The 110,966-nt window shown below is 64.8% G+C and carries 110 protein-coding genes, 2 tRNA genes, 3 rRNA genes, 1 other RNA gene and 2 pseudogenes (2 of these 118 running past the window's edge); 65 read left to right on the forward strand and 53 right to left on the reverse strand.

What is annotated here, in order from left to right:
- From CIHUM_RS03085 to CIHUM_RS03100, 4 genes are all read right to left on the reverse strand, one after another.
- Positions 1–182: the 5' portion of a thiamine phosphate synthase gene (locus CIHUM_RS03085; protein WP_034997956.1), read on the reverse strand. 511 nt of this gene lie to the left of the window's left edge; the window shows 182 of its 693 coding nt (coding positions 1–182); it begins with the start codon at positions 180–182; the stop codon falls past the left edge of the window.
- A 1-nt stretch (position 183) separates the two neighbouring features.
- Positions 184–435, reverse strand: coding sequence for a DUF7218 family protein (locus CIHUM_RS03090; RefSeq protein WP_034997609.1), 252 nt, complete (start codon positions 433–435; stop codon positions 184–186).
- Between the two features lie 200 nt (positions 436–635).
- Positions 636–1,112 (reverse strand): hypothetical protein, encoded by a 477-nt coding sequence (locus CIHUM_RS03095; RefSeq protein ID WP_034997612.1) that lies wholly within the window; start codon positions 1,110–1,112, stop codon positions 636–638.
- A 24-nt stretch (positions 1,113–1,136) separates the two neighbouring features.
- On the reverse strand, positions 1,137–2,006 hold the full coding sequence (locus tag CIHUM_RS03100) for a cation diffusion facilitator family transporter (RefSeq protein WP_051106307.1): 870 nt from the start codon (positions 2,004–2,006) through the stop codon (positions 1,137–1,139).
- 146 nt (positions 2,007–2,152) lie between these two features.
- Between CIHUM_RS03100 and CIHUM_RS03105 the strand changes: the two genes are divergently transcribed.
- Entirely contained in the window at positions 2,153–2,320 is a 168-nt protein-coding gene (locus CIHUM_RS03105) for a hypothetical protein (protein WP_034997626.1), read from the forward strand.
- Between the two features lie 29 nt (positions 2,321–2,349).
- On the forward strand, positions 2,350–4,092 hold the full coding sequence (locus tag CIHUM_RS03110; RefSeq protein ID WP_081634369.1) for a BCCT family transporter: 1,743 nt from the start codon (positions 2,350–2,352) through the stop codon (positions 4,090–4,092).
- A gap of 35 nt (positions 4,093–4,127) precedes the next feature.
- Here CIHUM_RS03110 and CIHUM_RS03115 read toward each other — a convergent pair whose 3' ends face one another.
- Entirely contained in the window at positions 4,128–4,532 is a 405-nt protein-coding gene (locus tag CIHUM_RS03115; RefSeq protein WP_243427121.1) for a GNAT family N-acetyltransferase, read from the reverse strand.
- A gap of 1 nt (position 4,533) precedes the next feature.
- Positions 4,534–5,787 (reverse strand): DUF418 domain-containing protein, encoded by a 1,254-nt coding sequence (locus CIHUM_RS03120; protein WP_051106280.1) that lies wholly within the window; start codon positions 5,785–5,787, stop codon positions 4,534–4,536.
- A 121-nt stretch (positions 5,788–5,908) separates the two neighbouring features.
- On the opposite strand from CIHUM_RS03120, the gene CIHUM_RS03125 reads away from it, so the two are divergent.
- Positions 5,909–6,766, forward strand: coding sequence for a chymotrypsin family serine protease (locus CIHUM_RS03125; protein ID WP_034997629.1), 858 nt, complete (start codon positions 5,909–5,911; stop codon positions 6,764–6,766).
- A 9-nt stretch (positions 6,767–6,775) separates the two neighbouring features.
- Here CIHUM_RS03125 and CIHUM_RS03130 read toward each other — a convergent pair whose 3' ends face one another.
- Both CIHUM_RS03130 and thiC read right to left on the reverse strand, forming a co-directional pair.
- Positions 6,776–7,576 carry an inositol monophosphatase family protein gene (locus CIHUM_RS03130; protein ID WP_243427122.1) on the reverse strand — a complete coding sequence of 267 codons (801 nt, stop codon included), beginning with the start codon at positions 7,574–7,576 and terminating at the stop codon, positions 6,776–6,778.
- Positions 7,577–7,583: 7 nt separating this feature from the next.
- On the reverse strand, positions 7,584–9,383 hold the full coding sequence (gene thiC, locus CIHUM_RS03135; protein WP_034997631.1) for a phosphomethylpyrimidine synthase ThiC: 1,800 nt from the start codon (positions 9,381–9,383) through the stop codon (positions 7,584–7,586).
- Between the two features lie 163 nt (positions 9,384–9,546).
- Between thiC and prfB the strand changes: the two genes are divergently transcribed.
- From prfB to ssrA, 6 genes are all read left to right on the forward strand, one after another.
- Complete coding sequence (prfB, locus tag CIHUM_RS03140; RefSeq protein ID WP_034997634.1) at positions 9,547–10,647, forward strand: peptide chain release factor 2; 1,101 nt, start codon at positions 9,547–9,549, stop codon at positions 10,645–10,647.
- A gap of 185 nt (positions 10,648–10,832) precedes the next feature.
- The gene (ftsE, locus tag CIHUM_RS03145; protein ID WP_034997637.1) at positions 10,833–11,525 is read left to right on the forward strand and encodes a cell division ATP-binding protein FtsE; all 693 of its coding nucleotides are present in this window, start codon (positions 10,833–10,835) and stop codon (positions 11,523–11,525) included.
- Between the two features lie 2 nt (positions 11,526–11,527).
- Positions 11,528–12,430: a permease-like cell division protein FtsX gene (gene ftsX / locus CIHUM_RS03150; protein WP_034997639.1), complete on the forward strand. Its 903-nt coding sequence runs from the start codon at positions 11,528–11,530 to the stop codon at positions 12,428–12,430.
- Positions 12,431–12,446: 16 nt separating this feature from the next.
- On the forward strand, positions 12,447–12,944 hold the full coding sequence (gene smpB / locus CIHUM_RS03155) for an SsrA-binding protein SmpB (protein WP_034997641.1): 498 nt from the start codon (positions 12,447–12,449) through the stop codon (positions 12,942–12,944).
- Between the two features lie 27 nt (positions 12,945–12,971).
- Positions 12,972–13,622, forward strand: a complete 651-nt coding sequence (locus tag CIHUM_RS03160) for an SDR family oxidoreductase (protein WP_034997644.1) — start codon at positions 12,972–12,974, stop codon at positions 13,620–13,622.
- Between the two features lie 64 nt (positions 13,623–13,686).
- Positions 13,687–14,077, forward strand: a transfer-messenger RNA (tmRNA) gene (gene ssrA / locus CIHUM_RS03165).
- A gap of 45 nt (positions 14,078–14,122) precedes the next feature.
- On the opposite strand, the gene CIHUM_RS03170 is transcribed toward ssrA, so the two are convergent.
- Positions 14,123–15,478 carry an MMPL family transporter gene (locus CIHUM_RS03170; protein WP_081634370.1) on the reverse strand — a complete coding sequence of 452 codons (1,356 nt, stop codon included), beginning with the start codon at positions 15,476–15,478 and terminating at the stop codon, positions 14,123–14,125.
- A gap of 31 nt (positions 15,479–15,509) precedes the next feature.
- A pseudogene (locus tag CIHUM_RS03175) lies at positions 15,510–15,659 on the reverse strand (LLM class flavin-dependent oxidoreductase); the annotation flags it as partial.
- Between the two features lie 232 nt (positions 15,660–15,891).
- Here CIHUM_RS03175 and CIHUM_RS03180 point away from each other — a divergent pair.
- The 10 genes from CIHUM_RS03180 (at position 15,892) to rrf (ending at position 27,782) form a co-directional block, all read left to right on the forward strand.
- Positions 15,892–16,557: a hypothetical protein gene (locus CIHUM_RS03180; protein WP_034997646.1), complete on the forward strand. Its 666-nt coding sequence runs from the start codon at positions 15,892–15,894 to the stop codon at positions 16,555–16,557.
- A gap of 105 nt (positions 16,558–16,662) precedes the next feature.
- Positions 16,663–17,220 (forward strand): META domain-containing protein, encoded by a 558-nt coding sequence (locus CIHUM_RS03185; protein WP_034997649.1) that lies wholly within the window; start codon positions 16,663–16,665, stop codon positions 17,218–17,220.
- Positions 17,221–17,391: 171 nt separating this feature from the next.
- Positions 17,392–17,979: an META domain-containing protein gene (locus CIHUM_RS03190; RefSeq protein WP_158293363.1), complete on the forward strand. Its 588-nt coding sequence runs from the start codon at positions 17,392–17,394 to the stop codon at positions 17,977–17,979.
- Positions 17,980–18,132: 153 nt separating this feature from the next.
- Positions 18,133–19,182: a siderophore ABC transporter substrate-binding protein gene (locus CIHUM_RS03200; RefSeq protein WP_051106281.1), complete on the forward strand. Its 1,050-nt coding sequence runs from the start codon at positions 18,133–18,135 to the stop codon at positions 19,180–19,182.
- A 10-nt stretch (positions 19,183–19,192) separates the two neighbouring features.
- Positions 19,193–20,167, forward strand: a complete 975-nt coding sequence (locus CIHUM_RS03205) for an ABC transporter permease (protein ID WP_034997658.1) — start codon at positions 19,193–19,195, stop codon at positions 20,165–20,167.
- Positions 20,160–21,161, forward strand: a complete 1,002-nt coding sequence (locus CIHUM_RS03210) for an iron chelate uptake ABC transporter family permease subunit (protein WP_034997661.1) — start codon at positions 20,160–20,162, stop codon at positions 21,159–21,161. Before CIHUM_RS03205 ends, CIHUM_RS03210 begins: the two co-directional genes overlap by 8 nt.
- Positions 21,158–21,913 (forward strand): iron ABC transporter ATP-binding protein, encoded by a 756-nt coding sequence (locus CIHUM_RS03215; RefSeq protein ID WP_034997662.1) that lies wholly within the window; start codon positions 21,158–21,160, stop codon positions 21,911–21,913. The genes CIHUM_RS03210 and CIHUM_RS03215 overlap by 4 nt, the downstream gene beginning before the upstream one ends.
- 591 nt (positions 21,914–22,504) lie before the next feature.
- A 16S ribosomal RNA gene (locus CIHUM_RS03220) occupies positions 22,505–24,021 on the forward strand.
- Between the two features lie 391 nt (positions 24,022–24,412).
- Positions 24,413–27,497 (forward strand): 23S ribosomal RNA (locus CIHUM_RS03225).
- 167 nt (positions 27,498–27,664) lie between these two features.
- Positions 27,665–27,782: ribosomal RNA gene (rrf, locus tag CIHUM_RS03230) — 5S ribosomal RNA — on the forward strand.
- Together the 16S, 23S and 5S rRNA genes form the textbook arrangement of a ribosomal RNA operon.
- Positions 27,783–28,799: 1,017 nt before the next feature.
- Here the strand turns inward: rrf and CIHUM_RS03235 are convergent.
- Together CIHUM_RS03235 and CIHUM_RS03240 are read right to left on the reverse strand one after the other, a co-directional pair.
- Complete coding sequence (locus tag CIHUM_RS03235; RefSeq protein WP_316244765.1) at positions 28,800–29,453, reverse strand: DUF3239 domain-containing protein; 654 nt, start codon at positions 29,451–29,453, stop codon at positions 28,800–28,802.
- Between the two features lie 11 nt (positions 29,454–29,464).
- The gene (locus CIHUM_RS03240; RefSeq protein ID WP_034999411.1) at positions 29,465–31,105 is read right to left on the reverse strand and encodes a DNA repair helicase XPB; all 1,641 of its coding nucleotides are present in this window, start codon (positions 31,103–31,105) and stop codon (positions 29,465–29,467) included.
- A gap of 35 nt (positions 31,106–31,140) precedes the next feature.
- Between CIHUM_RS03240 and CIHUM_RS03245 the strand changes: the two genes are divergently transcribed.
- Complete coding sequence (locus tag CIHUM_RS03245; protein ID WP_034999413.1) at positions 31,141–31,368, forward strand: type II toxin-antitoxin system ParD family antitoxin; 228 nt, start codon at positions 31,141–31,143, stop codon at positions 31,366–31,368.
- A gap of 242 nt (positions 31,369–31,610) precedes the next feature.
- Here CIHUM_RS03245 and CIHUM_RS03250 read toward each other — a convergent pair whose 3' ends face one another.
- The 4 genes from CIHUM_RS03250 to CIHUM_RS03265 are packed head-to-tail and all read right to left on the reverse strand — an operon-like array spanning position 31,611 to position 34,418.
- Entirely contained in the window at positions 31,611–32,792 is a 1,182-nt protein-coding gene (locus CIHUM_RS03250) for an ABC transporter permease (RefSeq protein ID WP_034999414.1), read from the reverse strand.
- Complete coding sequence (locus CIHUM_RS03255) at positions 32,792–33,670, reverse strand: ABC transporter ATP-binding protein (protein ID WP_034999415.1); 879 nt, start codon at positions 33,668–33,670, stop codon at positions 32,792–32,794. The genes CIHUM_RS03250 and CIHUM_RS03255 overlap by 1 nt, the downstream gene beginning before the upstream one ends.
- Positions 33,667–34,164, reverse strand: coding sequence for a hypothetical protein (locus CIHUM_RS03260; protein ID WP_034999416.1), 498 nt, complete (start codon positions 34,162–34,164; stop codon positions 33,667–33,669). The genes CIHUM_RS03255 and CIHUM_RS03260 overlap by 4 nt, the downstream gene beginning before the upstream one ends.
- Complete coding sequence (locus CIHUM_RS03265; protein ID WP_034999418.1) at positions 34,161–34,418, reverse strand: helix-turn-helix transcriptional regulator; 258 nt, start codon at positions 34,416–34,418, stop codon at positions 34,161–34,163. Before CIHUM_RS03265 ends, CIHUM_RS03260 begins: the two co-directional genes overlap by 4 nt.
- Positions 34,419–34,503: 85 nt before the next feature.
- Here CIHUM_RS03265 and CIHUM_RS03270 point away from each other — a divergent pair, with 85 nt between their 5' ends.
- Positions 34,504–37,320 carry an FAD-binding and (Fe-S)-binding domain-containing protein gene (locus CIHUM_RS03270; RefSeq protein ID WP_034999419.1) on the forward strand — a complete coding sequence of 939 codons (2,817 nt, stop codon included), beginning with the start codon at positions 34,504–34,506 and terminating at the stop codon, positions 37,318–37,320.
- Here the strand turns inward: CIHUM_RS03270 and CIHUM_RS03275 are convergent.
- Complete coding sequence (locus CIHUM_RS03275) at positions 37,317–39,374, reverse strand: helicase-associated domain-containing protein (protein WP_034999420.1); 2,058 nt, start codon at positions 39,372–39,374, stop codon at positions 37,317–37,319. The two genes, CIHUM_RS03270 and CIHUM_RS03275, sit on opposite strands and share 4 nt — an antisense overlap.
- A gap of 53 nt (positions 39,375–39,427) precedes the next feature.
- On the opposite strand from CIHUM_RS03275, the gene CIHUM_RS03280 reads away from it, so the two are divergent.
- Positions 39,428–39,622 carry a hypothetical protein gene (locus tag CIHUM_RS03280; protein WP_034999421.1) on the forward strand — a complete coding sequence of 65 codons (195 nt, stop codon included), beginning with the start codon at positions 39,428–39,430 and terminating at the stop codon, positions 39,620–39,622.
- Positions 39,623–39,868: 246 nt separating this feature from the next.
- Here CIHUM_RS03280 and CIHUM_RS03285 read toward each other — a convergent pair whose 3' ends face one another.
- Positions 39,869–40,591, reverse strand: coding sequence for a resuscitation-promoting factor Rpf1 domain-containing protein (locus CIHUM_RS03285; protein WP_074432027.1), 723 nt, complete (start codon positions 40,589–40,591; stop codon positions 39,869–39,871).
- A 253-nt stretch (positions 40,592–40,844) separates the two neighbouring features.
- Between CIHUM_RS03285 and CIHUM_RS03290 the strand changes: the two genes are divergently transcribed.
- On the forward strand, positions 40,845–41,228 hold the full coding sequence (locus CIHUM_RS03290) for a cold-shock protein (protein ID WP_034999423.1): 384 nt from the start codon (positions 40,845–40,847) through the stop codon (positions 41,226–41,228).
- Between the two features lie 15 nt (positions 41,229–41,243).
- On the opposite strand, the gene CIHUM_RS03295 is transcribed toward CIHUM_RS03290, so the two are convergent.
- The gene (locus tag CIHUM_RS03295) at positions 41,244–41,747 is read right to left on the reverse strand and encodes a DUF2771 family protein (RefSeq protein ID WP_034999424.1); all 504 of its coding nucleotides are present in this window, start codon (positions 41,745–41,747) and stop codon (positions 41,244–41,246) included.
- A gap of 11 nt (positions 41,748–41,758) precedes the next feature.
- Positions 41,759–42,553: a glutaminyl-peptide cyclotransferase gene (locus CIHUM_RS03300; protein WP_034999425.1), complete on the reverse strand. Its 795-nt coding sequence runs from the start codon at positions 42,551–42,553 to the stop codon at positions 41,759–41,761.
- A gap of 39 nt (positions 42,554–42,592) precedes the next feature.
- On the opposite strand from CIHUM_RS03300, the gene CIHUM_RS03305 reads away from it, so the two are divergent.
- The 3 genes from CIHUM_RS03305 to CIHUM_RS03315 are packed head-to-tail and all read left to right on the forward strand — an operon-like array spanning position 42,593 to position 45,602.
- On the forward strand, positions 42,593–43,273 hold the full coding sequence (locus CIHUM_RS03305; protein ID WP_051106428.1) for a DUF3027 domain-containing protein: 681 nt from the start codon (positions 42,593–42,595) through the stop codon (positions 43,271–43,273).
- 58 nt (positions 43,274–43,331) lie between these two features.
- Entirely contained in the window at positions 43,332–44,801 is a 1,470-nt protein-coding gene (locus CIHUM_RS03310; protein ID WP_051106429.1) for an NCS2 family permease, read from the forward strand.
- A complete protein-coding gene (locus tag CIHUM_RS03315; RefSeq protein WP_034999426.1) occupies positions 44,802–45,602 on the forward strand; it encodes a TrmH family RNA methyltransferase in 801 nt (266 codons plus the stop codon).
- Here the strand turns inward: CIHUM_RS03315 and CIHUM_RS03320 are convergent.
- Both CIHUM_RS03320 and sepH read right to left on the reverse strand, forming a co-directional pair.
- A complete protein-coding gene (locus CIHUM_RS03320; protein WP_034999428.1) occupies positions 45,599–46,444 on the reverse strand; it encodes a DUF6928 family protein in 846 nt (281 codons plus the stop codon). The two genes, CIHUM_RS03315 and CIHUM_RS03320, sit on opposite strands and share 4 nt — an antisense overlap.
- A gap of 18 nt (positions 46,445–46,462) precedes the next feature.
- Complete coding sequence (sepH, locus tag CIHUM_RS03325; protein ID WP_034999429.1) at positions 46,463–47,512, reverse strand: septation protein SepH; 1,050 nt, start codon at positions 47,510–47,512, stop codon at positions 46,463–46,465.
- A gap of 209 nt (positions 47,513–47,721) precedes the next feature.
- On the opposite strand from sepH, the gene CIHUM_RS03330 reads away from it, so the two are divergent.
- The 5 genes from CIHUM_RS03330 to CIHUM_RS03350 all read left to right on the forward strand — a co-directional run bounded on the left by CIHUM_RS03330 (position 47,722) and on the right by CIHUM_RS03350 (position 52,547).
- Positions 47,722–49,017: a citrate synthase gene (locus CIHUM_RS03330; RefSeq protein ID WP_034999430.1), complete on the forward strand. Its 1,296-nt coding sequence runs from the start codon at positions 47,722–47,724 to the stop codon at positions 49,015–49,017.
- Positions 49,018–49,165: 148 nt separating this feature from the next.
- Positions 49,166–49,525, forward strand: a complete 360-nt coding sequence (gene fkpA, locus CIHUM_RS03335; RefSeq protein WP_034999432.1) for an FKBP-type peptidyl-prolyl cis-trans isomerase FkpA — start codon at positions 49,166–49,168, stop codon at positions 49,523–49,525.
- Positions 49,526–49,534: 9 nt separating this feature from the next.
- Positions 49,535–50,362 (forward strand): aldo/keto reductase, encoded by an 828-nt coding sequence (locus CIHUM_RS03340; RefSeq protein WP_034999434.1) that lies wholly within the window; start codon positions 49,535–49,537, stop codon positions 50,360–50,362.
- 193 nt (positions 50,363–50,555) lie between these two features.
- Positions 50,556–50,894 carry a DUF485 domain-containing protein gene (locus CIHUM_RS03345; protein ID WP_034999435.1) on the forward strand — a complete coding sequence of 113 codons (339 nt, stop codon included), beginning with the start codon at positions 50,556–50,558 and terminating at the stop codon, positions 50,892–50,894.
- Positions 50,895–50,897: 3 nt separating this feature from the next.
- Positions 50,898–52,547 carry a solute symporter family protein gene (locus CIHUM_RS03350; RefSeq protein ID WP_034999436.1) on the forward strand — a complete coding sequence of 550 codons (1,650 nt, stop codon included), beginning with the start codon at positions 50,898–50,900 and terminating at the stop codon, positions 52,545–52,547.
- Between the two features lie 58 nt (positions 52,548–52,605).
- Here the strand turns inward: CIHUM_RS03350 and CIHUM_RS03355 are convergent, their stop codons facing one another.
- Entirely contained in the window at positions 52,606–53,436 is an 831-nt protein-coding gene (locus CIHUM_RS03355; RefSeq protein WP_392389864.1) for a DUF1906 domain-containing protein, read from the reverse strand.
- A 16-nt stretch (positions 53,437–53,452) separates the two neighbouring features.
- Positions 53,453–54,151, reverse strand: a complete 699-nt coding sequence (gene trhA, locus CIHUM_RS03360) for a PAQR family membrane homeostasis protein TrhA (protein ID WP_034999438.1) — start codon at positions 54,149–54,151, stop codon at positions 53,453–53,455.
- Between the two features lie 119 nt (positions 54,152–54,270).
- Here trhA and CIHUM_RS03365 point away from each other — a divergent pair.
- A tRNA-Arg gene (locus CIHUM_RS03365) sits at positions 54,271–54,343 on the forward strand.
- Positions 54,344–54,469: 126 nt separating this feature from the next.
- Here CIHUM_RS03365 and CIHUM_RS03370 read toward each other — a convergent pair.
- Both CIHUM_RS03370 and CIHUM_RS03375 read right to left on the reverse strand, forming a co-directional pair.
- Positions 54,470–54,697 (reverse strand): annotated as a pseudogene (locus CIHUM_RS03370) (helix-turn-helix domain-containing protein); the annotation flags it as partial.
- A gap of 185 nt (positions 54,698–54,882) precedes the next feature.
- Positions 54,883–55,914 carry a hypothetical protein gene (locus CIHUM_RS03375; protein ID WP_051106431.1) on the reverse strand — a complete coding sequence of 344 codons (1,032 nt, stop codon included), beginning with the start codon at positions 55,912–55,914 and terminating at the stop codon, positions 54,883–54,885.
- On the opposite strand from CIHUM_RS03375, the gene CIHUM_RS03380 reads away from it, so the two are divergent.
- Positions 55,913–57,343: a phytoene desaturase family protein gene (locus CIHUM_RS03380; RefSeq protein ID WP_273680252.1), complete on the forward strand. Its 1,431-nt coding sequence runs from the start codon at positions 55,913–55,915 to the stop codon at positions 57,341–57,343. The genes CIHUM_RS03375 and CIHUM_RS03380 overlap by 2 nt on opposite strands.
- Here the strand turns inward: CIHUM_RS03380 and CIHUM_RS03385 are convergent.
- Genes CIHUM_RS03385 through CIHUM_RS03400 form a run of 4 tightly spaced genes read right to left on the reverse strand, consistent with a single transcriptional unit; the run spans position 57,327 to position 59,656 of the window.
- On the reverse strand, positions 57,327–57,611 hold the full coding sequence (locus CIHUM_RS03385) for a mycoredoxin (RefSeq protein ID WP_034999444.1): 285 nt from the start codon (positions 57,609–57,611) through the stop codon (positions 57,327–57,329). The genes CIHUM_RS03380 and CIHUM_RS03385 overlap by 17 nt on opposite strands.
- Position 57,612: 1 nt before the next feature.
- On the reverse strand, positions 57,613–58,092 hold the full coding sequence (locus tag CIHUM_RS03390) for a dihydrofolate reductase (protein WP_034999447.1): 480 nt from the start codon (positions 58,090–58,092) through the stop codon (positions 57,613–57,615).
- Positions 58,089–58,886 carry a thymidylate synthase gene (locus tag CIHUM_RS03395; RefSeq protein WP_034999448.1) on the reverse strand — a complete coding sequence of 266 codons (798 nt, stop codon included), beginning with the start codon at positions 58,884–58,886 and terminating at the stop codon, positions 58,089–58,091. Before CIHUM_RS03395 ends, CIHUM_RS03390 begins: the two co-directional genes overlap by 4 nt.
- The gene (locus tag CIHUM_RS03400; protein ID WP_034999449.1) at positions 58,883–59,656 is read right to left on the reverse strand and encodes a 3'(2'),5'-bisphosphate nucleotidase CysQ; all 774 of its coding nucleotides are present in this window, start codon (positions 59,654–59,656) and stop codon (positions 58,883–58,885) included. The genes CIHUM_RS03395 and CIHUM_RS03400 overlap by 4 nt, the downstream gene beginning before the upstream one ends.
- A 30-nt stretch (positions 59,657–59,686) precedes the next feature.
- On the opposite strand from CIHUM_RS03400, the gene CIHUM_RS03405 reads away from it, so the two are divergent.
- Entirely contained in the window at positions 59,687–64,318 is a 4,632-nt protein-coding gene (locus CIHUM_RS03405) for an ATP-dependent helicase (protein ID WP_034999451.1), read from the forward strand.
- A 23-nt stretch (positions 64,319–64,341) separates the two neighbouring features.
- On the opposite strand, the gene CIHUM_RS03410 is transcribed toward CIHUM_RS03405, so the two are convergent.
- Positions 64,342–65,889: an HNH endonuclease signature motif containing protein gene (locus tag CIHUM_RS03410; RefSeq protein WP_051106432.1), complete on the reverse strand. Its 1,548-nt coding sequence runs from the start codon at positions 65,887–65,889 to the stop codon at positions 64,342–64,344.
- A gap of 91 nt (positions 65,890–65,980) precedes the next feature.
- Positions 65,981–66,217, reverse strand: coding sequence for a YciI family protein (locus tag CIHUM_RS03415; protein WP_034999453.1), 237 nt, complete (start codon positions 66,215–66,217; stop codon positions 65,981–65,983).
- A gap of 10 nt (positions 66,218–66,227) precedes the next feature.
- Here CIHUM_RS03415 and CIHUM_RS03420 point away from each other — a divergent pair, with 10 nt between their 5' ends.
- Entirely contained in the window at positions 66,228–67,070 is an 843-nt protein-coding gene (locus CIHUM_RS03420) for a DNA-formamidopyrimidine glycosylase family protein (protein WP_034999454.1), read from the forward strand.
- On the opposite strand, the gene CIHUM_RS03425 is transcribed toward CIHUM_RS03420, so the two are convergent.
- Complete coding sequence (locus CIHUM_RS03425) at positions 67,000–67,653, reverse strand: DedA family protein (protein WP_034999455.1); 654 nt, start codon at positions 67,651–67,653, stop codon at positions 67,000–67,002. The two genes, CIHUM_RS03420 and CIHUM_RS03425, sit on opposite strands and share 71 nt — an antisense overlap.
- Before the next feature lie 114 nt (positions 67,654–67,767).
- Positions 67,768–69,405: a glucose-6-phosphate isomerase gene (pgi, locus tag CIHUM_RS03430; RefSeq protein ID WP_034999933.1), complete on the reverse strand. Its 1,638-nt coding sequence runs from the start codon at positions 69,403–69,405 to the stop codon at positions 67,768–67,770.
- Between the two features lie 110 nt (positions 69,406–69,515).
- On the opposite strand from pgi, the gene CIHUM_RS03435 reads away from it, so the two are divergent.
- On the forward strand, positions 69,516–69,854 hold the full coding sequence (locus CIHUM_RS03435) for an antibiotic biosynthesis monooxygenase family protein (RefSeq protein ID WP_034999934.1): 339 nt from the start codon (positions 69,516–69,518) through the stop codon (positions 69,852–69,854).
- Positions 69,855–69,861: 7 nt separating this feature from the next.
- Here the strand turns inward: CIHUM_RS03435 and CIHUM_RS03440 are convergent, their stop codons facing one another.
- Positions 69,862–70,155 (reverse strand): chorismate mutase, encoded by a 294-nt coding sequence (locus tag CIHUM_RS03440; protein ID WP_034999457.1) that lies wholly within the window; start codon positions 70,153–70,155, stop codon positions 69,862–69,864.
- On the opposite strand from CIHUM_RS03440, the gene pcrA reads away from it, so the two are divergent.
- The gene (gene pcrA, locus CIHUM_RS03445) at positions 70,094–72,535 is read left to right on the forward strand and encodes a DNA helicase PcrA (protein ID WP_081634451.1); all 2,442 of its coding nucleotides are present in this window, start codon (positions 70,094–70,096) and stop codon (positions 72,533–72,535) included. The genes CIHUM_RS03440 and pcrA overlap by 62 nt on opposite strands.
- A gap of 4 nt (positions 72,536–72,539) precedes the next feature.
- On the opposite strand, the gene CIHUM_RS03450 is transcribed toward pcrA, so the two are convergent.
- The gene (locus tag CIHUM_RS03450) at positions 72,540–73,238 is read right to left on the reverse strand and encodes a M23 family metallopeptidase (protein ID WP_034999460.1); all 699 of its coding nucleotides are present in this window, start codon (positions 73,236–73,238) and stop codon (positions 72,540–72,542) included.
- Positions 73,239–73,555: 317 nt separating this feature from the next.
- Complete coding sequence (locus CIHUM_RS03455) at positions 73,556–74,296, reverse strand: M23 family metallopeptidase (RefSeq protein WP_034999462.1); 741 nt, start codon at positions 74,294–74,296, stop codon at positions 73,556–73,558.
- 306 nt (positions 74,297–74,602) lie between these two features.
- On the opposite strand from CIHUM_RS03455, the gene CIHUM_RS03460 reads away from it, so the two are divergent.
- The 6 genes from CIHUM_RS03460 to CIHUM_RS03490 are packed head-to-tail and all read left to right on the forward strand — an operon-like array spanning position 74,603 to position 80,242.
- Complete coding sequence (locus tag CIHUM_RS03460; protein WP_126858366.1) at positions 74,603–75,838, forward strand: cell division protein PerM; 1,236 nt, start codon at positions 74,603–74,605, stop codon at positions 75,836–75,838.
- Between the two features lie 10 nt (positions 75,839–75,848).
- Complete coding sequence (gene purN / locus CIHUM_RS03465; protein WP_074432028.1) at positions 75,849–76,433, forward strand: phosphoribosylglycinamide formyltransferase; 585 nt, start codon at positions 75,849–75,851, stop codon at positions 76,431–76,433.
- Positions 76,426–77,964, forward strand: coding sequence for a bifunctional phosphoribosylaminoimidazolecarboxamide formyltransferase/IMP cyclohydrolase (purH, locus tag CIHUM_RS03470; RefSeq protein ID WP_034999463.1), 1,539 nt, complete (start codon positions 76,426–76,428; stop codon positions 77,962–77,964). Before purN ends, purH begins: the two co-directional genes overlap by 8 nt.
- Positions 77,965–77,978: 14 nt before the next feature.
- Entirely contained in the window at positions 77,979–78,848 is an 870-nt protein-coding gene (locus CIHUM_RS03475; protein WP_051106434.1) for a serine hydrolase, read from the forward strand.
- Between the two features lie 9 nt (positions 78,849–78,857).
- A complete protein-coding gene (locus CIHUM_RS03480; RefSeq protein ID WP_148363848.1) occupies positions 78,858–79,430 on the forward strand; it encodes a hypothetical protein in 573 nt (190 codons plus the stop codon).
- Positions 79,424–80,242 (forward strand): serine hydrolase, encoded by an 819-nt coding sequence (locus CIHUM_RS03490; RefSeq protein WP_074432030.1) that lies wholly within the window; start codon positions 79,424–79,426, stop codon positions 80,240–80,242. The genes CIHUM_RS03480 and CIHUM_RS03490 overlap by 7 nt, the downstream gene beginning before the upstream one ends.
- Here CIHUM_RS03490 and CIHUM_RS03495 read toward each other — a convergent pair.
- The 7 genes from CIHUM_RS03495 to CIHUM_RS03525 all read right to left on the reverse strand — a co-directional run bounded on the left by CIHUM_RS03495 (position 80,239) and on the right by CIHUM_RS03525 (position 84,009).
- On the reverse strand, positions 80,239–80,922 hold the full coding sequence (locus tag CIHUM_RS03495; protein ID WP_034999468.1) for a TetR/AcrR family transcriptional regulator: 684 nt from the start codon (positions 80,920–80,922) through the stop codon (positions 80,239–80,241). The two genes, CIHUM_RS03490 and CIHUM_RS03495, sit on opposite strands and share 4 nt — an antisense overlap.
- 148 nt (positions 80,923–81,070) lie before the next feature.
- Positions 81,071–81,322 (reverse strand): 30S ribosomal protein S18, encoded by a 252-nt coding sequence (gene rpsR, locus CIHUM_RS03500; RefSeq protein ID WP_172796731.1) that lies wholly within the window; start codon positions 81,320–81,322, stop codon positions 81,071–81,073.
- An 11-nt stretch (positions 81,323–81,333) separates the two neighbouring features.
- Entirely contained in the window at positions 81,334–81,639 is a 306-nt protein-coding gene (rpsN, locus tag CIHUM_RS03505; RefSeq protein ID WP_034999472.1) for a 30S ribosomal protein S14, read from the reverse strand.
- Positions 81,640–81,642: 3 nt separating this feature from the next.
- A complete protein-coding gene (gene rpmG, locus CIHUM_RS03510; RefSeq protein ID WP_006841072.1) occupies positions 81,643–81,807 on the reverse strand; it encodes a 50S ribosomal protein L33 in 165 nt (54 codons plus the stop codon).
- On the reverse strand, positions 81,807–82,043 hold the full coding sequence (rpmB, locus tag CIHUM_RS03515; protein ID WP_034999474.1) for a 50S ribosomal protein L28: 237 nt from the start codon (positions 82,041–82,043) through the stop codon (positions 81,807–81,809). Before rpmB ends, rpmG begins: the two co-directional genes overlap by 1 nt.
- Positions 82,044–82,363: 320 nt before the next feature.
- Positions 82,364–82,966 (reverse strand): response regulator transcription factor, encoded by a 603-nt coding sequence (locus CIHUM_RS03520; RefSeq protein WP_034999476.1) that lies wholly within the window; start codon positions 82,964–82,966, stop codon positions 82,364–82,366.
- A complete protein-coding gene (locus CIHUM_RS03525; RefSeq protein WP_034999477.1) occupies positions 82,963–84,009 on the reverse strand; it encodes a sensor histidine kinase in 1,047 nt (348 codons plus the stop codon). The genes CIHUM_RS03520 and CIHUM_RS03525 overlap by 4 nt, the downstream gene beginning before the upstream one ends.
- A gap of 99 nt (positions 84,010–84,108) precedes the next feature.
- Between CIHUM_RS03525 and CIHUM_RS03530 the strand changes: the two genes are divergently transcribed.
- From CIHUM_RS03530 to CIHUM_RS03565, 8 genes are all read left to right on the forward strand, one after another.
- On the forward strand, positions 84,109–84,888 hold the full coding sequence (locus CIHUM_RS03530; RefSeq protein WP_034999479.1) for a CPBP family intramembrane glutamic endopeptidase: 780 nt from the start codon (positions 84,109–84,111) through the stop codon (positions 84,886–84,888).
- 146 nt (positions 84,889–85,034) lie between these two features.
- Positions 85,035–85,304: a type B 50S ribosomal protein L31 gene (locus tag CIHUM_RS03535; protein ID WP_034999480.1), complete on the forward strand. Its 270-nt coding sequence runs from the start codon at positions 85,035–85,037 to the stop codon at positions 85,302–85,304.
- Positions 85,305–85,325: 21 nt separating this feature from the next.
- Complete coding sequence (gene rpmF, locus CIHUM_RS03540; protein WP_034999483.1) at positions 85,326–85,499, forward strand: 50S ribosomal protein L32; 174 nt, start codon at positions 85,326–85,328, stop codon at positions 85,497–85,499.
- A 108-nt stretch (positions 85,500–85,607) separates the two neighbouring features.
- The gene (locus tag CIHUM_RS03545; RefSeq protein WP_034999485.1) at positions 85,608–86,306 is read left to right on the forward strand and encodes a response regulator transcription factor; all 699 of its coding nucleotides are present in this window, start codon (positions 85,608–85,610) and stop codon (positions 86,304–86,306) included.
- Positions 86,303–87,784: a HAMP domain-containing sensor histidine kinase gene (locus CIHUM_RS03550; protein WP_074432031.1), complete on the forward strand. Its 1,482-nt coding sequence runs from the start codon at positions 86,303–86,305 to the stop codon at positions 87,782–87,784. The genes CIHUM_RS03545 and CIHUM_RS03550 overlap by 4 nt, the downstream gene beginning before the upstream one ends.
- Before the next feature lie 101 nt (positions 87,785–87,885).
- Entirely contained in the window at positions 87,886–89,151 is a 1,266-nt protein-coding gene (locus tag CIHUM_RS03555) for a S1C family serine protease (protein ID WP_034999487.1), read from the forward strand.
- 51 nt (positions 89,152–89,202) lie between these two features.
- Positions 89,203–89,763, forward strand: coding sequence for a MogA/MoaB family molybdenum cofactor biosynthesis protein (locus tag CIHUM_RS03560; RefSeq protein ID WP_051106437.1), 561 nt, complete (start codon positions 89,203–89,205; stop codon positions 89,761–89,763).
- A gap of 23 nt (positions 89,764–89,786) precedes the next feature.
- Positions 89,787–89,984: a hypothetical protein gene (locus tag CIHUM_RS03565; protein ID WP_126858374.1), complete on the forward strand. Its 198-nt coding sequence runs from the start codon at positions 89,787–89,789 to the stop codon at positions 89,982–89,984.
- 28 nt (positions 89,985–90,012) lie between these two features.
- On the opposite strand, the gene mscL is transcribed toward CIHUM_RS03565, so the two are convergent.
- Genes mscL through CIHUM_RS03580 form a run of 3 tightly spaced genes read right to left on the reverse strand, consistent with a single transcriptional unit; the run spans position 90,013 to position 91,676 of the window.
- The gene (mscL, locus tag CIHUM_RS03570; protein WP_034999490.1) at positions 90,013–90,435 is read right to left on the reverse strand and encodes a large conductance mechanosensitive channel protein MscL; all 423 of its coding nucleotides are present in this window, start codon (positions 90,433–90,435) and stop codon (positions 90,013–90,015) included.
- Positions 90,419–91,063 (reverse strand): SAF domain-containing protein, encoded by a 645-nt coding sequence (locus CIHUM_RS03575; RefSeq protein ID WP_034999491.1) that lies wholly within the window; start codon positions 91,061–91,063, stop codon positions 90,419–90,421. Before CIHUM_RS03575 ends, mscL begins: the two co-directional genes overlap by 17 nt.
- 34 nt (positions 91,064–91,097) lie before the next feature.
- Positions 91,098–91,676 (reverse strand): 5-formyltetrahydrofolate cyclo-ligase, encoded by a 579-nt coding sequence (locus CIHUM_RS03580; RefSeq protein ID WP_051106438.1) that lies wholly within the window; start codon positions 91,674–91,676, stop codon positions 91,098–91,100.
- Between the two features lie 75 nt (positions 91,677–91,751).
- Here CIHUM_RS03580 and CIHUM_RS03585 point away from each other — a divergent pair, with 75 nt between their 5' ends.
- From CIHUM_RS03585 to CIHUM_RS03605, 5 genes are all read left to right on the forward strand, one after another.
- Positions 91,752–92,726 (forward strand): UTP--glucose-1-phosphate uridylyltransferase, encoded by a 975-nt coding sequence (locus tag CIHUM_RS03585; protein ID WP_051106439.1) that lies wholly within the window; start codon positions 91,752–91,754, stop codon positions 92,724–92,726.
- An 18-nt stretch (positions 92,727–92,744) separates the two neighbouring features.
- Positions 92,745–94,091 carry a molybdotransferase-like divisome protein Glp gene (gene glp, locus CIHUM_RS03590; protein WP_034999493.1) on the forward strand — a complete coding sequence of 449 codons (1,347 nt, stop codon included), beginning with the start codon at positions 92,745–92,747 and terminating at the stop codon, positions 94,089–94,091.
- 10 nt (positions 94,092–94,101) lie between these two features.
- Positions 94,102–94,749, forward strand: a complete 648-nt coding sequence (locus CIHUM_RS03595; RefSeq protein ID WP_392389865.1) for a GNAT family N-acetyltransferase — start codon at positions 94,102–94,104, stop codon at positions 94,747–94,749.
- Positions 94,750–94,864: 115 nt separating this feature from the next.
- On the forward strand, positions 94,865–96,073 hold the full coding sequence (sepX, locus tag CIHUM_RS03600) for a divisome protein SepX/GlpR (RefSeq protein WP_148363849.1): 1,209 nt from the start codon (positions 94,865–94,867) through the stop codon (positions 96,071–96,073).
- Positions 96,074–96,148: 75 nt separating this feature from the next.
- Positions 96,149–96,221 (forward strand) — tRNA-Ala (locus CIHUM_RS03605).
- 265 nt (positions 96,222–96,486) lie between these two features.
- On the opposite strand, the gene CIHUM_RS03610 is transcribed toward CIHUM_RS03605, so the two are convergent.
- From CIHUM_RS03610 to CIHUM_RS03615, 3 genes are all read right to left on the reverse strand, one after another.
- Positions 96,487–97,197 carry an IS6 family transposase gene (locus tag CIHUM_RS03610; RefSeq protein WP_148363867.1) on the reverse strand — a complete coding sequence of 237 codons (711 nt, stop codon included), beginning with the start codon at positions 97,195–97,197 and terminating at the stop codon, positions 96,487–96,489.
- Positions 97,198–97,415: 218 nt separating this feature from the next.
- A complete protein-coding gene (locus CIHUM_RS11035; RefSeq protein ID WP_049358518.1) occupies positions 97,416–97,760 on the reverse strand; it encodes a pentapeptide repeat-containing protein in 345 nt (114 codons plus the stop codon).
- A gap of 156 nt (positions 97,761–97,916) precedes the next feature.
- Positions 97,917–98,627 (reverse strand): IS6 family transposase, encoded by a 711-nt coding sequence (locus tag CIHUM_RS03615; RefSeq protein ID WP_273680236.1) that lies wholly within the window; start codon positions 98,625–98,627, stop codon positions 97,917–97,919.
- Positions 98,628–98,668: 41 nt separating this feature from the next.
- Here CIHUM_RS03615 and CIHUM_RS03620 point away from each other — a divergent pair, with 41 nt between their 5' ends.
- The gene (locus tag CIHUM_RS03620; protein ID WP_273680237.1) at positions 98,669–99,250 is read left to right on the forward strand and encodes a cation efflux transmembrane domain-containing protein; all 582 of its coding nucleotides are present in this window, start codon (positions 98,669–98,671) and stop codon (positions 99,248–99,250) included.
- A 7-nt stretch (positions 99,251–99,257) separates the two neighbouring features.
- Here the strand turns inward: CIHUM_RS03620 and CIHUM_RS03625 are convergent, their stop codons facing one another.
- Positions 99,258–99,881, reverse strand: coding sequence for a DNA-3-methyladenine glycosylase I (locus CIHUM_RS03625; protein WP_051106440.1), 624 nt, complete (start codon positions 99,879–99,881; stop codon positions 99,258–99,260).
- Positions 99,882–99,933: 52 nt separating this feature from the next.
- Between CIHUM_RS03625 and CIHUM_RS03630 the strand changes: the two genes are divergently transcribed.
- Together CIHUM_RS03630 and CIHUM_RS03635 are read left to right on the forward strand one after the other, a co-directional pair.
- A complete protein-coding gene (locus tag CIHUM_RS03630) occupies positions 99,934–100,341 on the forward strand; it encodes a DoxX family protein (RefSeq protein WP_034999498.1) in 408 nt (135 codons plus the stop codon).
- On the forward strand, positions 100,334–100,963 hold the full coding sequence (locus CIHUM_RS03635) for a zf-HC2 domain-containing protein (RefSeq protein ID WP_034999500.1): 630 nt from the start codon (positions 100,334–100,336) through the stop codon (positions 100,961–100,963). The genes CIHUM_RS03630 and CIHUM_RS03635 overlap by 8 nt, the downstream gene beginning before the upstream one ends.
- Here the strand turns inward: CIHUM_RS03635 and CIHUM_RS03640 are convergent, their stop codons facing one another.
- Positions 100,964–102,610, reverse strand: a complete 1,647-nt coding sequence (locus CIHUM_RS03640; RefSeq protein ID WP_051106441.1) for a dolichyl-phosphate-mannose--protein mannosyltransferase — start codon at positions 102,608–102,610, stop codon at positions 100,964–100,966.
- 40 nt (positions 102,611–102,650) lie between these two features.
- Between CIHUM_RS03640 and rsmI the strand changes: the two genes are divergently transcribed.
- The 4 genes from rsmI (at position 102,651) to CIHUM_RS03660 (ending at position 109,174) form a co-directional block, all read left to right on the forward strand.
- Positions 102,651–103,508: a 16S rRNA (cytidine(1402)-2'-O)-methyltransferase gene (gene rsmI / locus CIHUM_RS03645; RefSeq protein WP_034999503.1), complete on the forward strand. Its 858-nt coding sequence runs from the start codon at positions 102,651–102,653 to the stop codon at positions 103,506–103,508.
- A gap of 105 nt (positions 103,509–103,613) precedes the next feature.
- A complete protein-coding gene (locus CIHUM_RS03650) occupies positions 103,614–105,419 on the forward strand; it encodes a BCCT family transporter (RefSeq protein WP_034999505.1) in 1,806 nt (601 codons plus the stop codon).
- 84 nt (positions 105,420–105,503) lie between these two features.
- Positions 105,504–107,348 (forward strand): methionine--tRNA ligase, encoded by a 1,845-nt coding sequence (gene metG / locus CIHUM_RS03655; protein WP_034999507.1) that lies wholly within the window; start codon positions 105,504–105,506, stop codon positions 107,346–107,348.
- 107 nt (positions 107,349–107,455) lie between these two features.
- A complete protein-coding gene (locus CIHUM_RS03660; RefSeq protein WP_148363864.1) occupies positions 107,456–109,174 on the forward strand; it encodes an IS3 family transposase in 1,719 nt (572 codons plus the stop codon).
- A 129-nt stretch (positions 109,175–109,303) separates the two neighbouring features.
- Here CIHUM_RS03660 and CIHUM_RS03665 read toward each other — a convergent pair whose 3' ends face one another.
- A complete protein-coding gene (locus CIHUM_RS03665) occupies positions 109,304–109,696 on the reverse strand; it encodes a DUF3806 domain-containing protein (RefSeq protein ID WP_034999508.1) in 393 nt (130 codons plus the stop codon).
- A 12-nt stretch (positions 109,697–109,708) separates the two neighbouring features.
- Between CIHUM_RS03665 and CIHUM_RS03670 the strand changes: the two genes are divergently transcribed.
- A complete protein-coding gene (locus CIHUM_RS03670; protein WP_034999510.1) occupies positions 109,709–110,545 on the forward strand; it encodes a TatD family hydrolase in 837 nt (278 codons plus the stop codon).
- A 99-nt stretch (positions 110,546–110,644) separates the two neighbouring features.
- Positions 110,645–110,966, forward strand: partial view of a resuscitation-promoting factor gene (locus tag CIHUM_RS03675; protein ID WP_034999512.1) — the beginning only. It continues 818 nt past the right edge of the window; the window shows 322 of its 1,140 coding nt (coding positions 1–322); it begins with the start codon at positions 110,645–110,647; its stop codon lies beyond the right edge, outside the window.

Raw genomic sequence — 110,966 nt, forward strand, 5'->3', positions numbered from 1 at the left:
CGCGGGTTGACGGAGTGGACCGCTTCTGCGACGGCGCGGGAGAGTGCGTAGAGCTCGCGGGCGGTGATCGGCTTCGAGCGGACTTGGATCACGCCCGCGCCGCCGGCGGCGGCCTGGCGGGCGCGCTCCACGACGTCTGGGCCCTGGCCGGTGACGAAGTAACAGCGCAGGTCGAGGGGCAGCTTAGTCACGCAGAGCCTCGATCAACTCGTCTTTGGTCATCTCGGAGCGGCCCTCGATGTCGAGCTCCTGGGCGCGGGCGTACAGCTCGTCCTTGGTCCAGTCCTCGTAGGAGCCGGACTCGCCGCCGCGCTCGCCGACTGCGGAGCGGCCGTCGCGCGCTGCTGCATTGGCGATCGCGGCGGCCTTGGACTTGGAGTTGCCCTCGCGTAGCAGGGCCTCGTAGAGCTCGGGATCCTTGATCGAATCAGCCATGGAAGCAAGCCTATGCGTTTTCGAGGTCCCGGTGGGGCTGTTGCGGGCGGTGATTTGCGGATCTGCTAGTTGCTCGAAAACGGAACTAGCAGATGGCGCTGTTGCTGGGGTTCAGTTCCAATAACACCTGGGGAAACACAAAGTCGGACACTTGATCTGCTAGTTGGCCAAAAAGGGAACTAGCAGATCCGCGCGGGTTACTACTTCGATCCGCGACGCGCTTTCCAGAGGTCGATGCCCCACCACATCAACGGCGTGAACACGACGGCGATCAGCCAGTACAGCAGCCAAAAACTTCCTGCTTTTCCAGTGATCGCGATCAGCCCGGCCAGGACAAGGGCAGTGATGGCGCTGGCGAGCACGCACATGCCCAAGCCGCCGGTCTGCTCCGACTTGTCCTCGGCACCGGAGAACTTACGGTCCATCATGGCGATGAGATCCCGCCCGAACACGACAGAAAACACCACGTAAAACGCCGAGAAGCCGTGGAAAAAGTCAGCCTGACCTGATTTATGCAAATCGTAGGCTGCGTAGATAAGCAGCAGAAAGTCGATTGCCGGTGTCATCGCGAGTAGCCACAAGCCGAGCTGTGGCTTTTTGAAGGTGTAGCGCACGAGCAAGCCAAGGAAGAGGCAGCCCCAAAATGCAACCTCGGCGATGAGTAGTGCAGCGAACATGCCTGCGAGACTAACAGCGCGGTCCTAGACCGTCAGCGGGCCGGTGCGGGTGGGATGCCCCAGCGGCTCCACGTGGACGATCGTCTCCGCGCCGCCGAGTGATTCGGCCACGCCGATCTCCACCTCGTCGGCGTGGTCGTGGGCGCGGTCGACCGTCCAGCCGCCGGGGACCTGCATGACCAGGTTGACCATGCGCTCGCGGCCGGCGGCGGTGGTGCGCACTGAGGTGAACTTCACGCCGTTGGCGGCGGCGTACTCATCCAGGTAGGCGTGGACGATCTGGTTTTCTTCCTTCGGCAGCGACTCTGCCAGCAGGCCCAGGATTGCGCCCTTGAGCAGCTTGTAGCCGGTGAACATGATGTTCGCGCCCACGACCAGCGCCACGATCGGGTCCAGAGGCTGCCAGCCGGTCAGCCACACCAGCGCCATGCCGACGATGACGCCGACGGTGGTCCAGACGTCGGTGAGCAAATGGTGCCCGTCGGCATCCAGGGTGGTGGAGCGGTAGTTCTTGCCCGCACGGATGAGCGCCACTCCGACGACGCCGTTGAGAATGGTGACCACGACGGAAAATGCCAGGCCGATGCCGAGCTGCTCCACCGGCACCGGGTGTATCAACCGGTCCACGGCGGTGTAGATGATCGCTACAGACGCCAGCAGGATCAGCGAGCCCTCCACCTGGGCGGAGAAATATTCGGCGCGGGCGTGGCCGAAGTGGTGGTTCGCGTCCGCGGGCTTCGCCGACAGCTTCAGCGCCCACAGGCCCACCGCGGCAGCAATGAGGTTGATGCCGGATTCGATGGCGTCTGAAAGGAAGCCCACAGAGCCCGTCACCCAGGCGGCAGTGGCCTTCAACACAATGGTCAGCACCGATGCGGCGATGGAAAGCCACATGAATCGCTCAAGGAGTTTTTGCTCGTTGTTTTCCACGGTTTTTCATCCCTCTCACACCCGCGTTGCAGAGGCTGAGCCTAGCAAATCGGTACCGTGGTGCGAACAGACCGTAGATCTCTCGATAAAGCTTGAGGAAGGTTTTCACTATGGGACGCTGGGTCGTCGCAATCGCCGGCGCCGTCGTTGGCGCGCTGTTTTTCGGATGGCTGCTGCAGATGCTGGGGGTGACCGGGATCCTCTACACCATCGGAGTGCTGGTGGGTTCCGCGGTCACGTCCTCGCTCGCCGGCACGCTGATCAAGCCCGGCCGTTAACTCGGCCAAAAATCTAGTTAGGACCAAACATGGCGCGCACACGCCGTTTGCAATCTGATCCCCTTATTTTCTTCTCCGCGCTGGGTTTCATCCTGGTGTTCGTCGTAGCCACCCTGGCGTTCGGCGACCGGGCCCGCCAAACCTACGCGGACATCTCCGGCTGGCTGATGGACCACTTCACGTGGCTCTACGTCGGCGGCGTTTCGGCCACGCTGATCTTCCTCATCGTGGTGTTCGTCTCCCGCTACGGCAACCTTCGCCTGGGCGATGACGACGACGAGCCGGAGTATTCCTACCCCGTCTGGTTTGCCATGCTGTTCGCCGCCGGCATGGGTGCAACGCTGTTGTTCTGGGGCGCGGCCGAGCCGCTGAACCACGCCTACAACCCGCCGCGCGGGGGCTACGACTCTATGAGCCGCGAGGCGATTATCCAGGCGTTCCAGTTCACCTACTACCACTTCGGCATCCACATGTGGGTCATCTTCACGCTGCCGGGTCTGGCCGTGGGGTACTTCGTATATAAGCGGAAAATGCCCGCGCGTATGTCGTCGATGTTCTCGCCGCTGCTCGGTGGCAAGGTGTACGACACCCCGGGCAAGCTGCTCGATGCCCTAGGCATCATCGGCACCGTTTTTGGCCTCGCCGTGTCCGTGGGCCTGGGCGTGCTGCAGATTTCTGCGGGCATGAACATTCTTTGGGACGTCCCACTGGTCACCCCCGTACAAATCGGCATCATCTGCGCGATCACCCTCGCCGCCTCGATTTCGGTGGCCACCGGCCTGGACAAAGGCGTGAAGATCCTGTCCAACCTGAACATCGCCGGCACGATCCTGCTGATGATCTTCGTGCTGCTCACCGGCCCCACGCTGAAGCTGCTCGGCCAGATCACCGAGTCCTTCGGCATCTATGCGCAGTCGCTGCCGGAGCTGATGTTCTGGGTGGACTCCTACAACGACAACCCGGGCTGGCACGCCACCTGGACGGCCTTCTACTGGGCGTGGACGATCTGCTGGTCGCCGTTTGTGGGCATGTTCTTCGCCCGCATCTCCCGCGGCCGCACCGTGCGCGAGTTCATCGGCGGCACCTTGCTTCTGCCCACCACCTTCGACCTGATCTGGTTTTCCATCTTCGGCCGCGCGGCCATTGACATGGAGGAAAAGGACCCCGGCGTGCTTACTACTCCGGTGGTGGAGGAAGGGGACACCCCACAGGCGCTATTTACCCTGCTTGCGGAGTACCCGCTGTACGCCGTCACCGGCACCGTGGCACTTGTGGTGATCGTGTTCTACTTTGTCACCTCCATGGACTCCGCCGCCCTAGTGGTGGACATGTTCGCCTCCGGCGAGGAGAACAAGTCGCCCACCTTCTACCGTGTGGGCTGGGTCGTGGCCGTGGGCCTGGTCACCTGCGCGCTGCTGTTTATCAACGACTCCGGCATTGAGGCCCTGCAGCAAGTGGTGATCATCATCGCGCTGCCGTTCTTCTTCATGTACTTCGTCATGATGTACTCGCTAATAAAGGCGATGAACGACGACTCCGCCGCCGCGCGCAAGACCCGCTCCCGCACCTGGGAGAAGACCGACACCGCAGAAAAGCTCGAGGAGGGCGAAAACAAGCCGGCCCCGGGCTACGACTCGGAAGGCAACGAGGTCGAGCGCCCCGAGCTCGAGTACGACGCGGAGGACGATTCCTGGAAGTTCCCGGAGGGCTTCAGGTTGGATCGCAGCGGCGAGAACGACACGCTTGTCGACGACCGCAGGTCCGACCAGTAGCAGGTTAACCTGCAACGGCGATGCGGCTTGAGCCCCTAGCGGGCCAGCCGCATTGTTCTGTGCGGGACGCCGGTGTCGAGGAACTCGTCGCCCTCGGCAACAAGCCCGAACTGCTCGTAGTAGCCCACCAGGCCGGACTGGGCCTCCACGATGAGGTCGCCGTCGAAGCGCTCGGTGTATTCGATGCCGGTGCGCACGATCTCCGGTCCAAGGCCGGACCCGCGGAAATCAGGGTGAACCACAAACCGGCCGAAGCGCGAGCCGTTCTCGGTGGGGAAGACGCGGGCGCAGCCGGCCAACGTCTCGCCGTCGAAGGCGAGGATGTGACGAGTCTCAGGGGCGGCGTCTTGGTCGTCGATCTCGTTGAAGGGGCAGTTCTGCTCGGCCACGAAGACGTCCACGCGCAGCTTGTACAGCTGGTGGACCTGCATGGGAGTCATCTCATGCAGTGATTTGAGGCTGATCATATTTCGGCTCAATCCTTCCCGTCTTGCCGTAGGAGAGGTGGCGGTGTGCCCACTCGAACGGGCCTTGCTTGCCCGCCTGGTCCAGCACCACCGCCAGCAGCAGGGAAATCAACCACACCACAAAACCGATGATGAGCTTGCCGGTTACCGAGGCGTCCAGGCCGATGCCCAAAAACGCCGGGGTGCAAATCGCGATGAAGAAGAACGACTGCGCGAGATACCCCGACATGGATCGCTTGCCCAGCGCCACGAACGCACGCGCCCAACCCGGGACCTGGTTGTTCAGCTCGTCTGTGGCCAGCGCGAGCAGCGCCAGGATGCCCGGGCCGGTGAGGTAACCGAGCGCCTGGTTGAGCACGAACAGCGGCAGCTCCCACTCGTCCGGTAGCACGCCCGCGGCCGCCAAGCCCCAGGGCAGACCGACGCACAGCACGATCAGCCCGGTGATGATGCTCCAGGTGATGAGGGTGCGGCGGTGCGCGTGGACGTCGGTAAGCACCTGCTCCCGCGCCCACACGTAGCCGATGATGGCAAGCGATAACAGCTGCGCCGCAGCGAACGGCTGCACGGCCAGCAGCCCAAGCGCCATGTCCAGGTTGGACGAGAAATACTCCCCGAAGGTGTCGAAGGTGACGGTGGATTCGGTCTGGTTGAAGCCGCCGGAGGCGTCGAAGTAGAACGAGGCGATGCCGCCAGCGACGCCGAAGGCCGTGAACAGGCCGAGGATGGTGTAGGCGATGATGCGCAGCGTTTTCGAACTGAGCGTGAGCATCGCGGCGAGCAGTATGCCCACCAGCCCGTAGTTGAACATGATGTCGCCGTAGAACAGCAAGAACATGTGGGCCGCGCCGAACAGCGCCAGCGCGCCGTAGCGGCGGTACAGCACGCGGCGGGCCTGCTTGGCGGGGTAGTGCTTGCGGTACAAGCTGGCCGCCACCAGGCCGAAGCCGAAGCCCAGCAGCGTGGAGAACATCGGCAGGCCGCGCACGTGGATGAACATGGCGGCGAAGACGGCGCTTACCTGGTCGATCACGCTGTCCGGGCGCACACCGCCCACGGACCAGCCCACCCGGGACTGGTCCTCAGACCAATCGTTGATCACCCACGCCTGGGCGGCGTTGGCCATCGCGATGCCCAACAGGGCGGTGCCGCGCGCGAGATCCGGGACGATCAGGCGGGGGCGCTGCTGCTGGGGCTGGTGCTGTTCGGCGTTGACGGCTTCGTGCATGGGCTCAAGGTACCGCCTCAGCCCCGCATCAGCCACGTTTGCGGTTACTGGCCCGCGAAGGAAAGGGATGTGGTTGAATGTCTCTGTTGATACTCATGTTGCCAATGTGATTGGGGTTGCTATGCGTCGCTCGTCCGCCGCCCGCCTGCTTACCGCCGCGTTTCTGATTGCCACCTCGGCGGCTATCGGCAGCCCTGCGGCGCACGCCCAGCAGGCGGAGGCGCCGGTGGGCGACCTGCTCAACTACGTGTGGCGCACCGACCCGGTGTCCAAAGCCCTGGCCGGAAAGCCCATGGCGGACAAGGTCCTGCACCGCGTTCCCGGCTCCTTCTTTGACGCCCCGCGCACCCCGGCCGAGTCCGATGAGGCGATGCGACGCGGCCGCGCCCTCTACGGCCCGAGCACCCCGCTCTACGTCGGCTCCGAACCCGGCAAGGAAGTCATGTGCACCACCACGGCTGCCGGCTACAACGACCGCGGCGAGAAAATCGCCGTCACCGCCGGCCACTGCGGCAACGTCGGCGACGCCGTGCGCTCCGCGGACTCCTGGCAGCTCGGCCGCACCGGCACAATCAAACATGTCAACCGCGAGCTGGACTACGCCGTGATCACGCTCGCCGACAACACCGAGGTCACCCGCTCCTACAACGGTGTCACCGTCAACCACCTGGGCGGCGCACCGGTGAAGCCGGGCGGCGTGGTGTGCAAGACCGGCGTGGCCTCCGGCACCACCTGCGGCCACACCTACACCGATTGGGAACAGCGCAACACCAACCAGGTCTGCGCCATGCAGGGCGACTCGGGCGCGCCGCTGATGGTGGGCGACCGCGTGATCGGCATGATCAACGGCGGCATCTGGGGCCCGCCGTTCAACGTGGCTTGCCGCACCCCGCTGCAGGGCCCGCTGCACGCGCCGACGGGTGCGCTGCGCATGGACGCCGTGCTCGGCGACATCCCCGGCGGGTTCCGCTTGCCGTAGCCCGGGCAGCTAGCCGCGCAGGCGCTCGGCAATCTCGTCCACGATCCGCGGGTTGCCGGCAACGCACCAGGTCACGCCACCGGCATCGACCTTCGTGCACCGGCCGCCGACGGCCTCGACCAGTGCCTTGCCCGGCAACCAATCCCAGTCCGGCACGGTGTGCTGCAGCCATGCGCCCATCTGCCCAGACGCGAGATTCGACAGGTCAACAGAACCGGCACCCATCATGCGCATCGTCGCCGCGCCGGAGACCACGCGCAGCCACGCCTCGCGCACACCGTCGTTGGCCATGAAGGTGGGGTGCAGGTAGGTCACCACCGCGCTTTCGCTTAACGACGACTCCGCCAGCCCCCGAAGCTCCACCCCGTCGCGCGTGGCCGTGCCGTCCGCCGCGATCCACGTGGTGGCCGTGGCGGGCCGGTGTACGGCGCCGATGGCGGGGGTGTGGGCGGAGTTGTCGTCTACAAGCGCGAGCGCCGAGCAGAAGTAATCCGAGCCCTGCGAGAAGTTGTAAGTGCCGTCCACCGGGTCGATCACCCACGTGCGGCCGGTGGCGGACGGGCGGGAAGCGCCCTCCTCGCCGATCACGCCGTCGTCGCCACGCAGCGCCTGAAGCGCCTCGGCCACGAAGCGCTCCGCGGTGCGGTCGGCTTCCGTGACCACGTCGGAGACGGAGGTTTTCACCTCCGCGTCCAGGCCCTGGCCGCGCATGCGCAGCGCGAGCTGGCCGGCGTGGCGCACGAGCGCGGCTGCGAGCTCGGCGTCGGAATCGTTGCGGTGGTCGGAAATAAACTGCTGCGTATCGGTCACGCGGCCATTATGGCGCAGTCGGGGACTCCTCGCCCTCCTTGAGGTACACGTTCGAGCCCAAGTCGCGGAATTCGCGCGCCATCTCCTGCTCGCCCTCACGCGCGTCGGAGGATGCGGCCGGGGAGTCGGCGTCGAAGTCGAACGACGGCATGCCAAGGTCCGCGATCTGGTCGCCGAACTCGTCGCGGATGTCCTGCGAGATGCGCATGGAGCAGAACTTCGGGCCGCACATCGAGCAGAAGTGCGCCGTCTTCGCGGGCTCGGCCGGCAGTGTCTCGTCGTGGTAGGACTGCGCCGTCTCCGGGTCCAGGGACAGGGCGAACTGGTCGTGCCAGCGGAACTCGAAGCGGGCCTTGCTCATCGCGTCGTCCCAGTCGCGCGCGCCCGGGTGGCCCTTGGCCACATCGGCTGCGTGGGCGGCGACCTTGTAGGTGATCACGCCGGTTTTCACGTCGTCGCGGTTGGGCAGGCCCAGGTGCTCCTTCGGGGTGACGTAGCACAGCATCGCCGTGCCGCCGGCCGCGATGTTGGCCGCACCGATGGCGGAGGTGATGTGGTCGTAGCCCGGCGCGATGTCGGTGACCAGGGGGCCGAGTGTGTAAAACGGCGCGCCGCCGCACCACTGCTCTTCCTTTTCGTTGTTGACCTGGATCATGTTCAGCGGCACGTGGCCGGGGCCTTCGATCATCACCTGCACGTCGTAGTCCCAGGCGCGCTTGCACAGCTCGCCGATGGTTTTCAGTTCCGCGAACTGGGCGGCGTCGTTGGCGTCGGCCACGGAGCCGGGGCGGAGGCCGTCGCCAAGCGAGAATGCGACGTCGTACCGAGAGAAGATCTCGCACAGCTCGTCGAAGTTTTCGTACAGGAAGGACTCCTTGTGGTGCGCCAGGCACCACCCGGCCATGATCGAGCCGCCGCGGGAGACGATGCCGGTGACGCGCTTGGAGGTCAGCGGCACGTACGGCAGGCGCACGCCGGCGTGCACGGTCATGTAGTCCACGCCCTGCTCGCACTGCTCAATCACGGTGTCGCGGAAGATCTCCCAAGTCAGGTCCTCTGCGACGCCGCCCACCTTCTCCAGCGCCTGGTAGATCGGCACGGTGCCGATCGGCACGGGGGAGTTGCGCAGGATCCACTCGCGGGTGGCGTGGATGTCATCTCCGGTAGACAGGTCCATCACGGTGTCCGCGCCCCAGCGGGTGGCCCAACGCAGCTTGTCCACCTCTTCGCGGATGGAGGAAGTCACCGCGGAGTTGCCGATGTTGGCGTTGATCTTGGTCAAAAACGCGTTGCCGATGATCATCGGCTCGCTTTCCGGGTGGTTGACGTTGTTCGGGATGATCGCACGCCCCGCGGCGACTTCTTCGCGCACCTTCTCCACGTCGCAGTGCTCGCGCAGCGCCACGAACTCCATCTCGCGGGTGATTTCCCCGCGGCGCGCGTACGCCATCTGGGTCACGCGCTGGCCGTCCTTGGCCCGCAGTGGCGTGCGGGATTCGCCGCGCCATTCCTCGCTGGCGGCGCCGCGTTTGACGGCCGCGCGGCCGTCGTCAAGCAAATTGCGCTCGCGGCCCGCGTATTCCTCCACATCGCCGCGGGCGGTGATCCACTCGCCGCGCAGGCTGGGCAGGCCCACCTCCGGCTCCGCGTGCGGGCCGCGGGTGCGGTAGATCTTGAACGGCTCGTTTGGCCCTGTGGGGGAATCATCCAGCTGGATCGCAGTCTCCGGAACCTCCAGCCCGTCTTTCACAATCGGGGCGTAGGAGTGCTTCGGGTGGATTTCATGGGCATAGATGTCGTGAGCCACGACCTTCTCCTTCCTTCGCTGGCGCTAACCAGACAGGTTCGAACGGTGCTCGCGCGGGCATAAGCGCGATCTCAGCCCGGTGCCCCGGGCGCCCGTGTTGGGTCGCAGGCCACTGTATCCCGTTTTGGTGGCCGCGTCAGGCGGTTCGCTAGACTTTGCCCCTATGCAGCCGGAAACTCAGACGCGGATCAGGGACTTAAGCTCCACACTTTCCACCATTGAGAAGGTGATGGACCTGGACGTCCTGCGCGAGCGCGCCCGCGAGCTGGAGGCGCAAGCCGGGGATCCGTCGCTGTGGGACGATCCAGCGCACGCGCAAAAGGTCACCACCGAGCTGTCGAATGTGCAGGCGCGCTTAAAGAAGGTCGCCTCGCTTCGCTCGCGTATCGACGACCTGCCGGTGATGTACGAACTCGCCGAAGAAGAAGGCGATACATCCATGGCCGACGAGGAGCTGGAAGACGTCGCCGCGCAGATCGATTCGCTGGAGGTGCAGACCATGCTCTCCGGCGAGTACGACGCCCGCGAAGCCGTGGTGCACATCCGCTCCGGCGCCGGCGGCGTGGACGCGGCCGACTGGGCGGAAATGCTCATGCGCATGTATGTGCGATGGGCGGAAAAGGCAGGCCACAAGGTGGACATCTACGACATCTCGTATGCGGAGGAGGCCGGCATCAAGTCCGCCACGTTCGTGGTGCACGGCGAGTACCTCTACGGCCAACTGTCGGTGGAGCAGGGCGCGCACCGGCTCGTGCGCATCTCGCCGTTTGATAACCAGGCGCGCCGCCAGACCTCGTTCGCCGAGGTGGAGGTGCTGCCGGTGGTGGAGCAGACCGACCACATCGACATCCCCGACTCCGACATCCGCGTCGATGTCTACCGCTCCTCCGGCCCCGGCGGGCAGAGCGTGAACACCACCGACTCCGCAGTGCGCATCACCCACATCCCCACCGGCATTGTGGTGACCTGCCAGAACGAGAAGTCCCAGATCCAGAACAAAGCCTCAGCGCTCAACGTCTTGCAGTCCAAGCTATTGGAGAAGAAGCGCCAGGAGGAGAAGGCCGAGATGGATGCGCTCGGCGCCGGCGGCAACGCCAGCTGGGGCAACCAGATGCGCTCCTATGTCCTGCACCCGTACCAGATGGTCAAGGACCTGCGCACCGACTTTGAGGTCGGCGACCCGCAGAAGGTCCTCGACGGCGACATCGACGGGTTCCTGGAGGCCGGCATCCGCTGGCGCATGGCGCAGCAGCAGGAGGCGTAAGGGGAGGGGGCGCCCCGGCGGTGACGGATATGACATCGCCTTTTCGCGCGACCTGGGGAGAGTGACAAATACGACAAGCCGAATGTCGCATCCGGCACCGGCGAGCGCGGCCAGGTCCGCAGACCAACCCCACCCCGCCGCCGACAACCACTACAGTCACATCGGTAACAGGTAAGGTGTGTCGCGTGATCCGATTCGACCATGTGACCAAGGCGTACCCGACGTCCACGCGCCCCGCGCTCGACAACGTCACGCTCGACATCCCCGACGGCGAGTTCGTGTTCCTCATTGGCGCGTCCGGCTCCGGCAAGTCCACATTCCTGCAGCTTTTGATCCGGGAGGAAAACGTCTCTTCAGGCGACATCTTCTTCAACGACTTCCACGTCAACGCCCTTTCCGGCAAGCAGGTAAATAAGCTGCGCCAATCCATCGGCTACGTGTTCCAGGACTTCCGCCTGCTGCCGAACCTGAGCGTCTACGACAACGTCGCGTTCGCGCTCGAGGTCATCGGCAAACCGAAAAACCGCATCGCCAAACTCGTCCCCGACGCGCTCGAGCTCGTCGGCCTCGGCGCCAAGGCCAACCGCATGCCGCGGGAGCTGTCCGGTGGTGAGCAGCAGCGCGTGGCTATTGCGAGAGCTTTCGTGGATAAGCCCAAGCTCATGCTTTGCGACGAACCAACGGGCAACCTCGACCCCGGCACCGCCGACGAAATCATGGCACTGCTCGCCCGCATCAACCGCATGGGCACCACAGTGATCATGTCCACGCACAACGCCCGAGCGGTGGACGAGATGCGCAAGCGTGTAGTTGAACTGCAGCTGGGCAAGATCGTGCGCGACGAGGAAAACGGCGTGTACGGGAACGTGAGGAGGTAGCCGTGAACTGGGAGTTTGTTTTCCGTGAGGGTGTCAAAGGCCTCGGCCGCAACCTCACCATGACTATCGCGCTGATCATCACCACCGCGCTGTCGCTGGTGCTGGTGGGCACCGGAGTGCTGATTTCCAAGGCCACCACGCAGACCAAGGACCTGTACCTGGACCGCGTCGAGGTGATGGTGGAGCTGGACGAGGACATCTCCGCCAGCGACCAGGACTGCTCCACGGACCGCTGCAAGCAGGTTCGCGACACCCTGCAGGCGGACGACCACGTCGAGCAGGTGACTTTCCGCTCCCGCGAGCAGTCCTACGAGCGCTTCAAGGAACTGTTCCAGGAATCCGAGCCGGAGCTGGTGCGCGAAACCGCCCCGGACGCCCTGCCGGCGGCGCTGCACGTGCGCCTGGCGGACCCGACGGATACCTCGCCGCTGGACAAGATCCGCGACATGGAGCAAGTGGAGGTCATCTCCGACCAGGCGGACACGGTGCGCTCCGCCGCCGGGACGCTGAACACGTTCCGCAACGTGGCCTTCGCCGTCGCCGCAGCGCAAGCGTTGGCCGCGGTGTTTTTGATCTCCAACATGGTGCAGCTGGCCGCCTTCAACCGCCGCGAGCAGATCGGCATCATGCGCATGGTGGGTGCCTCGCGCTGGTTCACCCAGGCGCCGTTCGTGCTGGAGGCGGTGCTGTCCGTGCTCATCGGCGCGGTGCTGGCCACCATCGGCGTGTGGGCTGGTAAGCAGCTCATCGTGGATCCGCTGCTGGGGGACCTGTACGCCAACCAGCTCATCGCGCGCGTGCCGGACAGCACTGTGTGGGCGGTAATGCCGCTTGTCGGCTTGGTCGCCATGGTGCTGGGCGGGCTGGCTGCGCAGGTGGCGCTTCGCTCTTACGTGCGCAAGTAGTAGACTCGTCTGCCTTATGTCCAAGAAGAAAAAGAAGCAGAAGCTTTCCAACACCGGTGTGCTTGCCACCAACCGGAAAGCTCGCCATGACTACCGCATCTTGGACACCTGGGAGTGCGGGCTGGTGCTGCAGGGCACCGAGATCAAGGCGCTGCGCGAGGGCAAGGTCTCGCTGGTGGAGGCGTTTGCCACCATCGACAACGGCGAGGTCTGGCTGCGTAACATGCACATCCCGGAGTACTCCCGCGGCCACTGGACCAACCACCCGCCCCGCCGCACCCGCAAGCTGCTTTTGCACCGCCGGGAGATCGACTCGCTGGAGGGCAAGGTCCGCGACGGCAACCGCACCCTGATCCCGCTGTCGCTCTACCTCAAGGACGGCCGAGCGAAGGTCGAGCTGGGCCTTGCGCAGGGCAAGCAGGACTACGACAAACGCCGCGACATCAAGCGCCGCACCGAGGACCGCGAGATCACCCGCGACCTGGGCCGCAAGCTCAAGGGCATCAAAGCTTAAACTTCGCATTCGCTACGGTGGGTGCCTATGAAGAAGGCGCTGATTACTGGAGCATCCCGCGGCATCGGCCGCGCCATCGCCGAGGACCTGGGCAAGGACCACCACATTTACGCCGGCGCGTCGAAGGACGCCTCCGACATCGTTTCCTCCCTGCCCAGCGCAGAGCCCTTCGAGGCGGACCTCACCGACACCGACGCCGTCCTGGAAGCGGCCTCCAACATCGAGGAGCTGGACGTCCTCGTCCTTGCTGCCGGTGTGATGGACGGTGGCCCTCTGGAAGAGCTCACCGACGACACGTGGCGCGAAATGATGGAGGTCAACCTCTTCGCCCCCGTCACGCTCACCCGTGCGTTGCTTCCTGCCTTGCGACGTTCCTCCGGCCTCATCATCACCATCAACTCCGGCGCCGGATTCCACGGCATGGCTGAAAACTCCGCCTACTGCGCGTCCAAGTTCGCCCTGCGCGGCTTCACCGAGTCCCTGGCGCAGGAGGAAGCAGGCAAGGTGCGCGTGACCTCCCTGCACCCGGGCCGCACCGACACCGACATGCTCGCTGGCGACAACGGCAGGCCGAAGATGGCGGCCGACGAGGTTGCCAAGGCGGCCCGCCTCGCCGTGGATGCCGGCGCGGACGCAGTGGTGGAGTTCCTCCGGGTGCGTCCGGCGTTGACGTCGTAAAGCCTCTTGTGCTTCTGGGACGCGTGCGGTAAAGTTCCACCTCCTACGTTTCTTCGTAGTTGAAGGGGTCGATTCTGGTTTCGACTTCATCTACTTAGCCAGGGGAAGCGTGCCGGTGCAGGCAGGAGACCACCGTAAGCGTCGCTGTAACTAATAAACGCAGAGAAGAACTCTCAGCGTGACTACGCCCTCGCTGCCTAAATAGAAGGTTCAGCGACCTGCGTGTCCGTCAGGCCGGGGATGTCCCCGACCCGGTACCTGGCGTCGACTTAGGGGACTTGCCTTCCGGCTCTGTCAGTGGGGCCTTGGAAGGGACACCTTTCACTGACTGGGCCCGTCATCCGGACATGTTCGCCTGATCCGGAGGGTCGATGAGAGGCACTGCGCGAACTGCGCACGGAGAAGCCCTGGCGCGGTGATGAAGGACCCGGGTTCAATTCCCGGCGGCTCCACCGAGTGCGAAACCCCCGGTCGTTGCGACCGGGGGTTGTCTGTGTGGCCTATGCCTGCTCGTTGCTGGTCTCGGCGTGCGCGCCGAGCGACGCGGGGCGCGCTGGCCACCAGAACTTTTCTCCGAAAAGCAGCACGATGGCGGGAACTACCAAGCTGCGTACGATCAGCGTGTCTAGAAGTACGCCGATGCAGATCACGATGCCTATCTGGGCCAACACCACGAGCGGAAGCACACCGAGCGCCGCGAACACCGCAGCCAGGAGGATGCCGGCAGAGGTGATGACCGCACCGGTCGATCCGAGCGCGGAGAGAATGCCCGCACGAGTGCCAGTGGCCCGCGAGTCTTCACGTGCACGTGTGACCAGGAAGATCGAGTAATCGATGCCGAGGGCGACGAGGAAGACAAACGCATAGAGCGGCGTCGTGGAGTCGAAACGTTCAAACCCAAGCAGGTGGTGCGACAACCACCAGCCCAGTCCTAGTGCTGCCACATTGGTAAGGAGGACCGACCCGGTCATCACCAGAGGTGCCACAACCGAGCGCAACAGGATGAGCAACGCCCCGAAGATCAAGCTGAGCACAAGGGGGAAGATGAGACGACGGTCTTCCGCCGCGGCGGTCTCGGTGTCGTAGAGCTCGGCATCCCCGCCGCCGACAAGCGCGCCGGAGCCTCCCAAGAGTGAGCGCAGCTCTTCAGTCGTGGCACCTGAGACTTCGAGGAATCCATCCTCGGCCGGGCGGGGAGACAGCCCGGCGTCCTCCAGCCGCCGCGTGGTCCCCTCGATGTCGTCGGTCGCAATAACAGCTGGAGTAGCCGAGATGTCCGGGTAAGCGTCAGAGAGCTGCTGGGCCGCCGAGATGGACTCTGGCGTATCGATGAACTGGTCGGATTGGGTAAGACCGGTGACGATATTTGTCGCGCCCAGGGACATCACCCCCAGGGCGAGAAGCGAAGCGGCCAGGATCGCGGCGGGCCGGTGTTGGACCGTACGCCCGACCGCGTTGAAGACCGTGTGGTTCGTCTCGTCGCCCACCTCTGGACGCCGCGGCCAGAAGATCCAGTTGCCGAAGAGGAGAAGGACCCCGGGCAGCACAAACATGCCGAAAAGAAAAGCGACCGCCACACCGAACGCTGCCGCAGCCCCGAGTGATCTGGTCGTCGGAGTGTGCGACGCGAGCAAGCACAAGACACCCAATATCACCGTCGACGCGGACGCTGCAGTGGTCCGCAGCGTTGGGATCCAGGCCCGGGCCATGGCTTCGAAACGGTCGTGGAACTGGGTGAGCTCGTCCCGGTAGCGCGAAATCAGCAACAATGCGTAGTTTGTCCCCGCGCCGAAGACGAGGACGGAGAGAATACCGCCCGTCGATTCGTCCCATTGGATGCCGAGGGCATCGAGCACTCGTGGGTAGAGGAGAGCAACGAGGCGGTCAGTGGTGGACGCGGAAGGAGGCGTTGTTCACGCCAATCTCGTCGGCGGCCTGGGCGATCTCCAGGTGGATCTTTGCGATCTTCTCCGCGGACGGGCCGCGCTGGCCGCCGAAGGCGTAGTGCCCGAAGCTTAGGAAACCGAATGCCTTCATTGCGCAACACTCCTTTTTGGTGACGTATCAACAAGTGGGGTAGTGCCTCCTCCGCAGATTGTCACGGCCCCAGACAGGCCGCACCACAAACCCAGAGCGAAGGACCCCTATTACGGCCCAAAATGGCGCTTGCTCGGGAGGGCTTACTCGGGGTTTGCGGGCTGGAGGCCGACAGGAACTTTTACGCCTGTGCAAATCAGCACCGAATAATCGGGCTTTAATCTCCGGTGGCATGAATCGCAACGCCATCGCAGCACTCGCCGCTACGACTTTCTTGGTCGTCGGCTGCAGTGGCGCGCCCGAGGCGCAGCACGTGACGGTGACCGAAACCGTGGAGGCACCGGAAGCGAAAGCGCCGGAGCCTGAGGAGTCAGCGCAACAGGCTGATGCTGCTGAGGCGGGGGAGGCGGAGCACGTCGAGAAGCAGGGCGAAATCCCCGGCACCCCGCTGGCGTACCCGGGTGCCGGCGGCCCCGTCCCGGACAACGCGCGGCCGATCAGAACGCTCAAGAGCATCGGCGATAGTCCCGTGCAGAACGCGCTGTTTGTCACCCCGTCCGGCAACATCGGTTGCATGATGAACCTGGCGGACAAGCCGATGTTCGACTGCGGCGTGAAGTCCTTTATGGAAAGCGAGCAGTTTGGCATCGGTGAGCTGGGGACGCCGAGGTGGATGATGGAAATTCTCAGTGGCTACCCGCGCGAGCAAACTGAGCCGCCGCTTTACGACGACTCCGTGTGGCCCCCGGGCAGCGAATCCGCCGAGGTTGTGCAGTACGGCGAAGTGGTCAACCACGGTCCCTTCGTGTGCGCGGTGGAAGAAACTGGCGTGACCTGTTGGGACTCTGAAAGCGGCAAGGGGGCGTGGCTGGAGCGCGACGAGGTGGTGTTCTTCTAGGCCGCCCTAGCGCTCGCTGGCCGTTGGGTTAAAGGAGTGTCCAGGTTGCTTAAAAGCTTCGTAGGGGCCCTTTTGTGCTGCTAAAAGCCAGGTAGGTTGGCGCTCATGACCTCAAAGACTGTAAAGACGTTGTCCGCAGCAACCGCTCTCGCCGCCCTCGCCGGCGGCTTTATTGGCGCAGGCACCGCCAACGCGCAGATGTCGTCCAACGGTCCCGCCGACATTGAGGGCTGGACGCAGATGGGGTGGTCTGCGTTTAGCGGCTCCGTGATCAACAAGGGTGGGTCCCACATGCTGCTGAAGAATCTGCCGGAAGGCGCGAAGCCGCTGTCCGCGGAGAAGGCGAAGGCTGCCCTGGAGGGGCCACTGCCAGTCAAGGGTGACGCGTCCATGACGGTCACCTTCGGCCCGGACGGCAAGCTGTCCTTCTTCGACGGCTGCAACGCCGGTAGCGCCGGGTACTCCATTGACAGCGCCGGTGCCGTGAAGGTCGGGGCCATCGCCCAGACGCAGCGCCTGTGCGACCCGACCAAGATGAACAAGGCGGACGAGCTGACGTCCATCCTGCGTTCGAACCCGTCGGTGTACCGCCTCGACAACGAGACGATTGCCCTGGCAGCCCAGGGTAAGGCCATCGAATTCTCAAAGGCGGCTGCGAACTAATCCACGCCGCTTACACCTCCCGCTGCCCACCTCTGGGCAGCGGGTTTTTGGCTTTTACAGAGCGCTAGTGCGTACGGCGAAGCTATGAACCGCGTCAACGCAAATGTGGAGTTACGTTGAAGTTCCCTTGAGCCCCTTGTTCGCCTGAAATCGCTCGGTAGCGTGATGGCCATGGTTACTTCGACCAAGACCCTAAGGAAGTTGTCCACAACGACCGCAGTCGTCGCCCTCACGGGTGGCCTGCTCGGCGTCGAAACTGCCGACGCCCAGGAGCGCCCCGAAGCCTCCAGCATCGACCAATTCGTACAGATGAGCTCGAACCTGTTCGGTGACCTCGGCGGCACACCCGCACCGGCACCGGAAAACTCGGTCGGCTCCGAAGTGATCCAGCAGCTCCCAGAAAGTGCAGATCAGCTCAAGGATGAACGCCTCACCGCTGCGCTGGACACCACGCTGCAGGCAAAGAAGAACACCAACATCACCCTGGACTTCCGGGAAAATGGTGTGCTCCACTTGAACGACGGTTGCAACTCCGGCACCGCCAAGTACCAGATCGACAACACAGGCGCGCTGCATCTCAGCGACTTCACTGAGACCAAGATGGCGTGCGAGCCGGGCGCACAGAAAGACGCCGACGACCTGAAGATGGTGCTCCAGTCCAACCCGCAGCTGTTCCAGCTCGACGCGTCAACCCTGTTCCTCGCGGGCCAGGGCCACGGCATTGAGCTGCAGAAGATGCACGGCCGCGACTACCAGTAATTGTCCGACCGACGCCCAGCGTGCGCTCGTGACCATGTGCATCGGCGGTGGTCAGGGGCTTGCTGCGGTGATCGAGAAGGCTTAGAGTGGGGGCGGGTTTGGCCCCGAAGTTTGGTTAGCCTAAGGTGGGTCAGGTAACCCTTACCTAATGGAATGGAAGGAAGGACGACCGTGACCCGTTTCGCCCGTACCCCTCTCATCGCTCTCGTCGCGGCCGGCGCCCTCGCGCTGGGTGCATGCTCCACCAGCGAGTCTGGCACGGATGCCGCCGCTGGTTCGGAATCGGTGGCGACCGAAGGGGCGTCGGCAAGCAATGATGCTTCCGAAGGCACAGTGACAATTACCGACAACTACGGCGAGAAGACCGTGCCCACCCCGCCGAAGCGGGTGGTCGCTCTGGATAACCGCTCCTTCGAGCTTCTGGATTCCTGGGGCATCAAGCCTGTCGCCGCGCCGCGCGACATCGTGCCGAATTCCATCCCGGGTATCGCGGACGACGAGGACATCGTGAACATTGGCAACCACCGCGAGCCGAACCTGGAGGCCATCGTCGCCGCCGACCCGGACGTGATCATCTCCGGCCAGCGGTTTGAAACGTTCGACGAAGAACTGCAGAAGCTGGTCCCGGACGCCACGTTGCTGGACTTCGAGCCGCGTGACGGGGAGCCGATTGACCGCGAGATCATCCGCCAGACCCTGGAGCTGGGCGACGTCTTTGGTAAGCAAGCCGAGGCTGAGCAGGCAGTTCAGGAATTCACCGAGGCTGTCCAGCGCGCCCGTAACGCCTACGACCCGGAGCAGAAGGTCATGGCCCTGAACGTCTCCGGCGGCGAGATCGGCTACGTCGCCCCGGGGGTGGGCCGCGTGTGGGGCCCGCTGTTCGACCTGATTGGTTTCACCCCGGCGCTCGAGGTGGAGAACGCCTCCGACGACCACCAGGGCGACGACATCTCCGTCGAAGCCATCGCCAGCGCCAACCCGGACTGGCTGCTCGTGCTTGACCGCGACGCGGGCGTGAAGTCCATCACCGAATCCCCGGAGGCGCTGTCCGTGATCAATGACTCCGCGCCGCTGAAGAACGTCACCGCAGTCAAGGACGGCCACGTCTACGTCGCCCCGGCGGACACCTACACCAACGAGTCCATCTACACCTACACCGAGATTCTCAACCAGATCTCCGAGCAGCTCGAGGCCGCCAAGTAGTCTGTCTTCGATGACTGATGCAACGACCACCACCCGCCCCAAGCTTCTGGACTGGAAGCTCGGGGCGGGTGTCGTCCTTGTTTTAGCCCTCCTTGCCGCGTCGCTGATGGTGGGGCAGTACGACATCCTGGGCACCGAGGACGGCTGGGAAATGTTCCGCGCCACCCGCGTGCCGCGCACGATCGCGCTGGTGCTCGCCGGTGCGGCGATGGCGATGAGCGGGCTGATCATGCAGATGCTCACCCAGAACCGCTTCGTCGAACCCACCACCACTGGCACCACCGAGTGGGCCGGGCTGGGTCTGCTCGCGTCGTTTCTGCTGTTCCCGGACGGCTCCGTGATGACGCGCATGCTGCTCGCCGTCGGCGCCGCCTTCGTCGGCACCATGGTGTTCTTCGCGTTCCTGCGGCGCGTGACGTTGCGCTCCAGCCTGGTGGTGCCCATCGTGGGCATCATGCTCGGCGCGGTGGTCAGTGCGGTGTCCACCTTTATCGCGCTGCAGACTGACCTGTTGCAGTCACTCGGGGTCTGGTTCGCCGGCTCGTTCACCAGCGTGATCGCCGGCCAGTACGAGATCCTCTGGGTCGTGCTGCTCGTGGTCATCGCCGTGTTCTTCTACGCCGACCGCCTCACCGCCGCTGGTTTGGGTGAGGACATCGCCACCAACATCGGCCTGAACTACAACCGCATCGTGCTCGTGGGCACCAGCCTCGTCGCGGTGGCCACCGGTGTGGTCACGGTTGTCGTGGGCAACCTCCCATTCCTTGGGCTCATCGTCCCCAACATCGTGAGCATGCTGCGTGGCGACGACCTCCGGTCCAACCTGCCCTGGGTCTGCCTCACCGGCATCGGGGTGGTGACGCTGTGCGACCTGCTCGGACGCATCGTCATCGCGCCGTTCGAGATGCCGGTGTCCGTGATCCTCGGCGTGGTTGGCGCCGCCGTGTTCATCGCGTTGATTGTGAGGCGGGGTAAGAATGCGTGAGGTCGGGGCGTTCCAGACGTCGCAAAGCAAGAGGCGCTACTGGCTAGTCGTAGGCGCGCTGGTGGTGGCCGCGCTACTGTTCACCGCGGGCCTTTTGTCCTGGGGAAACCCCATGGAGTTTGGCACCCGCGGCTACTGGCTGATCGCGCAGCGCCGCCTGAACTCCGTCATTGCCATGGCGGTGGTGGCGCTCTGCCAGGCCGTGGCCACAGTGGCGTTCCAAACGGTGACGAACAACCGCATCATCACCCCGTCCATTATGGGGTTCGAGTCGCTGTACGTGGCCATTCACACCTCAACCGTGTACTTCCTCGGCGCAGCCGGGCTGAATAACGCCCGCACGCTGGAGATGTTTGTCGTGCAGCTGGTCTTGATGGTGGGGCTGAGCCTGATCCTCTACACGTGGCTGCTCGCCGGCGATAACCCGAACATGCACGCCATGCTGCTCGTCGGCATCGTGCTCGGAGGGGGACTGGGCAGCGTATCGACGTTCATGCAGCGCCTGCTCACACCCAGCGAGTTCGACGTGCTCACCGCCCGGCTATTCGGCTCGGTGAACAACGCGGACCCGGCTTACTACCCGCTGGCCGTGCCGCTAGTGCTGGTGGCGGCCGGGTTGATGGTGTTGAACTCGCGCCGCCTCAACGTGCTCGGCCTCGGCCGCGACGTGGCGGTGAACTTGGGCGTGAACCACAAAAAGCACGCGGTGTTCACACTGGTCCTGGTCTCGGTGCTGATGGCGGTCTCTACCGCGCTGGTCGGGCCGATGACTTTCCTCGGGTTCCTGGTGGCCACGCTTGCGTACCAGTTCGCGGACACCTACGACCACCGATACGTGTTCCCCATGGCGGCGCTGCTCGGCTACTGCATTCTGGCGGGCGCGTACTTCGTCATGAACCACATCTTCTACGCCCAGGGCGTCGTCTCCATCATCATCGAGCTGGTCGGCGGCCTGACGTTCCTCATCGTTGTCCTACGGAAGGGGAGACTGTGATCGAGCTCAACGAGGTGAGCAAGGCCTACGGCGACGACACCGCCATCGGGCCGGTCTCACTGCAAATCCCGGCAGGCGGCATCACCGCGTTGGTGGGGCCGAACGGCGCCGGCAAGTCGACGCTTCTGACCATGATCGGCCGACTTTTGGCGCTGGATTCCGGCTCCGTGCACATCGGACAGATGGACGTGTCCTCTTCGAACCCGAAGGACCTGGCCAAAGTGGTCTCGATCCTGCGGCAGGAGAACCACTTTGTCACCCGCCTGACAGTGCGGCAGCTCGTCGGCTTCGGCCGCTTCCCATACTCGGGCGGGCGCCTGACCGAGGCGGATGAGGAGATCATCTCCCGCTACATCGACTTCTTCGGGCTGCGCGAACTCGAGCACCGCTACCTGGACCAGCTTTCCGGTGGTCAGCGTCAGCGCGCATACGTCGCCATGGTGCTTTGCCAGGAGACGGACTACGTGCTTCTCGACGAGCCCCTGAACAACCTGGACATCTCCCACTCCGTGGAAATGATGCAGCACCTGCACTCCGCCGCCCGCGAGTTCGGCCGCACCATCGTGATCGTGCTGCACGACATCAACTTCGCGGCCCGCTACGCGGATTACATCTGCGCAGCGAAAGACGGGCAGGTCTTCGCCTTCGGCACAGTGGAGGAAATCATGCGCGACGATTTGCTCACCGAAATTTTCAATACCCCGGTGCAAGTGATCGATGGTCCGCATGGGCCAATCGCCGCGTACCACTAAAACACCGGTTGCGCTGCTGATTTGTGTGCTTTTTAGCTTCGTGGTTATATATCCATCCGTTGCTTCCGAGCGGTTCGGCCGGTTGGGAGGGACGAGTTAATTTGAATAGGGGTTACGTTCTGGTTAACCGGGGTTTAACGTGAGTTTGACTTTTGGTTGGTTGGTTGTGTAGCTTCTGACGAAGCCGCTTTTCCGGCTGGGGCCGTGTTTGGTTCTGGTTGGTGGGTGTGCTGGTGTTGTTTGAGAACTCGATAGTGTGCCAATGTACTTTTGTTGCGTGGGTGTGTTTGCCTGCTCTTTTTGTGCACTGTGTGGTGTGCGCCCTTGTTTTTGGGTGTGTGCCGGTGGTGGCGTGGTTGAATTCCAATGATGGATCGCGTCATCTTTTGGTTCATAGTGTGCGTGGGGTGTGGTTGAACATGTTTCACGTATGTTTTTTGATCGGCCCTGTTTTGCCCCGTCGGGTTGGGGTCGGTTGTTGAACCTTGTAATTTTTGGATTTTTGCCAGTCCGGCGCCTGTTTGGGTGTTGGTTGGTTTGTTTTTGGTTGGGTATTGGGCTTTTCACGGCCTGTTTCTTTCTGAAACGTTTTTTGTGGAGAGTTTGATCCTGGCTCAGGATGAACGCTGGCGGCGTGCTTAACACATGCAAGTCGAACGGAAAGGCCAGTGCTTGCACTGGTACTCGAGTGGCGAACGGGTGAGTAACACGTGGGTGATCTGCCCTGCACTTCGGGATAAGCCTGGGAAACTGGGTCTAATACCGGATAGGACCACATTTTGGATGGTGTGGTGGAAAGTTTTTCGGTGTGGGATGAGCTCGCGGCCTATCAGCTTGTTGGTGGGGTAATGGCCTACCAAGGCGTCGACGGGTAGCCGGCCTGAGAGGGTGTACGGCCACATTGGGACTGAGATACGGCCCAGACTCCTACGGGAGGCAGCAGTGGGGAATATTGCACAATGGGCGCAAGCCTGATGCAGCGACGCCGCGTGGGGGATGACGGCCTTCGGGTTGTAAACTCCTTTCGCTAGGGACGAAGCGTATTTGTGACGGTACCTGGAGAAGAAGCACCGGCTAACTACGTGCCAGCAGCCGCGGTAATACGTAGGGTGCGAGCGTTGTCCGGAATTACTGGGCGTAAAGAGCTCGTAGGTGGTTTGTCGCGTCGTTTGTGTAAGCCCGCAGCTTAACTGCGGGACTGCAGGCGATACGGGCATAACTTGAGTGCTGTAGGGGAGACTGGAATTCCTGGTGTAGCGGTGGAATGCGCAGATATCAGGAGGAACACCGATGGCGAAGGCAGGTCTCTGGGCAGTAACTGACGCTGAGGAGCGAAAGCATGGGTAGCGAACAGGATTAGATACCCTGGTAGTCCATGCCGTAAACGGTGGGCGCTAGGTGTGAGTCCCTTCCACGGGGTTCGTGCCGTAGCTAACGCATTAAGCGCCCCGCCTGGGGAGTACGGCCGCAAGGCTAAAACTCAAAGGAATTGACGGGGGCCCGCACAAGCGGCGGAGCATGTGGATTAATTCGATGCAACGCGAAGAACCTTACCTGGGCTTGACATACACCAGATCGCCGTAGAGATACGGTTTCCCTTTGTGGTTGGTGTACAGGTGGTGCATGGTTGTCGTCAGCTCGTGTCGTGAGATGTTGGGTTAAGTCCCGCAACGAGCGCAACCCTTGTCTTATGTTGCCAGCAATTCGGTTGGGGACTCGTGAGAGACTGCCGGGGTTAACTCGGAGGAAGGTGGGGATGACGTCAAATCATCATGCCCCTTATGTCCAGGGCTTCACACATGCTACAATGGTCGGTACAACGCGTTTGCGAGCCTGTGAGGGTGTGCTAATCGCTGAAAGCCGGTCGTAGTTCGGATTGGGGTCTGCAACTCGACCCCATGAAGTCGGAGTCGCTAGTAATCGCAGATCAGCAACGCTGCGGTGAATACGTTCCCGGGCCTTGTACACACCGCCCGTCACGTCATGAAAGTTGGTAACACCCGAAGCCAGTGGCCTGTTAAAGGGAGCTGTCGAAGGTGGGATCGGCGATTGGGACGAAGTCGTAACAAGGTAGCCGTACCGGAAGGTGCGGCTGGATCACCTCCTTTCTAAGGAGCTTTTATTTTGTGTGCCCACAGTTGTGGGTGTGTGTGGTTGAGTCGCCGAGTGTGTGACTGCCGCATTGTTTTTGTTTTGCCGGGTGGAGGCATACCCGCTGGTCGCCGTGTCATCGAAGGTGGTGATGGTGGTGCCTGGTTGGGGTGTGTGCTGCGTGGTGTTGGGTTGGTGGATTCACCATATCGCGTGACAAAAGGGTTTTTCGTTGGTGCACTGTTGGGTGTCTGGGGCAGCATTGGTTGTTCCTGTTGGGCCCTGCGTACACGGCTGCAGTGTTGTGGTTGTTTGTGTGTGGGGTTGTGTTGTGTGAGAACTGTATAGTGGACGCGAGTATCTTTCTTTTTTGTGTTTTGGTGTTTATACCTGTTTGTTTGTGTGTCCGTGTGTTTTGTTACGGGCGTATGGTGGATGCCTTGGCATGCTGAGCCGATGAAGGACGTGTGAGGCTGCGTTATGCCTCGGGGAGTTGCCAACAAAGCGTTGATCCGAGGATGTCCGAATGGGGAAACCCAGCACCGGTTGTGTGGTGTTACCCGCAGGTGAATTCATAGTCTGTGTGGGGGTTGACGCGGGGAAGTGAAACATCTCAGTACCCGTAGGAGAAGAAAACAATTGTGATTCCGTGTGTAGTGGCGAGCGATAGCGGATGAGGCTAAACCGTGTGCGTGTGATACCTGGCAGGGGTTGCGTGTGCGGTGTTGTGGGGCGCAAGTGTTGCAGGCTGCCGACTGCAAGCGCAATTTGCATGCATCAGCGGAAGCATCTGGGATGGTGCACCGGAGTAGGTGATGAGTCCTGTACGTGAAGGTGTGTGTGGTTGTGTTGTTTGTGTTCCCGAGTAGCAGCGGGCTCGTGGAATCTGCTGTGAATCTGCCGGGACCACCCGGTAAGCCTAAATACTCAGTGTGACCGATAGTGAATGAAGTACCGTGAGGGAATGGTGAAAAGTACCCCGGGAGGGGAGTGAAAGAGTTCCTGAAACCATGCGCTTACAATCCGTCAGAGCACCTTGTGTGTGATGGCGTGCCTTTTGAAGAATGAGCCTGCGAGTCAGCGGCATGTCGCGAGGTTAACCCGTGTGTGTGGGGTAGTCGTAGCGAAAGCGAATCCGAATAGGGTGGCAAGTGGCATGTCCTGGACCCGAAGCGGGGTGATCTACCCATGGCCAGTGTGAAGCAGCTGTAAGAGGTTGTGGAGGCGCGAACCCACTTAGGTTGAAAACTGAGGGGATGAGCTGTGGGTAGGGGTGAAAGGCCAATCAAACTCCGTGATAGCTGGTTCTCCCCGAAATGCATTTAGGTGCAGCGTGATGTGAGCTTGCCGGAGGTAGAGCTACTGGTTGGTTGAGCGGGACTATCATCTTAGCGACGTCAGCCAAACTCCGAATACCGGTTATAGTGGTGCATTGCAGTGAGACTGTGGGGGATAAGCTTCATAGTCGAGAGGGAAACAGCCCAGATCGCCGGTTAAGGCCCCTAAGGGTGTGCTAAGTGGAAAAGGATGTGGGATCGCGAAGACAGCCAGGAGGTTGGCTTAGAAGCAGCCATCCTTGAAAGAGTGCGTAATAGCTCACTGGTCGAGTGGTTCCGCGCCGACAATTCAGTGGGGCTCAAGTACACCGCCGAAGCCGCGGCAAACAATTTTGTTGTTTGGGTAGGGGAGCGTCGTGTGTGGGGTGAAGCCGTATCGGAAGGAGCGGTGGACTGCATGCGAGTGAGAATGCAGGCATGAGTAACGAATGGCAAGTGAGAATCTTGCCCGCCGGATGACTAAGGGTTCCTGGGTCAAGTTCGTCTTCCCAGGGTGAGTCGGGTCCTAAGGCGAGGCCGACAGGCGTAGTCGATGGTCAACGGGTTGATATTCCCGTACCCGTATGTGCGCGCCCAGTATCGAAGCGGTGAGACTAACCACCCTGATCTGCCGATCGTTGCCATCCCTTCGGGGATGGTTGGTTGGTGGTGATGCGTGGGGCCTGATCCGTGGTAGGTCAGTGATGGGGTGACGCAGTGAGGTAGCTAAGCCGCTTATTGGATTGCGGTGCAAGCGTGTGGCACGACAACATTGGTCAAATCCGGTTGTCATCAAGTGTGAGGCGTGATGCGTAGCCCTTATGTGGGTGATGTTGGTGATCCTGTACTGCCGAGAAAAGCCTCTAGCGATGTGCATGTACGGCCCGTACCCATAACCGACACAGGTGGTCAGGTAGAAAATACTAAGGCGAGCGGGTGAACTGTGGTTAAGGAACTCGGCAAAATGCCCCCGTAACTTCGGGAGAAGGGGGACCACAACCGGTGACACACATTCGTGTTGAGCTGGTTGGGGTCGCAGAGAAGAGAGGGGAGCGACTGTTTATCAAAAACACAGGTCCGTGCGAAGACGGTTAAGTTGATGTATACGGACTGACGCCTGCCCGGTGCTGGAAGGTTAAGAGGACCCGTTAGGACATTGTGTCCGAAGCGGAGAATTTAAGCCCCAGTAAACGGCGGTGGTAACTATAACCATCCTAAGGTAGCGAAATTCCTTGTCGGGTAAGTTCCGACCTGCACGAATGGCGTAACGACTCCCCTGCTGTCTCAACCACAGGCCCGGTGAAATTGCAGTACGAGTAAAGATGCTCGTTTCGCGCGGCAGGACGAAAAGACCCCGGGACCTTCACTATAGCTTGGTATTGGCATTCGGTGCGGTTTGTGTAGGATAGGTGGGAGACTTCGAAGCATGCACGCCAGTGTGTGTGGAGTCGTTGTTGAAATACCACTCTGACCGTAGTGGATATCTAACCTTGGCCCATGATCTGGGTTGGGGACAGTGCCTGGTGGGTAGTTTAACTGGGGCGGTTGCCTCCCAAAATGTAACGGAGGCGCCCAAAGGTTCCCTCAGCCTGGTTGGCAATCAGGTGTGTAGAGTGTAAGTGCACAAGGGAGCTTGACTGCGAGACTTACAAGTCGAGCAGGGACGAAAGTCGGGACTAGTGATCCGGCACCTACTTGTGGATGTGGTGTCGCTCAACGGATAAAAGGTACCCCGGGGATAACAGGCTGATCTTCCCCAAGAGTCCATATCGACGGGATGGTTTGGCACCTCGATGTCGGCTCGTCGCATCCTGGGGCTGGAGTAGGTCCCAAGGGTTGGGCTGTTCGCCCATTAAAGCGGCACGCGAGCTGGGTTCAGAACGTCGTGAGACAGTTCGGTCTCTATCCGCCGCGCGCGTTGAAACTTGAAGAAGGCTGTCCCTAGTACGAGAGGACCGGGACGGACGTACCTCTAGTGTGCCAGTTGTTCCGCCAGGAGCACGGCTGGTTGGCTACGTACGGGAGGGATAACCGCTGAAAGCATCTAAGCGGGAAGCCTGTTTTAAGATGAGGTTTCATTTGAGGTTCCCAGGAGACTACTGGGTTGATAGGCCGGACCTGGAAGCACAGCAATGTGTGGAGGCGACCGGTACTAATACACCAATAAACACCAACACCAAACAATACGTTTGATGGTGTAAACACCGCGAAGAAACACGAATAAACGTTTTGCTTGCGTCCACTGTGCAGTCACTGACACAACACACCAACCCGGTTTGCACCGGGATGGCCAACTTAATTGCATAACGCTGACTTTGATCAGCCGCACATGCCCCAAAGGTGTGTCGGTGGTTGATGGCGGCGGGGAAACGCCCGGTCCCATTCCGAACCCGGAAGCTAAGCCCGCCCGCGCCGATGGTACTGCTCCCGGGAGGGAGTGGGAGAGTAGGTTACCGCCGACCCAACAACTTCACACAAGCACCCGCCGCACCAACACTGATGGTGCGGCGGGTGCTTTTTCATGTGCCCAATTTCATATGCCCAACCAGTGACCCACCAAATCACGTGGGTGGACAACGGCGCGCTCGTCAACGAAACCCTCGGCCACACTCCGCATTGCGGACAACCGCACCCGCACCCATCATTGGTGCACACCAACCGATTCCGTGCCCGGGCCTCACTCCGCATTGCGGACAACCACGACGGCACCCATCATTGGCGCACACCCATGAAATCCCCAGGCGAAATCACCCGGCGGGCCGCGACCTGCCAACTAGGGGCCACAGAGGTCGCGGGGACAGCAGCAACGACGATGCCTACTGCGGGACGAAAGTCGAGTACCGGACGTCGAGTACGCCCGCGTACACCGACGGACTCGACCTCCACTACTCGACCAACAACGCACCCACAACAACCCGAGACCGGTTCAGACTCCGCATTGCGGACAACCCCATATACACCAACTATTGGCGCACACCAACCGATTCCGTGCCCGGGCCACACTCCGCATTGCGGACAACCACGACGGCACCCATCATTGGCGCACACCCATGAAATCCCCAGGCGAAATCACCCGGCGGGCCGCGACCTGCCAACTAGGGGCCGCATAGGTTGCGGGGACAGCACACGCAGCCACGATGACGCCGACAGTGGGGCGAAAGTCGAGTACCGGACGTCGAGTACGCCCGCGTACACCGACGGACTCGACCTCCACTACTCGACCAACAACGCACCCACGAAAACCTGGGCCCGGGCCCGACTCCGCATTGCGGACAACTGCGCCTGCACCAACAATGGGTACCCACCCACGAAAGCCTGGGCCCCACCAGAACCCGCATTGCGGACAACCACAACCGGACCCATCATTGGCCCACGCACACGAATGCTTAGCCCGGCACTCCCAGCGCCGGTACCCCACGAACCGGCGAGTGATCGATCAATCGCCCCGACCGAATTCTCCACCCCCGGAAACAGAGGCGCTAGAGCTCCACGAGGGAGTTCTTGGATTGCTCCAAGAGCTCGCCTTTCTTGCGGGCGCGCTCTAGCGTGGACCACTGGTCCTGGGGGATCGACTTCCGGGCCGAGGTGACCACGGCCTCGTCGGGCGTGCCCGAGGCGATCGGCATGGGCGTGATGGTCTGCCAGTGCTGCTGGTCGCGGGCGGCACGTTGAGCGCCCACGGCGGCGACCGGCACCTTGGTGCCCACCTTGTCGGAGGTGTTCGGCAGCGGCTGCATCACGCGGGAGGTGATGGCCCAGCGCGGGGGAAGGGCAGGATCCACGTTGCGGTTCACCAGCGCGGTCAGGGTCACCGTCGTGCCGGCGCGTTCCGTGATGATGGCGGGGGCTAGGGGGTTGGAGTCGTAGATCTCCTGGGTCTTGCCCACGCTGCGCGGAATCAGAAGCGCGACCACAAGCATCAAAATGCCGAACAGTACGGCGCCGAAACTGCCCAGCCAGTGCCACGGCGAGGACGGGTCCACCAGGAACCACACGGCAACGCCGACGATCAGGGAGATGACAAAGATCGCGATGCCGGATGCGACGAGGCTGCGGGTGTCGCGCACCATTTCGTTGTGCTGCTTCGCAAACTCCTCGTCGACGTCGAACTTGAATACCTTCATGCCACTCATGGCATACAAGTCTAAAGGTCGGCGGCGTCGACCAATCGGTACGCGTAGCCCTGCTCGGCGAGGAAGCGTTGGCGGTGCATGGCGTACTCGGAGTCCAGGGTGTCGCGGGCGACGACGGTGTAGAACACCGCTTCCGCGCCGTCGGATTTGGGGCGCAGCAATCGTCCCAGGCGCTGCGCTTCTTCCTGCCGGGAGCCGAAGGTGCCGGAGACCTGGATGGCCACGGCGGCTTCGGGCAGGTCGATGGAGAAGTTGGCCACCTTGGACACCACCAGGGTGGAGATTTCCCCGTCGCGGAAGGCATGGAAGGCCGCTTCGCGCTTTTTGGTGGTGGTTTTGCCGTCGACCAGCGGGGCGTCGATGCGCGCGGCGATCTCCTCGAGCTGCTCCACGTACGCGCCGATGATCAAGGTCTGCTGGCCCCTATGCGTCGCAAGAAGCTTATCGACGACTTCCAGCTTGCCCGCCGAACAAGCCGCCAGACGATATCGTTCGCGGGTTTCGGCGGTGGCGTAGGTGAGGCGTTCTTCGTCGGTAAGCGTGGTGCGCACCTCGACGCATTCGGCGGTGGCGATGTAGCCGGCCATCTCGAGTTCTTTCCAGGGTGCGTCGTAACGTTTGGGCCCGATGAGCGAAAACACGTCGTCCTCGCGACCGTCCTCGCGCACGAGCGTGGCGGTAAGCCCCAGGCGGCGGCGCGACTGGAGGTCTGCGGCCATGCGGAACACCGGCGCGGGCAGGAGGTGGACTTCGTCGTAGATGATGAGGCCCCAGTCGCGGGAGTCGAAAAGCTCGAGCGCGCGGTATTCGCCCTTGGTTTTGCGGGTGACCACCTGGTAGGTGGCGATGGTGACGGGGCGGATCTCCTTTTTCTCGCCGGAGTATTCGCCGATCTCCTCGGGGGTAAGTGTGGTGCGACGCAGCAGTTCGTCGCGCCACTGACGGCCGGCGACGGTGTTGGTGACCAAGATCAAGGTGGTGGTCTGCGCCTGCGCCATCGACGCCGCGCCGACGATGGTTTTACCTGCGCCGCAGGGCAACACCACCACGCCGGAGCCGCCCTCCCAGAAGGATTCGGCGGCGTAATGCTGGTAGTCGCGAAGCTGCCAGCCGTCGTGGTTCAGCGCGATCGGGTGGGATTCGCCGTCGACGTAGCCGGCCAGGTCCTCCACGGGCCAGCCCAGCTTGGTCAGCTCCTGCTTGATTTGGCCGCGGGCGGAGGGGTGGACGGGGGCCGTGAGGTCGTCGATAGGCTTGGCTATGAGCGGCTGGATCTTCTTGCTTCGGGTGACCTCGGTGAGGATCGCGGCGTCGTCCGCCTCCAGGATCAGCCCGTGGGCGGGGTGCTTGACCAGCTTCAACCGGCCGTAACGGGCCATGGTTTCGGCGACGTCGACGAGCAGCGCCTGCGGCACCGGGAAGCGGGAGTAGCGCTCGAGCACGTCCACGGCCTGCTCGGCGTCGAAGCCGGCAGCGCGGGCGTTCCACAGCGCAAGTGGAGTGATGCGGTAGGTGTGGATGTGCTCGGGCGCGCGCTCGAGCTCCGCGAACGGGGCGAGCGCGGCACGGGCCTTGGGCGCGTCCGGGTGCGCGACTTCGAGCAGGACGGTCTTGTCCGACTGGACGATCAGTGGGCCGTCGCCGAGAGCCATGCGATCTACTCCTAAATGTTGGTAGCGTGCCGTGTATGGCTAAGAACACTTCAGTTGTACTCGGCGAACGTTACGACACGTTCATCGCCCGGCTCATCCAGGACGGCCGCTACGCTTCCGCCAGCGAGGTCCTGCGCGAGGGGCTGCGGCTGGTGGAGGAGCGGGAGCTGAAGTTCGACGCGTTGACACTCGCCGTAGAAAAAGGTGAGCTCGGCGCCGAGTTCGACGCCGAGCAGTTCATCGCTGAGGTGCGGGCGCGCTAGCCCCTGTGCAGCACCAACTAGCGAGGTTCTTTCGTTTTCTCAGATCCCAGCGAAAACACAATAAGTGCTAGGGAAGCCAACGCGAGAGGAACAAGCATAGGGGCAGAATCCGTCACGAGAACAGAAATGGCAGCTAGAGCCAAGACCAAACTCAAAATATTAGTCGTCTTCAAAATGTCCTCCTGAACTGTGATCTCGGATGTCGACGATACCGGTTGGCTCAAAGCGCAAACGGCTACACGCTAGCCCCTGCGCAGCAGCTGCGACCACTTGGTCACGCTGCCGTTGTTCAGGATCGAACGCTTGTAGATGCGGGCGGCGACCCACACCGCCAGCGCCGTCGCGAGTGCTGCGAGGGCGAAGGAGCCGGCCAGCTGCGCCGCGGTGAAGTCCCCGGCGGCATACGACAGCGGCGCGGCGAAGATGGAAAACGGCGGGATCCAGCTCATCACCTGCATCCAGGTGGCATCGGTGCTCATCCAGCCGAAGCCGGGGATGTACGCGGACGCCATGATCAGCAGCAGGATCGGCATCTGGGTGGACTGCAGGTCCTCGGTGCGCTGCACCATCGCGCCCGCCGCGGCGTAGAGGGCGCCGAAGAACAGCATCGCTAGGGCCCACGCGATCAGCAGGATGGGGACAACGGCCCAGTCGAACTCGATATCGTCCACGAGCCCGGAGACCTTCAGCCCAACAACGCCGACAACTAGGAGCACGGCGGTGGCGACGAAGCCCAGCGCGAGGGTGCCCAGCAGCTTGCCGGCCAAAAAGTCCAGGGGACGCACCGACGCGAGCACTAGCTCCACCACGCGGGAGGACTTCTCCTCTGTCACGCGGCTGCCCACCTGCGCGGCGAAGGTGATCACGGTGAAGATCACCACCATCAGCGCGATAAACGTGGTGAGCAGTCGCAGGAGCTGCTGCTCGGTGTCGCCGCCGTCGTTGACGTCTACCGGTACGACTTCAATCTGTGGGGAGGCGGCTTCGTAATCTGCGGCAGTGATGCCCAGGTTGTCCAGGGTCTCTGCACGCGAGTACTGCTGCGATAGTCCCTCGAGTCCGGCGAGGATGCTCGTCGACGGCATTCCGTCGCTGACGACCTCCCAACGGTTTCCCTCGGCCACCAGCGCGGCCTTGACGTCGTCGTCGCGGACGAGTTGCTCGGCTTCGCTACGGTCGGCAGCGGCGCGCCCGTCGTAGCCGGCGTCGTTGAGCAGCTGCGCGTCGACGCCCACCGCGGCGACTGCCGGGCCGGCCTCGCCGGACTCGTCCTTGTCTTTTTGCCAGGTGGCGAAGCCGATGACACCCAGTATGGCCAACAGGAGGATCACCAGTGTGATGATGGTGCCCTTCTTCAGCAGCAAGATCTGGACTTCGCGTTTGGCGGTAGTAGTGATCGTGTGCATGGGGGAGTACGGCTTCATTACTGCACAACCTCCTTGAACAGGTCGGCCAGATCTGGCACGACGCGGGTGAACTCGTGGACTGGGCCGGCGGCCATGGCGGATTGCAGGATGCGTTGGTCGTCCTGGGCACTTGGGGCTTCGAGGATGACGTGGGTGGCGGAGTCGTCGATAAGCGAGATGCCCTCGGGGATCCATCCGCGTTCGCGTGTGCCTACCCGGTAGCGCACCGGCCCGCCCGAGCGCAGCTCATCGACGGTGCCCTCGGCCACCATGCGGCCGCGGGTGACAATGCCGACGCGGTCGCACAGCCGCTGCACCAGATCCAGCTGGTGGGAGGAGAAGATGACAGGCACACCTGCCCGGGCGCGGTCGGTGAGCATCGTGCTCATCACGTCCACCGCGACGGGGTCGAGGCCGGAAAACGGCTCGTCCAGGATGAGAATGTCGGGGTCGTGGATAAGCGACGCGGCGAGCTGGACGCGCTGCTGGTTGCCCAGGGAGAGGTCGTCGAGCTTGTCGCCCAGGCGCTCGCCGAGACCGAGCTGCTCGAGCAGCTCGGTGCCGCGCTTCTTGGCGGCTTTGCCGTCGACGCCGTGCAACTTGGCCAGGAAAACAAGCTGGTCTAGGATCTTTTCCTTGCCGTACAGGCCGCGTTCCTCGGGCATGTAGCCGATGCGGCGGCGGGTGTCGTCGTCAAGCGGGCGCCCGTCGAGGAGCACCTCGCCCGAATCGGCGGCGAGCACACCGAGGGCGATGCGCATCGTGGTGGACTTGCCGGCGCCGTTGGAGCCGACGAAGCCGTACATCTCGCCGTCGTGGACGGTAAAACTCATGCCGTCGAGGGCTTGGACGTCGCCGAAGCGCTTGTGCAGGTTTTGGATTTCGATAGTTGTCATTTTTCCTCCTCTTTGCGGTTGAAGGTAATGGCGAATCCGACCATGGGCAGTGGGTAAACGATGAGGAAGGTAAACAGCATGAAGTACCCGCAAGCCAAGAGGGCAGTGGAACTCGGGGAGTCCAGCAGGACACCGAGCATCATGGTTGCGAACCCGCCGATGCCGGTAAGTGCGGAGTACGCCTTGAGTGCGCGCTTGCGCCAAGTGTCCAGCACGTGACGCTCGTACTCGTCGACCTGTTCATCCGGGGCGGTGTCGATGTTGTTGTTGGCGCCGCGCAGCATGGTCCAGGAGTACATGCTGACCAATATGCCGCCGACGAGTGCGGGGAGCGAGGGCGAATGAGCGTCAGACACGAGGCCAGCCACGGTGCCCGCAATGGCCACAGCGAGGCCGGCGAAGAATGCGACGATCAACCCGCGGGTGTCGCGGGGGTTGCGGAACCTCTTGGTGTTCAACGGGTCTTGGTCGCGGATGGAAGTGATGCGGTTCATTTGGTGTATAGCTCCTTCGACATAGGGGCGAACTCGGTGCGCGAAAACACGGCCTCCACGGGCAACCCGAAGACTTCGCAGATACGGAAAGCGAGATCCAAGCTGGGGGAGTGGTCGCCGCGCTCGAGTGCACCGACGGTTTGCGGGTTGACGTTGATAAGTTCCGCGAGACGGGCGCGTGACATGTCGTGCTCCGCGCGCAGCACGCGGACCCGGTTATAGATCGGGTCTTTGGGCAGTTTCTTCGGCGACACGCAACACAGTGTTGTATAAACACAACGATGTGTCAAGTGTGTCAGCTGACGCACAGCCTATCCTCAGGAGGATTAGCATGGACCCATGACCACAACCATTTCCTCCCCCGCAGAGCATTTATCCCGCGAACTCGGCTCCGACCAGGCGCTTTCCACCCGCCCGATCGACCGGATCAAGTACGCCCACGACGCGTCGCACTTCCTCTACACCCCAGACGTGGTGGTGGAAGCCCGCACCGCCCACGACGTGGCGGCAGCCTTCCGCGCCTCCGCCTCCTCCGGCGCACCGGTAGTGCTGCGCGGCGGCGGTACCTCCCTGTCCGGCCAGGCCGGCGGCGCGGGCATGCTCGTGGACGTGCGCAAGCACTTCCGCGGCGTGGAAGTCCTCGACGGCGGCGCGCGGGTGCGAGTCCAGCCCGGCTCCACGGTGCGCCAAGTCAACGCCCACCTCGCCCCGTACGGCCGCAAGATCGGCCCGGATCCGGCCTCCGAAGGCGCGGCGACGATGGGCGGCGTGATCGCCAACAACTCCTCCGGCATGGCCTGCGGCACCGAGTTCAACACTTACAACACCATCGAATCGATGACGTTCGTGCTGCCGTCCGGCACCGTCATCAACACGGCGCATCAGGACGCTGAGGCGCAATTTGCGCGGGAGGAGGCGGAGCTCGTCGCAAAGCTGGAGCGCCTCAAGCGGCGCGTGCGCGAGAACAAGGAATCCGTGGACACCATCGAGCGCCACTTCGCGCTGAAGAACACGATGGGCTACAGCCTCAACGCGTTTCTGGACTACGAGTCGCCCCTGGACATCTTCATGCACCTGCTGGTCGCGTCCGAGGGCACGCTCGCGTTCATCGCGGAGGCCGTGCTGCGCACCATCGAAGTGCCGAAGCTGAAGACCACCACCATCGCGGTGTACCCGACGCTGGACGCGGCGACGCGCTCGCTGCCGGCCCTGTTCGACTCGAAGGCCGCCACGCTGGAGCTGATGGACTCGCGCTCCATCAAGGTCGGCCGCACCTTCGACTCGGTGCCGGAGCAGATCACCGGCTTCGAACTGTCCGGCCAGGCTGCGCTGCTCATCGAGTACCACGCCAACGAGGCTGATGAGCTGCGCGAATACGAAGCCGCCGGCGCGAAACTGCTGGAGGGCTTTGACCTGCAGACCCCGGCGGCCTTCACCACCGACGCCGCCGAGGCCGCCAAGGCCTGGGCCTTCCGCAAGGGCCTCTACGCCCAGGTCGCAGAGGCCCGCCCGTCCGGCACCACCGCGCTGCTCGAGGACATCGCCGTGCCCGTGGGCGACCTCGCGGACACGTGCGGCGGATTGCAGCAGCTTTTCGACGCCTACCGCTACGACGACGCCGTCATCTTCGGCCACGCCAAAGACGGCAACATCCACTTCCTCATCACCGACCGCTTCGAAGGCGACGAGAACCTCTCCCGCTACGACGGCTTTAACGAGGAAATGGTCGACCTCGTGCTCGGCGCCGGCGGCAACCTGAAGGCCGAGCACGGCACCGGGCGCGTGATGGCGCCGTACGTGCGCCGCCAGTACGGCGAGGAACTCTACGAGGTCATGGTGGAGCTCAAGCGCGCCGCCGACCCGCGCGGGGTGATGAACCCGGGCGTGATCATCACCGACGACGAGCGCGAGCACATGAAGAACTTCAAGCTCAACCCGCAGGTGGAAGACGAGATCGACTCGTGCGTGGAGTGCGGCTACTGCGAGCCGGTGTGCCCCTCGCGCGACATCACCATGACCCCGCGCCAGCGCATCGTGGTGCGCCGTGCCCGCGCGAAGGCGATCCAGGAAGGCGACACCGAGCTGGTCGCGCACATCGACGAGGCATATCAGTACGACGGCATCGACACCTGCGCCGTGGACTCGATGTGCGTCACCGCCTGCCCGGTGAAGATCGACACCGGCAAATTCATCAAGTCCCTGCGCCGCGGCCAGGCGGGAGCTGCGGAGTCCGCCGGCTGGGCGGCCGCAGCGAAGGCGTGGGGTCCGGGCAATACGCTGGCCTCGGCGGCGTTGACCGGCGCCTACTACATGCCGACGAAACTGGTGCAGAAGGTCACCGACGTCGCCCGCGCCCTGGTGGGCGAGGACACGGTGCCGCAGTACCGCCCCGAGCTGTCCAAGGGCGGGGTGAAGCGCTCCAAGGCATTCGGCACCCGCATTGGCGCGCCGGGCGCGGAGCCAGCGGGCGTGTTCGTCCCCGCCTGCGTGAACTCCATGTTCGGGCCGCAGGGCGAGGGTGTGGGCGCCTCCGAGGCGTTTGCGAAGCTGGTGGAGCGCGCCGGGCTCGCGCTGACCGTCCCGGAGGACATCGACGGGATGTGCTGCGGGACCCCGTGGGCGTCGAAAGGCATGAGCACGGGCCACGACATCATGCAGCGCCGCGTCAACGACCAGCTCATCGCCGCCACCGACGGCGGACGCCTGCCCGTGGTGGTGGACGCGTCCAGCTGCACGCACGGCTTCCGCGACATGGCCGAGGGCATCGGCATCAAGGTCATCGACGCCATCGAGTTCGTCGAGGACCAGGTGATTGGGCGCCTCGAGGTGAAGCAGAAGGTGGACTCTGTGACGTTGCACCCGACGTGTTCGGCGACGCACCTTGGGATCGTCGATACGCTGGCACGCGTCGCTGGCGCTGCGGCCGAAGATGTGCGCGTGCCCGCCGAGTGGAACTGCTGCGGCTACGCGGGCGACCGCGGCATGCTGCACCCGGAGCTGACCCACGCCGCGACGAAGCGCGAGGCGGCGCAGGCGGTCGAGCTGGACTCGACCTGCCATGCGTCGTCCAACCGCACCTGCGAGCTGGGCCTGACCGCGGCGACCGGTAAGGACTACGAGCACATCCTGGAAATCCTGGAGCGCTTCAGCCGCTAGGCCAGCACCACTTTGGTGATGCGCGGCAGGGCGATGCGCACAACGCGATCGGCGGCCTCGTCGAGTGCGTCGACCTGCCCCGCGCTCACGCTGAGCGGTAGCACGGTGAGCGTGCGGCCGCGCCCTTGCTTATCCACGAAACCTACGGCCACATGCCGCTTCGCTCGAGCCGCCGCCCGCAGCGTTTCGAAGATGTCGCCGGCCCCGGCGTCCGCGTCGGAGCCGGAATCGGCGCGCAGCTTGGATACGATGGCTTCGACCTGCTCCTCGGTGGCCTTCGGAGTCCGCGGCAGGGCGGACGGGGTTGCGGCGACCAGCGCGGGTTCGGGCGCCATGTTCAGCGTCGCGCCGGTGTTGTCCTCCGCGGTGGGCTGCATCCCGGCCGCACGCAGCTGAGCCATGAGCTTGGTCAGCGGCTGGTCCGACACTGCGACGGTGGGGGCGAGGACGCGCAGGCCGCAGCGCTCGGCGGCGGTGGCGATCAGCGCCGGGTCCGCGGAACGGATGTAACTCAGTGCGCTGCCGGCGCGGATGGCGCCGTGGGTGCGGGCGGTGTCGTCGATAAGAAACGCGATTGCCTGCGGCACCTCGCCCATGACGTGCCGGCCCAGCCAGGCGTGGACCTCCTCGGCGGTGAGCCCGCCGTCCAGGCCGCGGCGTACCGACGCCTCCGTGACCCGCCACACGCTGGCCAGGCCCGGGGATTCGAGCTCGGCGATGCGCTCCAAAAACGACGCCATGTCCGGCTCGAGCGGGCCCGGGGCGAGCATCGTCATGTCGCCCTGGGCAATCAGCGTGTCGACGGACGCGGGCACGAGCTCCTTGGCCGCTGCGGCGACGTCCTCGCCATCGCGGCCGTCCAGCAACGCCAGCAGGGGAGAGGACTGCGCCGGCTGCGGGGTGCCGGCGAGCGCGCCGACGAACTGGGCCTCATCCACCACCGCCTGGATGAGCTGTGGCGAGAAACCGCTGGCCTCCAGCGGGGCGTGGAACAGCAGCTGGTCGGTGCGGCCGGCGTGGCGCAGGATGGTCAGCCGTGCGTGGCGCACCGCGGGCGCGTGCATATCCGCGGACAGAAGCTTCGCGGCGGTGTCGGCGCGCCACGGGGAGGCGGCCCAGCCGACCAAGAGGATTGCCCACTGGTCCGAAAGCGTGGCGTCAATCCACGTCAACGCGTCGCGGGTCGCGGCGAGCACGTCCTCGTCGTCGACGTTGCCGCGGCCGACAAGGCCCGCCGCCTCGCCGATGGTGATCAATAACCTCGGGTCGAAGCCGAGTTCCTTTTCCAGGTTCGCCGCGGCGCGCACGCCGACGGTGCCGTCCTTGTTCAGCGCGACCGGGTGGTCCATGAGCGCCATGACCAGCTGGCGCATTTGGCGCACGGCGTCCAAGCCCGCCGAGGTCGCTGCTTCGTCCACCGCGGACTGGTCCACCTCCGGCAGCGCGGGTGCCTCCAGCGGGAACTCACGCGGCTGGATCCCGCGCATCGCGTCGCGCACCGGCCGCGGCAGGCGCACCGTGTTCGCGTCTACCCGTACCAGCAAACCCGCCGCGAGCAGCTTTGCCACCGGCGCCGATGGGTCCGCGTCGGGCCCTGCCGCCGAAGTCGTGCCCACCCCGCCCGAGGAAGCCAGGGTTTCCAGCACCTTGCGCTCGCGGGCGGGCAGTGCCTTCAGCGCTTCGGCCGCGCCCGCCGGCAGGCTGTCGGTGACGCGCCAGCCTGGGGGCAGCGCGGTGAGCGTGCCGGGGGAGATCCGCAGCTCCTCATCGGGCCCGTAGACCAAAGCGAGTTCCCGCAGGTGCGCCACCTCGCCGAGTTCGCGCGCGTCCACCGGGTCCAGCTCTGCGCCGGCGTCGGCGAGGCGCTCCAGTACTGCCAGGTCGGCGGTGGTGAGCTGGCGCAGCGCCCGCGACGCGGAGCCGGGCAACCCTAGGCGCGTGGCCAACGACCCGGCCGAGGGCGGGGCGGGGAAGAAGGCATCTGGCCGGGTGCGGATGAGCAGGCGGAGCTGATCGTCGCTAAGCGACTGCAAGAATTCGGGGAAGGTAGACATTGCGGGGGTGAGTTTACGTGCGTTTTCGTGCCCGGCGTGAAAGAATGAGGGGCATGGCTAAAGATGTAGAGAAGATCGGTCGCGCGAACCCGGCGTGGCCCACGCACACCCCTGGTAACGGTCACCCGGTCACCGAGATTTCCTCCAAGCTCACCGGTGCCGCGAGCCCGTTCGGCGACGAGCTGATCCTGCCGCTGAAGGCGGAGGAGACCGGCTACGTCCACCCGACGACGCGCATCAACCGCTAGCTTTCGCTTAGCGACGGCACCAAAGGTGGCCCCCGTGGCGGGGCCACCTTTTTCGTGTGTTTGAGAGCTTGGGCAACTAGCAGATCAAGTGTCCAACTTTCCGTTTGCCCAGGTGGTGTTGAAAGCCGATTCCAATTGTGGGCTCATCTGCTAGTTCGGTGCCGTTGCCGGGCTGGGCGAACTAGCAGATCAGCGATGTGGGCAAAAAGAAACCCCGCCCGGAGGCGGGGTTTCGGCGCGTAGCTCTTAGCGCGGCAGGTAGGTCTGCTGCAGGGAAGCCAGGGTGTCGTTGACCTGGGTGCTGAAATTGGAGCCGATGAGCTGGGTGACCTTCGCGTAGTCGCCGGCCAGCGCGGCGTCCGCCAGCGGCTGGTTAGCAGCGTAGAACGCGTTGTAGTCGTTGCGGTTCGCCGCGTAGTTGTCCTGGACGGTAGCCGGGACCTGGAAACCGAGGGCGTTGATGGCGTCGCGCAGCTTCGCGTACAGCTCATCGGTCTCGTTTCCGGTGGAGGAAGTCTGGGCTGCCGGTGCCGGTGCAGCCGGGGCCGGGGCGGGAGCCGGCTTCGGTGCCGGAGCCGCCTGGGCTGCCTGCGCGTCGCGGTTGGTCGGCGCGGAGTTCAGGCCGTAGCGCGCGGAGCAGGCCGGCCATGCGCCCCAGCCCTGGTTGGCCAGGGTGCGCTCGGCGATGATGATCTGCTGCTCGCGGGTGGCCTGGTCTGCGGTCGGGGCGAACTCGCCGCCGCCGTATGCCTGCCAGGTGCCGTAGTTGAACTGCAGGCCGCCGTAGTAGCCGTTGCCGGTGTTGATGGACCAGTTGCCGCCGGACTCGCACTGTGCGAGCTTGTCCCAGTCGGAGTCCGGTGCTGCGGTTGCCTGCGGGGCGATGATGCCTGCCAGTGCTGCAACTGCTGCGGTACCTGCCAGAGCCTTCTTGCCCGTGGAGGTGGTCTTCTTGGAGTGGCGTCCCATGATTCGTTTCCTCTCGTCGTTGACCGCCAATTCTCGGGATAGCCTAACCATTTGTAACGATTGTGTCACGCAAGCGGCACGGAACGGTGTTCGTATGACAGCAGAGCTCAACGTTTTCCCAGGTCGCGTCCCTCATGGCGAGTTTTGGTGTTCTGGGTCACAGTCGCGGTTTTCGGGGCGAAGGTGTAGTGTAAAACCTTTATTTTGGCCTGCAATGGGCGGGCCATGTACCGGAACCTTAAAGGAGGATGCCATGCCTATTGGAAAGGTGAAGTGGTACGACACCGAAAAGGGCTTCGGCTTCGCGTCCAATCCGGGCGACGACGACGTCTTCATCGGCAAATCCGTGCTTCCCGACGGCGTGGACGAACTGGTCGCAGGCCAGCGCATCGAGTTCGATTTCGCTGCCGGCCGCCGCGGCCCGCAGGCGCTGCGTGTGAAAGTGCTCGATGAGCCGAAGCGTCGCCCCGTGCACCGCCGCAAGCCGGAGGAGCTGGGCAGCATGCTGGCGGATGTGATGACGCTGATTGAGACGCAGGTCCAGCCAGCGCTGACCAACGGCCGCTACCCAGACCGCAAGGAGGGGCGCCAGGTTGCGGGGATCCTGCGGGCGGTGGCCCGGGAGCTGGATGCTTAGCGACGCACCTTCGGCCTAGTCGAAGCCGACAGACCACGTGGCGATGACGGGAGATTCTTCCCCGTCATCGCCTTTTTCAATATCCAAGGTCGTAATCTCTGCGACGACGAGCTTCGCGCCGGATTCGGTCACTGCCGGGACGGTTTCCTCGCCGGACTCGCCGGAGGTGAACACGCGCTCGGTGTTGGCGGCGGGGTCGTCGTAGATGAGTAGCAGGCGCCAGCTGTTGCGCTCGATCTCGCCGGGCACAGTAACAGTCACGTCCCCCTGATCTGGCAGGCGCATGCGCGGCGGCTCGCCGCCGGGGCACTCCACGTCCAGCTCGCACACTGTGTATACGGGTATTTGTTCGGTCTGCCCGGCGGCAGCCACGGCGACTTCGAGGTCGCGCACCGGGGTGCCCGGCTTGTTCTGCTGGTAGCTAATAAAGGCGTAGACCGCCCCCACCAGCACCACCACGCCAACTAGGGCGATGGCCAGGACTTTCCACTGCTGGGTTGCTGCGCGTTTGGGTGCCATGGCGCAAGATCCTACTTGGCGGCGGTCTCAGGCTTAAACGTCACGCGGTACATGTCCGGCCAGCGCTTGCCGGCGAGGTAAAACTCCTCGGTGCCGGGGATGTGCGCGATGCCGTTGAGCACGTTGTTCGGGTCGGGCGCGGCGTTGTTCTCCAGCGCGGAGGCGTCGATGACGGCGGTGACCTTCCCCGAGTCAGCGTCGATGCGCATGATGTTGGTGGTGGTGAAAACGTTGGCGTACACCTCGTCGCCCACGCACTCGAGCTCGTTGAGGCCCTCCACCGGCTGGCCGTCCATGGTGACGGTGAAGCGCTCGCGCTCCTCGAAGGTTTCCGGGTCCATGCGGCGCAGCTCGGCGGTGCCGTCGGAGAAGATCAGCTCGTCCTCGTCGGCGCGGGAGCACAGGCCCCAGCCTTCGCCGGCGTAATTCGCCCGGCCGGTTTCTTCCAGTGTTGCGGCGTCGCGCTTGATTGCGGTGCCGTGAAGCCAGGTCAGTTGCCACACCGTGCCGTCGTGAAGCGTAATGCCCTCGCCGAAAAACTCCGGATCTAAATCGATGGACCGCAACTTTTCGCCCTCGGGGGTGCGCGTGTACAGGCGGGATTCGCCCTCCTGGCCGGTGCCGACGTAGATGGTGCCGTTGTCGACGACCTCCAGGCCCTGGGTGAAGCTGGTGTCGTCGAAAGGCAAGCGCTCCTCGACGTGCGCGGTGAGGCGCTGCGTGTCCGGCCCCGCGGTCTCGGGGGAGGAACAGCCCGACAAGACAGCGAGCGCGGAACAGACGGCGGCAAGCGTGAATCGACCCATGGCAACCATCCTGCACCACGTGGGCAATAATGGGGAACCGTGTCACGATCCAACAACCGATCCCGCAACCCCCGAAAGCGCAGCCCCCTGCTGTCCACCGACGCAGTCGCCACTGCACGGGAGGCGCTGGCCGAAATCGCCGACGGGGAAGTCGGCGAGCACATCGGCGTGATGGGGCTCGGCCGCAACGTGGCCACCCACCGTTTCGCCGCCGACGTGCCCGGCTACGCAGGCTGGGAATGGAACGCCGTGGTGGCCTGCGCCGACGGCGCGGACTGGGTCACCGTCAACGAGGTCGCGCTCGTGCCCTCGCAGGGCGCGCTCGAAGCGCCGGACTGGGTGCCGTACTCCGACCGCCTGCGCCCCGGCGACCTGGGCCCGGGCGACATCATGGAGCTATCGCCTGACGACGACCGCGTCACCGACGACTCCTTCTCCCGTGAGGCCGTCACGTTTACCGGCCGCGAAACCAAGCGCTACCTCACCACCTCCGGACTGGAGGACGCGAAGAAGCGCTGGCGCACCGGCGAGTTCGGCCCCAACAGCGAGTTCGCCGAAAAGGCCGCGCTGTCGTGCCGCTCCTGCGCGTTTTATATTCCGTTGGAGCAGCCGGTGGGCGAGAACTTCGGCATCTGCGCCAACGAGTACTCCGCGGACGGGCACGTGGTGGCCTCCTCCTACGGCTGCGGGGCGCACTCGGACACCACCGTGGGGGAATAATCGTTGGTGAGCCCCAACGATTGGTGTTTTCGCAGGCAGGGTGCGACACTAATGCGACGTGAGTACCACAACCGGAGCAGAACTGCATAAGGACCAGCCGCAGCCGCGCGGCGCGCTGGACACCTTCTTCCACATCAGTGAGCGCGGATCCACGGTCGGCACCGAGGTGCGCGCCGGGGTAGTGACGTTCTTCGCGATGGCCTACATCGTGCTGCTCAACCCGCTGATCATCGGCACCAGCCCGGACCGCGAAGGCGTTGTCCTGGGCATCCCGCAGGTCGCCGCCGCAACGGCGCTCGCCGCCGGCGTGATGAGCATCCTGTTCGGCGTGATTGCCAAGTACCCGTTCGGCATCGCCACCGGCCTGGGCATCAACACCCTGGTCGCGGTGACCATGGTGGGGCAGCAGGGCCTGACCTGGCCGGAGGCCATGGGGTTGGTGGTCATCGACGGCATCATCATCGTGCTGCTGGCCGTTTCCGGCTTCCGCACCGCCGTGTTCAACGCCATTCCGGATTCCATGAAGGTGGCCATGAGCGTGGGCATCGGCATGTTCATCGCCACCATCGGGCTTGTGGACGCCGGCTTTGTCCGCCGCATCCCCGACGCCGCCATGACCACCGTGCCGGTGCAGCTGGGCACCGGCGGCTCCATTTCGTCCTGGCCCACGTTCGTGTTCGTCATCGGCCTGTTCATCTGCGGCTTCATGGTTGTGCGCAACATCCGCGGCGGGTTGTTCATCGGCATCTTGCTCACCACCGTCATCGCCATGGTGGTCGAGGCGCTGACTGGCGCCGGCTCCTCCGCGGACAACCCGGAGGGGTGGGGCATGGCGGTGCCGGGCCTGCCGGACAGCTTCGGCGGCATCCCGGACCTGTCCATCGTGGGCAACGTGGACCTGTTCGGTGCGTTTGTGAACCTCGGAGTGATCTCCGCGTCGCTGCTCGTGTTCACCCTCGTGCTGGCCAATTTCTTCGACGCCATGGGCACCATGACCGCACTCGGCCGCCAGGCCGGGCTTACCGACGAACACGCCGTGCTGCCGGACATGAAGCGCGCTCTGGTCGTTGAAGGCTTCGGCGCTGTGGTCGGCGGCGCGACCTCGGCATCGTCGAATACCGTGTTCGTCGATTCCTCCGCCGGTATCGCGGACGGTGCGCGCACCGGCCTGGCCAACGTTGTCACCGGCGTGCTGTTCCTCGTCGCGATGTTTTTCACCCCGCTGTATGAGATCGTGCCTATCGAGGCCGCAGCCCCCGTGCTCGTGGTCGTCGGTGCGCTGATGATGATGCAGGTCGGCCAGATCGAGTGGTCTGAGTTCACGATCGCCCTGCCGGCGTTTCTGACCATCGTGACCATGCCGCTGACCTACTCCATCGCCAACGGCATCGGCGTCGGCTTCATCTCCTTTGCCCTGATGAGCCTGTTCGCCGGGAAGGCGAAGGAGATCCACTGGATCATGTGGCTCATCTCCGCGCTGTTCGTGGTGTACTTCGCCCAGGGCCCGATCATGGCGGCGCTGAGCTAAATGCTTGTGCCTATCGACGACCCGTCGGACCCCCGCCTCGACGACATCCGCGACCTGAAGCATTCGGACAAGGAAAAAGGGCTCGTTTTCGCTGAGGGGCCGCTCGTGGCCGGACGGCTGGTGGAATCCCGATTCCCAGTTCGCGCCGTGTTCGGCTTCGGCGGGCGGCTCGAGTCCTTCATGGCCGACTACGGCGACGAGCTCGAGCGCCGCGGCGTGCCGGTCTACCAGATCACCCGCGGCATCATGGGGGAGGTTGCCGGCTACGACATGCACCGCGGGTTGCTGGTCTCCGCCGACAAGCCGGAGCCGCTGTCCGCCGCCGAGGTGCTCGACGGCGCGCGCACCCTCGTGATTCTGGAAGGCGTGGGCGACCACGAGAACATCGGGTCCATCTTCCGCAACGCCGCCGGCATGGGCGTCGACGGCGTGCTCTTCGGCGCCGCCACCGCCGACCCGCTGTACCGGCGCAGCGTGCGCGTGTCCATGGGGCACGTGCTGCGCACCCCGTTCGCGCACCTCGACGGCACGACGACGACGTGGCAGCGCTCGCTGGAGCAGCTGCGCGAGGCCGGCTGGTGGCTCATCTCGCTCACCCCGGCCGACGACGCTGTCGAGCTGAAAGACGCGATCCAGGGCCACGACAAGGTAGCCTTCCTAGTCGGCGGGGAGGGCCCCGGCCTGACCCCGCACGCGATGCGCGCCACCGACGTGCGCGCCAAGATCCCCATGGCGCCGGGGACGGACTCGCTCAACGTCGCGACGTCCGCCGCGATCGCGTTCTACGAAAGGAATCGCTAGCGGTCGAAGTGGCGGATGCGCTCCGAAAGCGCCTTCCACAATTCCGTCGCGCGTGCGCGCAGGCCCCGGCCGACGCGTTTCGCGGCGGCCACGGAGGCGTCGGCAAGCTCGGCGAACTCGTCGCCGCGCTGGTCGTCGGGGGCGTCCTCGTAGTCGTCGTACGCCTTCGACTTCTCCGCGAACTTCGCGGCCACAGCGTCCACCGACTTCACCGCGGGCGTTTTCTTTTCCTCGATCTTCGGCTCGGGGCGGCCGTCCACCGCGTAGCCGACGACGTTGATGTCGGGGCCGTCCTCGCCGATGTCCACGCCCAGCCAGTGACGCTCCGCCGAGAGCGCCAAGTCCCGCGGCTCGAACGGCAGTGAGATGCCGCCGGCCGCCTCGGCGCGCTCGCCCGCCCAGTAGGGCGCCTCAAACGGCTCGGGCAGGCCGAGGTCCTCGATGACCTGGGTGCGGGTAGCGCTGAAGCTGCGCACCACGGTCTCACCGGTGAAGTGCGCGAACCCGCCGTAGTCGCTGTCCGTGCCGGTCGCGATGACAAACACGTCAGAGGCGGGAAGGACCGAATGCCACGGGGTTGTGGTGGACAGGGCCGAGGCGTCGTCGACAAGCATCCGCACCACCGAGACTCCGGGAAAGCCCGCGATGTAGAACTCGTCGCGGCCCGGCACCGAGGAGCGGTTCAGCGGAAACGAGCCGATCGGGGTGATCGGCCATGCCGGGTTGACCTGGGAAAGCAGCTTGCGGCCGAACCCGCGGTCGGCCTTCGGCTCGCGCTCGAGCACGCCGGCCGGGTCGGCGGTGTTGACAAACCAAAGCGTAAGAACCGCTGGGAAACTCATGCACACATCCTAAGGTGCTCAGCGCTTCGGGTGCTTGGTGTTCGTGCGAACCCCCAGCAACACGTCCTCCCAGTGCGGGGTGACAGCCTTGCGGCGGCGCTTCTTCGGTTGCTTTTCCTCGTCCGGGTGGCGCAGGAAGTCGCCCTCGAGCACATCGTCTCGCGTATCGACGACCTCCGGGTTGCCCTCGACCGGCAACTCCGTGACATCAGCTTCTGGGGCTGCTTGAGGCCCAGTGGCGCTGGTGGGGTCGTACACGTCGTAGTCGTTGTCACTGCCATCAGCGCTGACGTCGTCACGGTCCGCTCGCACCGCCGACAGTGAACGCACCGGCTGCGCGAAATCGGGATCCGTCAGGTCCGCGGCCATGGCGTTGCGCGCCTCCGTTTGGGCGGCGGAGCCCATGGAACGCTTGAAGGTCCACAGCGCCTCGTTCTCCGTCAACCCGGCCTTCCAGGTGACGTGGACGACCCAGCTGTCGCCTTGCTCGCGGGTGGCGTCCCATTCTGCGTCGCTGATCGAGTGCCCGCGGGCCGCGAACGCGGTGGCGAGGATCTCGAACAGGGTCTGCTTCGCGGGGCCGTCCTCGCGCACCGGGTGGGACTGCTTCGCAGCCTCCGCCACCTGGGCGCGCTCCAGCAGCACCGGGTGGGCGTACACATCGAGGCGGCTTTCGGCCACGCCCATCTCCTCGGCCAGCGCGGCGGCGGTGGCGCCGGCGCGCAGGCGCGCCTGGATCTCGTTCGGGCGCATGGACAGGGGAGTGGCGTAGAGCGGGTCCGGCTCCGGCAGGGAGCGCTCCACCGGCGCGGGCGCTGGCTTTTGGGCAGCGGGTTCCTCTACTTCGGCGGATTCGGTCTCGGGCTCGTCGGCGGTCGTGTCCAACGTCGTGTCCAACACGGTCACCCCGGTGTCGCGGTCGGGGGTGGAGGGGGAGGTGGTAGAAGCGCCGTCGATAAGCGAGGGCTCAAGCTCGGTGCGCGCCAACTGGTAGCGCATCCCGTTATCGTCGCGGAGGACGAAAAACGTCTCCGTCGACTCGTCTTCCAAGAAGTACAGCTCGCGCATACGTCACCTTTCCGCCGGGCAGATACCCGACCAGCTTAACGGACAAGCTCGCACCTGCGGGCGTACCCGCCGGGTTCTCTGTGGTGTGTCCAGGCAGCTGCCGTTGTTGTCAGACGCGTCACAAACTTTGATACAGTGCCTTACGTAAAAACAGGTTGCCGGGAGCTATCCCAAAGACAGCCGAGAAAACTACCTGGAAGGGGAAATCAGTGGCTACTGAGAACAAGGATAAGGCCGTACTCCACTACCCGGGCGGCGAGTACGAGATGGACATCATGCGCGCCACCGAAGGCAACGACGGTGTCGTGCTGGGCAAGCTTCTCGGCGAGACCGGCCTGGTCACCTTCGACCCCGGCTACGTTTCCACCGGCTCCACCGAGTCCAAGATCACCTACATCGACGGCGAGGCAGGCATCCTGCGCTACCGCGGCTACGACATCGCCGACCTGGCAGAAAACGCCACCTTCAACGAGGTGTCCTACCTGCTGATCAACGGTGAGCTGCCCACCACCGACGAGCTGGAGAACTTCAACTCCGACCTGCGCCACCACACCCTGCTGGACGAGGACTTCAAGGCCGCGTTCAACATCTTCCCGCGCAACGCCCACCCGATGGCCGTGCTCGCCTCCTCGGTGAACATTCTCTCCGCCTACTACCAGGACCAGCTTGACCCGCTGGACGAGGAGCAGCTGGACAAGGCAACCGTGCGCCTGATGGCCAAGGTGCCGATGCTCGCCGCGTACGCCTACCGCGCATCCCGCGGCAAGCCGTACATGTACCCGGACAACTCCCTGAACCCGCGCGAGAACTTCATGCGCATGATGTTCGGGTACCCGACCGAGGACTACCACGTCGATCCGGTGCTGACCAAGGCCCTGGACAAGCTGCTCATCCTGCACGCGGACCACGAGCAGAACTGCTCCACCTCCACCGTGCGCATGATCGCCTCCGCCCAGGCCAACATGTTCGTCTCCATCGCAGGCGGCATCAACGCCCTGGCAGGCCCGCTGCACGGCGGCGCAAACCAGGCGGTGCTGGAGATGCTCGAGGACATCAAGAACAACCACGACGGCGACGCCACCGACTTCATGAACCGCGTGAAGAACAAGGAAAAGGGCGTGCGACTGATGGGCTTCGGCCACCGCGTGTACAAGAACTACGACCCGCGCGCGGCCATTGTGAAGGACACCGCACACGAGGTGCTCGAGCACCTCGGCGGCGACGAGCTGCTGGACCTGGCGATGAAGCTCGAGGAGATCGCGCTGAACGACGAGTACTTCATCCAGCGCAAGCTCTACCCGAACGTGGACTTCTACACCGGCCTGATCTACCGCGCCATGGGCTTCCCGACGGACTTCTTCACCGTCCTGTTCGCCATCGGCCGCCTGCCGGGCTGGATCGCCCAGTACCGCGAGCAGCTCGAGATGAACACGAAGATCAACCGCCCGCGCCAGATCTACACCGGCTACCAGCAGCGCGACTTCGTGCCGCGCGACCAGCGCTAGGCGCAACCGAAGGGCGTCGATAAGCAGCATGCTTCGGTGCTCCACCGCCGAGAACTGAGCTTCCCTTATAATTTCGGGAGGAAGTTCTCGGCGGTTTTGTATTGGGCCGCATAACTTGCCCACATAATTTGCAAGGAGTTTCAACGCTATGGAAAAGCCGTTCATCGACAAGCCGGAGGGCCCGGCGCCTGCAGACCTCGTTATTGAGGACATCACTGTCGGCGAGGGCGCAGAGGCCGTGGCCGGCGGTTTTGTCAAGGTCCACTACCTTGGCGTGGACTTTGAAACGGGCGAGGAGTTCGACTCCTCCTGGGACCGCGGCGAGGCCGCAGAGTTCCCGCTCACCGGCCTGATTCAGGGCTGGCAGGAAGGCATCCCCGGCATGAAAGTCGGCGGCCGCCGCCAGCTGACCATCCCGCCGGAGAAGGCATACGGCCCCGCGGGCGGCGGGCACCCGCTGTCCGGGCGCACCCTCGTGTTCATCATCGACCTGCTCGACGTCAGCTAGGAGGCTGCCATGCGCATCCCGGTCACCACACTTAACGACGGCTACGATTTCCCCCTCCTCGGCCTCGGCACCTACAAGCTGACCGGCGACGAGGTGGAGCCCATCGTGCGCACCGCGATCGAGCTCGGTTACCGCCACATCGACACTGCGGCGTTCTACGGCAACGAGGTTGAGGTGGGCAAGGCCATCAACGCCGCCATCAAGGCCGGTGACGTCACGCGCGAAGAGCTGTTTGTTACCACCAAGCTGTGGAACGACGACCAGGAGCGCGTGGCCGAGGCCTACCAAGAGTCGCTCGAGCGCCTCGACCTCGAGTTCATTGACCTTTACCTCGTGCACTGGCCGTGGCCGCAGCACGGCACCTACGTGAAGGCCTTCGAGCAGATCGCGGAGTTGCAGGGGATGGGCCGGCTGCAGTCTGTGGGCGTGGCCAACTTCTACCCGGAGGTGCTCGACGAGATCATCGAGGCCACCGGTATTTCCCCGGTGCTCAACCAGGTGGAGCTGCACGCCGGGTTCACCCAGCCCGAGCTGCGCGCCTACCACGACGAGCACGACATCGTGACCGAGGCGTGGGCGCCGCTGGCCCGCGGCTCGAACTTCGACGACCCGGCCATCCAGGCCGTCGCCGAAAAGCACGGCGCGACCCCGGCGCAGGTCTCGTTGGCGTACTTGATGCAGCTTGGCTGTTCCGTGGTGCCGAAGACCTCCAACCCGAAGCGCCTGGAGGAAAATCTCGGCGCGGTGGGCGTCACGCTGGATAGCGAGGACGTCGCCGCCCTCGACGGTGTGAAAGGCGAGCGCCTCTCAGGCGACCCGTTGACGTTCCCCGGGTAGGGGATTGGTGTTGAGCCGCCTGGCTGCGTTGATCGCGGCCGGGCGGTTTTTCGTTGCGCAAAAATTAAAAGCGATTTACGGAACAACACACATACGACTGTGTGGTAGGTTACATTCACATTGTTGAGTCGGAGATCACATAATTCCGGCGCGGCAAAGACCATCTATCCGTGCACAAGAAAGGATCGAGGCCATGGCCGGTTCCACCGCTGTTCCGCAACGCCGCGAGCCAACTCCTGACGAGTTCGTGGCCATGCAGCAAAGCCCCGAATTCCAGGACCTGCGAGGCACGTTCCGCGGATTCACCTTCCCCGTGATGATCGCGGCGTTCCTCTGGTACGTCTTCTACGTCGTCTTCGCCACCTTCGCCCCCGACGTGATGGCCAAGGACTTCTTCGGCCTCAACGTCGGCCTCTGGCTCGGCTTGGCGCAGTTTTTCACCACGTTTTTGATCACCTGGATCTACGTGAAGTGGGCGAACAAGAACATCGAGCCGCGCGCGGCTCATATCCGCGAAGAGATGGAGGGCTAAACCATGCAGACCCACCTGTTTGCAGCCGACGCCGGGGAAGCAGCCGGCAACCCGCTGCTCAACATCGCCATTTTCGCCGCCTTCATCGTGGTCACCCTCTACATCGTGACCCGTGCCGGCAAGACCACAAGCGAATCCGCGGACTTCTACACCGGCGGTGCGTCGTTTAGCGGCACGCAAAACGGCCTCGCCATCGCCGGCGACTATCTTTCCGCCGCATCCTTCCTCGGCATCGTCGGCTCGATCGCGCTCAACGGCTACGACGGCTTCCTGTACTCCATCGGCTTCTTCGTCGCGTGGCTGGTTGCGCTGCTGCTGGTGGCGGAGCCGCTGCGCAACGTCGGCCGCTTCACCATGGCCGACGTGCTGTCGTTCCGCCTGCGCCAGAAGCCGGTGCGCGTGGCCGCGGCGTTTGGCACCCTGTTCGTGTCGCTGTTCTACCTCATCGCCCAGATGGCTGGTGCGGGCTCCCTGGTGTCCGTGCTGCTGAACCTGCACTCCTTTACCGCGCAGGCGATCTGCGTGGGCATCGTCGGCGTGATCATGATCATCTACGTCCTCGTCGGCGGCATGAAAGGCACCACGTACGTGCAGATGATCAAGGCCGTGCTGCTCATCGCCGGCGTGCTGATCATGTCGGTGCTGGCGTTCATCATGGCCAAGGGCGGCCTGACCGCGGTGTTCGACCAGGCCATCGACACCCACTCCGCGTCCAGCTACCTCGCGGAGAGCGGCTACGAGGCCGAGGAGATTATGAAGCCGGGCCTGAAATACGGCGAGACTACCACTTCCAAGCTGGACTTCATCTCCCTCGGACTCTCCCTGGTGCTCGGTACCGCAGGTCTGCCGCACGTGCTCATGCGCTTCTACACCGTGCCTACCGCAAAGGAGGCGCGTAAGTCCGTGACCTGGGCGATCGTGCTCATCGGCTCCTTCTACTTGCTCACCCTGATCCTGGGCTACGCCGCGGCCGCCTTCGTCGGCCCGGATCGCATTCTCGCAGCCCCCGGCGGCGCGAACTCGGCGGCCCCGCTGCTCGCATTCGAGCTCGGCGGTTCCATCTTCATGGCGCTGATTTCCGCAGTCGCCTTTGCGACGGTGCTTGCGGTCGTCGCCGGTCTGGCCATCACTGCCTCCGCATCCATCGCCCACGACATCTACGACGCAGTGCTTCGCGACGGCCAGGCCACCGAGGAAGAGCAGGTCCGCGTCTCCCGCATCACCGTGGTTGTGCTGGGTATCGTCTCCATCATCCTGGGCATCCTGGCGATGCAGCAGAACGTGGCTTTCCTGGTCTCCCTGGCGTTCGCCGTCGCGGCGTCCGCGAACCTGCCGACCATCCTGTACTCCCTGTACTGGAAGCGCTTCAACACCACCGGCGCGGTGGCATCGATCTACACCGGCCTGATCTCCGCCCTGGTGCTGATCGCCCTGTCGCCGGCGGTCTCCGGCAGCCCGACCGCTATGTTCCCCAACGCCGACTGGTCCATCTTCCCGCTGACCAGCCCGGGCTTGGTGTCCATCCCGCTCGGCTTCCTCGCCGGCATTGTCGGCACCTACCTGGGCAAGCCGGACAACTTCGACGAGCTGCAGGCCGAGATGGAGGTCCGCTCGCTGACCGGTGTCGGCGTCGAGGCCCCCGTCGACCACTAAGGCTGAGCGCTAGCTCGAAACAAAACGGCCCGGAGCTTCCGGGCCGTTTTTCGTTGCGCTACCTCATCCAGGAAGACGACAGCTGGCTGCTGCCCTGGAGCAGTGCGGACCAGTCGCCCGGCGTCAGGTTGGTCAGCGGGGAGGGCTGCCCCAGGGTCCACTGGCCCCAGTCGGAGGCGTAGACGTTGTTGATGTCCACCTGCACGCCCTGGATGGTGGCCTGCTGCCCGGCGACCTGGTGGAGGTTAGCCCTCGGGTGGACCTTGCCGCGGGAGCCCCAGTCGTGCTGCCAGAAGTAGGAGCCGATGCCGTCTTCGAGGCACCAGGCAATGGTGTAGTAGTTGCCGTACACGCCGAGCTGGTAGCCGGCGGCGCTGAAAGCGGCGCCCATGGCCGTCAGATACGGGTTGATCTGGTTGTTGAACTGCTCGATGGTGGGGTTGTCGTCGATGGCTACGTAGATCGGGCGCCCGGTCGGCCCGCCCGCCGCGGTGTGCAGCGCCATCGCCTTCGGGGCGTGGGCGGCGGCGCCGAGCGCGCCGCGCTTCCAATCGGCGGTCTCGGCGCGGCCGAACTGGTACACCGAGGCGATGGCGAGGCCGTTGGCCTTGTAGTCGCGGGTCTCGGCCGCGGTGACGGGCTTGCCGCGCATCCATTCGGCGCCGGGGCGGCGGTCGGAGACGTACCGCACCGCGCCCATGTGGCCGGCGGCTTTCACGGCGCTGGCCTGCGGCACGCCAGCCGAGTAATCCACCACCGTGCCGAGCACCCGGCGCTGCTGCGCCTGGGCGGCGGGGGAGAGAGCGGCTGAAGTGCTGCCGGCAAGCGCGGCGGTGGCGGCGGCTGCACCGGCGGATTTGAGGAACGTGCGGCGATTAAAGGTAGTCACATGCGTCACTCTAGCCCTAGTGCGCCACAACCACCATCCAAATGGCGACGAGGTGGCACACGGCGGCGATAACGGTCGCGGTGTGGAAGTGCTCGTGGTAGCCGTAGTAGCGCGCGGAACGCCCCGGCCACTTGAAGCCGTAGACCAGCGCGCCGAGCGTGTAGACCACCCCGCCGGCGAACAGCAGCCACACCACGGCGGGGCCGGCGGAGCTCCACAGCGTCGGCAGCAGCGGCACGATGATCCAGCCCAACCCCACGTAGACCACGACGTCGAGCCACCGCGGATGGTTGATCCACACCAGGTTGAGCACCGCCCCGCCGATGCCGCCCGCCCACGCCACCGCGAGCATGATCGCGGCGGTGCGCGGCTCGAACACAATCAGGCACAGCGGCGTGTAGGTGGCGGCGATGAACACCGAGATGGTGGCGTGGTCGGCCCGGCGCCACCACTGCACCGCTTCAAGCGAGCGCCACGGCCACCGGTGGTACATCGCGGAGACGGCGAACAGCAGCACCACGCCGGCGCCGTAGATGGTCACGCCGAGGGCCTGCGGCCATGGCAGGGTCATCCACCCGAACGTGATCAGCACGGCCGAGGAGACGGCGGACAGGGCGGCGGCCACGAGGTGGGACCAGCCGCGCGCGGCTGGGCGCTCGCCGCGGTCCGCGACCACGTAGGTGCGCTGGATCTGGCCTGTCTTGAGGGTGGTCATGGGGCACCTCGCAGGGTAGGGGGCTTTTCGCTCAAACCCTACCGGACCGTAGGTTGCGGTGGAAGGGCTTACGAGCCTGTTTTCGGCGCGTGCAACCGCTGCGGTACTCTTACCCCATTGCCCTAGTAGCTCAGTGGATAGAGCACTTCTCTCCTAAAGAAGGTGTCGGAGGTTCGATTCCTCTCTGGGGCGCGATGTCATGAGTCGCGACATGCTGGACGGACCGGCATCCCAGTTGTTTTTGTTCTGGGGTGCCGGTTTTGTTTATTCGGGGGGCTGTGGTGGGTCGCCGTGTTTCCAGTAGGCCTTTTGGTAGTCGCGGGCGGTGATGATGTCGTTGCGTAGTGCTTCCGGCACGGCGTGCGGGTGGGTGTGAGGGGCGCGTGATTTCGGTGCGATTGCTTCGGCGCCGCCTGCGTCGTAGGCGTTGAGGATCTGGTGGACGCGTTGCCGTGAGATGCCGAAGCGTTTGGCGACGCTGGTGGGTGTGCCGCCTTGATCTCTGACGGCTCTGACGATGGCGATGTTGCGGTTAGGACTCTTCATAGGGTCAAACATGTCCCGACTCACCAGTCAAACATCACCGACACGACTGAGGTAACCCTAAGTGTCAACAATGACGCGACTGACCTGTCAAGGATCACAACGCCTTCCGCAGGCACACCCCGTCAAATATGTCGTGACTTCAGACACTCTCTGGGGCGCGATTTTTGCCGATTTACCTGCCCAAACTACCGGTTGAACGGCGGGGAGACCCACGTGAACGGCCGGTCCAGCAGGGTGGTGCCCAGCTTCGACGGGGTGAGTACGAACGCCTTGCCGCCGGCTGGGGTGAGCTCGAGCGAGTCCCCGTCGGCGCGCCAGGTGAACTCCATCGTTTCCTCGATGGGGCCGCGCGGGGCGGCGTTGACGCCGTCGTCGGTCATGGGTGCGGTGAGCTGGATTATCACCCGGTCGCCGTCGAGGGTGTAGAAGCCTTCCTGGAGGTCGCCGGAGGCTCGTCGTAAGGCAGCGAGCCCGTGGAAGGAGCCTTCGGGGGTTTCGGCGCCCTCCACCCGGTAGAAGCTGCCGGCAGCGGGGCCGTCGATGGAGCCGAACGCGATCGTCGCCCAGCGCTGGTCGTCGGACAAGGCGGGAGCCGCTTCGATGTCGCCGCCGGACACCGCATACAGGCCGGAGAGCTCGGTGCCCTCGCGGTCGAGCGCCTTCGGGATGCTGGTGAACATGGCAAACCCGCCCGCACCGAGTACGACCACGGCGGCGACGGCGGGGAAGAAGCGGGTCACGCGGTGGACCTTGTCGCTGGTGATCACCTGCGGCGCCTCAACGGCCTCCGTCGCGCGCCCCGCGAGGAACCGGAACAGCCGCGGCAGCCACGGCGCCAGCACCAGCAGGTACAGCAGCGCCTGGAGGGCCGAAGGGATCTTCACGGGCACGTCGAACGTCATGTTCAAAAGCCACACCACGGCCAGATCAATGAAGCCGATCAGCCCGCCCAGCCAGGCGGTGCGCCGCCACAGCAGCAACAGAGCGGCGACGAATTCGGCCAGCCCCGCGAGGAACTGCACGACGGGGGAGAAACCCATGAACGTCCACAACAGGCCCATCGGGGACTTCTCACCGAGGGTGATCAGCAGCTCCGGGAAATCGGGCCGGCCCATCTGCATCAGGCCGAGTTTGAACAGGGCGTACGGCATGAGCAGCACAAACGCTGCCATGCGTACGACCCAGTGCAGCGCCCATCCAATCTGCTTCGTGTTCATGGGCAGCAGTCTAGCTAACATTGGCGGGGTGAAACCTCGGGCAGTTGTCGTCGGCGCCGGGCCCAACGGGCTCACGGCCGCCGCGCGCCTCGCGGCCAGCGGCTGGCGGGTGGAGGTCCGCGAACGCTCGCCCGAAGTAGGGGGCGCGGCTGCGACGCAAATGCTTGACGACGCCACGCTGGTCGACCTCGGCGCCGCCTGCCACCCCTTCGGGGCCGCCAGCCCGGCCTTCCGGGCGCTGCAGTTGGAGGACTACGGGGTGCGCTGGCTGCGCGCGCCGTACGAGATGGCGCACCCGCTCGATGGCGGCGCGGCAGTGCTGGCGGGCTCGCTGGAGGACACCGCGGCTGGCCTTGGCGTCGACGGGAAGGCCTGGGCGCGGCTGCACAAGCCGGTGGTGGCGCGCGTGGACGACCTGCTTGAAGACGTGCTCGCGCCGATGCCGCGCGTGCCCGGCCACCCGCTCGCGCTGGCGCGGTTCGGTGCGCGCGGGCTGTGGCCGGCCACGGCGCTGGGGCGGGCCGCGCTGCGCACCGAGGAGGCCCGCGCCCTGCTCGCCGGCAGCGCGACGCACGCGATCACCTCGCCGTCGCGCCCGCTGACCGGGGCGTTCGGGCTGCTGTTTGGCGCGCTCGGCATGACGCGCGGGTGGCCGGTGGCGGAAGGCGGCTCGGGCGCGGTTACGGCCGCTCTGGCCAGGATCGTCGAGGAGCACGGCGGTCAGGTGCACCGCGGCGAGGAGGTCCGCGCCCTGCCCGATGCGGACGCGGTGATCTTGAATCTCACACCACGGCAGGTGCTGCCTCTCGACGGCACGTCGCTGCCCGCCCGCCGCGCCCGGTCCATGCGCCGGTGGCGTTACGGGCCGGGCGTGCACAAGGTGGACTTCTTGCTTAACGCCCCGGTGCCGTGGGCGGATCCCCGGGTGGGGAAGGCGGCCACGGTGCACGTCGGCGGCACCGCGGAAGAGATCGTGCGCGCCGAGCGGGACGTGGCCAAGGGGATCATGCCCGAGCGCCCCTTCGTGATGGCGGCGCAGCAGTACGCAGCCGACCCCTCGCGCGGGCTGGTGCTGTGGACCTACGCCCACGTCCCGCATGGCTACCGGGAGCGCTACCCGGGCGAGGTGGCGCAGCGGATCACAGCCCAGGTCGAGCGGTTCGCGCCGGGCTTTACCGCGGTGGTCAAAGATAAAATCGAGACGCCGCCGCAAGAACTGGAGGCGTGGAACCCCAACCTCGTCGGCGGCGACATTGCGGGCGGCGCCATGGACGGCACCCAGCTGCTCATGCGCCAGCCGCACCGGCTGCGCAAGGGGCTGTACCTGGCCTCCGCGTCGACGGCGCCGGGCGCCGGGGTGCACGGCATGCCCGGCTGGTGGGCCGCCGAGGCGGCGCTGCGGGACTTCGGGGCTACTCCTCGCCGGTGAGCTCGCGCAGCTTCGCGCGCACCGCGGAGGCCTCGGGGTTGGTGGCGTGTGTGCCGTCGGAGTAGAGCACGGTGGGCACGATGCGGTTGCCGTCGTTGACGGACTCGATCCAGGCGTTGACCGCGTCCATGCCGTCGGCGTCCACGTCGACCAGGTCGTAGGGGGTCTCGGTGCGGTCGAGGCGCTCGCGCAGCTTGCGGCAGAACGGGCACCATTCTGCGGCGAAGATGGTTACGTGCGAGGAGGTCTCAGGTGCGGCAACGGTCATGTCAAACCCTTTCAAAACGTTGGAACTTGTAGCGCAGGCCGGTCGTGGAGGTCTGCCATTCGCCGTCGCGGACCAGCTCGAAAGCGTCGTCGATGCGGGGCGCGTGGACGGCTTTGTGTGCGGGGAGGTCCGGATGGACGTCGATAAGTGTGCGCTCGATGACATCAACCTCATCCAGGGTGGCCTCGTAGACCTGGGCGCCGCCGATGATCCACGCGTCCGACTCCAGGTCCGGGATGTCGCGGCACACCGACGCGCCGTCCGACCACTCGTCGGCCTCGCGCGAGGACAGCACAATGTTTTTGCGGCCCGGCAGCGGCTTGACCGGCAAGGATTCCCAGGTGCGGCGCCCCATGATGATGGGGCTGCCCAGGGTGGTTTCCTTGAAGTGCTTGAGGTCCTCGGGCAGGTGCCACGGCATGCCGGCGCCGTCGCCGATCACGCCGTCGAGGCTTTGCGCCCAGATCGCGCCCAGGGTCATACGGACACCTCCGCCTTGATGGTGGGGTGGGGGTCGTAACCCTCGACCTCGATGTCGGCGAAGTCGTAGTCGAAGATCGACGCCGCCTTGCGCAGCTTCAGCTGCGGGTACTCGCGGGCGTCGCGGGAGAGCTGCTCGCGCACCTGGTCGAGGTGGTTGTTGTAGATGTGGCAGTCGCCGCCCGTCCAGATCAGCTCGCCGACCTCAAGGCCCGCCTGCTGCGCGAACATGTGCGTCAACAGCGCGTAGGAGGCGATGTTGAACGGCACGCCGAGGAACATGTCGGCGGAGCGCTGGTACACCTGCATACTTAAGCGGCCGTCGGCGACGTAGAGCTGGAACAGCAGGTGGCACGGCATCAGCGCCATCTTGTCCAGCTCGGCCACGTTCCAGGCGGAGACGAGGTTGCGGCGCGAATCCGGGTTCTCGCGCAGGGTGCGCAGGACCTCCTCGATCTGGTCGATGTGCCCGCCGTCGGGGGTGGGCCAGGAGCGCCACTGCACGCCGTAGACCGGGCCGAGCTCGCCGTCGTCGTCGGCCCACTCGTTCCAGATGCGCACCCCGTTGTCCTGCAGCCAGCGCACGTTGGAGTCGCCGCGCAAGAACCACAGCAGCTCGCCGACGACCCCCTTGAAGTAGACCTTCTTCGTGGTCAGCAGGGGAAAGGACTCGGACAAGTCGTAGCGGATCTGGCGGCCGAACACGCTGCGGGTGCCGGTGCCGGTGCGGTCGCCCTTCTCGGCGCCGTTTTCTAAAACGTTGCGCAGCAGGTCCTCGTACGGGGTGGAAATCACTTAGCTACTCCTTCAAAGGTGCCGTGCTCGTCGTGGTAGCGGGCGGCGGCCTCCAGAATGTCGTCGGCAAGTTCGGGCCGGCAGATCACAATATCGGGGATGTAGGTGTCGGTGTTGTTGTAGCGCAGCGGGGTGCCGTCGAGGCGCGAGGCGTGCAGCCCCGCCGCGAGCGCCACGCCCACCGGCGCGGCCTGGTCCCACTCGTACTGGCCGCCGGCGTGGACGTAGGCGTCGTAGTCGCCGAGCAGCACGTGCATCGCCTTCGCGCCCGCGGACCCCACGGGTTGGACTTCAAAACCCAAGGCTTGAGCGACATGCTTCGCGACGGCCGGGGGCCTGTTCCTCGACATCGCGACCTTGCCCGCGAACGGCCCGGAGACGTGGCGGACATCGGACGACTTGAACACCACACCTAGATCCGGCAGGCCCACCGCGGCGTGGGTGGGCACCCCGTCCTCCACCAGCGCGACGTGCACCGCCCAGTCCTGGCGGCCCGTGGCGAACTCCTTCGTGCCGTCGAGGGGGTCGACGATCCAGACCCTGTCCTTCGACAGGCGGTCTTGGTTGTCGGCGGCCTCCTCCGACAGGAAGCCGTCGTCAGGCCTGTGCTGCGAAAGCACCCTGGAGATCCAGCTCTGGGCGAGCTCGTCGCCTGCCTCGCCGAGCTCGCGGCCCCGCAACAGGCCCACGCCGCGCACGCCTTTGAGGATCTCGCCGGTGCCCTCGGCGATGAGGTTGGTCAGCCGGGAATCCGAGTACTGAGCAGTCATGCACCCGACTCTACCGCTAAGGTTGGCGTGATGAACGCGCCGATCCTCAGCCGCTTCCACCCGCAGGTGGCCCAGTGGTTCGGGGACGTCTTCGCCGCGCCGACCGCGGTGCAGGAGCAGGCGTGGCGCACGATCTCCGACGGCGAAAACGCGCTGGTGGTCGCCCCCACCGGCTCCGGCAAGACGCTCGCGGCATTTTTGTGGTCGCTGAACTCGTTGGTGGAGCGCGCCGGGCAGCAAGCCCTGCCTATCGACGGCGCGAACAGCTCCACCCACGGCGGCGTGCGAGTCCTCTACATCTCGCCCCTGAAAGCGCTGGGCGTGGACGTGGAGAACAACCTGCGCGCGCCGCTGGCTGGCATCGCGCGGGTGGCGCAGAAGCTGGGCCGCGACATGCCGGACATCTCGGTCGGGGTGCGCTCGGGCGACACCCCGCAGTCCGAGCGCAACCGGCAGGTGCGAAAGCCGCCGGACATTTTGATCACCACGCCGGAGTCGCTGTACCTCATGCTCACCTCGAAGGCGGCGGGCATCTTGAAGACGGTGGACACGGTCATCGTGGACGAGATCCACGCCCTGGCTGGCACGAAGCGCGGCGTGCACCTTTCGCTCTCGCTGGAGCGGCTGCGGCGGCTGGCGGGTAACTTCCAGCGCATCGGCCTGTCGGCCACGGTGCGCCCGATCGAGGCGGTGGCCAACTTCCTCGGCCCGAAGACCACCATCATCAACCCGCCCGCCGAAAAGCGCTGGCAGCTTTCCGTGAGCGTGCCCGTCGAGGACATGAGCGACCTGCCCGTGCCGGAGGACGCCTCCACAATCGGCGACGCGGTGTTCCACGACGCGCTGGAAGAGGCGGAGCCAGTCCAGCCGCCGGGCGCGGTGAACTCCATCTGGCCGCACATCGAGCGCTCCATCTACGACGAGGTGATGGCGCACCGCTCCACCATCGTGTTCGTGAACTCGCGCCGCACCGCGGAGCGGCTGACCAGCCAGCTCAACGAGCTGTGGGCCAAGGAGCACGACCCGGAGGCCCTGTCGCCCACAACACGGCGCCCGCCGGCGCAGCTGATGAAGTCGGTCGACACCGCCGGCCACGCCGCGAGCGTGATCGCGCGGGCCCACCACGGCAGCGTGAGCAAGGACGAGCGCGCCCAGACCGAGACCATGCTGAAGGAGGGCACCCTGCGCGCGGTGGTGTCCACCTCCTCGCTGGAGCTGGGCATCGACATGGGCGCGGTTGACCTGGTCATCCAGGTGGAGTCGCCGCCGTCGGTGGCCTCCGGCCTGCAGCGCGTGGGGCGCGCGGGGCACACTGTGGGCGCTATTTCGGAGGGCACGTTCTACCCGAAGCACCGCTCCGACCTGGTGCAAACGGCGGTGACGGTGCCGCGGATGCGCTCCGGCCTCATCGAGGAGCTGCACACCCCGCGCAGCCCCCTGGACGTGCTGGCGCAGCAGACCGTGGCGGCGGTGGCGGTCGAGGACCTGGACGTCGACGAGTGGTACGACACGGTGCGCCGCGCCTGGCCGTACCGGGACCTGGCGCGCGAGGTGTTCGACTCGGTGATCGACCTGGTCGTCGGCGTCTACCCGTCCACGGACTTCGCGGAGTTGCGGCCCCGCGCCATCCTGGAGGGCTCGGTGCTGAAGGCGAGGCCCGGCGCCCAGCGGGTCGCCGTCACCAACGCTGGCACCATCCCGGACCGAGGGATGTTCGGCGTCTTCCTGCTCGCAGGCGCCGAGGACAAGGCTCCCCGCCGCGTCGGCGAGCTCGACGAGGAGATGGTCTACGAGTCTCGCGTCGGCGACGTGTTCACCCTCGGCGCCTCCAGCTGGCGCATCGAGAACATCACCCGCGACCAGGTGCAGGTCTCACCCGCGCCGGGGCACACCGGCCGCCTGCCGTTCTGGACCGGCGACGGGCTGGGCAGGCCCTATGAGCTGGGGAAGGCCGTGGGCGCGTTTCGTCGAGAAGCAAAGAGCTCCCTGGACGAGAGCCTGGACGAGCGGGCGCGGACCAACCTGCTGCAATACCTGGAGGAGCAGGAGGAGGCCACCGGCATCCTGCCGGACGAGACGACGCTGGTGCTCGAGCGGTTCACCGACGAGCTGGGGGATTGGCGCGTGGTGCTGCACACCCCCTTCGGCAAGGGGGTCAACGCGGCGTGGGCGCTGGCCACCGGCTGGCGGGTCGCGCAGGAGACCGGCATGGACGCCCAGGCGGTGGCGGGCGACGACGGCATCGTGTTGCGCCTGCCGCAAGGCGACAAGGATCCGGACGGGGCGGTCTTCCAATTCGACGCCGACGAGATCGCCGACATCGTCACCGAGCAGGTGGGCAACTCCGCCCTGTTCGCCTCCCGGTTCCGCGAGTGCGCCGCCCGCGCCCTGCTTCTGCCGCGCCGCAACCCCGGCAAGCGCGCGCCGCTGTGGCAGCAGCGCCAGCGCGCCGAGCAGCTGTTGGATGTGGCTCGCAACTACCCGAGTTTTCCTATCATTCTCGAGACGGTGCGCGAATGCCTCCAGGATGTCTACGACCTGCCCGCCCTGCAGGAAGTCATGCGCGACATCAACACGCGCCGGGTGCGCATCGCCGAGGTGACCACGGACCAGCCGAGCCCCTTCGCGTCGTCGCTGCTGTTCAACTACACCGGCGCGTTCATGTACGAAGGCGACACCCCGCTGGCGGAGAAGCGGGCGGCGGCGCTGTCGCTGGACCCGTCGCTGCTGGCCAAGCTGCTCGGCACCGTGGAGCTGCGCGAGCTTTTGGACGCCGACATCATCGCGGAGGTCGACGCGTCGCTTCGCCGGCTGGGCCGCGCCGAGACCTCGGAGCAGTTCGCCGACACGCTGCGCATCGTGGGGCCCGTGCTTATCGACGAGCTCCGCCTCTACACCACGGTCCCCCTCGCATCCCTGGAGCAGGCCCTGGGCGCGCGCATGATGCGGGTGCGTATCGGCGGGCGCGAGCACGTCGCCCAGGTGCTGGACGCGCCGCTGCTTCGCGACGGCCTCGGCGTGCCCGTCCCGCCCGGCGTCGCCGCCCAGGTGCAGACCATCCCCGACGCTCTGGCCCAGCTGGTGGGCCGCTGGGTGCGCACCCGCGGGCCGTTCACCCTGCGCGACCTGGCCGACGCCTTCGGCCTGGCGGTTGGCGCGGCGCACGCGGCGCTGCAGCCGCTGGTGGACAAGGACAAGGTCATCCCGGGCCGCTACCGGCAGGGCATCGAGGAAGAGGAATACGTGGCCGCCGAGGTGCTGCGGATCATCCGGTCGCGCTCGCTGGCTGCGGCGCGCGCCCAGACACGCCCGGTGTCGCAGTCCGCCTACGGGCGCTTCCTGCCGGCGTGGTCGAACGTCGCCCCGGTGGGGGTCACGCCGGCGCTGCGCGGGGCGGACGGGGTCTACTCGGTGCTGGAGCAGCTCGCCGGGGTGCGGCTGCCGGCCAGCGCGTGGGAGTCCCACATCCTGCCGGCCCGGGTGGGCGACTACTCGCCGGTGATGCTCGACGAGCTCACCGCTTCCGGGGAGATCACCATCGTCGGCGCCGGGAAGGCGGGGGCGCGCGACCCGTGGATCATGCTGCTGCCGGCGGACTACGCCACCCAGCTCATGCCGCAGGTCGACGAGCCACTGCTGTCGCTGACCCAGTCCCAGGTGAGGGAAAAGGTGCGCGGTGGCGGTGGGTTCCTGTTCAGCGACCTCCTCGAACCCACAACCACGACCGAGGAGCTGCGCGAGGCCATGTGGGACCTGGTCGAGGCCGGGTTTTTGGCCCCCGACTCGTTCGCGCCGATCCGGGCGCGGCTCGCCGGAGGCAAGACGGCGCACAGGGCTCGCCGGAGGCCGTCGCGAAGCAGGGTGCGCTCGGGGCGGACCTCGTTCGCGGCGAGCGTGCCGCCGGACATGGTGGGGCGGTGGTCGCTCACACCGACGCCCGACGACGACGCGACGCGGCGGTCGGTGGCCCTCGGCGAGTCGCTGCTGGACCGCTACGGGGTGGTCACCCGCGGCTCGGTGGTGGCCGAGGACATCCTGGGCGGGTTCGCGCTTGCATACAAGACCCTGTCCGGGTTCGAGGCCTCCGGCAAGGCGATGCGCGGCTACCTGGTGGAGGGGCTGGGCGCCTCGCAGTTTTCCACCCCGGCGACGATCGACCGGCTGCGCGGCCACCAGGATTCCGACGACGTGGTCGGCTGGCCCTCGGGCGCCCGCGAGCCGCACGTGCACGTGCTCGCCGCCACGGACCCGGCGAACCCGTACGGGGCGGCGCTGCCGTGGCCGGCGCAGGGGCCGACCCGCTCGGCCGGGGCGATGGTGGTGCTGATCGATGGGCTCCTGGCCGCGCACGTCACCCGGGGCGGGAAAACGATGACCACGTTCTTCGACTTCTTCCCGGACGGGGTCGACGACCCGATGCCGCTAGTTGTCGACGCCCTGACGACCGCGGTGCGTGCAGGCCGGATGCAGCCGTTGAGTGTGGAAAAGCTCGACGGTGGGCCGGCCTTTTCGCTCAAGGAGTACGGGGCGACGGCGACCCACAAGGGCGCGAAGATCGGCGGGCGTGCCTCGGCGCCCCCGAAGCGGCGCGGGCGCAGCGTGGCGGAAGCGCTGGGGGAGCTCGACGGCAATGAAGGTGCCGGACCAACCTTCGACGACTAATTCACGTTGGAAGCGCAGGTCTTTTAGGGCCGCATCGGCATCCGGTGGGTGGGCCGATGGTTGGCCCGGCCCGCGCGCCCCGGTGGTGGCGGTGGGGAAGTGGGCCAGTGCGTTTCTGCAGGTGGTGGAGCCGACGTCGAGTTCCGTTTCGCCCGGATCCGATTGACCGCCGAGTGCATGGCGGGATCCGTGGTGTTGGTGTGGCGGGTACCGTCGGCCTTTACCAGGACGGCGCCGCCGGTCTCCGGGTCGTAGTCCATGTACCCCTTATTAAAGGAGCCGTCCCGGTGGTCGTTGTTGCACCTGTGGTGGGTGGGGCACAGGCCGGTGAGATTCTCGATGTCGGTCGCGCCGTAGCGTAGCCAGGAGATGATGTGGTGGGCCTCGCACTCGCTCATTGAGGTCGTGCAGCCGGCCCAGGAGCACACGCCCTGCACCGCGAACATGGCGATGCGCTGGCCCACCGACGCGAGCCTCCGCGACCGGCCGAGGTGCAGCGGCACCCCGGAAAGCCCGTCGACGGTGAGCAGGAAATCGCTCGTGCCGTCCATGCCTAGCCGAACCAGATCGAAGGCGTCGAGCTCCACCCCGACGTTGGTCTGGAACAGGGTGTTGGCGTCGGCCCCGGCGAGGTCGTCCAACGTGATGGACACGACCACCGACGCCGCGCCGCCGTTCGCGGCCTGCTGCCCCTCCTCGTACTGGCGCAGGATAGCCATGTACTGGTCGTAGCGGCGCTGCCCCTTTGTGCGCGGGTCGCGGTCGCGCTGGAGCTCGGCTGGGATGTTGGCATTCGGCGACAGCCCTTTGTCGGTGAGCGCCTTGTACAGCGCGTAATCGGCGCGGGTCATGGACAGCGTCACGTCGAAGGTACCGTCGCTGTTCTCTCTGCCCAGCGAGGCGTCGCGCTTCTCAAAGCCCGCGTTCGGGTTCGCTTTCACGTGCGGCTTGTTGGCCTCGGCGACCAGGCGCTTCACAAACAGTCGCAGATCTTTCTCGTCGCGGTACTTCGCCTGCTCCATCGCGCGGGCATAGATGCGCATCCGCTCACCTTCGGCGGCCTTGAGCAGCTTGTCCAACTCGCGGCGGATGATGTCCTGCTTGGCGGCCGGGACCTCGTCGGCACGCTTGCGGGCCTCCTCCTGGTCCTTGCGGCGGCGCTCGGCTTCCTCGTCGGCGGCCTTGCGTGCGGCCTCTTCCGCGGCGGAGCGGTCCTCCTCCGTGTCATCATCGCCGAAGAGGTCGCCCAGATCCGGCTCAGGCGGAGGCGGCGCGTCGAACAGCGCCTTCGCCCGCGCGAGGCGGTTGTAGGCCTCGCCGCGGGAGATGCCGAGCTTCTCGGTCAAGTACGCGTCCGGGTGGTTCGCGCCGACCAGCTTGCCGGCGTCCGCCAGCACGCACGCCTGCGCGAAGGCGGCATCGACGTACGCCTTCTTATCCATCGCGCGTTCGAGGCGCGCGATGTCGCGGGTGATGGTCGCGAGGGGGAGGGCCGAAGGATCGTCCAGAAGCTGGCGCAACTGCGACAGGCCGTCGGTGACCTGGTCCACGAGCTCGGCGATTCCGTTCATGACACACCCTCCTTCCCGCAACATTTCTCGGGTGTTGGGTGTCAATGTATCGGCGCGTCCGACACGCCAAATCAAAAATAGAACAGGTGTGCTAAATTAGCTGCTTGACCAGGTGGTTAGCAGCCAAAAGGCTGAGTCGTGGGTTCGCTTCACGTACGTCTTTCACTGCGCGCACGAACTGCGCTTTGGGGTCGGTGCCGGTCTCCGCGAGCACCCCGCGCGCCCACTCGACAGCGGCGTCCATGTCCGGGAAGAAGCCCACCAGCGACTCTTCCGGCGTCGGCCCGGTGTTAACAGTGTTGAAGATTTTGCGTAGAAATTGGAACATAGACCCCACTATGCCCGAAGGTGATTCCGTCTATCAGCTTTCAAAACGTCTGCAGTGGATGCAAGGCCGCGAGGTCACAGCCACCAGCATTCGCGTTCCGCGCTACGCCACCGTCGACTTCACGGGCATGACCTGCGAGCGCGTCTGGCCGTACGGCAAGCACCTATTCATGCAGTTCGCCAAAGACGGCTACCAGCCGCAAATCCTGCACACCCACCTGAAAATGGAGGGCACGTGGTCCATGTACCGCGCCGGCGCCAGGTGGAAAAAGCCCGCTCACGCCGCCCGCGTGGTGCTTTCGCTTAGCGACGAACCAAAGGCCGACATCGAACTCGTCGGCTTTTGGCTCGGGCTGGTCCGTGTCTTCCCGGCCAGGGAATACCAACAAGAGATGGGCTACCTCGGACCAGACCTGCTCGACCCCGACTTCGACCTCCACGAGGCGGTGAGGCGCATCGAAGCCGAGCCCGGCCGCGAGATTGGCCGTGCGCTGCTAGATCAGCACAAACTCGCCGGCATCGGCAACGAGTACCGGGCGGAGATCAACTTCTTGGCTGGAACGCATCCGGCGGAGTTGGTGCGTGACGTGGACGTCGAGAAGCATGTGCGTCTCGCCCGCAGGCTGATGTGGGCGAATAAAGATGCCCCCGTCCGCGTGACCACCGGGATCAAGCGGGCGGGGGAGACGAGTTACGTGTTTGGCCGCAACAATAAGCCGTGCAGGCGGTGCGGCACCCTGATCACCAAGGGATTCCTCGGCGGGGAGGGCGACCTGGAGCGGGTTATTTGGTGGTGCCCGCGGTGTCAGCCTGCACCTTCGCCGCGTTTTTCTCGCGCACCGCACGGCGGATGAAGAACACCAAAAAGCCCAGGATGATCAGGAGAAGCACCACGTAGATCACGTTGGAGTAGGTGTCGGCGTACTCGGTGGCCTTCTCCCAGTTGTCGCCGAGGACGAAGCCCAGGTAGATCAGGATGGCGTTCCAGATGCCGGAGCCCAGGGTCGTCCACAGGCCGAAGGTGACCAAGTTCATCTTGCCCAGGCCTGCGGGGATGGAAATGAGCGAGCGCACGCCGGGGATGAGGCGGCCGAAGAACACGCTCGGCTTGCCGTATTTGGTGAAGAAATTCATCGCGGAGTCCACGTCGGAGGCGCGAACGAGCCACATCCAGTCGGCGATCTTGCGCAGCCGCTCGAGTCCCAGCCACACGCCGACCCCGTAGAGCACGTATGCGCCGATGACGGAGCCCAGCACGGACCAGATGAACACGTTGACCATGTTCAGTGACCCCTGCGCGACGGTGAAGCCGGCGAGTGGCAGCACCACCTCGGACGGGATGGGCGGGAAGAGGTTCTCCAAGAGGATCGCGATGCCGACGCCGGGTGCGCCGAGGGTCTCCATGAGGCCCACAATCCAGTCGATGATGCTCTGCATTGGGCCTATCTTGCCCTACTCAACCTCAAGCGTCCAAGTGTGCACCGGCGCGTCTGCCTGGGAATTTTTCATGTGCCGGCGTAAAAGCTCGCGCGAGCCCACCGGCGTCGCCCATCAGCGGTGCTCCCGGTACCAGGCGATCAGGCTGTCGGTGGAGGAATCGCCCGTGTCCGGCGCCTCTTCGCCCGCGACGGCGGCGGCCAGGTCGTTCGCCTGCGCCTTGCCCAGCTCCACGCCCCACTGGTCGAAGGCGTTAATGCCCCAGATCGCGGCCTCGACGAACACGACGTGTTCGTACAGCGCAATCAGCGCGCCCAGGCTGAACGGGGAGAGCTCCTTCGCCAAGATGGTGGTGGTGGGGCGGTTGCCCGGCATCACCTTGTGCGGGGCCAGTGCGTGCGGCACGCCCTCGGCCTCAATCTCCTGCTGGGTCTTACCAAAAGCCATGACCTTCGTCTGCGCGAAGAAGTTGCCCATGAGCAGGTCGTGCATGGAGCCCTCGCCGGTGGCGGTGGGCAGGTCCGCCCGCGGCTTGGCAAAGCCGATGAAGTCCGCCGGCACAAGCGTGGTGCCCTGGTGGATCAGCTGGAAAAACGCGTGCTGGCCGTTGGTGCCCGGCTCGCCGAAGTAGATTTCGCCGGTGTCGTGGTCGACGCTTGCGCCGTCGATACGCGTGTGCTTGCCGTTGGACTCCATGGTCAGCTGCTGCAGGTACGCGGGGAAGCGGGCGAGGTCCTGCGAGTACGGCAGCACCGCGTGCGTCTGCGCCTTGTGGAAATTGCGGTACCAAATGTTCAAAAGCCCCATCAGCACCGGCACATTCTCCTCGAATGCAGTGGTGCGGAAATGCTGGTCCATGGCGTGGAAGCCTTCGAGCATGCGCATGAAATCTTCCGGGCCGATCACGGCCATAAGCGACAGCCCGATCGCGGAATCCATGGAGTAGCGCCCGCCTACCCAGTCCCAGAACGGGAACATGTTGGCAGTGTCGATGCCAAACTCCGCCACCTTCTCCGCGTTGGTGGACACGGCCACGAAGTGCTTCGCAATCGCGGATTCGTCACCATTGAACTGCTCGAGCAGCCAGCGCTTCGCGGCGTGCGCGTTGGCCAGCGTCTCCTGGGTAGTGAACGTCTTGGAGGCGACGATGAACAGCGTTTCTTCCGCATCCACCTCAGCCAGCACGCGCGTCATGTCCGCCGGGTCCACGTTGGAGACGAACTCTGCCGTAATTCCTGCGGTGGCGTAGGTGCGCAGCGCCTGCGCGGCCATGGCCGGGCCCAGATCCGAGCCGCCGATGCCGATGTTGACCACCTTGGAAATCGTCTTGCCGGTGTGGCCCACCCACTCGCCGCTGCGCAGCTTGGCGGCAAACTCGCGCATCTGCTTCAGCACCGCATGCACGTCCGCGGTGACGTCCTGGCCGTCCACGGTCAGCTCGGTGTCCTCGGGGGCTCGTAGGGCGGTGTGCAGCACCGCGCGGTCCTCGGTGGCGTTGATGCGCCCGCCGCTAAACATCGCCTCGATGCGGCCTTTCAGGTCCGCTTCTTCCGCGAGCGTGAGCAATTTCTTTGCGACGTCTCCGTCCACCAAGTTCTTAGAAAGATCCACCCGCAGCCCGGCCGCGTCGAACGTGTAGCGCTGCGCACGTTCATCGTCCGCCCGGAACAAATCCCGCAGGGTGGTGCGGGACTTTTCAGCGTGGAGTTTTTCCAGCTTGCCCCAGCTTTCGGTGGACGTGATGTCGTGCATGTCAGCCTCCCAGGTGGCAGTCCAGGTCGCGGTTGGGTTGTTCTTGTTCAAAGGTAGCCAAAACTCGCAAGGAACGTCCGTGTGGCGGGAATGCATGGATAATGACTGCCATGAGTATTGTGAAAATCAACGCGATTACCGTCCCCGAGGGCGCCGGCGAGGAGCTGGAGCGCCGGTTCGCCGCCCGCAAGCGCTCCATCGACGGCCACCCCGGCTTCGAGGGCTTCCAGTTGCTGCGCCCGGTCAAAGGCGAGGACCGCTACTTCGTGGTCACCCGCTGGGCGGACGAGGAGTCCTACAACGCGTGGTGGGAAGGTGCCGGCCGTGCCGGGCATGGAGAAAACGCGGGGGAGAAACCCCGCAAGCCGGTGTCGCAGTCCGCGGACTTGCTGGAGTTCGAGGTCGTGCTCGACTCCACCGACGGCGAAAGCGCCGCCGACGAGGCGTAGCGGGGCCTTACCCCAGCTTGCCCCGGCCCAGGCGCAGCAGGATCTGCGCTAAGCCGGGGCCTTCCTCGCCCAGTTCGTCGCGGAACTGGTTAATTATGGCCACTTCGCGGGTGTGCACCAGGCGGGTGCCACCGGAGCCCATGCGGGTTTTGCCGATGGCGCGGGAGATTTCGCTGCGGCGCTTCACCGCGTCAAGGATCACGCGGTCGAGCTTGTCAATCTCTTTGCGGTACGCCTGAATCTCCGCGTCCGATAATGGGTCGTCTGTGCCGGAAGGCATGCGGATTTCAAGCTCGCTCATGGATGCTCATTATGCCAGTTCAAACACCCGTACGGGTCGTGTCGGAGGCGTTAGTACAGTTACGGCCATGACTGATCTGACCCTGGGATTGAATCCGCAGCAACAGGCCGCCGTCGTCCATGAGGGCAGCCCGCTGCTCATCGTTGCGGGCGCGGGTTCCGGCAAGACCGCGGTGCTCACCCGCCGAATTGCCTATCTGCTGCACAACCGCGGTGTTGCGCCTTGGCAGATCTTGGCCATCACCTTCACCAACAAGGCCGCTGCAGAGATGAAGGAGCGCGTGGGCCAGCTGGTCGGCCCGGAGGCGGAGCGGATGTGGGTGGCCACGTTCCACTCCGTGTGCGTGCGCATCTTGCGCCAACAGGCGCAGCTGGTGCCAGGGCTGAACACCAACTTCACCATCTACGACTCGGACGATTCGCGCCGGCTGCTGGGCATGATTGCCAAGGACTTCAACCTTGATTTGAAGAAGTTCACGCCGCGCACCCTGGCCAACGGGATCTCAAATTTGAAAAACGAGCTGGTCGGCCCGGAGCGTGCGTTGGCGGACGCGGAGCGCACCCACAACCCGTTCGAGACCACCGTGGCCAAGGTCTACGCGGAGTACCAGCGCCGCCTGCGCCAGTCCAACGCCTTGGATTTCGACGACCTGATCGGCGAGGTGGTGCGCATTTTCAAGGAGCACCCCCAGGTCACGGACTATTACCGCCGCCGCTTCCGCCACGTGCTGGTGGACGAGTACCAGGACACCAACCACGCCCAGTACGAGCTCATCCACACCCTTGTCGGCGACGGCCCGGATACGCCGGAGCTTGCGGTGGTGGGCGATTCCGACCAGTCCATCTACGCGTTTCGTGGCGCGACCATCCGCAACATCGAAGAGTTCGAGCGCGACTATCCCAACGCCACCACGATCATGCTGGAGCAGAATTATCGCTCCACGCAGAACATCCTCGGCGCGGCGAATGCGGTGATCGCGCAGAACGAGGGCCGCCGTCCGAAGAAGTTGTGGACGGATCAGGGTTCCGGCGAGAAAATCGTCGGCTACGTCGCTGACAATGAGCACGACGAGGCGCGCTTTATCGCCTCCGAGATCGATACGCTTGCCGATAGGGGAGTGCCGTACTCGGACATGGCGGTGATGTACCGCACCAACAACGCCTCCCGCGCGCTCGAGGACATTTTCATCCGCTCCGGCATCCCGTACAAGGTTGTCGGCGGCACGCGCTTCTACGAGCGCCGCGAGATCCGCGACATCGTCGCCTACCTCAAGGTTCTGGAGAACCCGGACGACACGGTGAGCATGCGCCGCATTGTCAACGTGCCCAAGCGCGGCATCGGCGACAAGGCGCAGGCGATGGTGGCGCTGCATTCGGAGAACAACAATAAAAGCTTCGGGCGATCGCTTGTCGACGCCACCTCGGGCAACGTTGACATGCTGGCCAAGGCCGCCACAAACTCGATCACGCGCTTTGTGGACATGATCCGCCAGATACGAGACGACATGCCGTCGATGCGCAACGAGGTCACGGGCATGCCGGACTTGGGCGCGTTGATCACCCGGGTGTTGGAGGACACCGGCTACCGCGCCGAGCTGGAGGCGTCGAACGACCCGCAGGACGGCGCGCGCCTGGACAACCTCAACGAGCTGGTTTCTGTCGCCCGGGAGTTCTCCTCCGAGGCCGCGAACCAGGTGGCGTACATGACGGACGAAGAACTCAACGAGGTGATGCAGGAAGGCGAACCCGCCCCGGGCTCCCTGCAGGCGTTCTTGGAGAAGGTTTCCCTGGTGGCGGACGCGGACCAGCTGCCGGAGCACGAGCAAGGTGTGGTCACGCTGATGACGCTGCATACGGCGAAGGGCCTGGAGTTCCCGGTGGTGTTTGTCACCGGGTGGGAGGACGGGCAGTTCCCGCACCTACGCGCCCTGGGAGACCCGGCGGAACTCGCCGAGGAGCGACGCCTGGCGTACGTGGGTATTACCCGCGCGAAGGAGCAGCTCTACCTGACGCGAGCGATCCTGCGCTCTTCATGGGGCTCCCCGGTGACCAACCCCGCCAGTCGCTTCCTCGCAGAGGTCCCGGAGGACCTCATCGACTGGCGGCGGTTGGAACCGGAGCGTTCGTTCAGTTCTGACGCGTGGGGCGCGACCACCCGCTCCCGCCCGCCGGCCCGTTCCCGCCGGGGCGGGTCCGGGGCCAAGGTGCACAAGAACCTCAACCTGGCGGTGGGGGACCGGGTTAATCACGCCAAGTACGGGCTTGGCACCGTGATGGCGGTCGAGGGCTCGGGCGTTCGGGAGACGGTGACGATTGACTTCGGCTCCTCGGGCACCGTCCGCCTGATGACGATCGGCGGCGTGCCCATGGAGAAGCTCTAGCCCGCTAGATCTTGATCCCTTGGGCGGCGAACCACGGCACCGGGTCTACCTGGTTCACGCCGTCCGGCTTGATCTCGAAGTGGAGGTGCGGGCCGGTGGACTGGCCCTCGTTGCCGATGGAGGCAATCTTCTGTCCGGCGGTGACGCGCTGGCCCACGGAGACGTCGTAGTGGCGCATGTGGCCGTAGACGGACACCTCGCCGCCGTCGTGCTTAATTACGACCCAGTTGCCGAAGCCGCGAGCCGGGCCTGCGGAGATGACGGTGCCGTCCATGACGGAGTAGATCGGGGTGCCCAGGTCATTAGCAATGTCGATGCCCTGGTGCACGGTTCCCCAGCGCGGGCCGAAGCCTGAAGTGAAACGGCCGGATGCCGGGGTGACTACGGTGCGTCCGTCGGCGGTGCGTCCGCGCTGTGGCGCCACCCAGTCGCTGCCTTTCGCCGGAGCGAACGCGGCGGCGAGCGGAGCCTCGAGAGCGCGGGGGTCGTAGACGATCTTGTAGTCGCCTGCGGTGATCGTCGCGCCGCTTTCCTTGATGGCGCCTGCGGCTTTCGCAACTGCGCCTATAGCTTGGCCCGCGTCGGAGATGGTTGCGCCGCCCACGGTAACGGTCAGGGCGGTAGCAGGCGCGGGGGCCAGGGTGAGCGCCATTGCCGCTGCGGCCGAGACGGCTGCGATGCTCGAAGTGAGACGTCGGTTCATGTTTGGGGGATACCTTTTCTAACTCTGTAGAGGGCTAGGCGCGGTCTCGGCCACGCACACATGCAGAGAATCTAACCGGCAAAACGCCCGCTGGCAATGCTGTGACGTGCACGTTTGTTCGAATCTGGAGAAAAACTTAGGTGTCTGTCCAGCTCACCCGGCGTGTTACTGCTGTGAAAATTGTTACGCATGGTATTTAAGGTCGGGGGTGGTGTATTTACCCCCGTCAAAGAGGCTGTGCGCGTCAACTGCGCAAAAACGGGGCCTCCCGCACGTCGAAAAGCGAGGAAGGCCCCGTTGGAAAAGGGCTGAAAAGTTTAGAGGCCGATGCCTCGGGCTGCCAGCCAGGAAGCCGGGTCGGACGGGGTGGCGCCGTCCGGCCAGATCTCAAAGTGGAGGTGGGAGCCGGTGGAGAAGCCCTCGCTGCCCATGCCGGCGATGAGCTGACCGGGCTGCACAACCTCGCCGACGGCGACGTAGAGGGACTGCATGTGGCCGTAAACGGAGATGGAGCCGTCCTCGTGGCGGATACGGATCCAGTTGCCGAAGCCCTGCGCCGGGCCGGAGTCGATCACGGTGCCGGCAGCAACTGCGCGGATCGGGGTGCCCGGGGTGTTGGCGATGTCGACGCCGTTGTGCATCGAGCCCCAGCGCATGCCGAAGCCCGAGGTGAAGGCACCCTCGGCCGGCTTAGTAAACAGCGGCGCGCGGGCGGCTTCGTCCAGGCGGGCAACCTCGTCGGAGTGCTGGATAGCCTTGTCAAGCTGCTCGGTGAGGTTTTCCACCGGCTTGTACTCGGCGATGGCCAGGATCTGCGGGGTCTCTTCGGAGGAAGCCTCGGTCACTTCCGGTTCCGCGTTTTGCAGCTCGTCGGCATCTGCGGCGAGCTTGATGTTCTGCTCGTGCTCGGCGTCCTGGTTGCTGGTGAGGGCACCTGCAACGAGGCCGGAGAAACCAGCGGTGGACACAGCGCCGGTGGCTGCTGCGACGACGGCAACGCGCCCCTTGTTAGGGGACTGCTTGCGGTGCTTGCCGCCCTGCTTCTTAGAGTTGAACATGAGCCCTCTTTGAGATCTTCCGTTGGCCGTTCCTCCCGCTGTTCACGGCAGAATCGTAACCTTCCTGTTATCTACGAGAGGCTACTGTAACGAATTGGTTTCGTCGGAGCAAGACAGAAGCTGAAATATTTCTTAAATCGAGCTTATTGGGGTGAACGTTACATCCCCGTCTTTTTGGAGATGCGCGCCACGCCGTTGCGCGGTGAAGGTGCAACGCCGCTTTTTGCCAGGTGGCACGGGCACGAGGCGGGGCGTGCGGGTGTCATTGTGGTGGGTGCTGAGTCTGGGGTGGCAGAGTGGGACACGATGAGCACCACACCCAACCAGAGGCCGCGTCAGTCGGATGCGCGCCGTCAGCGTCGCAAAGGCGCAAGCAAGCGCAAGATCACGGGCATCAAACGCCCGGCTGCGAACGACAAGGTTCCTGCCACCGCGAAGGAGCGCGTGCGCCACTACCTGCCGTACGCGATCGTGCCCAATTTGGCGTTGGTGCTCGGGCTTGTCGCGTTGTGCTTCGCGGTGATCCTCATCGCTGGTTGGAGTCTCACGTATTTCCCCGGTGCGGTCGGTGAGGCTTGGTTCGCGCTCCACGGCGTGCCGTTGCTTATCGACGGCGTCTCGCTCACCGCAATGCCGCTGCTGCCCGCGGTGGGTGTCGCGGCTGTGGTGGCGGTGCAGGTACGAAAAGCCACCGCGGGCCGCGTCAGTGTGCTTGACCTGCTGACTCTGCTCGGGCTTGCGCTCGGCCTGCCGCTCGTGGTCAGCGCCATCGCGTTGTTCATGGTCTTCGACGCCTCGCATGTGTACCCGGTTGGCACACCGCCTGTCGTCGCGGCGTTCGCTTACCCGCTGATCGTGCATCTGTTGGGCTTCATCATCGGTGTACGGCGCGTGGTGTGGCACGCCCTGGCAAAGCGCAGCGGCATCCCCGCCGAGACTGTCGACGCCGGGGCGAACGCGGCGAACCTCATCCTCCGCCTGCTCGCGGCGGCGGCCGTCGTTTTCCTTATCGTCCTTGCCTTCGGCTACGCTCGCGTCGGTGAGCTGGCCTCGCAGTTCCCGCAACTCGGCGTCGCTGGGGGAACCGCTTTGGCGGTGCTAAGCCTGCTGTACCTGCCTAACGCGGCGGTCGCACAGCTGGCGGTGCTCCTCGGCGGCAGCTTCGAGGCCGCCGGAGCGGGTGTGAGCCTGTTCGCCGCCTCCAACGTCGCGTACCCGCCGCTGCCGCTGTTCGCGGCGATCCCGGCGCAGATGCCGCAGTGGGCTCCGGTGCTGTTGGTTGTGCCGGCGGCGGTGCTGGCGCATGCCTTCGTGGCCAAGCCGATGACGCTCGAGGGCGTCGCGGCGACCGCGACGTGGGCCGCACTCATGGGAGCGCTGCTGGGCATCTTCTCGGCTGGGGGTGCCGGTGCCTACGGGCTCGTCGGAACTGATCCGTTCGCGCTCGCATTGTCGCTGTTTATCTGGGTGGCGCTAACCGGCGCGCTTGTGCGCGGGGTGGCGCTGGTGAGGCAACGCGCATCCGCGCGCAGCGGTAGTTAGACTTAAGCCCGTGAGTGACTCTGCGAAATCGGTGGCCGTCCTCGCGTCGGGCACCGGCACCCTGCTGAAAGCGATCATCGATAACCAAGAGAACCGCTACCGCGTTGACATCGTGGTGGCGGATCAAATTTGTCCAGCGCTGCAACGGGCTAAAAACGCTGGCATCCGCACGGCCGTGGTGCCGATGGAAGCAAACCGCAACACCTGGAACGACAAAATGGTGGCCGCTGTGGCCTCCGTCGAGCCGGACTTGGTGGTTTCCGCGGGGTTCATGCGGCTGCTCGGACCGGCGTTCGTGCAGGAATTCGAGGGGCGAACGATTAACGCCCACCCGTCGCTTTTGCCGTCGTTCCCGGGGGCGCACGCGGTGCGCGATGCGCTGGAGCACGGCGTGAAGGTCACCGGCTGCACGGTGCACTACGTGGACGCCGGCCTGGACAGCGGCGAGATCATCGCCCAGCGCGCCGTTGAGGTGCAGCCGGGGGACACAGAGAGCGAGCTCCACGAACGCATTAAGAAGGTGGAGCGCCAACAGATCGTTCACCTGCTCCGCAACCTCGAAATTGCAAACGGAAAGGCTGTATTTAATGTCTAAGCGGGAAATTAAGCGCGCGCTGATCAGCGTCTACGACAAGACCGGGCTGGAGGAGCTGGCACGGGCGCTCGGCCAGGCGGGCGTGGAGATTGTCTCTACCGGCTCCACCGCCAAGCGCATCGCCGACGCGGGCGTTTCCGTCACCGAGGTCGCGGACGTGACCGGCTTCCCGGAGGTGCTCGACGGCCGCGTGAAAACGCTGCACCCGCGTGTGCACTCCGGCATCCTCGCGGACCTGCGCAAGGACAGCCACGTGGATCAGCTACAGGAGCTGGGCATTGAGCCGTTCGACCTCGTTGTGGTCAACCTCTACCCGTTCGAAGAGACCGTTGCTTCCGGCGCCACCTTCGACGAGTGCGTCGAGCAGATCGATATCGGCGGCCCGTCCATGGTCCGCGCCGCGGCCAAGAACCACCCGTCGGTCGCCGTGGTCACCTCGCCTGCCCGTTACGGTGAGGTCCTAGAGGCCGTCAAGGGCGGCGGTTTCGACATCGAGCAGCGCAAGCAGCTCGCACTCGAGGCGTTTACGCACACTGCGCTTTACGACGCCGCGGTCTCCTCCTGGCTGTCCAACCAGCTCGGCGCGGACGCCTCCGGCGCCGGCGAAGGCACCACCGACTTGCGCTACGGCGAGAACCCGCACCAGGCCGCCCGCCTGGAAAACGAGGGCTGGGGCCTTGCCGCCGCCACCCAGCACGGCGGCAAGGAGATGAGCTACAACAACTACCAGGATGCCGATGCTGCATGGCGCGCCGCCTGGGACCACGAGCGCGCGTGCGTTGCAATTATCAAGCACGCCAACCCGTGCGGCGTGGCCGTCTCCGATGTCTCCATCGCGGACGCGCACAAGAAGGCCCACGCGTGTGACCCGGTCTCCGCCTACGGCGGCGTGATCGCCTGCAACCGCGAGGTCACCCTGGAGCTGGCAGAGCAGATCAAGCCGATCTTCACCGAGGTCGTCGTCGCACCGTCCTATGCCGCGGACGCGCTCGAGCTTTTGCAGACGAAGAAGAACCTGCGCATCCTCGAGGTCGAGCCGAAGCAGCAGGACGAGGAGCGCAAGCAGATCGCCGGCGGCTGGCTCGTGCAGGAGCGCGACCGCTTCCAGGCAGAGGGCGACAGCGCCGCCAACTGGACCCTGGCGGCCGGCGAGGCTGCCGACGAGCAGACCCTCGCGGATCTCGAATTCGCGTGGCGCGCAGTGCGTTGCGTGAAGTCGAACGCGATTCTGATCGCGGCCGAAGGGGCGTCGGTAGGCATTGGCATGGGCCAGGTCAACCGAGTCGATTCCGCAAAGCTCGCCGTGGACCGCGCCAACACCCTCGACGAGGGCCGCAACCGCACCAACGGCGCCGTCGCCGCCTCCGACGCGTTCTTCCCGTTCGCGGACGGGTTCCAACTGCTGGCTGACTCCGGTGTGAAGGCCGTGGTCCAGCCCGGCGGCTCCATCCGCGACGAGGAGGTCATCGCCGCCGCCGAGGCCGCCGGCGTGACCATGTACCTGACCGGCACCCGCCACTTCGCCCACTAGAAAGATCGTTTCCCGTGCCCTCTAAAGTTGCAGCCCTGGCCCTGACCGTGGGCCTGGCGTTCCCCATGTCATCCGTACCGACGTACACGGCGATCGACCAGATTCCCGTGATTGGCCAGCCGATCGTGCAGGCCTACAACCAGCTGCCCCCGCAGGTGAAAAACGCCATCCGCCTGCCGCTGCCGCTGACCACCCCGAAGCCCGGCAAGGCGCAGCATGTCGCACCGGCCGTGGACGTCCAGGCACAGCTGGACCGACTCGTCGCGGACGTGGTGGGGCACCACGGCGGCCGCGCCACCGTGGCGGTCGGCCCCTTCACCGCAGGCGACAACCGTCCGGAGCCGGCGTTTTCGACCATGAAGGTGCCGCTGGCCATTGCCGCGCTGCGCCAGGACCAGGCGTTTTACCCGGACGCTGAAGCCGCTGTGACCCGCTCCGACAACCCTGCCGCGCACCGCATGTTCGGCCAGGTGCCGGCCGCGAGTTACGAGGGCGTGATCCGCGAAGCGGGCGCCCGTACGACCACCCCGGCCGGCTACCAGATGGGTACGATGTGGACCACCAGCGACCAGGCCGAGTTCGCCTCGGGCCTGCGCTGCGTTGCGGGGCACGAGCCGGTGCTGGACATGATGGGGCGGATCGTGGACTACCAGCACTGGGGCCTGGGCCGCATCGGCGGCGCCCGCTTCAAAGGCGGCTGGAACCACCACGAGGGCGGCCACCTGGCACGTCAGTTCGGCTTGATCCCGGGCCCGAACGGCGACATCGCCGTGGCGATCACCGCCCACAGCCCGAAGGGGCACGAGGGCAGCTTCGCCATGCTGAACGAGCTCGCAAACGGGTTGAACGCCATGCGCGGCGACCTGCCCACGTCGCGCTGTTAGGGGTGTGCCATGACCAATCAAGGCTCCAGCAAATGGTCACCGGACCAGCCACACTTCACGGATCCGGACGTAGGACACACACAGCAGTTCAGCGCGGTGCCGCAGCAGCAGTACGGCCAGCCCAACGACTACCAGACGAGCTACCAGCCGCCTGAGCCGGCGGACAAGCGCGGCGGTCCGAGCCCGTGGCTCTACGTGCTCGCGGCGCTGCTACTCGCCGCACTTGTCGGTGTGCTCGCCTTTATGGGCGGTTCCGGCGCGTTCAACCGCTCCAGCGAGCCGGTGACCAGCACGGTGGTTGAGACTCATACGCTGCCGAAATCGGAGGCTCCCGAGCAGCGGCCCAGTGAGCCGTCGAAGCGCACGTACTCGCAGTACGCCCCGGATACGGAGGTGACCTCCGCAGGGTTTGCCGCCAATGTGTACGAGGCGTTCCAGGGTACCTACGCCCGCACCGGCACGACGGATATGACGGTGTCCGTGTACAGCCCGGCCACCGAAATCACCTACCGCATGACCTGCTCTGGTGGGGAGACGGTGTACTGCACCGGCGGCAACAACGCCCGGGTCAAGATTTGGTAGCTCGCTGGCGCTTGGGGCTCGCCGCAGCCGGCGCACTGTTGTTGTCCGCCTGTTCGGGCGGCCAGGAAACCGTGACCGTCACCTCTGAGGTCACGGAGGCGCCGGCCTCCGTCCCCGATGCGCAATTGCTTCTCGACGCCACCGTTGCCCACGTCGAATCCATCTACGGCGGCCAGCTGGGCGTCGCCACGGTAAGGAATGAGGAGCCGGTAGCGGCCGGATTCACCGCCCCGAGCCCCGCCTGGTCCACCATCAAGGTGCCAATCGCCATAGCCGCCATGCGCACTTTTCCCGGACTCGAGGAAGACGCCCGCGCCGCGGTGAGCGCGTCGGACAACGCGGCGGCGCAACGCCTCTATGACGCCGTCGGAGCAAAGGGCGTCGACGGGGTCCTTGACCAGGTCGGGCTTGCCACGGGATTGAACACGGAACCGCTCCGGCCCGAGTTTTCCACTTACGGACAAACCCAGCTCAGCGTGGCCGACGAAGCCGTGCTCGCGGGGCAGCTCGCCTGCGTGGAAGGCGCTGGGCCCGTGCTCGCGCTCATGGGGCAGGTCGACCCTTCGCAGGCGTACGGACTGGGAACGATCGGGGCGCTGTTTAAGGGAGGCTGGGGTCCGGACACCGCGGGTGCCTACCAAGTACGGCAGTTCGGGCTCGTCCCGCGCGGAGACGGTGCGCTGGCACCGGTCGCGTTCACGGCGCTGCCCGCGGACGGGACCTACGAGACGGGCCAGGCCATGCTGAGCGCTGCTGCGGAAACACTCGCCGCCGATCCGATGCAGTTGCCGGTTGCGGCCTGCCAGCCCTAGTTGTCTTCGTCCTTGCAGGAAACCAGGTCCACCAGCTCGAGCATGCGTTCGGTGCGGCGTTCTGGCAGGTCGGTGTGGAGGACGTCCAGCACGGCGTCGGCGATGGTGACGGCGGGGGCGGGCAGGGCGTCGTCGACAAGCGGGAAGGGCGCGGTGCCTGTGTTGTCGCGCATCTCGATGGCCGCGAGCGTCATGTGGAACGGCAAGTCGATGCGCGGGTCGCCCTCGCCAACGATCTCCGCCGACAGCTTGCGGAAGATGCCCTCCAGCTCCTGGCGCGCCTCGTGGTACTCGGTGAACTCCTCGGACAACAGCACCGGCAGCTGGTAGAGCCTGCCGATGTTCCAATTCGAGGACAGCAGGATGCGCGACTCCGCGGCCACCAGCGCCCACAGCTTCACCGCCGCCGACTCGTCGGTCTTGGCCAGATCCGACGCGAGCGCCAGCGCCGGCTGGATCGTGCCCATCAGCAGCGTGAGAAAGATGTCGCGCTTGGAGGGGAAGTGGTAGTACAGCGAAGCTTGGCGCATGCCCACCGCGTCCGCGATGTCATGGGTGGAGGTGGTGGCGAAACCCTTGCGGGTGAACAGTTCGGAGGCGGCGTCGAGGATCTCCTCGCGCGCGGTGGCGCCTCTTCGGCGGGGGCTTTGCTTGCGTGGCCGTCCGACCGGTTTCGCCATGCCTTCCGTCCTTTCTGGGGAGCTCGCTGTGTACGGTTGCGCGGGATAACTATAGACGAAAAGCACCCGCTCTCGACCCTCCGGGGAGGGGAGTGCGGGTGCTTCTTTTTGAGCCGAAGACTCTACGCTGTCATCGTCAACCGGCTAATTAGCGGGTGGTGAACGGCAGAAGAGCCATCTCGCGCGCGTTTTTCACAGCGGTAGCGACCTGGCGCTGCTGCTGCGGGGTCAGGCCCGTGACGCGGCGGGAACGGATCTTGTGGCGGTCGGAGATGAACAGACGCAGAGTCTCAACATCCTTGTAGTCGACCGACTCGATGCCCTTCGCCTTCAGCGGATTCTTCTTCGGGCGGCGGGACTGCTCAATGCGCGGCTTACGCGAATTGTTGCGCTTCATAATGTGAGTCCTCCTTACCACGAAGACTTACGGACGCCAGGCAGCTCACCACGGTGAGCCATCTCGCGCATACGGACACGGGAAACACCGAACTTGCGGAGGTAGCCACGGGGGCGACCGTCACGCGAGTCACGGTTGCGCACGCGAACCGGGGAGGCATCGCGCGGCTGACGGTTGAGCTCGAACTGGGCGTCAAGACGGTCCTCGTCAGAGGTCTCCGGGTTCTTGATGATGGCCTTGAGCTCGTTACGACGCTCCGCGTAGCGGGCGACGATCTCTTTACGCTGCTCGTTCTTAGCGATCTTGGACTTCTTCGCCATGGATTATCGCTCCTCGCGGAATTCGACGTGCTTGCGAACAACCGGGTCGTACTTCTTCAGCGTGATGCGATCCGGGTTGTTGCGCTTGTTCTTGCGGGTCACATAGGTGAAACCGGTGCCCGCAGTGGACTTGAGCTTGATGATCGGGCGGATATCGTTACGTGCCATTAGATCTTCTCACCTCGTGCGCGGATCTTGGCGACGACGGACTCGATGCCGTCGCGATCGATGATCTTCAGACCCTTGGTGGAGACGTTCAGGGTGATGGTACGGCCCTCGGAGGGCAGGTAGAACCGACGCTTCTGCACGTTGGGGTTCCAACGGCGCGAGTGGCGGCGGTGCGAGTGCGAGACGGTCTTGCCGAAAGACGGCTTACGTCCCGTGACCTGGCAATGTGCCGACATGGGTTAGCTTCCTTACTCTTCTTGCCGCCCACGACACGATCGCTATGTGAGGAAAAGCGCCAGGTGAGAAGCGGAGTGAGGGTCCGCGACCAGCGCAAGTGCAATCGGTTGACGCAGGCGTATACGTGTACTTCGACAACAGCGAGAGTAAACAGTACATGTTCAGTGCCGAAACTCCTAATCTCGGGTGGCGAGGCTTCCCAGCGGCACAGCGAGTGACGCCAGTACACCACTAAACGTCATATACACAGGCCAAGGGGGAGTTCGCGCTACCTAGGCGGCAGAGGCATCGTGGAAGGCAAGACGCACGAAGTTGAAGTCTAGAGCCCGAGAGCTTTGGCAAGGTGCAGCGCGAGTACCGTACGGTCGCGCGCTTCGAGTTTCCGGAGCAATGCAGACACGTGGTTTTTTACGGTTCCTTCAGCCAGGAAAAGGGCACTAGCAATTTCTCGGTTGTTCATACCTCGCGCGACCTTCTCCGCGACGGAGCGCTCTGTCGGGGTCAGAATCGTCAGCTGAGGGTTACCTGCGGCGTAGCGCGCAATCCGCGGGTCGAGGACGAGACCTCCCTGGGCGGTGGCGACAATGGCGCTCGATAATTCTTCCGGGGACACATCTTTAAGGATGTAGCCGGAGGCCCCAGCGTCGAGTAGCTTCTTGACCAAATTTGCATCGTCAAAAGTGGTGAGGACGAGCACAGGGAAGTGCGGATTGCAGGCGTTTACGACCCCGACGCCGTCGGTTCCCGGCATGGCAGCGTCGGTGACCACCACGTCGACGTCCCAGCGCCGGGCCAGTTTGAGCGCTTGTGCGCCGTCGGTAGTCGTAGCGACAACCTCAACTCGGTCGTCGGTTTCCAGGATGAGTCGGAGTCCGCGCAGGAGCATCTCGTGGTCGTCGACAAGCAGCGCCCGTGTGGTCATGACTTCTCCTTGAGGTGCAATTCGATGCGAAATCCGCCGTTGATGCCGTCGTGGGGGAGCGTAATGATTTCGCCTTTGAGCCCCGCAGCGCGTTCACGAAGCGAGGTGATACCGAAAGCCTCCGGCCCGGTCGCGCCTATTCCATTGTCAGTCACAACCAGCGTTCGGCCATCAAGAACGATTCGGGCTTTCGTTGCGTGTGAATGACGCAGCACATTTGTCAACGCCTCCTGGCAAAAATGCAGCATGAGCATGCGCTCCTCGGTGGAGTACTTGGCCTGCGTAGTGTGAGCGAACTGAACGTCCAAAGAAGTTGTCGCGAAAGACTCCGCTAAATGGGACAGTGCGGACTCGATTTCCTCATCCGGGTTAGCTACAGGCTTCATTGCGCGCACGGTTGCGCGCATCTCGTGCAGAGCCTCCGACACGTTGGCACGAGCCCGTGCGATCTCGCCATTGCGCTTCTCCGCGTTAGGGGTGCGGAGTGCGTAGTCGAGGCTTAGGCCGATGGTGGTGAGACGGTGCCCGAGGGCATCGTGAAGCGTCGCCGCGATCCTCTCGCGCTCCTTGGTCATTGCCATGTCCTGCTGACGGGCCTCGTGCCAGCGTTGTCGAGAGACTGTGGAGGCGAGGTTGAGTCCCACAGCGGCCGCGGCGGCGCCGCCGAGCGTTTCGAAAGCGATTATGCCTGCCGGAGCTTGGGCTGTGACCTGTGCGGCGAAAGCAGTTACTACAATCACGCCCGCGTACAGGTACCCTGCCCGCTTACCAAGGCTCATATGCACCGTCACCACCGCACACCACAGGACTAGGATGCTGATCGGGTTGTTCGCAGTGATGAAGACGACGAACGAGCACAAGGAAAAGCAAACCGCGGCAGCTCCATGCTCTGTTTCGCGCCAGGCCACCCAGGTCGTGACGGTGAGAATCGCGACGGCCAAAAGCACCCCCTCGCGCGCGAGCGCTGTAGGAGCGAAGTTGAGGTACAGCAGGATGGTGAAAACCAGGATGCTGTCCATCAAGTGCAGGTGGACGCGGTTCATGGAGCTGAACCTACCCGTTGACACCCATGACTTGGGTCATGGATTTTGGTGACGGCACCTACTGTTGCGGCGAGTTTGCGCTCCATAAAGTCGCTCAACATGAATCCAAGATTTCCTGTCAATGCATTCGGCCTCGTACTCCGCGCAGTCATCGCGGCGGCCGTACTCATGGGGGCGAACCTTGCTCGGCTCCCGCTCGGCCCATTTGTGGACGAAACCCTCCTGTTTTGCCTGACTCCTGTATTGGTGGTCGTGTTCGTCGTTGTATGGGTGCGTTACGTCGAGCGGTCCCGCATCAATTGGAAGGGGGCCTGGGGGTTGGTTGGTGGCACACTCGTGGTCGCCGTACCGATGATCCTGGGCTGGGCAGTGCTCTGGGCGATCCTCGGGCGCGGCCCGGAAATGCCGGAGACGGCCGAGGCTGGTGACTATCCGGTTGTCGCAATCGTGGCGTGGATCCTCGTTCGCGCATACTTGCTGCAGGGGATCCCTGAAGAGCTGCTCTTCCGCGGCTGGCTTTTCGACGTCACGCGCCAACGCGAAGTGCTGACCGTGGTGTGGACAACCGCCGCCTTCACATTGATTCACTTAACCTCTTCGGGAGGGCAACAAAGTACTCTCGACCACGTCGTGTACTTGGCTATGCCTTTCGGGATGTCCATCCTCGGTGCTGCACTGGTTTACTGCTTTGGCAGCTTCTGGTGGGCGGCAGGCTCGCATGGCGGAATGCACCTCATGCTCGCGGTGTTGAGCTTGGCCTTTCCTGTTGAACTGGGCAATCTTGCATGGCTCGTGCTTGGCCTGGCGCAGGCGTTGGCCGGAGCGCTGCTGCTGTGGCGCCGAAAAGTGAAACTGCGCGATTCGGAAAAGGCGAACTAAGCAAGTATAATTCTGCGGGTTATCCGGCGACCGCCGGATGCGTAGACCATTTCGCACCCAACTCGGGCACGATCTTCGCGCTCGCTTCTCGTCGCGAGAGGCGCGGAGAACCGACCCGTAGTTCAATCCTGAGGGAGACGAATCAAATGAGGAAAGACATTCACCCGGATTACCACCCGGTGATTTTCCAGGACGCAAACACGGGCCACAAGTTCCTGACGCGCTCCACCCTGACCTCCGCACGTACTGAGCAGTGGGAAGACGGCAACGAGTACCCGCTCGTGGTCGTTGACGTCACCGCCGAGTCCCACCCGTTCTGGACCGGCGCGCAGCGTCTCATGGACACCGCTGGCCGCGTGGAGAAGTTCAACCAGCGTTTCGGCGGCATGGCCCGCCGCAAGAAGAAGGCCAACTAGAGGGGATAAAGGAGACTCGTCATGGCAACACCGAAGTTCAAGAAGTCCCGCGCGAACACGCGTATGCGTCGTTCCCAGTGGAAGGCCGACAACGCCGACCTGCAGACCGTCAAGATCGACGGCCAGGAAGTACGCATCCCGCGCCGCCTGGTCAAGGCTGCTCAGGCCGGTCTGATCGACGTCGAGCAGTTCTAAGCTTTTAAGGGTCGCATTAGACCCATCGAAGGAACCGGGACCCCCAGGTGGGGCCCGGTTTTTTCAGCTTAATTCAACGCTGAGGAAAATATAAGTCATAATAATCCTATGAAAATTCTCGTAGCCGACGACGAGCAGGCTGTCCGTGAGTCGCTGAGACGCTCACTGCGCTTCAACGGATACGACGTTGTGCTCGCCGTAGACGGCGAAGATGCGCTCGACCAGATCCGTATTGAACAGCCTGATCTGACCATCCTCGACCTTATGATGCCCAAGCTCGACGGCCTGGGTGTCTGCCGTACCCTGCGATCCTCCGGGTACGACGGCCCGATCCTCATGCTCACGGCTCGCGACGGAGTGTCCGACCGTGTGGCCGGCCTGGACGCGGGCGCGGACGACTACCTGCCCAAGCCCTTCGCCTTGGAGGAGCTCCTGGCGCGTGTTGGCTCGCTGCTGCGCCGCACCCGCTCCGAGGCTCGCAAGGCCGCGGGCAAAGACCAGACCCGCCTCCAGTTCGAGGACCTGGTCATGGACACCTCCACCCGCGACGTCACCCGCGGCGGCCGGGCAATCTCGCTGACGCGTACCGAGTTTGCGCTGCTGCACCTGCTGCTGCAGAACCCGCGCCATGTGCTGGCCCGCCAGACCATCCTGGAAGAGGTGTGGGGCTACGACTTCCCGACCTCTGGCAACGCGCTGGAGGTCTACATCGGCTACCTGCGCCGCAAGACAGAAGCGGGCGGCGAATCGCGCCTGATCCACACCGTTCGCGGCGTCGGCTACGTCCTGCGGGAGACCGCTCCGTGATTTTGCGGCGTTTCACAGGCGAAGCTGCTCTGCGGGGACAGGCCAATACCGGCCGGTCGCTGCCCAACAGCTTGGCCGTACTCGCCGGCGGCATCGTCGCCGTGGTCATTTTGTTGACCGCGCTGTTTACCTACCGGCTTTCAGAAACGACTCGTCTGACCGTCATGGACGATGACCTGCGCACCCGCACCTACGGCGTATCGCTGCAGTTGAAGGACCTGGACACGGACGATCAGGATGGCTTTGAAAAAGCCCTCGACGACTTCAGCCGATCCAGCCCGTGGGTGAAGGTCTCGGCCGCGCCCGCTGGCTCCAACGTGTTTTACGGTGACCCGGTGCCGGTGGCGGGGCCGTACACGGCGACGTCTTCAGGCGACATGCTCTCCCAGCGCACCGTGGCGGGGGAGCGCGTGGTGGTGCGTCGCAGCGCCTCCGGTGTCACCGTGGCCATCGCAAAGCCGTTGGACGTGTTGAGCATCGTCTCCGGCAGTTGGGGAGCGGCCGCGCTCGTCCTCGCCGGCACAGGCGGGCTACTCGCCTGGATTGCGGGCGCGGTGATTTCCGCCGTTGGCCTCCGACCTGTGCGCAGGCTGCACCGAGCTATCGACGCCGCCAACGAGTCCGACCAGCTGACAGAGCTGCCCGTCGACGGCGACGACGAATTCGCGGACATCACCACCTCCGTGAATAAGATGATCGCCACGCTGGAAGACTCTAAGACGCGCCAGGCACAGCTGGTGGCGGACGCCGGCCACGAGTTGAAAACCCCGCTGACCTCGATGCGAACGAACATCGAGCTGTTGATGATGCTGTACAACTCCGGACAACAAGATCAGATCTCGGAGCAGGACCGCAAGGACTTAGAGCGCGACGTGATGGCGCAAATGGAGGAAATGTCCATCCTCATCGGCGACTTGGTGGATCTGACGCGAGACGAAGCGCAGCAGGGCGCCGAGCCCGAGGATCTCCGCCTCGACGAGGTGCTGGAGGAAGCACTCGACCGCGTGCGGCGCCGCCGCCCGGACCTGGCGTTCCAATTCGAAGCGGACCCGTGGGTCATCACCGGCGACCGGTTCGCCATGGGCCGCGCCCCGATCAACCTCATCGATAACGCCGCGAAGTGGTCGCCGCAGGGCGGCACCGTGCGCGTGTCGCTGAAGGCGGCGAAGCGCAACGCGGTGCTCATTGTCGACGACTCGGGTCCCGGCATCCCCGAGGACCAGCGCGAGAAGGTGTTCGAGCGCTTCTACCGCGCGCCCGAATCCCGCTCGATGCCCGGGTCCGGTTTGGGCCTGGCCATTGTGAAGCAGGTCTTTGACCGCCACAACGCAACCATCGTGGCGGAGGAGTCCGACGACGGCGGCGCACGCTTCCGCGTGGTGTTCCCGGGCCGCCCGCCGCAAACGGACAACGAGGATGTTGACGCCACAGCCGCAGAAACCCAGGCGCGCGTGATTCCGCGCAAGAGCTACAGCTAGACCCGCAGGCTAACGCGCACAGCAATTGTTCAGGAAATGTTACGAAACGCGGTGCATGCCCTCAAGTTCTGCCACAGGGCGGCGGGGCATAATGGCCCGTCATGAGTGAAACGAACTTCCCGGAAGACACTTCCAGTTTTCCGTCGAACAATGGCGTTTACCAGGTGCCGTCTCAGCCCCAGGCGTACAGCCGCCGCGCCAACGACGGCAAAGGCGGCAAGGGCATTGCAGGGGCATTTGCCGTCGCGCTGGCAACGGCTCTCGTTGCAGGCGGTGGCGCGGGCTACTTCGCCGGCTCGACCCAGGCGGGCAAGGGGACGCAGAGTGCGCTGGAAAGTGCTCCGGACAGCTCCTCGGAGGATTCCCGGAATGGATCTGGCGGTGTGTCGTCGCAAAGCGAACTGCGTAACCCGACAGTTGCGGACCCGGCCGAGGCCCCCGAAGGCTCGGTAGAGCAGGTGGCCGCCGCGGTGCTGCCCGCGGTGGTCTCCATCGAGGTGGCCACGCCCCGCGGCAGTGCGGAAGGCTCCGGCTCCATCATTTCCGCAGACGGCTATGTGTTGACCAACCACCACGTCATCGCCGGCGCCGACACGCCCGGGTCGAAGGTGCAGGTCACGTTTAACGACGGCTCACGCCGCAGCGCACAGTTCGTCGCCTCCGACGTCAACACGGATGTCGGCGTGCTCAAGATCGACGACGTCAACGACCTGCAGGTGATGCGATTCGGCAACTCCGACGAACTGCGCGTGGGTCAGGAGGTCGTCGCCGTGGGCTCGCCGCTGGGGCTGTCCGCCACTGTGACCAGCGGCATCGTCTCCGCGCTCAACCGCCCGGTGCGCGCCTCCCAAGGCGGCGGGGAAAGCTCGCTCATGGACGGCATCCAAACCGATGCCGCGATCAACCCGGGCAACTCCGGCGGACCACTGGTGGACCGCAGCGGCAACCTGATCGGCATGAACTCCGCGATTGCTTCGCTGTCCGCGGGTGGTATGGGCCAGGGTGGCCAGGGCGGCTCCATCGGCCTCGGTTTCGCCATCCCGTCGAACTTTGCCAAGCGGGTGGCGGAACAGCTCATAGCAACGGGCGAGGCTACCCAGCCGATGCTCGGCGTGCGCGTGAGCGTGATGCAGGGCTTCGGCGGCGGCGCCGTGGTCGCGGGGGTGGATCCCGGCAGCCCCGGCGAAAAAGCTGGACTGAAGCCTGGTGATGTGATCACGCGATTGAGCGATCGGCCCATTGACTCTGCTGACGCTCTCATCGCGGCGACGCGCTCCAAGACGTTCGGGGAGACGGTGACGCTGCAAGTGCAGCGGGAGGGGGAGTCTCAGCCGATTCCGGTAGAGGTGACCTTAAGTTCCGAGTAACTTCATATCTGACCTATCCGCCCCGTTCTGTCTTAAGGGAGTCTGACCACGATGCCGGAATTGTTTGACGCGCTCGACATCACCGAGCCGGACGATGCGACGCTGCGCGCCTCCGAGCTGGAGAGCGATTCCCCGACGTCGCCGGGCGCCATCGTCGTGCTGGTGGGCGACCGCCGCTACGACGCGCCGGGCGACAACACCGACGAGATGGTGGTGGAGCTTTTGCGCGAGGCTGGCTTTGTGGTCGATGGCGTGGTGCGCGTGAAGTCCAAGAAGTCTGAGATCCGCAAGGCCATTGAAACTGGCGTGGTCGGCGGCGTGGATCTGGTGCTCACGCTGGGAGGCACGGGCGTCGGCCCGCGCGATAAGACGCCGGAAGCGACCCGCGCGGTCATCGACAAGGTGGTCCCCGGCGTCAGCCAGGCCATCCGCTCGTCCGGCCAGGCGTGCGGCGCCGTGGACGCGTGCACCTCCCGCGGCATCTGCGGCGTGTCCGGTTCCACGGTCGTGGTCAACCTCGCGTCCTCGCGCCAGGCGATTCGCGATGGTGTGTCGACGGCGACTCCGCTGGTACGCCACCTCATCGACGAGCTGAACCAGCACTCGGTATAACCCCGGCGCAGTACAGCAGGCAGATGGAACGCAAACGTAGGCGCGCCGTGCGCAAAGCGGACGTGGAATACGACCGGTCCGCGGACGCCGCGCCAAACACACAGGCAGAAGAAAACCCGGCCCTGGACGCTGAGCGCGAGGTGCTGCTCGGCGACGAAGAGCCGGGTTTGACGGGCCGCGATTTCTATGAGGCGGAGCGGCCTCCGCACTACGGGGAGTAGCTTTCAGCCAGTCCCGCTCAAGGACGAACTAGTTCAGCGGCTTGTGCACGTTGTTCGGGTTCTGGCCTGCGAGCAGGTCGCGGATCTCCGTGAGCAGCTCGGTGTCGGTCGGCTCCGGCTCATCCGGGTCGATGCCCTTGCGCCGCTTCTGCGCCTCGTCCAGCTTGTTCATCGGAGCGACGAGCAGGAAGTAGATCACTGCGGCGATGAGCAGGAAGTTGATGATGGCGGTGAGGACGGCGCCGAAGTCGACGAAGGTCGCCTCGTTGCCCTCGCGGACGAAGAAGCCCAGGCCGGAGTAGTCCAAGCCGCCGAGGGCTGCGATGAGCGGGTTGATGATCGCGTCAGAGAACGCGGTGACAACTGCGGTGAATGTCGCGCCGATGACGACGCCGACGGCAAGCTCGATGACGTTGCCGCGCATGATGAAGTCTTTAAATCCTTGAAGCATGCTTCGGGATATTAAACGCGCGCTCACGGTTGCTCAATACCAGCGTGAGCGGTTCCGACAGGGAAGCGGCGGCCACGGCTGCAGCCTCACCCTGTCTGAGCAGCACTAACACCGCGTCACCTTCTCCAGATGTGACGACAATCCCATTTTTAGCAACCACGCGGGGCCCTTGGCCCACAACGTCAACTTCTGCCCCGTGATGCAGCATGGGCAAAATGTCCGGTTCCGCCAGCGGCACTGGAACCATGGAGAACTCCTCGCCGTCCGGTTTGTCCTGGGTGAGCAGGCCCGCCAGATCGGGCCCGACTAGGCGCGTGGCCGTGACTACTTCGCCGCGGGAGGCGGCCGCCGCGAGCAGTTGCCCCTCCGCCAACGCCGCGTCGTCGAGCGCGTTGTCGGGCACCGACTCCGCCGGGAGCCGCCGCAGCTCCAGGTCGTCCGCGCTGAGCACGGTGCCGGGGGCGACATCGCGGGAGAAGGTCAGCGCTGGCGGGTCGGACCGTGAGGCGTCGATAAGCACATGCAGCACAGCGGCGACGACGAGGAAGACGGCTATCGCCCTGCGGATGAGCACGGAGCGGCGGTAGCCGGGGGAGCGGAGGTTGTTGAAGCGCGCGGAGAGGTCCATGGGAATAAGACGGCGTAAAGCGCGCCTCGGTTCCCTAGACGCGGAAGAAACCCTCCGGCGTGATCACGGCGTCCACCGCCTGGTCGTGCGCGTCATGCGGCACAGCGTCGACAACCTCCCAGTCGTAGACCACTGCCGCAACGGGAACATCCAGGTTCGACAACGCTCGGTCGTAGTAGCCGGCGCCTTTGCCCAATCGCATGCCCTGCCTATCGACGGCTAACGCCGGCGCCACCACCAGCCCGCAGGAGCGCAACACGTTTGAGGTGAAGCGCGGGCCCGTCGGCTCAGTGATCCCCAAGGCGCCGGCCGTATCCGCGGCCCCAAGCTGCGCCCAAGCGAGCACCCTGCCCGGTAAAGAAATGGGCAAAAACGGCGTGCGCGCCACAGCGACGAGCTGTGCCGCGAAATCCGCAGGGCCAGGCTCGGAGGCGAGCGGGTTATAGGCGGCGATGTTGGTGTCGCGCGCGTTGAAATCGTCGATGCACGCCAAGGTGGCCGCGACTATTGCCTGGTCGAGCTTTTGTTTTCGTTCCGTGCCGCGTAGCTCGCGCCGGTTGGCGAGGTGCGCCGCACGCATGGCGGCCTTCCGGGATTGGGTGGTTGCGTCCACTTCGGGGTGCTTACTCCTTGCTTCCTACGGGTCGCAGCCCGGTTGTGAAGGTTGGGGGCTGTAGGCTTTGCGTTTATGCAGAATTCTACTGACCTTCCCGTTGATGCTGCGAACGCTTCTGTGAAGACTGTTGTGGTTCCGGCGGCGGGTATGGGGACTCGTTTTTTGCCGGCGACGAAGACGGTGCCGAAGGAGCTGTTGCCGGTGGTGGATACCCCGGGCATTGAGCTGATTGCTGAGGAGGCTGCGGCGGCTGGGGCGCAGCGTTTGGCTGTGGTGGTCGCGCCGAATAAGGAAGAGATCATGCGGCACTTCGGCGAGTTTTCGGACTTGCAGGACCTCATGGTCGCCCGCGGCAAGCAAGCCCAGGCGGACAAGGTCGCCCGCGCCAACGGGTTGATTGAGGCTGTGGCGGTCACCCAGGATGAGCCGCTTGGGCTTGGCCATGCGGTTGGTTGTGCTGAGGAAGCGTTGGACGACGACGAGGATGCGGTTGCTGTGATGCTGCCGGATGATCTTGTGTTGCCGGCGGGTGTGATGGACAAGATGGTCGCTGTGCGCAATGCACTCGGGGGTTCGGTGTTGTGCGCGTTTAACGTCTCGCGTGATGAGGTGTTCAACTACGGCGTGTTCGACGTGGAGGATGCCCAGGCTGATGTTGATGGCGTTGAGGTGCTCAAGGTGCGTGGCATGGTGGAAAAGCCTGCTGTTGAGGATGCGCCGTCGACGCTGGTGGCTGTCGGTAGGTACCTGTTGGACCGGGGGATTTTTGATGCGTTGCGGCGTATTGAGCCGGGTAAGGGTGGGGAGTTGCAGCTGACTGATGCGATTGAGTTGATGATCTCTGAGGGGCATCCGGTGCATGTGGTGGTGCATGAGGGCAAGCGCCACGATCTGGGCAACCCTGGTGGCTACATCCCGGCGAATGTGGACTTCGGTTTGCGTGATGAGAAGTTCGGGCCTGCCGTGTACACCGCGGTGAAGAAGATCATCGCCGACTTCGAGGCAGAACACCCCGAGGTTGCCGCAAAGGCGCAGGACAACGCGTAGACGAAAGGGGCACGGGCCATGCGCAGCGTAGAGGACCAGCTTGCGGCTGTAGTGGACGCGGCGACCGCCCCCGAGCCGATCCGGGTGGCGCTGACGGACGCGCTCGGCCTGATGTGCGCCGAAGAGCTCACCTCCACCACGCAGGTTCCCGGGTTCCCTCAGGCGGCTGTGGACGGCTTCGCCGTGCGCGCGGTAGACGTGGGCGGCACCGCCGGGCTGCGCAGGCCCGAGCGCCGCGACCGCAACGAAAACGACCACAACGAAAACGACCACAACGAAAACGACCAGGACGGTAACGGCGAGGATGCCCCCGCCGCCCCACAGCCGAATCGCGAGCGCGCCCTTCCTGTGGTGGGGGAGGTTCCCGCCGGCTCCCAGAAACCGCTGCGCCTACAGCCGCGCCAAGCGGTGCGCGTCGCTACCGGCGCCCCGCTGCCCACGCTCGCGGACGCTGTGCTGCCGCTGGAGTGGACGGACCGGGGCCGTAAGCGCGTTACCCCGCAGCGCCCAGTGCGAACTGGTGATTTCGTGCGTCGGCCCGGCGACGACATTCAGCCCGGCGACATTGCTGTGCGACAGGGCGCGGTGCTCGGCCCCGCCCAGATCGGCCTTGCCGCCGCCGCGGGCCGCGACAAGCTTTTGGTGTACCCGCGCCCGCGCGTGACTGTGATGAGCTACGGCCTGGAGCTGGTGGACTTGGATCGCCGTCCGGGCCTGGGGCAGGTCTTCGACATCGCCTCCTACGTCGTGGCCGCTGCCGCCAAGGAGGCGGGCGCGGACGTGCACCGCGTCGGCATCATCAACGCCGAGCCGCGCCGCATGCGCGAGACGGTGGCCGGCCACATCGCGAAAAGCGAGTTCGTCATCATCACCGGCGCCGTCGGAGGCTCCGGCGCGGCGCCGATCCAGGAGATTTTGCGTGAGCTCGGGCAGATCGATACTACGCGCGTGGCCATGCACCCCGGTTCCGTGCAGGGCTTCGGCCTGATGGGTGAGGAGCGCATCCCGGCGTTCCTCCTGCCCTCCAACCCGGTGAGCGCGCTGGTGATCGCGGAAACGTTCATCCGCCCCGCCATCCGCCGCTCCCTGGGCAAGACCGCGGTGACGCGCCGCACCGTCGAAGCCCGCTCCTTGCGCGAGCTCAGTTCGATTCCGGGCCGCCGAGGCTACATCCGCGCCCGCCTCATGCGCGATGCCGACACCGGAGACTACTTGGTCGAACCGCTGTCTGCTCTGGAGGCCGGGCCCGCGCACCTGTTGGCCGGTTTTGCGGAGGCCAATGCCATGATCTGCCTGCCGGAAGAAGCCGTGCATGTGCGCCCCGGCGACATCGTGGACGTCGAGTACCTCCGGCAGCGCAGCTAGGCGCCACCCCATGTTCGCGATGTTTCGCCAGCCCACCCCGGGCTGGCCTGAGTCCTCGCCGACGGCCACGCTTCCCGACGGCGCATCCGTCCGCCTCCGTCCCCTCACCTCCCGCGACGGGGAGGAGTGGGCGGGCACGAGAAACGTCGATAAGCAATGGCTCGAACCAGTCGAGCCAACCGTAGACGGCACCTGGGAGGACGCGCACTCGCACGCGGCGTGGCGCAACACCTGGCTAAACCTGAAGCGGCTGGCCAACCAGGGCACGGCGGTGCCGCTGGTCATCGAGGTCGACGGCGACTTCGCCGGGCAGGTCACCCTGGGCAACATCCAGCACGGCATCGTCTCCGAATGCTGGGTGGGCTACTGGGTGCACTCGCCGTTTATGGGCCGCGGGGTGGCCACTGTCGCGTGCGCGTTGGGCGTGGACCACGCGTTTTCCCGCGTCGGGCTGCACCGCGTGACCGCCACCTACCTGCCGCACAACCCGGCGTCAGGCCAAGTGCTCAAGCTCAACGGCTTCCGCGAGGAGGGCTACCTGCGACGCAACCTGCACATCGACGGGCAGTGGCGCGACCACCACTTTGTGGCCTTGAACGCAGATGATTTCCCCACCACAGCCGTGCAGCGCCTGCGCGAAGTCGGCCGGGTGCGCTAGCGGGCGAAAAACAGCTGTGCCCCACCGGCGCGCCGACCCGTTCGCCTGCGCAAGTGCCGATACCGTGGACTCCTGACTTTAAGGGTGCAACTGACGCGGAAAGGTGGCATCGCCCATGGGCAGCCCGAGCTTAATGATCATCTTGATCCTGGTGGTGTGGATCATCGTCCTCGCGCCGTTGATGATCGGCAACAACAAGCCGATCCGCCGCTCCGGCGACGGCTACGACGAAACGCGCGTGCTGCACGAGGGTGGCACCGCCCCGATGGCTGAGCGCCGCCGCCCGAAGCTCACCGCCGCCGACATCCACCGCCACAGCGAGGACACCGACTACGAGGTCGTCGAGGCGACGGATGCCGAGGAGCAAGTGCTTATCGACGACGCTCCCGCCCTACGCACCCTCTTCCGCCGCCCCGGCGCCGAAGACGATGCCGCCGCGGCCGACCACATCGACGGCGAAGTGATCGAGCACGTCGATGACGAGGCTGAGCCGGTCGAAGCCGAGCCGGCCGAGTCTGATGAATCCGATGGCGGCTCCACCAAGATCGTCGCCAGCGAGTCCGCTGGTTCCACCTCTGTGAAGGTCCTCGCCGCGGAGGATGCTGCAGAGAATGATGCAGAGAACGCCGACGCCGACGCCGACGAGACCGAGCCGGCCGACGAGGCTGAGGCTGAGGCCGACCGCTACGAGCTGGACGAGTCGTACACGGCACCCGAGGACTTTGGCTACGCGGGGGAGACCGGAGGCGTCGAGAAGCAGGGCGCCCCGGAAGCGGACGTTGAGGAAGCGCCGGAAAATATCGCCGACGAGGTCGACACTGCAGAGGCTGCCGAAGCGGGCGACGAGGACCTCGCTTTCGCCGCCGCGCGCCGCGGCCGCGGCGGATTCGACCCGGAGCGCGAGAAGAAGAACACCGCCACCCGCTTCCAGCGCCGCCAGCGCACCCTGCTGGCGCTGATCGCCGCGTGCGTGGTCACCTTCGTCATCGCGTTTGTCGCAGGCGGCTGGACCTGGGTGCTGCCCGCCGTGGCAGTGGGGATGACCGCATGGTTCATGATCGCGCTGCGCCGCGTCGTGCTGCAGGAGCGTGCGCTGCACGCCCGCCGCCTGCGCCAGCTGCGCCGCGCCCGCATGGGTGTGGCCATGAGCAACCACACGGAGCACCCGCGTGACGCTCGCCTGCGCGCCGGCTCCGTCGTGCTGGACTTGGACGACGACAGCCCCGACTTCGACACCTTGCCGTCCACCCGCTACGTGCCGGAAAACGACCCCGGCTATGACGACTACGAAGACCTCGGCGGCTACGGCACCCGCGCCTCCTAAAAACTGCAAAAACCTCCTCTGCGCTGGCGATTTAACCGGCGCGTGGGGGAGGAGTAACGTAACGAGCGTGCCCAAGGGGCTATAGCTCAGTTGGTAGAGCGTCGCGTTCGCAATGCGAAGGTCAGGGGTTCGATTCCCCTTAGCTCCACAATTCGATAAAACCCCTGGTCATGGTTGGCCAGGGGTTTTTGTTGTATCTGCCCTGGTAGGTGCACTATTCCTTTGTTGCCACACGTTGCCATGTGCTGCCGTGGTATGAAGTCTATACGCAACAGTTACGCAACACAGTTGCGCAACGTCACCGCAACACCGAGGAGCCCAACATGGCGACAAAGGGTGCTGTTGCAAAGTTGGGCGGAGAGCCGAGACGACCCAGTTTCTCATTTCCTGATGGCAGCTGCGTGCCGGCGTTCTCAGGCCGTCTCGAAGGCCCGGTTGACGATCACCGCGTCCGGATTGGGGTGCCCATAAACAAACATCGTGCCCTGACCTTTCCGCAATGAATGCATCGCTTCCATCCCTTTCAACGTCCGGTAGGCAGACGTCCGATTTTTGAACGCCCCCTTCGGTCCCAGGATTCGTTTCAACCGGCCATGATCTCCCTCGAGAACGTTGTTCAGGTATTTCACCTGACGGTGCTCCACCGTCTGAGGGTAGATTCCCTCCGCCTTCAGCTCGGAGATCGCCTTGGCCAGGGAGGGTGCCTTATCTGTATTAATTACCCGCGGGGACCCGGCTGTCGTATTCGATCGCAGCGTCTTGGCCAGGAAACGCTTGGCCGCCGCGACATTGCGCTTCGGAGAGAGATAAAAGTCCAGGGTCTGCCCGCCGGCGGTAATAGCCCGGTAGAGATAGCACCACGTGCCGCCGACCCGAATATAGGTCTCATCCACCCGCCAGGACCGGGCCTGCCAGTCGGGTACCTGCCGGTACCACCGAGTGTGCTTATCCAACTCAGGGGCGTATTTCTGCACCCAGCGGTAGATCGTGGTGTGATCGACTGGCACACCCCGCTCGGTCATCATCTCTTCGAGATCGCGGTAGCTCACGCCGTAGCGGCAGTACCACCGCACCGCCCACAGGATGATTTCACGGGGGAAATGCCGACCGGAGAAGATGCCCATGGCCGTGATTATTTCACGCCGGTCTTTCTACTGCCCCAACTTTGCAACAGCACCGGACTACATATGGGCGGGACATATGCTAAAGCGTATGCCGTGCCATATGCCTAAACATACGGCATGTACTGTGGGGCGTATATTCACCCGCCCCATCGCGGTAGCTATGCGTTTTTCAACGCCCGATACACCGTAGGGCTTGAACGGAATTCATGTAGGCGCAATCAGGGGCTATAAAGTATCGCATTACTTGCATCCAAACCTGTACATTCAGAGAATTGCCTTGGACTGGCGGTAACAGGTACCAGATATGCGTTCGTAAAATTCGCGCGCGTTAATGTCGCTCCACGAAGGTCTGACTCGCTAAGAATTGCGTTCGTAAAATCTGCGTCGGTGAAATCTGCCGATTTCAAGTTAGCCCATGCCACCATGGAGCCGCGAAACGAGCATCCTTTGCATATGCTTCCTTCGAGATTGATATCCGTCAGGTCATAGTTGGACATATCTTTCCCGGAAATGTCTTTCCCAGCGAGCTCCGTGGCCCACGATTGAGGCATCGTTTTGTACATTTGCTATTTAATCTGCGGTGAATTGATAATCCATTGCGGGCAACGGCCTTGGTAGCCAAGACAGTGGGTGGTTACAACGGTGCTGTTGCAAAGTTGGGCGGAGAGCCGAGACGACCCAGTTTCTCATTTCCTGATGGCCGCTGCGTGCCGGCGTTCTCAGGCCGTCTCGAAGGCCCGGTTGACGATCACCGCGTCCGGATTGGGGTGCCCATAAACAAACATCGTGCCCTGACCTTTCCGCAATGAATGCATCGCTTCCATCCCTTTCAACGTCCGGTAGGCAGACGTCCGATTTTTGAACGCCCCCTTCGGTCCCAGGATTCGTTTCAACCGGCCATGATTTCCCTCGAGAACGTTGTTCAGGTATTTCACCTGACGGTGCTCCACCGTCTGAGGGTAGATTCCCTCCGCCTTCAGCTCGGAGATCGCCTTGGCCAGGGAGGGTGCCTTATCTGTATTAATTACCCGCGGGGACCCGGCTGTCGTATTCGATCGCAGCGTCTTGGCCAGGAAACGCTTGGCCGCCGCGACATTGCGCTTCGGAGAGAGATAAAAGTCCAGGGTCTGCCCGCCGGCGGTAATAGCCCGGTAGAGATAGCACCACGTGCCGCCGACCCGAATATAGGTCTCATCCACCCGCCAGGACCGGGCCTGCCAGTCGGGTACCTGCCGGTACCACCGAGTGTGCTTATCCAACTCAGGGGCGTATTTCTGCACCCAGCGGTAGATCGTGGTGTGATCGACTGGCACACCCCGCTCGGTCATCATCTCTTCGAGATCGCGGTAGCTCACGCCGTAGCGGCAGTACCACCGCACCGCCCACAGGATGATTTCACGGGGGAAATGCCGACCGGAGAAGATGCCCATGGCCGTGATTATTTCACGCCGGTCTTTCTACTGCCCCAACTTTGCAACAGCACCCGCTGTTGAACCTGGCCTACTTCTTCGTGGAGTTCGCGGGTGCGGTGGCCATCGGGTCGGCGTCCCTGTTCGCGGACTCCGCCGACTTTCTCGAGGACACCGCGATCAACCTGCTGGTGTTCTTCGCCGTGGCGTGGCCGGCCGCGCGCCGCCGCACCGCCGGCAGCGTGCTCGCAGCGCTGATCCTCGTCCCGGCGGTGGCAGCGATTGTCACCGTCGTCGCCAAGATCATGAACCCGGTCGCGCCGTCGCCGGAGGGGCTGACCGGCATCGCATTCGATGCCCTGGTGGTCAACGTGATCTGCGCGGTCCTGTTGATGCAGCTGCGCGGCGAAGGCTCGTCGCTTGCCACCGGCGCCTGGCTGGCGGCGCGCAACGACGCGCTGGCCAATCTGCTCATCATCGCCGCTGGCCTGCTCACGTTCGTGTGGGAGACCGCCTGGTTCGACATCGTTGTCGGCGCGATCATAGCCGCCATCAACCTCTCCGCCGCCAAGGAAGTCTGGGAGGCCTCCCGCGAGGAGCACGACTCCGTCGAGGACGCTTTCGCGGACATGGACGACGACTAGACGCCGCCTACGCCCACACCCCGGACGCCCCGCGGCGCCACGTGCCCACCAGGTTGGTGTCGATGATGCCGGTGGATTCCATCAGCGCGTACATGGTCACCGGCCCCACGAAGGTGAAGCCGCGTTTCTTCAAATCCTTCGCCAGCTGCTCGGATTCGGCCGAGCGCGTCGGCACCTCCGCCATCGTGCGCGGCACCGGCGTGTTCGCCGGCTGGTAGGACCACACGAACTCGCCCAGGTGCGTGCCCTGTTCCCGCAGGTTGAGCGTTGCCTGGGCGTTTTTCACTGCAGCTTCGAGTTTGCGCCGGTTGCGGATCAAGGAAGCGTCGCCAAGCAAATGCTCGATGCTCATACCCGCGACCTCTTCTGGGTCGAAGCCGTGGAAGGCTGCGCGCAGGGCCTCGCGCTTTTGCAGGATCAGACGCCACGACAGCCCCACCTGGAAGCCCTCGAGGCAGACGCGTTCAAACATGCCCTGCTCGTCGGTGACGGGCATGCCCCATTCGGTGTCGTAGTACTCGCGCAAAAGTGGGTCGGCGGCGGCCCACGGCGGGCGGGCTCGCCCGTCGTCGCCGATGATGGGCCAGCCGGATTCGGGATTGGTTTCTGGTGTGGTGTGAAGATCAGTCATATGTATTGGACTCAGTTCTACCCCGTTCGGTTCCACGGGTACGCTAATCGGCATGAATAGGCCCGCCGTCCGCGACTTCGCGCTGCTTGTACTCCGGCTTGTGCTGGGCGCGGTGTTTGTGGCGCACGGCTACAACCACTGGTTCGAGACGGGCATGGCCGAAACTGGCCGCCAGTTCGCGGCACTCGGGGTGCCGCAGCCGCAGCTGTCCGCCTACCTCACCGGCACCGTCGAGCTCATCGGTGGCGCGTTTTTAGCAGTGGGGCTCTTAACGACGATCACCGCGTCGCTCCTCGCCCTCCTCGTTTTAGCCGCCGGGTACTTCGTGCACCTGGACAACGGCTTTTTCATCGAGGCCGGGGGAGTGGAGTACACTCTCGTGCTCGCCGCCGCGCTGTTTATCATCACCGTCTTCGGCACTGGCCGTGCCAGCCTGGACGGGGTGCTCACGCGTGGTTAGCCACGAGGAGGTCCAGGCGGCGCTGTCCGCGCGCATCGACGGCGAGAAGGCTGAACTCGACGACGCCATCGTCGACGCCCACGTGTCCGGTTGCGCGGAGTGCCGGGCCTTTTTGGACCGTAGCCTGGCCCTGTCCCAGTCACTCGGTGGGGACAACGCAATGGCTCCGCCGCAGGACCTATCTGCCGCGATCCTCGCGGGCGTGGACAACGAGTGGCGCCGCTACGCCCGCCGCCGCGAACTCGGCATGGGCGTGGGGCGTGTGCTGCTCGGCGGGGTAGCCGTGGTGTGGGTGTTGTGGGCCGTGCGCCTGATCCTCTCCGGCGGAGAGGAGCCGGTCGTGGCGTCCGCCGCGTCCGTTCGCTTCGGCGTGGCGCTAGCGTTGGGCTTTACTGCCTGGCGCCCGCAGCAGATCCCGGGCGTGGTGCTCATTGTGGGCACGATGTTCACCTTCACCGTCGGGTTCGCGGTGCGCGATTTCGTGCTGGGCACCGGCGCGTTCGAGCTCGCCGGGGTACTCATCCCGCTGCTGAGTTTGGTGGCGTTGGTGTGGACCTGGGTGGCCGACCGTGGTGGGGCGTGGCGCCGGGCGTGGCAGATGCTGGGCGCCCGGCCGTACTAGCTACTTCCAGCTGGGCAGCCACATGATGGACTCGTACCAGGTGTCCGGAATCTTAAAGCCGTAGAGGATGGGCGACCAGTAGATGAAGCTGGCCACCACTAAAGCGATGTAGACCACGGCGACGAGCTGGCCCCAGCGCATCTCAAAGCCTGCAACCTTGTTCACCCAGGTCCACGTCACAGCCCCGCCCTTCTTGGCCAGGTTGCCCAACGCCAAGGCCAGCAACACCGCGGTGAACGGCACCAGTGCGGTGGCGTAGAAGAAGTACATCTGGCGGTCAAAGGCGGCCAGCCACGGCAGGAAGCCGGCAGCGAACGCGATCACCGGCACGATGACGCGGAAGTCCTTGCGGGTCAGCCACACCCAGCACGCCCACAGCAGCACCGGCACGGTCAACCACCAGATGGCGGGGGTGCCGAACATGTAGATCATCTCGCGGCACTTGCCGTCGCCGGACGCAATGGAGCACTCCAGGTCGGTGGCGGAGTAGTAGAGGATCGGTCGTGCCGAGACCAGCCAGGCCCACGGCTTGGAATCCCAGGGGTGGGAGTGGCCGGAGGACGATGTCAGCGAGGCGTGGAAGTTCAGCACCGAGAAGTGGTAGTAGAACCAGCCTGCGATCGGCTCGGGCAGGTTAGCCAGCCAGGGCCAGTCGGAGCCGGCGATGGTGCCGTCGGTAAGCGAGTGGCGGTACACGGAGGTCTCAGAAGCGAACCAGGCGCGCCAGGACCACAGGTATAGCACGGCGGGAATGAGCACGATGGAGGCGAGCGCCGACGGAACGTCGCGAAGCAGGGTGCCCGAAATCGGCTTCTCCACGCCGTAGCGGCGGCGCAGGAACAAGTCCCAGAACGACGACAGCAGGCCGAAGAACATGATGTAGTACAGGCCGGACCACTTCACCGACAGTGTGAGACCGAGCAGCACGCCGGTGGCGAAGCGCCACCAGCGAAAGCCCATGCGCGGGCCGAACGGGCCCGCGTCCTCGAGTTTGCCGGCCAGCCACGCGTCATGCCAGCGGTGGTGCACCTGCCGCATGTCTCCGGCCAGGGTCCACCCCGCCATCACCACGAACAGCACCTGGAAGACGTCGAGCATGCCGAATTTGGCGGAGACCAGCAGGACGCCGTCGAAAAGCGCGATGATGCCCGCGACGATCGCAATGTTGGTGGACTGGCTCACGCGCCGCGCGAGCAGGAACACGAACACGATCACCGCAGTGCCGAACAGGCCGGTCATGAGGCGCCAGCCGAGCGGGGAGTAGCCGAAGAGGATCTCGCCCAGCGCAAGCAGCTGCTTGCCCAGCGGCGGGTGCACAACCAGTCCGTAGCCGGGGTTGGACTCAATGCCGCCCAAGACTGGGTTGAACCAGCTTTCAACCATGTCCCAGGCCTGCGGCACGTAGTGCTTCTCATCGAAGACGGGGGTGCCGGAGCTGGTCGGCTGAACCAGCCCGATAAAGCGGGTGAGCAGCGCCAGCACACCGATTGCGGAGGCGGCGATGGTGTCGCGGCGTGTCCAAGGCACAGTCACGGGGGCCTCGGGCGCCGGCTGGGCAGGCCGCAAGGAACGCGTCGTCTCTGGTGTTGTTGCGTCTGCACCGGACGGCGGTCCGGCGGGGTTCGGGGTGCTCGCGATAGTGGTCACAACGCAAGATATTAGCGCCTTGAGCGTAAGCTCCCGTGGTATGTCCGCCGAGCAAGACCAGACACAGAACCTCCCGGCCGGAGTTGTGCTCGCGGCCACCCCGCTTGGCAACGCGGCAGATGCGTCGCCACGGCTGGCGCAGGCGCTCGCGGCCGCGGACGTGATCGCCGCAGAAGACACACGCCGCACGCGCGCGCTCGCCGCGGCGCTCGGCGTGGAAGTCGCTGGGCGGGTGGTGTCCAACTTCGACCACAACGAAGAATCGAGGGTGCGGGAGCTTCTCGACGCCGCACGCGCCGGCACCGTCGTCGTTGTCACCGACGCTGGCATGCCGCTGGTGTCCGACCCCGGCCACTCCATCGTCGCCGCCGCCCACGACGCCGGCATCCCCGTCACTTGCATCCCGGGCCCCTCCGCGGTCACCACGGCCCTGGCGTTGTCGGGGCTTAACGTGGGCCACTTCATCTTCGACGGCTTCGCGCCCCGGAAGACCGGCGCGCGCCGCGCGTGGTTGGAAACACTCGTGTACGAACGCCGCGCCGTGTGCTGCTTCGAGTCGCCGCACCGAATTGAGCAGTTGCTTATCGACGCCGCGGACGTTCTCGGCCCCGAACGCCGCGCCGCGGTGTGCCGCGAGCTGACCAAGACGTACGAGGAGGTCAAGCGCGGCACGCTGGGGGAGCTTGCCGAGTGGGCTGCCGACGGGGTGCGCGGGGAGATCACGCTGGTGATCGAAGGTGGCACCGGGCAGCAGGCCGAGCCCGAGGACCTGGTCGGTCTGGTGCTGGAGCTGGTCGACGGCGGCCAGCGCATGAAGGATGCGGCGAAACAGGTGGCGAAGCAGTACGGAGTGAAGGTCAGAGACCTCTATGCTGCCGCGTTGGATGCGCGAAGCTGACGTCGATAAGCAATAGTTCCCTGCGCGCGAGCTAGCACAATGGTGTGATCTGCGCTAGCCTGCTTGGGTTCTTGAAAACCCCTGAAAATTTGCGAGGAGAACTATATGTCTCAGCGTGATCTCCAAAGGGATCCCCACGATCCTGATGTGGAGCCGCGGAGTACGGATCCCATCAAGACTGCAAAATCTTCCGCAGTTGGCGAGATCGCCGCACTGCTGCGCGCAGACCGCGACGGCGCGCAACCCGATTACACAGACCCTGAGGAAAGCGTCGTTAGCGAAGCCGACGCAGATGACGCCCCGATCAACTGGGGCATCGTCATTCCTCTGGCAGTGATTGTCGCGGCGATCGTCGGCTGGGGCCTTGCCGCGCCCGACAACTTCTCCAACTTTGCGGACAGGGCGTTCGGCTGGGTCATTGACAACCTGGGCTGGGCCTTCGTCCTCGGCGGCACCATCTTCGTCGCCTTCGTCATCGTCATCGCGGCGTCGAACTTCGGCACCATCCGCCTCGGCACCGCCGACGAACGCCCAGAGTTTAAGACAACATCGTGGATCGCCATGATGTTCGCCGCCGGCATGGGCATCGGCCTGATGTTCTACGGCGCTGCCGAGCCGCTGGCGATGTACCTCGACGGTGTGCCGGGCCACGACGAGCACGAAGTCGGCACCGCGATGGCGCAGACCATGTTCCACTGGACGCTGCACCCGTGGGCCGTCTACGCCATCATCGGCCTGGCTATCGCGTACTCGACGTTCCGCCTCGGCCGCAAGCAGCTGTTGTCCAGCGCGTTCATCCCGCTGATCGGCGAGAAAGCAGCCAACGGCTGGCTGGGCAAGCTCATCGACGCCTTCGCCGTCTTCGCCACCATCTTCGGCACCGCCTGCTCCCTGGGCCTCGGCGCGCTGCAGATCAGCTCCGGCCTGGAAGCCTCCGGTTTCGTGGAGAACCCGTCCAACAAGCTGATCATCGGCATCGTGGCTGTGCTCACCCTGGCGTTTTTGCTGTCCGCAATGTCGGGCGTGTCCAAGGGCATCCAGTGGCTGTCCAACACGAACATGGTCGTTGCCGCAATCCTGGCGATCTTCGTGTTCGTGTTCGGCCCGACCGTGGCGCAGCTGAACATGCTGCCGACCGCTGTTGGTAACTACCTGCAGAACTTCTTCGAAATGGCTGCGCGCACCGCTGAGAGCCAGGACGGCGAGGCCGGCGAGTTCCTCTCCGGCTGGACCATCTTCTACTGGGCTTGGTGGATTTCCTGGTCCCCGTTCGTGGGCACCTTCCTGGCGCGCATTTCCCGCGGCCGCACCGTGCGCGAGTTCTGCCTCGGCGTGATGCTGGTTCCGGCTGGCCTGTCCACCGTGTGGTTCGCCATCTTCGGCGGCACCGCTATCAAGATGGAGCAGGCTGGCGAGTCCATCGTCGGCGGCGGCTCCAACGAAGAGCAGCTGTTCAACCTGCTGCACTCGATGCCGGGAGGCTACGTTATGGGCGTGTTTGCCCTGATCCTTCTGGGCACCTTCTTCATCACCTCGGCGGACTCCGCGTCCACCGTGATGGCGTCTATGACCCAGTCCGGTAAGACCGAGGCGAAGCCGTGGCTCGCCGCAATGTGGGGCCTGGCCACCGCATTCGTCGGCCTGACGCTTCTGATCTCCGGTGGCTCGGACGCGCTGAACTCGCTGCAGTCCGTGACCATCGTGGCCGCAACTCCGTTCTTGATCATCCTGATCGTGCTGATGTTCGCGATTGTCAAGGACATGTCCAACGACACGATCTACCTGGACAAGAAGGAGCAGGAGCGCTTCAACCGTCAACTGGCTATCGAGCGTCGCATGCACCGCGATCAGCAGCAGCTGGAAGAGCGCAAGGCGCAGGTGAAGAAAATGCTCAATCCGCGTTCGCGCTAGGAGCTTTCGCTTTTCGACGTTCTAAAGTTGCGGCCCCGCCAAGCAGTGCAGTGCTTGACGGGGCCATAACTTATGCTGTGAGCCATGACTTCTTCCGAGACCAACAACAACGTTCTTGTGTGCGTTGCGTGGCCGTACGCCAACGGCCCGCGCCACATTGGCCACGTCGCCGGCTTCGGCGTGCCGTCCGATGTCTTCGCCCGCTACCAGCGAATGACGGGCAAGAACGTGCTCATGGTCTCCGGCACCGACGAGCACGGCACCCCGCTTTTGGTGCAGGCCGATAAGGAAGGCGTGACCGTCAAGGAGCTGGCGGACCGCTACAACAAGCAGATTGTGGAGGACCTGGCGGGCCTGGGTCTGTCCTACGACCTGTTCACCCGCACCACCACCCGCAACCACTACGCGGTGGTGCAGGAGCTGTTCCGCGGCCTGAACGAAAACGGCTACATGATTCGGGAGACCACCCAGGGCGCGATTTCCCCGTCGACGGGCCGCACGCTTCCGGACCGCTACATTGAGGGCACCTGCCCGATCTGCGGCGCCACCGACGCCCGCGGCGACCAGTGCGACACCTGCGGCAACCAGCTCGACCCGGCGGACCTGATCAACCCGGTGTCCAAGATCAACGGCGAGACCCCGGAGTTCATCGAGACCGAGCACTTCATGCTCGACCTGCCCGCGCTGCACGACGCGCTGGAGCAGTGGCTTTCCACCCGCGAGGACTGGCGCCCGAACGTGCTGAAGTTCTCCCTGAACCTGCTGGAGGACATGCGCCCGCGCGCCATGACCCGCGACATTGACTGGGGCATCCCGATCCCGGTGGAAGACTGGCAGGACAACCCGTCGAAGAAGCTCTACGTCTGGTTCGACGCCGTCGTGGGCTACCTGTCTGCATCGATTGAGTGGGCGCACCGCTCCGGCAACCCGGAGGCATGGAAGGACTTCTGGCAGGACCCGGCCACCGAGGGCTACTACTTCATGGGCAAGGACAACATCACCTTCCACTCCCAGATTTGGCCGGCGGAGCTGCTCGGATACGCGGGCAAGGGCGCCAACGGCGGCACGGTCCGCGAGCTCGGCGAGCTGAACCTGCCCACCGAGGTCGTCTCCTCCGAGTTCCTCACCATGTCCGGCTCCAAGTTCTCCTCGTCCAAGGGCGTGGTCATCTACGTCAAGGACTTCCTCGCCGAGTTCGGCCCGGACCCGTTGCGTTACTTCATCGCCGTGGCCGGCCCGGAGAACAACGACACGGACTTCACCTGGGACGAGTTTGTCCGTCGCGTGAACAACGAGCTGGCGAACGGCTGGGGCAACCTGGTCAACCGCACCGTGTCCATGGCGCACAAGAACTTCGGCCAGGTCCCAGCACCCGGCCCGCTCGAGGCGTCCGACGAGCGCATCCTCGACCTCGCAGCCGAGACCTTCACCACCGCCGGCGAGGCCCTGGGCAAGGCGCACTTCAAGTCCGCGATCACGAAGATCATGCACGTCGTTGGCGAGGCCAACGCCTACATCGCCGAGCAGGAGCCGTGGAAGCTGGCCAAGGACGACTCCCAGCGCGAGCGCCTGGCTACCGTGCTGTGGACCGCGCTGCAGGTCGTCTCCGACTGCAATGCCATGCTCACCCCGTTCTTGCCGCACACCGCGCAGAAGGTCCACGAGACTTTGGGCCGCACCGGCATCTGGGCCGCCGAGCCGCGCGTCGAGGAGGTCGGGGACGACGAGGAGTTCAACCTCGTCGGCGCTGGCCTGCCGGAGAAGGGCCAGACCTACCTGACCATCACCGGCGACTACTCCCAGCAGCAGGCCGAGTGGAAGCGCGTGGACGTCACCCCGGGCACGGAGCTGTCCAAGCCGCAGCCGCTGATTGCCAAGCTGGACCCGGAGCTGGGCGAGACCGGCCCGGAATGGGCGCCGGTGCAGTAGCCCCGCGCGGCACCATTTCCGCTAAACCCAGCTAGTAGGATCCAGCTATTCTGCCCCAGGGGAGCGCGGACAAAAAGTTGGAGTGTTGGGGGCTGGAAGGTATTCCGATGCCCGCAGGGTTTCCATCTGATATCCGCGATGGTGCGGTTGAGAGGTTTTTGGCTGGGTCGTCTGCCCGTGAGGTCTGCGACTGGGCTGAAGACGCGTGTGGTCGCCGACCGTCGGTAGACACGGTCGGCAACTGGGTTGCAGCCAAGCGCCGCGGCCAGAGCTTTGACGGTGCCAGACGCGCCTACGACGCTGAGACCATCGCAAAAGTTGTCGCACGCAGGTTGACCTCACAGGCGACGGTGCGTGACATCGCTGTGGAGTTCGACGTCAACGACACCGCGGCGCTGACCTGGACGAAGCGGTATTGGCCCGACGATGACGAACGCGTTTTGGCAGCGTCGATGACATTCGACGAGGCCTATGCGGCGACAATGGAACGCGTGAGCAAGCAACGCAAAGTCCAACGCAACCATCAGCAGCAGCGAGTCGATAAGGCAGCCGATGCGAAACGACCACCACGGCCAGTCAACGAGTGGCTGCCGGGGCCTGGTCCGGTAGACGATATCGCTGATTTACCCAGTGACATGGACGAGCTGAAAAAGCTCATTGTTGAGATGCGTGACCGGGAAACGGTCAAAGACGCCATTATCCAAGTGCTCATGAGCGATGGTGAGCCGCGGGGAAAAGACGACGTCCGTGACGGTGAGCTGTCCACCGCGGCGAAAGCCGCTGTGGTGGTTGCCCTCACGGACGCCCACGGGTTTTCCATCGCGCAAGCATGCGCGGTAGTCGGGATTGCGCAGTCGACGTTTTACTACCACCGACACAAACACACGAAGGTGGTGCAACAGCGCGAACAGCGCCGCGCTGCACTTAAACCATTGATCTTGCAGGCAGCGGCCGAATCCGGACAAAGCTACGGATACCGACGCATCCACGCCTGGTTGAAGATCATGGGGCATACGGTGTCGGAAAAGATCGTGCGCACCCTCATGGCGGATCTGGGGTGCCGCCCGCCAGCGAAGGCGTCGGGCAAGTACTCCTCCTACACCGGTGAAACCGACCACAAGCCAGCAAACCTGCTACTGATCACCCCAACCGACGGCACCGACGATGACCGGGATTCGGATGTGGCCCGCCCGGTGATCGAACCGTCGCAGTACTTCACCGACCACGCCGACGCCAAAGGGCTTACCCACGATTTCCACGCGGATGCGCCGTGGGAGAAAATCGGCACTGATGTCACCGAAATCCACTGCCCAGACGGGAAGTTGTTCCTGTCGGCAGCGATCGATTTCTACGACGGGATGCCGATTGCAGTGACCATGTCGACGTCACCGAATCACGATCTTGTCGCCGAGATGATCGCGCGAATCGACAAGCTAAAACCCGACGGTGCGCAACCAATCATCCATTCCGACCGCGGTGGGCTCTACCGCAGCCCACGCTGGGTCAGCCTGATTACCAACCACGCCCACAACAGCCTGGATTGCCCGGACTGCCAGGCCGATGCGTGGTGTGACAACCGGTGGCGCTACATCCCGTCACTGTCACGCAAAGCCACCAGCGGCGACAATGCGCGCACCGAAGGGTTCTTCGGCACGATGAAACAGGAACTGCTCAAAGGCAGACCTGTGGTGTCAACGATGACGGTGGCGCAGATGCGCGACTATATTGACACCTACATCGACTTCTACATCCACAGACGATTGAAGTCGACACTCGGCGACGGGTACACCACCATCGCCGAACACCGACAAGCACTGAGTGCATAACAACGAGACAAAGTCCCCCAAACGCACTCCAAGATTTTGTCCGCAGCCCCCAGGGGGTCAATAGCTGGGCCCTACTAGCTGGATCCGCGCTTTTGGGGCGCGGGTGCCGGACGCAGCGCGGCGGGGTGCTCACAAGAACTGCCCCAGGAACTTGGTCAGGGTGCCGGGCTTCTCGTCCTCGAAGCGCTGGTCCACCACCACGAGCGGGGCGGTGTATTTCTCGCCCGCGCTGCCGACGTCTTTGGCGACGACGAGGTCGGTGCCGTAGTCGTCGATAAGCAATTGCCACTGAAACCCCTCCCGCACGAGCGCCTGGCCGAGCGCGGTGCCGTAGAGGCGCGCGGTGTCGCCGCGGGGGAACGCGCGGCGCACGTCCGGCGGGAGCGCGAGGTAGTCGGCGAGTTCGGCCTCGAAGGACTCCACGATGTCCGCGGGCGAGCCGTTGATGCCGCGGCCGGCGGCTTCGGCGAGGTCCGCCTCGATTTGGGTGGTGGTGGCTGAGTCGATGTCTGCAAATGCCATAGGGTGCATCGTATGAGCAAAAAGAAACCGCGTCCCACACCCGTGCCCGCCGAGCCGATCGCCGGGCTAATCGACGCCCACACGCACCTCGCGTCCTGCGGCGCACGCACCAAGGATGAGGTGGACGCGTTCGTCGAACGCGCCCTATCCGCCGGCGTTGAGCGCATCTGCACCGTCGGCGACGGCCTCGAGGAGGCGGAGCGTGCACTGGAGGCCGCCCACTTCAACGAGCGCGTGTTCGCGGCGTGCGCCATCCACCCGACGCGGGCGGACGAGCTTGACTGCGACGCTCGCGCCCGCCTGATCGAGTTGGCCGCCGACGAGCGTTGCGTGGCGGTGGGCGAGACCGGCATCGACACCTACTGGCTAAAGCACGACGCGGAGGGCACCGCACCGCTAGAGGTGCAGGAGGAGGCGTTTCGCTGGCACATCGACTTAGCCTACGAGACGGGCAAGGCGCTGATGATCCACAACCGCGAGGGCGACGCCGACATGATGCGCATTCTCGATAGCGCGCCGCGGCCTAAGCACGTGATCCTGCACTGCTTCTCATCGCCCCTGGATGTGGCGCGCGAGGCGATTGAACGCGGCTATGTGCTCAGTTTCGCCGGCAACGTGACGTTCAAGCGCAACGAGGAGCTGCGCGAGGCGGCGGCGCTGGCGCCAGTGGGGCAGCTGCTGGTGGAAACGGACGCGCCGTACATGACGCCCGAGCCGTACCGCGGGGCGAAAAACGAGCCGGCGTTGATCGGGCATACGGCGAAGGTTGTGGCGCAAGCGCGCGGCATGGAAGTGGCCGATGTGGCGCGTGAGATTGCAGAGACGTTTTCGCGGGTCTACGGGGTGTGACCTGGCACGTCCGTCCTTGAAACCCCGCGGGCGTTACCGTATCGTTACCCGGGTTATTAGCTGAAGCACTTTCAGCTGAGCCGACCCGTGAGGAAACACATGTCCCGTCAGATCAAGCGGATCAACCCGAAAAGCACCGCCACCAAGCGCGCCGTCGCCGGCACCGTCGCCGGCGCCGTCCTGGTCGGCGGCGCGGGCACGGCACTCGCCACCCAGAAGCAAGTCACCGTCGACGTCAACGGCGAGGAAACCAATGTGCGCACCTACGCCTCCGACGTGGCAGGCGCGCTTTCTTCCGCCGGTGTCGATGTCGCGCCGGACGACCTGGTCTACCCGGCGCCGGGGGAGGAGCTGTCCAGCGGCGACACCGTCACCGTGCGCACCGCGAAGCCGGTTGCCGTGGTCATCGACGGTGTTGCAC

This window comes from Corynebacterium ihumii (assembly GCF_028609825.1).
Taxonomy (GTDB): domain Bacteria; phylum Actinomycetota; class Actinomycetes; order Mycobacteriales; family Mycobacteriaceae; genus Corynebacterium; species Corynebacterium afermentans.

Bases quoted from the DNA above. Each gene is read 5' to 3' on its own strand.
- rpmB (WP_034999474.1), bottom strand. From the start codon at position 82,043: ATGTCGGCACATTGCCAGGTCACGGGACGTAAGCCGTCTTTCGGCAAG.
- metG (WP_034999507.1), top strand. From the start codon at position 105,504: ATGACTTCTTCCGAGACCAACAACAACGTTCTTGTGTGCGTTGCGTGG.
- CIHUM_RS03410 (WP_051106432.1), bottom strand. From the start codon at position 65,889: ATGAACGGAATCGCCGAGCTCGTGGACCAGGTCACCGACGGCCTGTCG.
- CIHUM_RS03665 (WP_034999508.1), bottom strand. From the start codon at position 109,696: ATGGCATTTGCAGACATCGACTCAGCCACCACCACCCAAATCGAGGCG.
- CIHUM_RS03190 (WP_158293363.1), top strand. From the start codon at position 17,392: ATGGTTACTTCGACCAAGACCCTAAGGAAGTTGTCCACAACGACCGCA.
- CIHUM_RS03520 (WP_034999476.1), bottom strand. From the start codon at position 82,966: ATGACCACACGGGCGCTGCTTGTCGACGACCACGAGATGCTCCTGCGC.
- CIHUM_RS03615 (WP_273680236.1), bottom strand. From the start codon at position 98,627: ATGGGCATCTTCTCCGGTCGGCATTTCCCCCGTGAAATCATCCTGTGG.
- CIHUM_RS03435 (WP_034999934.1), top strand. From the start codon at position 69,516: ATGAGTATTGTGAAAATCAACGCGATTACCGTCCCCGAGGGCGCCGGC.
- CIHUM_RS03300 (WP_034999425.1), bottom strand. From the start codon at position 42,553: ATGGGTCGATTCACGCTTGCCGCCGTCTGTTCCGCGCTCGCTGTCTTG.
- CIHUM_RS03235 (WP_316244765.1), bottom strand. From the start codon at position 29,453: ATGAGTGGCATGAAGGTATTCAAGTTCGACGTCGACGAGGAGTTTGCG.
- CIHUM_RS03385 (WP_034999444.1), bottom strand. From the start codon at position 57,611: ATGACCGTTGCCGCACCTGAGACCTCCTCGCACGTAACCATCTTCGCC.
- CIHUM_RS03260 (WP_034999416.1), bottom strand. From the start codon at position 34,164: ATGAACCGCATCACTTCCATCCGCGACCAAGACCCGTTGAACACCAAG.
- CIHUM_RS03345 (WP_034999435.1), top strand. From the start codon at position 50,556: ATGGCCGGTTCCACCGCTGTTCCGCAACGCCGCGAGCCAACTCCTGAC.
- CIHUM_RS03185 (WP_034997649.1), top strand. From the start codon at position 16,663: ATGACCTCAAAGACTGTAAAGACGTTGTCCGCAGCAACCGCTCTCGCC.
- CIHUM_RS03560 (WP_051106437.1), top strand. From the start codon at position 89,203: ATGCCGGAATTGTTTGACGCGCTCGACATCACCGAGCCGGACGATGCG.
- CIHUM_RS03555 (WP_034999487.1), top strand. From the start codon at position 87,886: ATGAGTGAAACGAACTTCCCGGAAGACACTTCCAGTTTTCCGTCGAAC.
- CIHUM_RS03270 (WP_034999419.1), top strand. From the start codon at position 34,504: ATGACCACAACCATTTCCTCCCCCGCAGAGCATTTATCCCGCGAACTC.
- CIHUM_RS03115 (WP_243427121.1), bottom strand. From the start codon at position 4,532: ATGACTCCCATGCAGGTCCACCAGCTGTACAAGCTGCGCGTGGACGTC.
- CIHUM_RS03455 (WP_034999462.1), bottom strand. From the start codon at position 74,296: ATGTTCAACTCTAAGAAGCAGGGCGGCAAGCACCGCAAGCAGTCCCCT.
- CIHUM_RS03315 (WP_034999426.1), top strand. From the start codon at position 44,802: ATGCTTGTGCCTATCGACGACCCGTCGGACCCCCGCCTCGACGACATC.
- fkpA (WP_034999432.1), top strand. From the start codon at position 49,166: ATGGAAAAGCCGTTCATCGACAAGCCGGAGGGCCCGGCGCCTGCAGAC.
- CIHUM_RS03205 (WP_034997658.1), top strand. From the start codon at position 19,193: ATGACTGATGCAACGACCACCACCCGCCCCAAGCTTCTGGACTGGAAG.
- pgi (WP_034999933.1), bottom strand. From the start codon at position 69,405: ATGCACGACATCACGTCCACCGAAAGCTGGGGCAAGCTGGAAAAACTC.
- CIHUM_RS03340 (WP_034999434.1), top strand. From the start codon at position 49,535: ATGCGCATCCCGGTCACCACACTTAACGACGGCTACGATTTCCCCCTC.
- CIHUM_RS03250 (WP_034999414.1), bottom strand. From the start codon at position 32,792: ATGAAGCCGTACTCCCCCATGCACACGATCACTACTACCGCCAAACGC.
- CIHUM_RS03380 (WP_273680252.1), top strand. From the start codon at position 55,913: ATGGGCAGCAGTCTAGCTAACATTGGCGGGGTGAAACCTCGGGCAGTT.
- CIHUM_RS03625 (WP_051106440.1), bottom strand. From the start codon at position 99,881: ATGACTGATCTTCACACCACACCAGAAACCAATCCCGAATCCGGCTGG.
- CIHUM_RS11035 (WP_049358518.1), bottom strand. From the start codon at position 97,760: ATGTACAAAACGATGCCTCAATCGTGGGCCACGGAGCTCGCTGGGAAA.
- mscL (WP_034999490.1), bottom strand. From the start codon at position 90,435: ATGCTTCAAGGATTTAAAGACTTCATCATGCGCGGCAACGTCATCGAG.
- CIHUM_RS03290 (WP_034999423.1), top strand. From the start codon at position 40,845: ATGCCTATTGGAAAGGTGAAGTGGTACGACACCGAAAAGGGCTTCGGC.
- CIHUM_RS03420 (WP_034999454.1), top strand. From the start codon at position 66,228: ATGCCCGAAGGTGATTCCGTCTATCAGCTTTCAAAACGTCTGCAGTGG.
- trhA (WP_034999438.1), bottom strand. From the start codon at position 54,151: ATGACCACCCTCAAGACAGGCCAGATCCAGCGCACCTACGTGGTCGCG.
- CIHUM_RS03405 (WP_034999451.1), top strand. From the start codon at position 59,687: ATGAACGCGCCGATCCTCAGCCGCTTCCACCCGCAGGTGGCCCAGTGG.
- CIHUM_RS03525 (WP_034999477.1), bottom strand. From the start codon at position 84,009: ATGAACCGCGTCCACCTGCACTTGATGGACAGCATCCTGGTTTTCACC.
- CIHUM_RS03585 (WP_051106439.1), top strand. From the start codon at position 91,752: ATGCAGAATTCTACTGACCTTCCCGTTGATGCTGCGAACGCTTCTGTG.
- rpmG (WP_006841072.1), bottom strand. From the start codon at position 81,807: ATGGCACGTAACGATATCCGCCCGATCATCAAGCTCAAGTCCACTGCG.
- CIHUM_RS03275 (WP_034999420.1), bottom strand. From the start codon at position 39,374: ATGTCTACCTTCCCCGAATTCTTGCAGTCGCTTAGCGACGATCAGCTC.
- CIHUM_RS03160 (WP_034997644.1), top strand. From the start codon at position 12,972: ATGAAGAAGGCGCTGATTACTGGAGCATCCCGCGGCATCGGCCGCGCC.
- CIHUM_RS03285 (WP_074432027.1), bottom strand. From the start codon at position 40,591: ATGGGACGCCACTCCAAGAAGACCACCTCCACGGGCAAGAAGGCTCTG.
- rpsN (WP_034999472.1), bottom strand. From the start codon at position 81,639: ATGGCGAAGAAGTCCAAGATCGCTAAGAACGAGCAGCGTAAAGAGATC.
- CIHUM_RS03400 (WP_034999449.1), bottom strand. From the start codon at position 59,656: ATGACTGCTCAGTACTCGGATTCCCGGCTGACCAACCTCATCGCCGAG.
- CIHUM_RS03105 (WP_034997626.1), top strand. From the start codon at position 2,153: ATGGGACGCTGGGTCGTCGCAATCGCCGGCGCCGTCGTTGGCGCGCTG.
- CIHUM_RS03090 (WP_034997609.1), bottom strand. From the start codon at position 435: ATGGCTGATTCGATCAAGGATCCCGAGCTCTACGAGGCCCTGCTACGC.
- prfB (WP_034997634.1), top strand. From the start codon at position 9,547: ATGCAGCCGGAAACTCAGACGCGGATCAGGGACTTAAGCTCCACACTT.
- CIHUM_RS03480 (WP_148363848.1), top strand. From the start codon at position 78,858: ATGACCAATCAAGGCTCCAGCAAATGGTCACCGGACCAGCCACACTTC.
- sepH (WP_034999429.1), bottom strand. From the start codon at position 47,512: ATGCGCGAGCTGTACTTCTTGGAAGACGAGTCGACGGAGACGTTTTTC.
- CIHUM_RS03110 (WP_081634369.1), top strand. From the start codon at position 2,350: ATGGCGCGCACACGCCGTTTGCAATCTGATCCCCTTATTTTCTTCTCC.
- CIHUM_RS03530 (WP_034999479.1), top strand. From the start codon at position 84,109: ATGAATCCAAGATTTCCTGTCAATGCATTCGGCCTCGTACTCCGCGCA.
- CIHUM_RS03100 (WP_051106307.1), bottom strand. From the start codon at position 2,006: ATGTGGCTTTCCATCGCCGCATCGGTGCTGACCATTGTGTTGAAGGCC.
- CIHUM_RS03460 (WP_126858366.1), top strand. From the start codon at position 74,603: ATGAGCACCACACCCAACCAGAGGCCGCGTCAGTCGGATGCGCGCCGT.
- CIHUM_RS03450 (WP_034999460.1), bottom strand. From the start codon at position 73,238: ATGAACCGACGTCTCACTTCGAGCATCGCAGCCGTCTCGGCCGCAGCG.
- CIHUM_RS03425 (WP_034999455.1), bottom strand. From the start codon at position 67,653: ATGCAGAGCATCATCGACTGGATTGTGGGCCTCATGGAGACCCTCGGC.
- sepX (WP_148363849.1), top strand. From the start codon at position 94,865: ATGGGCAGCCCGAGCTTAATGATCATCTTGATCCTGGTGGTGTGGATC.
- CIHUM_RS03415 (WP_034999453.1), bottom strand. From the start codon at position 66,217: ATGTTCCAATTTCTACGCAAAATCTTCAACACTGTTAACACCGGGCCG.
- CIHUM_RS03210 (WP_034997661.1), top strand. From the start codon at position 20,160: ATGCGTGAGGTCGGGGCGTTCCAGACGTCGCAAAGCAAGAGGCGCTAC.
- glp (WP_034999493.1), top strand. From the start codon at position 92,745: ATGCGCAGCGTAGAGGACCAGCTTGCGGCTGTAGTGGACGCGGCGACC.
- CIHUM_RS03320 (WP_034999428.1), bottom strand. From the start codon at position 46,444: ATGAGTTTCCCAGCGGTTCTTACGCTTTGGTTTGTCAACACCGCCGAC.
- CIHUM_RS03125 (WP_034997629.1), top strand. From the start codon at position 5,909: ATGCGTCGCTCGTCCGCCGCCCGCCTGCTTACCGCCGCGTTTCTGATT.
- CIHUM_RS03650 (WP_034999505.1), top strand. From the start codon at position 103,614: ATGTCTCAGCGTGATCTCCAAAGGGATCCCCACGATCCTGATGTGGAG.
- CIHUM_RS03245 (WP_034999413.1), top strand. From the start codon at position 31,141: ATGGCTAAGAACACTTCAGTTGTACTCGGCGAACGTTACGACACGTTC.
- rpmF (WP_034999483.1), top strand. From the start codon at position 85,326: ATGGCAACACCGAAGTTCAAGAAGTCCCGCGCGAACACGCGTATGCGT.
- CIHUM_RS03535 (WP_034999480.1), top strand. From the start codon at position 85,035: ATGAGGAAAGACATTCACCCGGATTACCACCCGGTGATTTTCCAGGAC.
- smpB (WP_034997641.1), top strand. From the start codon at position 12,447: ATGTCCAAGAAGAAAAAGAAGCAGAAGCTTTCCAACACCGGTGTGCTT.
- CIHUM_RS03295 (WP_034999424.1), bottom strand. From the start codon at position 41,747: ATGGCACCCAAACGCGCAGCAACCCAGCAGTGGAAAGTCCTGGCCATC.
- CIHUM_RS03120 (WP_051106280.1), bottom strand. From the start codon at position 5,787: ATGCACGAAGCCGTCAACGCCGAACAGCACCAGCCCCAGCAGCAGCGC.
- CIHUM_RS03440 (WP_034999457.1), bottom strand. From the start codon at position 70,155: ATGAGCGAGCTTGAAATCCGCATGCCTTCCGGCACAGACGACCCATTA.
- CIHUM_RS03595 (WP_392389865.1), top strand. From the start codon at position 94,102: ATGTTCGCGATGTTTCGCCAGCCCACCCCGGGCTGGCCTGAGTCCTCG.
- CIHUM_RS03280 (WP_034999421.1), top strand. From the start codon at position 39,428: ATGGCTAAAGATGTAGAGAAGATCGGTCGCGCGAACCCGGCGTGGCCC.
- CIHUM_RS03375 (WP_051106431.1), bottom strand. From the start codon at position 55,914: ATGAACACGAAGCAGATTGGATGGGCGCTGCACTGGGTCGTACGCATG.
- CIHUM_RS03575 (WP_034999491.1), bottom strand. From the start codon at position 91,063: ATGGACCTCTCCGCGCGCTTCAACAACCTCCGCTCCCCCGGCTACCGC.
- CIHUM_RS03200 (WP_051106281.1), top strand. From the start codon at position 18,133: ATGGAAGGAAGGACGACCGTGACCCGTTTCGCCCGTACCCCTCTCATC.
- CIHUM_RS03610 (WP_148363867.1), bottom strand. From the start codon at position 97,197: ATGGGCATCTTCTCCGGTCGGCATTTCCCCCGTGAAATCATCCTGTGG.
- CIHUM_RS03240 (WP_034999411.1), bottom strand. From the start codon at position 31,105: ATGGCTCTCGGCGACGGCCCACTGATCGTCCAGTCGGACAAGACCGTC.
- CIHUM_RS03565 (WP_126858374.1), top strand. From the start codon at position 89,787: ATGGAACGCAAACGTAGGCGCGCCGTGCGCAAAGCGGACGTGGAATAC.
- CIHUM_RS03670 (WP_034999510.1), top strand. From the start codon at position 109,709: ATGAGCAAAAAGAAACCGCGTCCCACACCCGTGCCCGCCGAGCCGATC.
- CIHUM_RS03350 (WP_034999436.1), top strand. From the start codon at position 50,898: ATGCAGACCCACCTGTTTGCAGCCGACGCCGGGGAAGCAGCCGGCAAC.
- CIHUM_RS03495 (WP_034999468.1), bottom strand. From the start codon at position 80,922: ATGGCGAAACCGGTCGGACGGCCACGCAAGCAAAGCCCCCGCCGAAGA.
- rsmI (WP_034999503.1), top strand. From the start codon at position 102,651: ATGTCCGCCGAGCAAGACCAGACACAGAACCTCCCGGCCGGAGTTGTG.
- purH (WP_034999463.1), top strand. From the start codon at position 76,426: ATGTCTAAGCGGGAAATTAAGCGCGCGCTGATCAGCGTCTACGACAAG.
- CIHUM_RS03390 (WP_034999447.1), bottom strand. From the start codon at position 58,092: ATGACCCTGGGCGCGATCTGGGCGCAAAGCCTCGACGGCGTGATCGGC.
- CIHUM_RS03630 (WP_034999498.1), top strand. From the start codon at position 99,934: ATGAATAGGCCCGCCGTCCGCGACTTCGCGCTGCTTGTACTCCGGCTT.
- CIHUM_RS03095 (WP_034997612.1), bottom strand. From the start codon at position 1,112: ATGTTCGCTGCACTACTCATCGCCGAGGTTGCATTTTGGGGCTGCCTC.
- CIHUM_RS03660 (WP_148363864.1), top strand. From the start codon at position 107,456: ATGCCCGCAGGGTTTCCATCTGATATCCGCGATGGTGCGGTTGAGAGG.
- CIHUM_RS03180 (WP_034997646.1), top strand. From the start codon at position 15,892: ATGAATCGCAACGCCATCGCAGCACTCGCCGCTACGACTTTCTTGGTC.
- CIHUM_RS03545 (WP_034999485.1), top strand. From the start codon at position 85,608: ATGAAAATTCTCGTAGCCGACGACGAGCAGGCTGTCCGTGAGTCGCTG.
- CIHUM_RS03255 (WP_034999415.1), bottom strand. From the start codon at position 33,670: ATGACAACTATCGAAATCCAAAACCTGCACAAGCGCTTCGGCGACGTC.